Below are 111,820 nucleotides of genomic sequence, written 5' to 3'. Positions count from 1 at the left end.
TTGCGTACCCTTGTCATCGCGCTTGCCCGGGCCGACGGCCAGGATTTCGCCTTGATCCGGCTTTTCAGCTGCGGCGTCGGGGATGATGAGGCCCGAGGCAGTCTTGGTTTCCTGATCCAGACGCTTGACGATGACGCGATCGTGCAAAGGACGAAGGTTCATACACACTCCTCTCTTAACTGAGACTATAAAAACGCGGGAAACCCGTCCAGCGACCCACAGGGCCACCGGCCGGAAAACTGTTAGCACTCTCGTGCGACGAGTGCCAAGTATATGGCACACCGATCGGTAATTTCAAGAAGGGATATTGGCGAGACGCGAGAAATAGGTGTGGAAACTGATCCGAACAAGAGGTCAAGCCTTTCCGGCCTCGGTTCGTTTGTGGCTGGCAAGTCGGATTCAAGTGGAAAAACGCTCAACGAAACAAGAGCTTAAGACTTTTGTATCCAACCGGCTGCCGCGGGGCGCTCCGCGAGAAAATTTGCATCGGCGACCGGCTCGCCGGCGAACGAAGTCCAGTTTGGCCGCACCGGGCGAAGCAGAATGGTGTCCCCCTCGCGCTGGATTTCAAGTTCGGTCACCCCTTCGAACTGCATGTCCTTCGGAATCCGGACCGCCTGGTTCGCGTTGTTCTTAAAAATGGACACAGTGCGCGCGAGAGCCTGCTGAGGCAAAAAAATATGCATTCAATTTTATGCATATGCTGAATATGTCAAGTATTCAACCTGATTCGCTTCACCCTATGGAATCGATTGTCAGGGACACTTCCTCATCCACGCAGCCCCGTCATTTCTTGCCTTTTTACGTCCGCCCGCGCGGCGCACTACAATCTAGGCCGCCGAAGTCCTTCGTTTCGATCAGCCGCCTGTCATGCAAAATCCGCTTGCCCGTCCACTGTTCCGTCTTTCACTCGCCCTGCCCCTGCTCGCCCTCGCCGCTTGTGGCGGCAAGGCCGCGCCCACGCCCAGTTACCAGGCCGAAATGTTCACGACGGGCGCGAGTCCGTTCGCCCGCAACTACGAAGCCACCAGCCAGGAAACCTGCGAGGCCTCGCGCCGCGCGCTGCTGAGCCAGGGTTACATGACGACCATGCCGCAGCCCGATACCGTCGATGCCACCAAGAACTTCCAGCCGGCGGCGGATACGCACGTGGTGGTGTCGTTCCATGTGGTCTGCACGCCGGGCGAGAATGCGAGCAATACGAGCATCGCGTATGTGAACGCTGTGCAGGACGGTTATACGCTGAAGAAAAGCGATACCTCGGCAAGCGTGGGATTGAGCGTGCTCGGCTCGCTCTCGCTGCCGATCCGATCAAACAGCGACTCGATGGTCAAGATTTCCAGCGAAACCGTGCCGGCAGGCAAGTTCTACGACCGGTTTTTCAGTCTGGTCGAACACTATTTGAAAACCGTGCCGCGCAGTTCGCCCATTCCCGGCGAGAACGTCAGCAGCCAGGCGATTGCGCCATCGCTGATCCTGAATTCGCCGGACCTCACGCCGACACCTATCGTCGTGCAGACGCCGGCCGCGAGCTCGGCCGCTCGAGCGGCGGTGGCCGCCAGTGCGGCGAGTCCTGCGCCGGTGGCGAGTCCTGCGGCGGTGGCAAGCGCTGTTTCAGCCGCCAGCGCCACGGCGGTGACCGCTGCTACCTCGTCGGCGTCCGCGCCGGTGGCGGCGTCGGCGGCCACGCCTTAAGTTAAGCACCCGAACGTAGCTGCGCTCAACCTGCGGCGAGTTGCGCACCAGTGGCCGCTACGTCGGCGGCCTCACCATGACCGATCGAATCGAAACGTTCAGCCTCTCACTGACTGCACACGCTCACCGGCAAATCGTGTATCGCTGCGTCAATTCGGCACATTCACCCCACCACCGCCGAACGTGATCGCGTTCGCCCCGGGCGAGGCGGAAATCGCCGGTAAATTGTTCAGCGACAAAGCCGGCGCAGCCCCCGCCGTACCGCCCCGCGGCACCGTATGCACGACCTGCGACGGCGGCAAAGGCGCCCCGTTCATCAAATGCGCCCACATCAGGTTCAGCGCCTGAAGGTTGTAGTACTGCAGCGGCACGAAGCGCGTATCGAAGCCCGCGACGCTCAGGAACGCGTCGAAATGCTGGCCGTTCGTTACCTCGTAAAACGACAGGTTGCTCGAATTGCCCTCGGCCAGCTTGTTCATCGCGGCGTACGGGCGCGACGCGTGGTTGATCGGCACGAGCGTATCCGAGCGGCCCTGCACGATAATCGCCGGCTTCCCGTGCAGGTTCGCATTCACGCGGATCGCATTGACACTCGCCGTCATCCGCGCGTCGCCGTTGGTCCACAAACCACGCAGACAAAACGCGCCGGCGAAACTGGCGTCGGCGGTAGCGAAGCGATGATCCGCCGCGCCCGAATTCCCCGCATTCCCCGCGTTGTAGACGAGATTGATACCGTTGGTCGGCGGCACGCCATTGCCGTTGCCGAACACGGTAAGCATCGGGGAAACCAGCGGGCTGACTCCGGCCGCGCCCGTCACCGCATTGGTCGTGCCGAAACTGAAGTTGCAGAGGTTATCGGCGACGCTCGATTGCGTGTACGCATTGGCATACGTCACGGCAACCGCGGGTACGGCCTGCGAATCCCACATCGGCGCCTGCAGCAAGTCGGAGTCCGTCTGATAACCGGCCTGATGCAGTTGGGCAAGCGCATTGGTCGCCTGGCTGATCACGTCGCCCCCGGTAATCACACCGTTCGCCGCCAGCGACGCGCAGCGCGCCGCCCGGATCGACGCGGTCGTGGCCGCCGGCAACGCCGTGAGATACGGCGCGCCTGCTGCAGCCGGCGCCAGTGCCGCGCACGGCTGCAGCAGGTTGGCGAGCGTCATGTAGTCGGCGAGCGGCCGGCCGAACGACGCCACCTGCACGCCGCCTTGCCTCACCGACACCTGTGACGGCACGTTCAGGTTGATCTGCGGCTCACCCACGACCACCGCCGTGATCCATCCCTGCGTATCCTGCTCGGCGGCCGCGAGCGACGCGCCGCCGCCATTGCTCACCGAAGCAGCGATGGTCGTCACATCGCCGCGGTTATAGCGGATCTTGCGCGTGCTGCCGTCGAGGGAGCCGTAGGTGTCGTTGAGCGCCCAGTACGCAAACTGGATCGCCTGCAGCGTATTCGTGCCCCAGCTTTTCTCAGGGTTCTGCTGCGAGTGGGCGTGCTTGAATGCATAGCGATTCGGGAATTGCGCGTTGAACGCGGCAAGACTGGTGCTCCCGAGGTTCGCCGTGAACACACTGGTCTTGCCGGCCGCGGCGGCGTTGAACAACGTACCGTCGATGAGCGTAACGGTGTTCGTCGCCAGTTCGTGCGCGCCGTTGCCGCTGCCTTTATCGGTGTAAGCGACCGCGCAGCCGCGTTTCAAACCCCATTCCCCCGCCGCCGATATCGCTCCGTACACCCCGCGCGACCCTGACGAAGTGGCCGTGACAATGCACGGCTGGCCGGGGTTGAAACTCGCCGGGATCTGCACGAGCAAACTCACGTTGAGCGTGCCGCTGCCGTCGTCGGCGAACGCCAGGTATTCCTTGCCGGCGATCATCCCCTCGCCGAGCGTGTCGTTGCCGTTCAGGTCGACATTCGGCCCCCAGAAGCGCCCGTAGCCGCCATTGGCGGACATATCGACGAGCGCTCGATAGTTCGAATAGATCGCAAGACGACGCAAGTCAGCCGCGCTCGGCGCTGCCGGGTTGGCAATGGCCGGCGGCGTTGCCGATGCCAGTCCGTCCTTGCCCAGCCCCGCCGTCAGCAGGTCGTCGGTCGTGCCGTCATAGCTTTGCGTACGCACGCTGCCGGAGATGAAGTTCGGCAGCACGTTGTTCTGCGAACTGTTGCCATTGCCGTCATCGTCGCCGTGACAGGCCGCAAGGCCAAACGCCGCCAATGCCAGGGCAAGCGCCGTGGCTCCGGGAAATCGTTTCATCGTCGCTCTCCACCATGTTGTTTTTATTCGGCGTACGTCTTTCAATGCACGTCGCCCATCCGCTCCTGCTCTCAGCCAGGAAGCTTGAACCCAGAGCTTGAACCCATAAGGCATAACGGGTTCCGGTGCAAAGCACCGGAACCCGTTATTTAAACCACTGGACGAAATCGCCTCGCACGCTGCACAACCGCTGCAACGACGCGCTGCAGTCCAAGGCTCAGGAAAGCATTAGCCTCCACCACCGTTCGGCTGAGCCAGCGTAATCTTGTTCGATACCGACGTCACGCCGGCCACGCCCTTCGCCACTTCCTCGGCCTTCGGAATCTGCGCGCCGTCCGGCACCGTACCCGTCAGCACGACTGCGCCGCCCCGTGCACGCACGAAGATGTTCGACACGTCGATGCCCTGTGCCTTACTCAAAGCACGCCGCACATCGAGGCCGAGCTTACGGTTGACCTTCTTGACGGTCTTGGCCGACGGTGCTGCACCCGACGCGGCCATGGCATCACTCGATTGAGCATAAGCGCTCGACGCCACTGCGACGCACACCACGACGCTCAACGCCTTCAACATATCGACTACTTTCATGACTTCTCCTTTTGTTTCGCTTTGGACTTCGCAAAGTGTTGCTCTTGTGCTTCTTTTGGACCGCATCAACCCAGCGGCTTGGCTACGACATCTTGCGGCCTGACTGCAAAAACGGCGACCAGACGAATGACGCACGTACGATACAAACAGACCGGCGATGCTGGCGACACGGTGTTGCGAGAGACTGGCGAAAAAACAAATGACCCGGCCGTTCTTTTACGGGTGTCATTACCGTTGGCCCAAGTACATAAGCTGCTGCACATCATGCGACGCTGCCGGTTCTGATCGGAGCATTTCTCCGAATGCCGGTTAGGCGGCGCGGATGCTGGTTCTACGGCGGCGAACGTCAATTTAATCCAGCCTTGCGAGAAGCGCAAAGCATTTAACACGATGAAGCGCGCACTCGCCCCTACTTATCCGTATTGTCATACCCGCTTAGGGCCTGCCCTTGATCCAACGGCACGGGCGATCATGTACCATCGGCGAAAATTGCAACCGAACGTGGACAGTGAACGTGAAGGCAGACGTTTCAACGTATTAGCACAGGTGTGTTTCACTACTGCGACTGAATAAAAGGCTTAATGCGCAGGACAGGAGGTATTTTTAAACATCGCGTGTTGTTTTGTGAATGAGTGGATGCGAGGGTTTTCCCTTTCTCCTTTCCCGTTTATAAAATCCGCTGCTTTCAAGGTTTTGCGTCAACGCAGGTCCCCGCCCCACCGAACCCGACAATGACTCAAACTCCCGGCCAAGAACCTCCCGCCCAGAAAACCCCGAAGAAACCCCGCACCCGTCGCATCGCTCCAACAATGGCGCGTTTCGTCGCGATTTCGTGGCGTGACCTCGCGGTGTCGTTCGGGCCTATCCTGCTGATCAGCGCGGCTGCAATCTACCTTGCCGTGCGACTGATCCAGCCCGCGCCGCCCAGCACGCTGAACATGTCGGCGGGAACCAAGGGCAGTTCGTTCTGGAACGACGCGCAGCAGTACAAAAAGATCCTGGCGCGCAACGGCGTCACGCTGAACGTGCTGGAGTCGCAGGGTTCGCTCGATAACCTGCAAAAGCTCGAAGATCCGAAGGTGAACGTGGATGTGGGTTTCGTGCAGGGCGGCATGTCGGCGCCCGGCACGCCGGACACGCACGAAGACCTGGTCTCGCTCGGCAGCGTGGCGTATGTGCCGCTGGCGGTGTTCTACCGCGGACCGCTGCTGACACGACTTTCAGAATTGAAAGGTAAACGGCTCGCCATCAGCACCGAAGGCAGCGGCACGCGTGCGCTCGCGCTGGCGGTGCTGAAGGCGAACGGCATCGAGCCGGGCGGCGACACCGAATTGCTGCCGCTGAGCGGCGATGCCGCGGCCAGCGCGCTGACTGACGGGAGTATTGACGCCGCGTTTCTCACCGGCGATTCCGCGCAGCCGCCGACCATGGGCAAGCTGTTTCGCACGCCCGGCATCCATTTCTTCGATTTCACCCAGGCCGACGCCTACGCTCGCCGCTTCCCCTACCTGAAGGTGATCGCCTTGCCGATGGGCGTCCTCGATCTCGCGAAGAACGTGCCGCCGCATCCCATCCACCTGATTGCGCCGACCGCCGAGCTGATCGCCCGCAACGGCCTGCATCCGGCGCTCTCCGACCTGCTGATCGAAGCTGCGAAAGAGGTGCACGGGCGCGCGAACCTGCTGCAGGCGGCCGGCGAATTCCCTGCGCCGCTCCAGCACGAGTTCCATATCAGCGACGACGCCGAGCGTTACTACAAATCGGGTAAAAGCTTCCTGTACCGGGTGCTGCCGTTCTGGATCGCAAGCCTCGCGGACCGTGTGATCGTGCTGCTGGTGCCGATTATCGTGGTGCTGATTCCGGGCTTGCGGCTGGTGCCGGGGCTGTACCGGTGGCGGGTGAGGTCGCGGATCTACAAGATCTACGGCGCGTTGATCGGCATTGAACGGGAAGCCATGAGCGATCCCGAAACGGCCCAGCGCGAGGCGCTGATCGAGCGGGTGGACGGTATCGAGAACACGGTCAACCAGATGAAGATGCCGCTCGCCTACGCCGACCAGTTCTACGTGCTGCGCGAGCATATCGGCTTTGTCCGGCAGCGGCTGACCATCGCGCAGGCCGCCGCACTCGATGCTCAGGAAGACAGCGTTCAGCACACCACGTAATATCGAAAGAAAAAACGACGGTAGCCGAATCAACGGGCGCCGCGACGAGCAACGCACCTGGGAGATTCAAATGAGCGCCTCGCCTTCCATCGATCCGCATCAGCCGTACTTTTTTTTCGATTTCAACTCGCCCTTTTCGTACCTGCTGCTCGAACAGCACGAAAAGTGGCCGAACATGCCGTTCGAGGTGCTGCCCATCGACTATCTGAAGCTCCTCAAGCACTGGGGCCAGCCGATGCCGGGCAATATCCCGTCAAAGCGCGTGTTTATGTATCGATACGCGCTCTTTCGCGCCGAACAGCTCGGTATTCCGTTCAGAATGCCGCCATCGCATCCCTTCGATTCCAGCAAGGCGCTGCGTCTGGCCGTGGCGGCGGGCGGGGAAATTGGCTGCATCCGCGAGATTTTCCGGTTCATCTGGAAGCAAGGCCGCGATCCGTCGACCGAGCAGGGTTTCGACGATCTCTGCCACCACGTGGGCTTGCCCGACGGCGCGAAGATGATCGAACGCGAGGACGTCACGGCGACACTGAAGGCCAATGTCGAGCAGGCCGTGGCGCTCGGCGTGTTCGGCGTGCCCACGTTCGTGGTGAATGGTCAATTGTTCTGGGGCGAGGACACGCTGCCAATGGTGCTCTACGTTGCCCGTTCGCCCAACTGGCTGGAGGGAGCGGAAGTGCAGCGAATCAGCAATCTGCCCCGGACCGCACCGGCCGTGTAAGCGGCGAGGGCAAAGATTGGCAGGTTCGATGGATCGTGCCCTATGCCATGCATAGCGCGCACGCTATGGCGTGAGCGTCCGGTCGGGCTTAACGTAGTGCATTCCCGGTCGGGCGTGCATCCCGCTTGGCCGTCCCGCCACGAATCGCTACGCAACACCACGCCGAAGGTCCGTCCGAAGACCGCGCTCTATGAACGATTCCATTGACCCCGCCGATTACGACGCCGGCTCCGCCACTGACTCCCTCGACATCTGGCTGATCCGCGTGCTGCAAACGCTGCTGACCGAGCGCAGCGTCACGCAGGCCGCGCTGCGCCTGGGCCAGACGCAGCCGGCCATCAGCACCGCGCTGCGGCGGCTGCGTGATCTGCTGCGCGACCCCATTCTCGTGCGCGGCAAGCAGGGCATGGTGCCGACCGAGTACGGCGCGTCGCTGCTGCCGGCGGTGCAGCGCGCGTTACGCGAGGTCGAATTTGTCGCCACGCCGCATGGCGCCTTCGATCCGGCCACGTCACGGCGCACCTTCCGGGTCGCCGCTCCTGACTATCTGAACGACTTTTTCATGCCGACGCTGATTCGCGCTTTCCGCGTAGCAGCGCCGAACGCACGGCTGGAGATCGAGTCGCTGACACCCACGCTCGATCACGAACGCGCGCTCGATGAAGGCGATCTCGATCTGGTCGTCGGCAACTGGGAGAACCCGGAGCCGCGTTTTGCGCGCCACGATCTCTTCACCGACAGCTTCGTGTGCCTCATGCGCCGAGGGCATCCGCTCGCACGCGAACCGCTGACAGCGGTGCGTTACGCCAACGCCGCGCATCTCGCGCCCACCACGTATAGCGGCGCGAAGCGTCATCCTATCGATATCGGCCTGGCGGGCGCAGGCATCCGGCGACGCATCGTGACGACCATTCCGTACTTCGGGCTCGTGCCGCAAGTGCTGCTGCAATCCGACCTGATCTTCACCGCCACGCGACGTTTCGCGCTGCACTACGCGGAGCTCCTGCCGCTTGTTGTGATGGAATCGCCAATCGAGTTTCCGCCGATCGAGAGTTATTTGATGTCCTTGCCCGAGGTCAGCCGTCCCACTGACCTGGCTTGGCTGCAGACGCTGATGGCCGATGTCTCCAGGGAACTGACCGGGCAACCCGCAGACGTAGAAAAACGGTAAGAATTTCTCGCCGGATGGCTCGTCCGGGTCCAACGCTGGCCCGACGCTGGCCCGATGCAAATTCTTCTCCCGCAGCGCAAAATCCCGCAAACCCTTCCCCAACAAGCCTCCGAGCTATTCGGCCGGTCCTGAAAAAGCGTCGGGCAGGCCACGCTCGTCTTAAACCTATGGGAGAATCACGCTTCTTCAGCAATATCAACCCCGCACTTACCCCAATGTCCACCGAAGCCCCGTTGTCCCGACGCGCCGATCTAGCCATTACCGGGCGAATCGTCGCGGTTGTCACGTTCACGTTCATTTGCTACCTGACCATCGGTATCCCGCTCGCGGTGCTGCCGGGTTTCGTGCACACGGATCTAGGCTACGGATCGGTCATGGCTGGCGTGGCAATCAGCGTCCAGTACTTCGCGACGCTCGCCTCGCGGCCGCTCGCCGGGCGCACGGCGGACACCATCGGACCGAAACAGACCGTGTTGTACGGCCTGACCGCCTGCGCGATCAGCGGCGTGCTGCTGCTCTGCGCGGCGCTCGCGTCGCAATGGCATTCGGTGAGCCTTGGGTTGCTCATCGCCGGCCGCCTTGTGCTTGGCTTCGGCGAAAGCTGGGTCGGAACCGGCGCGATCACGTGGGGTATCGGACGGGTTGGAACCGGCAGCAGCGGACGCGTGATCTCGTGGAACGGCATTGCCACGTATGGCGCGCTCGCTATCGGCGCTCCGCTGGGTGTGGCGATGGAACGCTCGATCGGCTTTGCGTCGCTGGGCGCGTTCGTGATCGCGCTCGGCGGCCTCGGCTACTGGCTCGCGACGCGCATGGAGGCTGTTCCGATCGTACATGGCGAGCGCATGTCGTATCGCAGCGTGTTCTTTCGCGTGCTTCCCCACGGCATGGGCCTCGCGCTGGGGTCTGCAGGATTTGGGTCTATCGCCACGTTCATCACGCTCTTTTATGCCGCGCACAACTGGCCCGACGCTGCGCTTTCGCTGACTGTATTCGGCACGATGTTCGTCGGCTCGCGGCTCTTGTTCGCCAACACCATCAAGGTCTTCGGCGGCTTTCGCGTGGCTATTGTGTCGTTTGCGTTCGAATGCGCCGGCTTGCTGATGCTCTGGCTCGCCGCCGATCCCGCCTTCGCGCTCGCGGGCGCCGCGCTGACCGGGTTCGGCTTCGCGCTGATCTTCCCGGCGCTCGGCGTGGAAGCCGTCGGACTCGTGCCGCCGGCCAGCCGCGGCGCGGCGTTGTCGGCGTATTCGGTGTTTTTAGATCTGTCGCTGGGTGTGACGGGGCCGCTCGCCGGGTATGTCGCGGGGGAGTTTGGCTTCAGCTCCGTGTATCTGTTCGCCGCGGTCGCGTCGGCAGCGGGCGTGGCGCTGACCGTCGCGCTGTATATGCGGACCGGGCGCGGGCTGGGTGGCGCGGCTACCGCCTGAGAGGCCGGGTTGCTCAAGCAATGACAAACGTCCGCTTCGGCGGACGTTTTGTTTGGCAGGCTCGAATAGCAGAGGGAGGACCCTAAGACAGCGGTCAACGTCCCTCATGCCATAATTTCCAGCTGCTATCCCGCGATAGCAATCTTCCTGTCTCGTGAGCCCGCCGACCATGTCCAACCTGCTTTCCCGCCACTTCCTCAGCATGGCCTACAACAACGCATGGTCGAATCATCGCCTGTTGAAGGCTTGTGCTTTACTGAGCCAGGCGGATTTCGTCGCGCATCGAACAAGCTTCTTCCCGTCGATCAAGGCAACGCTCAATCACAACCTGACCGTCGACTGGTTTTACATCGATGCGCTCGAGCGCGAGCAGCGCAATGAGCCGCCCCATCCGCAGATCATGTCTTTCTTCGATCCGGAAGAACCCTTCGATACCTGCGCCGACCTGCAGCGCGAGCAGCGGCTGGCGGACCGGCGGCTCATCGGCTACTGCGCTCAACTGAGCGACGACACCCTCGAGCGCCAGGTCACCCTCCTGCGTCCGCGCACAAAACAGCAGGAAACACGCACGCGGCTGCTCGGTCATGTATTCCAGCATCAGATCCATCATCGTGGGCAAGTGCATGCCATGCTTGCCGGAACGCCGGTCGCGGCGCCGCAGCTCGATGAATTTTTCTGCGATATGGATGCCGGCCTGCGCGCCGCCGACCTCGCTGAAATGGGCCTGAGCGAAGCGGCTGTCTGGGGATGAACACCCTGCCGCTGTTTCCCGTCGCGAACGAATCCGAACCGCCACTGCGCTGCTTGTCTTAAAATCCACCCTTGGTCCCCACTTCCTGCGCTCTATGAACTCGACATCGGAAGACCGCTGGCGCGACTTGCGCCCGGACCCGGACAGTGACACCCCGCTTTATCTCCAGCTTGCCCGCAAGCTCGGCAACGCAATTCACGACAATCGCTGGAACGCAGGCGAAGCGCTCCCCTCCGAACGCGTGTTGTCGGAAGCGCTCGGGGTATCGCGGATCACGTCGCGCAAAGCGATCGCATTGCTGGTCGAACAAGGACTGATTCGCCGCACGCAAGGCGCCGGTTCGTTCATCACGCCGCGCTATGAAGATCCGCTGTCGCGGCTGTCGAGCTTCAGCGAAATGCTGCGTCGACGTGGTTTTACGCCCGGTTCGCAGTGGCTCTCGCGTGTGATCGAGCCCGCGAATCGCGATGAAGTGATCCAGCTCGGCTTGTCGCCGGCGGCGGCCGTGACGCGGTTGCGGCGCTTGCGCACAGCCGACGGCATTGTGATGGCCGTTGAGAATTCCACCTTTCCGGCCGCACTGATTCCGGACCCGCTGGCCGTTGGCGATTCGCTTTATAGCTTCCTGGAACAGCGCAACCTGTCGATCGTGCGGGCCCTGCAGCATTTCCGCGCGGTGAACGCGAGCGATGAGATCGCTGCACAAATGGGCATTGCGCCCCACGACGCATTGCTGCTGATCACTCGCGTGGGTTATACGGCGGACCAGCGCCCGATCGAACTCACCGACACCTACTGCCGCAACGACTACTACGATTTCGTCGCGGAGTTGCGCAAGTAGTCGCACCGAACCTAAGCGCAAGCAGTCACCACCAGCGCGGCTGATCGGTCCCAATAGGCACCGGCGGCAAACCCCAGTAAGGCGGCGTCAGCGACATGCGCTCAGGCGGCTGCGTGCACGTCAGCGATCCGAACGGCGATTCGATGGTTTGCAGCATGTCGCGGACATCGTCGAGTTGGGGATCGGGCACGTTCTGGCCATCTTCGACCAGGCCCATCGATTGCAGCCAGCGCCCGGTCCGCGCCAGCGCGACCCGCACATGCCAGCTTCCGCCTTGCGTGGCGCGTCGTTGCAACGCGATCATCGCGCCGAGCGCCGCGAGATAACCGGTGGCGTGATCGAGCGCCTGACACGGCAGATGACGCGGTTGCGCGCTCCCGGCCGCCTGCGCTTCCGTCCACGCAATCCCGCTCGCCGACTGCACGAGGCTGTCGAAACCGCGCCGTTGCGACCAGGGGCCTTCGTGCCCATACGCCGATATCGTCACGTACACGATGCCAGGGCGCAGGCGCGCAGCTTCTTCCGGGCCGAAGCCATGTGCGGCAAGCGCGCCGGGGCGATAGCCTTGCAGGAATACATCGGCATCGCTCAATAACGCGCGCAGCGATTCACGGCCGTCTTCTTCGCGAAGGTCGAGCGTCGCCGAGCGCTTGCCGCGGCCGTTGTCGATCACCAGCGGCGGAATGTTCGGCAGATGCGCACCGTTGATGAGCAGGACATCGGCGCCATGCTCGGCGAGCGTGCGCCCCGCCACCGGACCCGCGATGATGCGGCTCAGGTCCAGCACGCGGACGCCTGACAAAGGCCGTTGCGGCTCGCCCTCGGTGCTCTCGCCAATCGGCTCCGGCGGGGCATCGTCGAGTTTGACGATCTCCAGCAACGGTATTTCCGCGATCGCCTGAGCTTGCGGCAGGAGCGCCCATTCCTCCGGCGTGCGGATCAGCGCGGCGCACAGGCCGGCATCGGCGAGCGCCTCGTCCAGGCTTGCGCCGTTCCAGCCGCGGATGGCCTGAGCGACGCCGGCGTGATCGTTCGAGCAGCCCAGCAGCTTGACCACGCCGTCCCGATGGTGCTTGAAGTTCGTATGAAGCTGGATCCAGCTGCCGTCGCCGGTCTCGTAGAAGCCCATCAGCGGATCGCGCAGCTCCGGCGGTTTATCGGTTCCGATGCGCAAGTAGCGCTCACTGCGGAACGCGATTGCCGCACGGCGGGTGTAGATGTGCACGTCTTGCTGCCGCCCCGTGCGATGCCTGAAGCATTCTGCTGCCGCCAACGCCGACGCTCCCACGCTCGCCGTGGCCAGGTCACTTACCCGATACACCGACGGCAGTTGCCGTTCGTCGCCGCTAACCGTGAGGTGGTTCAGCGCCTCGGGGTCTCCCTGCGCCAGACGCCAGAGTTCTTCGACAGCTTTCATGCTCATGCTCCTTCTCAATGTCGCTTGGTTCACCCTCGGTGGTATGGACCGCCGGCGCTCCAATCAGTTTCCGGTCATGTCCAGCCGGGCCGCCGGTCGTTGCGAAGATCGGCACGCAATCCGCGCGAACATGCACGTAAAATCACCCCCACCCCTCCCGCCGGCTTCCTTCATGCCCGACACAATCCGCTCGAACGTTGCGCCCACTCCCTCCCCCCAAGCGCTCACGATCATGCTGTGGCTCGTCGCCACCGGCTTTTTCATGCAGACGCTCGACTCCACCATCGTCAACACCGCACTGCCCGCCATGGCGAAAAGCCTCGGTGAAGCGCCCCTTCGCATGCAGGGCGTGGTCATTGCGTATTCGCTGACCATGGCGACGGTCATTCCGTTCTCCGGCTGGCTGGCCGACAAGCTCGGCACGCGTCATGTCTTCTTCAGCGCGATCCTGATCTTCACCATCGGCTCATTGCTTTGCGCGAATGCTCACACGCTCATGCAACTCGTGATTTATCGGGTCGTGCAAGGGGTGGGGGGCGCCATGCTGCTGCCCGTCGGACGCCTCTCGCTGCTGCGCGTGGTGCCTGCCGAACGTTACCTCAGCGCGATGTCATTTGTAGCCATTCCGGGGTTGATCGGGCCGCTGATCGGACCGACGCTCGGCGGCTGGATCGTGCAGATCGCCTCGTGGCACTGGATCTTCCTGATCAATGTACCGGTTGGCGTGATCGGCTGCATTGCCACGCGGCTTTTCATGACCGATAGCCGCAACCCCGCTACCGCTCCCTTCGATCTCGCTGGTTATCTGCTGCTCGCGGTCGGCATGGTGGCGCTGACTATTTCACTCGATGGCCTCGCCGATCTCGGCCTCCAGCACGCCATCGTGCTGGTGTTGCTCGTGCTGAGCTTCGGGTGTTTCGTGGCCTACGGGCTGCACGCCACGCGCGTGCCGCAACCCATCTTCTCGCTCGATCTGTTCAAGATCCATACGTTCAGCGTTGGCTTGCTCGGAAACCTGTTCGCGCGGATCGGCAGCGGCGCGATGCCGTATCTGCTGCCACTGCTGCTGCAGATCAGTCTCGGATATTCAGCGTTTGAAGCCGGTCTCATGATGCTGCCCGTGGCCGCTGCGGGGATGGTGTCGAAGCGCATTGTGACGAGCCTGATCATGAAGCGCGGGTATCGGAAGGTGCTGATCGTCAACACGGTTCTCGTCGGGCTCACCATGGCAAGTTTCTCGCTCACCAGCGCCGTGCAGCCTCTTTGGGTGAGGCTCGTGCAACTGGCGTTCTTCGGCGGCGTCAACTCCATCCAGTTCACCGCAATGAACACGCTGACGCTGAAAGACCTTGGGACCGGCGGCGCCAGCAGCGGCAACAGCTTGTTCTCGCTCGTGCAGATGCTGTCCATGAGTCTCGGCGTCACGATCGCCGGCGCGGTGCTCGCGACTTTCACCGGCATCCTGCCGAAGGTCACCGCGACGAATTCGCTGCCCGCCTTTCACGCGACTTTCCTCTGCGTCGGCGTTATTACGGCCGCGTCAGCGTGGATCTTTGCCCAGCTCGCGCCGGAGATCCGCGCCGTGAAGACCAAGCAAGCCGATCCGTCGGAAGCGCACTGAACGTTGGGTTTTCGCTCGCGCCGGTGGACGGGGTTGGGTTCTGGCGGGCTTGGGGGTAGTGGTCGGGGTTTAGACCGGGGTGCTAGGTTCTGGGGTTAGCGGTCGGGGTTGAGGCCGGGTTGCCAGGTTCCAAGGTTAGCGGTCGAGGTCTATGCCGGGTTGCTAGGTTCCGGGGTTAGCGGTCGGGGTCTATGCCGGGTTGCTGCTTTCGGCCTTAGCGGTCTGCGTGAGTCGGATTTTCTCTTTATCACTATTAGCCACTGTGCGTGGCGGCACGTCATTTCTTGGTCCTTAGCGACAAAGAAACGAAGCAAAGAAAACGCTTTAACCGCTCTACCCTAAGTGTCCACAGCGTGCAGTTTCTATTCATGGGTGCCCCAAAAGCACGGTGCTCGCCAGAGCCACCGATGTGTGAAACCCTCCTTCTCCGAACACGGATACCCACACGCTTCGCCACCAGTGATTGAACCTGCCCAAGGAGCACCCCGCGCTATCCGCGAACAGCCTCCCACCGAATTTGTACGCATGTCGAACCACGTCGCCAACCCACGGAGAAACAAGGTCCCAAAAACGCGTGAGGCCGTGCTGACCGTGGGGTGCTGGTGCTTGCCCGAGAGCACTGGTGGCGAAGCGTGTTCATGTCAGGATTCGCGAGAACGAGGGGTTCAAACATCCTCCGCTCTGGCGAGCACCGTGCTTTTGGGGCACCCATGAATTGGAACTGCACGCTGTGGACACTTAGGGTAGAGCGGTTAAAAGCGTTTTCTTTGCTTCGTTTCTTTGTCGCTAAGGACCAAGAAATGACGCGCCGCCACGCGCAGTGGCTAATAGTGATAAAGAAAATAGCTCACTCAGGCAGACCACTAACGCCGAAAGCACCAACCCGGCACTGACCCCGACCGCTAACCCCAGAACCTGGCAACCCGGCATCAACCCCGACCGCTAACGCAAGAACCCCAACCCCCAACCCCCACCCCTCCCCAAGCGCGAGCGAAACCCAACCGCTGTGCGTGCTGCACTACGCGAGTGCACGCGGCTTCACCCCCGGGCCACGATGAAAACCGCGGCCGCAGCCCTGCCCCAGCCGGGCCCGGTTTCGGCGGGAATATCTCAATTGTCCGGCAAATGCGCATATTTCTTGCTCTTCCCGGAGTGGCCCTATCCTGTAAACTAGCCCGTTCCCGATGTTTACTCCCACTCGAGCCGCGTTCGAACGCCTGCCAAAACCACCATGAGCATGGTTGACCTCGACCCTCCCCGCTTTCAGCCCCCTCGTCCCGTCGCGGGCGATGACGGCTCACGGCGCACTGTCCTGTACGGCGAATACACGGTGTTCAGCGTGTTCCAGCCGGTGTTCTCCGTGTCTCATCGCCGCGCGATCGGTTATCACGCGTCGCTGCGAGCCCGCGACGATTCCGGCCGGCAAGTCCCCTCGCATGAGGTCTTTACGCAAGCAGCCCGGCGCGGCGACCTGCTCGAACTCGGCCGGCTCGCCGAATCGCTGCATCTGGGCAACTTCTTTTCCTTCGATAGCGACGACGAATGGCTGTTCCTCAGCCTCCATCCGGCCGCATTGATGGACACGAGCTACGGAGATGCGCTGCTGGCATCGCTGAAAAACGTCGGGCTCCCGCCGCAGCGCGTGGTGCTGGAAGTGCCCGAACAAGCGGGCGGCGAGACCACGCGCTTCGCTGAAATCATCGATTCATTGCGCAAGTCCGGCTTCCTGATCGCGCTGGACGGCTTCGGCGTGAAGCATTCGAACATCGACCGCGTGTGGCATCTGCGGCCCGATATCGTGACGCTCGACCGCTGCATCCTGCAGCAGGCGAGCGAACATTCGCATATCGAACGGGTGCTGCCAGGCCTCGTTTCCCTGCTGCATGAGTCGGGTCAACTGGTGTTGATGGGTGGCCTGAGCACCGAACGCGATGCGCTGATCGCGCTCGAATGCAACGTCGATTTCGTACAGGGCGCGTATTTCGCCGGACCCAGCGTGGAAGCCGTGAAACCGCAAGCCGCGCAAGGCGTGCTGGACGCGTTGTCCGCGGCCTCCCGCGAACGCGTGGCCGCGCGTGAACGCACGCAGTCGGCACGGCTGGCACCCTATGTGAGTGCGCTGGAAACGGCGGCGGCGCGTCTGATCGAAGGCGAAACGCTCACCGGTGCAACCCGCACGCTATTGCAGCTTCACGAAACGGCGCGCTGTTTCCTGCTCGATGCATCCGGCCGGCAGATTGGCGACAACGTCTTGCCCGTCGCACGGGCGTCGCAACGGGCCAAGCGTTTCCGGCCCTTGCTGCATTCGGAAGGCGCGAGCTGGGAGCGCCGGCCTTATTTCATTGAAGCGTTGCGCACGCCGGACCGGGTGCACCTGACCGCGCCGTATCTGTCGATCAATGAGGCGCACCTGTGCGTGACGGCGTCCATCGCAGCGCAAACACCACGCGGCCTGCAGGTCCTGTGCGTCGATATCAACTGGGACGTGACCTCGCAACGGCGTTAAGCGTCGAGCGGTGAGCGTTGGTTGAGCAGCGAAAGCAGGCCCGCTGCCTCACACATGCGTGCGTGTCAGCGCAGCCTTCACGGTGCGCGCAAGATCGCCTATCTGAAACGGCTTCCTGAGCACCGAGTACCCGTCTACGCGGTCCTTCGATACGTCCACGTCCGCATACCCCGTCGCCAGGATCACAGGCAGTTGCGGGCGCGAGCGCTTCGCTTCGGCAATCACTTCCAGGCCGTTTATGCCGGGCATCGCGAAGTCGACCATCAGCAAGTCCGGATCGTCAGCCTGCAGGCGGTCCAACCCCGCGCGGCCATGCGATGCCTCGGTGACGGTGTAGCCGAGCATCTTCAGGCAATCGACGAGGAACGTCCGCACGTCGACGTCGTCTTCAATCACGAGAATCCGCTCGTGCGCGCCTGCGGTCTCTTCGCCCTGCTTCGCGACCTCCGCCTCGGCCACCACGCGTTCGCGCAAAGGCAGCCACAATTCGACGGTCGTGCCCTCGCCCGGTTCGCTATGAATCCGCGCCGTTCCCCCGGCCTGGCTCGCAATGCCGTAGACCTGGCTCAAGCCGAGACCCGTGCCCTTGCCGACCGGCTTGGTGGTGAAGAACGGATCGAAAACGCGCGACAGCAACTCCGGCGCGATGCCCGTGCCCGTATCGCTCACGCCGATCACCACATACTGTCCCGGCGGCACCGCTTCATCCGGCGCGCTGCGCTGGCTCACGCGAATGGTCAGCAGGCCGCCGTCGGGCATTGCGTCGCGGGCATTGATGGCCAGGTTCAGCACGGCGAGTTCGAGCTGGTTGGCGTCGGCGTCGGTCCAGGCTTCTTTCACGTCGAAGCGGGTGCCGAAATGAATGCCCGTTCCCAGCGATAACGTCAGCATGTCGCGCATGCCATGCAGCATCGAAATGACGTCGATGGCCTTCAGGTCCAGATTGCTGCTGCGTGAAAACGTCAGTAGCTGCCCGGTCAGCTTCGCGCCGCGTTCGGTCGCCCGCTTGACCGTCTGCGCCATGGTCTGCACGCGCTCATCGCGGCTCACGCGCGTGATCAGTTCCGCGTTGCCCATGATCACGTTCAGCAGGTTGTTGAAGTCGTGGGCAATGCCGCCGGTCAGTTGCCCAAGCGCTTCCATCTTTTGCGCCTGCACGAGCACCGCCTGGACTTTCGCGCGCTCGTGGATCTCTTTCATCAGCCGGTCGTTCACCGAAGCCAGTTCGTGAGTTCGTTCCGCAATCCGGCTTTCGAGCGTGTCGTTCAAACGCTCGACCACCAACTGGCTCGCAAGAATCTTCTCGTTGACTTCGTGACGGTCGGTGACATCCAGCGACACCCCGATGATCCGCGTCGTAGTCGTCCCCGGAACGCCGCCCGGCGCACGCATGGGATGGCCGCGCGACTGCACCCAGTGGACGGTGCCGTCCGGCCAGATCACGCGATATTCGACCGTCAGGTTGGTGTTGTTATCGATGCAAAGATCCAGCGCCAGCTGGCGCATCTCGCGGTCGTCGGGGTGCACAAGCTGGACGATCTGCGCGTAGTCCAGCGTCGGCCCCTTGTGCCCGTAGATCTTGCGGAACGCTTCGGTGGAGCGCAGCGCGCCGGTCTCCACATCGAGTTCCCATGATCCCAGTTGCCCCGCCGCGAGCGCCAGGTGCAGCCGCTCCTGCGCCTCCACGCGCTCGGCAAGCTGACGCCGCGCCTCGTATTGCCGCAAGCGTGCGCGCAACGCCGACGACACCGCTCGCCGCAGCGTTTCCGCATTGAGCGGACGCTCCAGCACCACGACATTGCCCAGCATCTCAAGCTGGTCGAGCGCGTGTTCCGGACGTCGTTCGACGCGTTTGGTCGCGAGCAGGATCAGCGGAAAATCAGACCATGTAGGCTGCTGGCCAAGCCACTGGAAAAGCTGCGGCATGGCGCTGTCGGCGAGTGCTTCTTCCGCGATCAGCGCCGTGCCCGCACCGCCGCGCAGCTCGGTGTTCAGCATCGCGGCATTCATGCACGCAAGGCAGTTGCGGCCATCCTTGCTCAGCACTTCAGCCACCACGTCCGCGTCGCGGCCGCGAGGGGCGAGGATCAGGACGCGGTTTTCCACGGCTTAGCGGCCCATCGCTGCAGGGCTTCCCAGCATGGTCGAGTCGCCCCGATACGCCGGCAGCCCGGCGAGCACGCCATCGAAATCGCGCAGTGCTTCGCTCAGCTCCAGGCCGCCGTATGTCAGCCTGAACTGGCGGATCGTGCGCTCGTGCGCGCTGCCGCGGCTCTTGACGGCGGCGAGCGCCGTCAGCACTTCGCCCTGATGCTCGAAGTAGCGGAACAGGACCATCACGTCGCTGAGATAGCTGATGTCGATATCCGTCTGGACCTCGCCCACAATGCCGTGCTGCCCGAGCACGAGCATGGTCACAATGCCGCGCTGGTTGAGATAGCCGAGCAACTCGTGCATTTGCAGCAGCAGGTAGCGCTCGCCCGGCATCGCCTGCAAATACGCGTTCAGGCTGTCGATAGCAACATACGTCACGCCTTCCTCCTCCACCGCCTCGCGCACGTCGCTGGTGAACTGGCCTGGCGACATTTCGGCGGGGTCGATCTGGCGCAAGGTCAGCAGGCCGTTGCCGAGATAGGCCGACAGATCCATGCCGAGCGACTTCGACCGCGCCAACAGCGTTCCAAGCGTTTCGTCGAAAAGATAGTAGATGCAGCGCTCGCCGCGCTTGAGCGCCGCTATCAGGCAGCACACCACGGTCGTGGTCTTGCCCACGCCGGACGGCCCGATCAGCAACGCATTCGTGCCGGGAATCAGGCCGCCGCCGAGCATGGCGTCGAGGCCCTCCGACCCGGTCGATACCGGCGTACTCGAAAATTCCGCATGATGTTCGGCCGCGATCAGGCGCGGGTAGACATCAATACCGCCCGTCTCCAGCGTGAAGTCGTGGAAACCTTCGCGAAACTTGATGCCGCGCATTTTTGCCACGCGCACGCGGCGGCGCGCGCCGCCGTAATCGTGGACAAGCTGGTCGAGGCTGATCACACCATGCGCGATGCTGTGAAGCTGCAGGTCGCCGGGGTCGGAGGTGTTGTCGTCGAGCAGGTACACGGTGCACTCGCGCGTCGCGAAATAGCGCTTGAGCGCGAGGATCTGGCGCCGGTACCGCAGCGGGTTCTGCGACAGCAACCGCAGCTCCGACAAGCTGTCCAGCACGATCCGGACAGGCTTGAGCGTTTCAACCTGGCGCATCACGTTTTCGACGGTCTCGCCAAGCTCCACTTCCGCCGGATGCAGAATGGACTGCTCGTACTCGGGATCCAGCCCTTCGTCGGAGAGCAGTTCAACGATCGACAACGCGTCGACGTTCCAGCCGTGGGCATCGGCGACAGCCAGCAACTCGGAGCGCGTCTCGGAGAGCGTGATGTACAAGCCCTCTTCGCCCAGCTCTGCGCCCTTCAGTAAAAATTGCAGAGCGAGGGTGGTTTTTCCCGCCCCCGGCGACCCTTCGATCAGGTACACGCGGTTCGGCGTCACTCCGCCGCCCAGGATGTTGTCCAGCCCGGTAATGCCCGTCGACATGCGCGCTGCGGGAAGGGACGACTGACGTTGAGTTCTCATGGTAGAAATAGGATTCAATAGGCGTAACGGTCTCGCGAGGAATACGGCCAAGCTTGGGTCTCGCCGCGATCGGCCGCAATATATGTCGGGTAACAGCAAAGAACAGGCCCGTGGTAACAGCAAAGAACAGGCCCGTGCAGCGCAGCGCGCGGGTAAACGGGGCCCGATACCGCGTGAGATACGATAAGCCGTTGAACCCGCAGGTAAAAACGCCTCCATGAGTTCAAGATCGATGGATGTCAAACGCCGTGTGCTGCTGGCCGCTTCGCTGGCGTGCCTGGGATCGCCGGCTTTCGGCATGGACACCATTGAAACCGCGCAGCCGTCCACGCTGGTCAGCGACATCCATACCTTCGTCGTAGCGGAAGACGGCTCCCTGACGGAAGACGATGAAACCACCTTGCGCGCGAACACGCCGGCGGGTGTTGGGGAAATCGCGCAACGCTATATCTGGTTCGACAAATCGACGTCGACCATCGAGATAAGCGACGCCTACTCGCTCGGCGCTGACGGCATCAAACATATCGTGGCGCCCGACCAGATCCGCGAGATCCAGGAGCCGCGTTCGGCAGGCGCCCCCACGTTCGAGGACTCGCGTCTGAAAGCGGTGGTATTCCCAGGGGTGAGCACGGGATCGATCGTGCATCTGCGGTTTCACAAGACCCAGTCGAAGCCGGTCATCGCGGGGCAGTTCGATTATTTCGTCGAGCCCGGGCGCGGCCCCGTGGAAGAGCAGCGGCTGATCTTCGACTTGCCTGCCGACAAACCGCTTTATGCCGATGCACGCGGTTACATCGCCGTGCCGCCAGTGACGCAGGGTGGCCGCACGCGCTACGAATTCGACTACAGCCGGGCTCACTACGATCGCGTGGAAGCCGGCTCGGTCGGCTATGCGCAGTATGGCGACCGGCTGATGGTGTCGACGTTTCCGGACTACAGGAGCTTTGCCGCGAGTTATCGGGACGGCACCGTCGACCCGAGCGGGACCGATCCGGCCGTGCGCGCCCTTGCACAATCGCTCACGCGCGACGAGACCGACGCTCGCGCGAAAGCGGCCACGCTCTACGACTGGGTCCGCCACAACATCCGCTATGTGTCGCTGTTCCTGGGGCAGAGTCCCGCCATCCCCCACCGGGCCGCCGATATCCTCGCCAACCGCTATGGCGACTGCAAGGACTATGTCGCGCTCTACGGCGCGCTGCTGGCGGCGGTGGGCATCGAGAACGAACCGGCCTTGATCAGCCTCGGCTCGGTCTATACGCTCCCGTCGGTACCGGGCTATGGCGGCAGCGCGATCAATCACGTCATTACGTGGCTGCCGGGGCTCGCGCTGTATGCCGACTCGACGGCGCTCAGTATCGAGTTCGGTTATCTGCCGCTCGCGGACATGGACCGTCCGACGCTGCTGGTCGACGACGGCACGCTGTCACGAACGCCCGCCACCCAACCGCTGTCACGCGCGGCGCGCCTGCAGATCGAGGTGGCGCCCGACGGCTCGGCCTCGTTCGCCGACCAGGTGGAAGACGCCGGATGGAGCGCGGGTCCTGAGCGCGCGAACCTCCTGCACGCGACCGCCGAACGCCGCAAGCAGATCGCCGATGCCCGCCTTCGGGCGACCGGCCTGCGCGGTGTGGCGACGCTGAGCGCCAACGACCTGCACGCAAGCAACGGCCCGCTGACCACCACGATCAACGGCACCCTGGACAATGTCGTGTGGCCCGCCGGAACGACCGCCCTCCCGGCGTTGACGAGCCTGTCGGGCGGGATCGCCACCCAGGTTGAGAACCTGCTCGCCGAGCGCGTGCGGACCCAGCCGTTCATGTGCACGGGAGGCGCATTCGATGAAGTCGCGCAAGTCGAATTGCCGAAGACCGTTCAAGTCACCGATGTCCCCACCGATGCCAGTTTCACGAACGCGTTTTTCGATTATTCATCACGCTATGTCTTCGACCCCGCGACGAACCTGATCCAGACGGAGCGTCATCTGAAGGCGAACTTCGGCAAGCAGGTTTGCACGCCTGCTGACTTCACCGCCATGCAGCCGGTGTTGAAGCGGATCGAACGCGACACGGATGCGCAGATCATCGTCAAGGCGGCAGAGCCGTGACCGGTGCCGAACGGGTTCGACCTCCGCGTAAATTTTCGGAATGGTGGCATGCGTACTTGTAACCGGAATGTCGGGCGAGGCCGCTATGCTGCGAAACTCGCATTGATGAAGCGTCCCGATGCGCACGGCCAGGCCATGATGACCCGAGAATCCGACGACACCCCCAAGCATCCGTCTGCGCCCGTTGATCGTTTGAGCGCAATCGCGTCGCCCGATCCGCTGGTTCACCGCACGCTCGCCGACGCATGCCGCCAAGCCGGCGATGAACTCGGCGCGCTGGCCCATCTGATTGCAGCCCATACCCTCGACGCATACGCCACTGGCTCGGCGGACGCCCGCACGAAGGGCCTGTGCGACGTCGCCACGGGCTATTTCATGAAAGGCGATCACGCAGCCGCCGCGCGCTGGTACGAGCTCGTGCTGACGCTCGATCCGAACGTCGCTGTTGCATGCCAGAACCTGGCCGCCATTCATGCCGGTGAGGGAAACACTGCGCTTGCCGAGGTTTATCGCGAGCGCGCTTATGGAATCCAGCGGGTGTTTGTCGAAGAAACGGCGGGCTGGACTCGCTCCGTCCTGATCCTGTGCGCGGGTAGAACCACCGGTAATGTGCCGTTCGAGGCGTTATTGCCGGGCGCGAGGAACCGTCGTATCAAGTACGCAATCGACTACGCCGCCGACGACGAAGACGCGCAGCTTCCCTCCTTCGATCTCGTGTTCAACGCGATCGGCGATCCGGATATTGCAGAGCCGCTTGGGGAGAGACTCGCGCGTTTTGCGGCGCGGTGCTCACGCCCGCTGCTCAATCCGAACTCGGCAATCGCCCCAACCTCGCGGCATAGGCTGCCCGCGCTGCTTGATGGTCTTGATGACGTGCAGACCGCGCCGTGCGTGAGGTATGAAGGACCAAGCGAAGGACAGGGCGTTGGGGCATTCGCTTCGCTGCTCGCCGATCACGCCGTTACGTTCCCGCTGCTGGCCCGGCCGGTTGCTGCTCACGGTGGCGACGGCCTGGTTCTGTGCGACAGCATCGAAGCACTTGAAAGCCGGTTATCGACGCAATCAGGCACCCAGTACCTCACCGCGTTTCGCGATTGCCAGTCGGCCGATGGCTTCTACCGCAAGTACCGCGTGATCTACGTCGACCGACAGCCGCTTCCTTATCATCTCGTCATCTCGCCGCACTGGATCGCGCATTATTTTTCCGCCGATATGGAAAGCCACGCATGGAAACTCGACGAGGAACGGCGCTTCCTGCAAGACCCGCGTGCGGCCCTCGGCGAGCGCGCAATGAACGCCATTACGGCTATTGGCCGGCGGCTCGATCTGGACTACGGCGGCATCGATTTCACGCTTCTGCCTGACGGTCAGGTGTTCGTGTTCGAAGCCAACGCGACCATGCTCGCGCACTACGAGCGCGGCAGCGGCGTGCTCGCTCACAAGAACCAGCATGTGCAACATATCGTCGATGCGTTCGAGCACATGCTGGCGCGCCGGACGGCGGGCTGAATGAACAAGACCATAAACTTCTCCGGCGGACCGGGTGCGTTACCGGCCTCGGTGCTGCGCGAAACAGGCAGTGAAACGGCGGCCCCTCCCGCTCGACCTCGGGAAAGAGCGCAACGAGCCGGCCGCAGTGGCGGCAACGCAAGGTGGCGAGGAGTATCGAAGCCACCGTTCCCGCGTACGCGCTGCCCGCTCGGCTAAAGGCCCTTGAACCTGTCGGCGTAAAGGCGGCTCACGCTCAGCTTGTCGGTGTGGCCGCGCAGCGTCAGCGTGAGTTTGCCGCTGTCGTCGCGTAACGCGGTGGCGATGGCATCACACCGTACGATCGTGCTGCGATGAACCTGCCAGAAACACGCCGGATCAAGCTGCAATTGCAGTTCACGCAGCGAGACCCTGATCAGGTGCTCGCGTTCAGCCGTGACCATCCGTACGTATTTGTCGGCGGCCTCGAAGTACAGCACGTCCGCTATGGGCACCATGGTGATGGTATTGCCGGCGCTCGCCTGGATCAGCCGCAGCGGGCTTGCGGCCGGTGGTTTGCCCTGCGGTCCTGCGACGTCGGCATGCAAGAGCTCGCGCAACGTGTGAATGGCAGCGTCCAACGACGGATCAGCCACCTGCGATTGCGTCCTCTGCCGTAACGCGGCTTGCAAACGCGCGCAGGTTTTTTCCAGGCGATCGGGCTGCACGGGCTTCAGCACATAGTCGACCGCCGCGTGTTCGAATGCGTGCAGTGCGTATTGATCGTAGGCGGTCACGAACACCAGCAACGGAAACGGTTTGGCGAGATCCGGCCAGTCTTCGGCAAGCACCTGCGCGACCTCCAGCCCCGTGATGCCCGGCATTCGAATGTCGAGGAAAAGCACGTCGGGTTGCAGCGCGAGGCTTTGTTTCACCGCGGTCTCACCGTCGGCCACACTCGCGACGCAATGCAGGTCAGGCCATAACCGGGTCAACTGGGCCTGCAGGTCTGCCGCCAGCAAAGCTTCGTCTTCAGCAATCAGTACGGTGGCTTTCATGATGGGCACGGAATGGTCGGTCGCGGGAATCAACCCAGCGGTCGGAATCAAGATACAGGAAGGCGCACGATAGCCAGGGTACCGCCCTCGTCGTCGCTTGCGGCAATGAGTTCAAGCGACGCGGTTTTACCGTACAACGCGGCAAGCCGTTCACGAACCTGCTGGATGCCGAAACGGCTGTCGCCGGGCGGCAAAGCGCCAGGACCTGTACCGCCGACACTGATACCCGCCCCCGTATCGCGGACGCTGAGCACGAGCGTGCCGCCCTCGCGCTGCGCGCTCACCCTGATCCAGCCGCCTGCAACCGTGGGTTCAAGTCCATGCTTGATGGCGTTTTCGACCAGAGGTTGCAGCAGCAGCGGCGGCACCGGCAACCCCACGAGGTCATCGGGCAAATCAAGCTGCCTGCTCAGGCGGTTTCCCATGCGGGTCTGCATCAACTCGAGATAATCGCCAATACGCGCAAACTCAGCGGACAACGAATGTGATCCCGAGCGCGAAGCGTCAAGCGTCGCGCGCAGAAACGCAATCAGACGGTCGAGCATGGCCTGGGCACGCGGGGGGTCTTGCGCAATCAGCACCCGCAGGTTGGCCAGCGTGTTGAACAGCATGTGCGGTTCAAGCTGCGACTCCAGCAGCTTGAGCTGGCTCTCGGCGGCGCTTCGCAGCGCGGCCTCGGTGCGCGTTTCCATCGCGGCCATGCGGCCTCGGGCATAGAAGAAATACGTGACACCCAGCGACAACACAAACACGCCGGTCATGCTCACCAAGACGGCCCGGGGGTTGTCGATGATCGTGGCCGGTGCGTGCTGCGCGCCGGTCAGCAGATCGCCGAACATGTGCCCGGCGATGTAACCCACTACGCCCGACACAACGACCCACGGAGCCATCAATCCCCAGCCGGGCCAGTTTCGCTGGGCCTCCAGGTTATCGGGGGAACGCTTGCGAATCAGCGAGGCCAGGCCATAGCGGCCTATCTCGATCAAGCCCTGGATGAACAGCGTGCTGCAAAGCGAATAGATCAGGTTGGCGGCGAACGAATCGCGATTCATCACGTAGAAGAACACGGTGGTCGCCACCGATATCGCGATAAAGATCCGCAGTTCGCGCCATAACCAGTGCAGGGTGTGGTGAGCGTGAGGCATTCAGTGGGCGTTGGTGGTGTGCGGTGATTCAGGCGCGGCTCGCGCCGCCTGGTCGTCCGGTAGTCCGCGCTCGCCGCCCGGCAGTGGTATTGCCTTCGCCGCTTGGCGCGCAGCCGGGGGGCTTGAACACGTATCCGGGGATCGCGGACACACTGCGCGCGCCGGCCAGATCACGCTGCAGATCGACCCATTGCGCGGATTCTACGCGTAGCGGGTTGTAGCGGGTGATCAGCCCACGGCGGCACGGTAGATCGTCTGTGCTCCCGGCGATGTCGTGGCTGCCGGTTCATGCGTTGTGCGAAGAAGCCGGCATGCGGCATACGGTGCGCTTGCGTCGCTCGATAAGCCGTTAATACGCCATTCTGGATGACTGCGCCTGCCGGGCGACGCGCCACATTGCGAAACCACGTGCAAGGAAGATGCCGCTGAAAGCGCCGTACGCAAAACTCACCGATACCGCGAACAGCTTGTCGACATTCAGATCGGGATGCATCGCCAGCATGACGTTGGCGCCGAACTTGATGATGAACAGGCCGAGGATCAGCATGAGCGGAACCCAGCTTCCCGGCACGAGCAGCCGCTGCTCTGCCGCAAGCCAGCGAACCTTGCTGCCAACGCCTGCAGCTTGGGACATCCTGAGAGCCGCAAGCACCGCCGCCGCCCACGCAACCAGCGCGATGGACTGCGCGGCGAAGAGTGACACAACGCCATAGAAAGAGAGCGCGGCCATCACGATGGGAATTGCCGTCGCGGCGCGCAGCGTCCTGTGCCGTGGTTGCGTTTGCGAGACGCCGACGGAAATCACGGCCGCGAGCAGCCACCAGACCCAGTGCGGTGTGTTCTGAAGAATGCCGATGAACATGATGATCGTCCTTATCCGTAGGGAGGAGATTTCGATGATGCTCATGGTCGGCGTTCGCCTCGCGCGTCGCGAGCGGTTTGCGACGGGACGACACATCGCGCCGCGAAACGCTTGCGGCGAGGCGCGAGTGGTTGGTGTGCGGACCGCACGGACCGCCAGTTGGCCTCAAAACAAAGACCGCGAATGACAACGGCCCGCCGGGCAAAAGCTTGGCGGGCCGTCTTTTTGAATGGGTGAAACAAGGCAAAGGCCGATCCGGCACACCCGGGCGATAACATCAACCTCAAGCGCTTAACGCTTTATCGCCCAACCGGACACCCGCTTCACCGTCACCAACCCGGAAACTGTCCCGTGGCGTAAAGGAGATATTGCGCCGACACGCGGTTTGATCAAGACCGCTTTATAGCGTCGCCACGCGGTCTTGCGCATGCTACTCGGAAGCACCACCTGATGGCGGCGCCCCGGCCTGAGCCACGGGCAGTTCGTGGCCAGCGAGCTTGCTGGCGAGATACAGCCGGTTCATCAGACGCAACTCGGCGGGGCCGCCCGGGCTGGTCGGAGCCGACTTGTCGAGCGTCATCGCCACCATCGTCTTCATGTTGTTGAGCAATACCACCGCCATGTCTTTGGCGATCTCTCCCGGCAATGTCGGCGCCCTGAGCCGCAGCGTGCCAACAATCCGCTTGAGCGCCTTCTCGCGATACTCGAGTCGCTTGCCCGACCATTCCGAACGGGCATCCAGCAAGGCGACGAGCGCCTTGGTCTCGTCGTGGATCTCCGCAAGGGAGTCGACCAGCAAATCGGCCAGTTCGTCTATCGACACCACGCAGGCACGGGCATCGATTTCGTCGCATTGGGCATCACGCAACTCGCTGAAGCGTTGCATCAGCGCGTCGGCCAGTACCTCTTTGTTCGGAAAGAAACGATAGAGCGAACCAATTTTGGTGTCGGCGCGAGCCGCTATCTCGGCCATGGTTGCCGCATCAAAGCCACGCTCTTGAATCACCTTCGATGCAGCGGCCATCAACGTGGCGACGCGCTCACGGCCGACACCACGCTGCGGCGCAAGCGCCGGCCGTTCACGATTGGGCCGCGGAGCAGCGGATAGAGCTTTAGTTTTGGCGGGAGTCGAAGACATGCCGTCAGTTTGCCAGTTACGGCGGCCCTCCACCACATAACTCTATTTGAGCAAATACTCAAATAGAGTTATGCTTGGGCGTCAGTTACCTCCTCGAATCCATCACAAGGCTCCCATCATGCTCGCTCTTCCCGCAGCTACAACAGCACTCATTCTCGTCGATCTCCAGCAAGGCATCGTGTCGATGCCCGCTCTGGCACCCCGCCCCGGCGCTCAGGTGGCAGTAACCGGTGGCCGGCTAGCGGCGCGTTTCCGGACTGCCGGGGCACCGGTCGTACTGGTCAACGTCGCCTTCGCGGCGGACTTCGGTGATGTGTTGAAACAGCCAGTGGACCGTTCTTTTTCGCGTCCGGAAGGGGGCTTTCCAGCGAACTTCAGCCAGCTCGTCGAAAAACTCGCTCACGCGTCCGACATTCTCGTGACGAAACATCAATGGGGCGCGTTCTACGGCACCGATCTCGATGTGCAGTTGCGGCGCCGGAACGTCAAAACGGTGGTGCTCGCCGGCATCGCCACCAATATGGGCGTCGAATCCACCGCGCGCCAGGCCTACGAGCATGGTTACGACGTCGTGATCGCTGAAGATGCGACGACGGGGCTGTCTCATGACATGCACGCGTTTGCAGTCGACAACATCTTTCCGCTACTCGCGCGCGTGGTGAAGTCCGATGACATCGATCTGAAGTACTGAGCCACGCAAAATGCAAAGCAATCCGGCGACAACCAGCGGCGATTCCGGTCGCCCGAATGAACAACATGCGGGCTTCGGCTTCCGTTTCGTCGCGCCGCTAGCGCTCGGCGCCGTACTGAATCCGATCAATTCGACCATGATCTCTACCGCGCTGGTGCCAATTGCGACCGACTTCCATGCAAGCGTCGCGGAGGCTGGATGGCTTATTGCCGGGCTCTACCTGGCAAGCGCCGTGGCCCAGCCGACCATGGGGCGACTGGCGGATCTGTTCGGCCCACGCCGGATTTACCTGATCTCCCTCTTCATCGTCGCGATATCCGCGCTGGTCGGCCGGTTTGCTCCCACGCTCGGCGTCTTGATCGCGGTGCGGGTGGCACTGGGAATCGGCACCGCCGGCGCCTATCCGTCGGCCATGCGCATCTTCCGCGTCCAGGCAGATCGGCTCGGTGCGGCGCCCCCACGCGTCGCCATGAGCGTTCTCTCGCTGGCGGGGGTCTCCACCCTGGCCATCGGACCCTTGCTGGGTGGCGTACTGACAGGCGCTTTCGGCTGGCACTCGATCTTTGCCGTGAACGCGCCGCTCGCGCTGCTCGCTGCGCTGCTGGTTTTTTTGTGGGTGCCAAAGGATCAGCCGCGCGAAGGCAGCTTTGCGCGTCTGATGGCGGAGCTCGACGTGGTGGGCATCCTCCTGTTCACCGGCTTCTTGCTCGGCCTGATGATTTTCCTGATGAATCTCGACCGCCCAATCTGGAGCATGCTGCCTGTCGCCGCCGTTCTTGGTATAGCGCTCGTGCTTCACTCGGCGCGACGCAAGCAGCCGTTTATCGATGTGCGGATGTTGGCCCGCAACCGACCGTTGACGGTAACCTATCTGCGCGCAGGGGCGGTCCTGATGATCGTGTATTGCATCCTCTACGGATTCGCTCAGTGGCTCGAAAGCGGCGCAGGCTTCTCCACTAGCCAGGCGGGCCTCATCACCATGCCGATGTCGCTGCTCGCCGCCGTCTCCTCTGTGACAGGCGGGCGCACAAAAGGCATTCGAGGACCGTTTATCGTCAGCATTGGCGCAGCGCTGGCCGGATGCATCTGCCTGTTTTTTATCGACAGCAGCAAGTCCGCATGGATCATCGCTGCCGCGGTTGTGTGCTTTGGTGTGCCGCAAGGCATGTTTTCCACAGCCACCCAGACCGCCGTCTATCTGCAGGCGCCGGCCGACGAGATCGGCACTGCAGCGGGACTCCAGCGCACCGCTGGATATCTGGGTGCAATCGCGGCGACCAGCCTCCTTGGCGCCTTATATGGCAAAACTGCGAGCGATCACGGCCTGCACAGCTTGGCCATCGTTATGGGTGTGTTGAGCGCCTGCCTGTTTGTCGCCACGATATTCGATCGCACGATTCCGCGAATCGCCGCGGTGTGAACGGCAGCGGGCAGAGCGCCTACCCGCCGATGCGGCCGCTCAAGCATCATTCTGTGAAAGTGAAGAGCTCTTGACGGGCCCAAACCGGGCGATTGACCGGCTCCAAAGCAGCCCTTCACAGGAGCGAAAACACGTCCTTTAGGAACAGTTTCGGCAAGCGCCGCTTGATTGAATCAAGCTGTCCCACGCGGAAAAACGAAAGCCCTCAAGAGAGGGCTTTCACTTTTACTACCGGTTCCAATCTTTATTGCACTTTCCGAACTATGTTGTCACGCTTCAGAAACCTCAAGCGCCGAAGTTCTTCGACGCAAAGTCCCAGTTCGCAATGTTCCAGAACGCTTCGATGAACTTCGGACGCGCATTGCGATAGTCGATGTAATACGCGTGTTCCCATACGTCGATGGTCAGCAGCGCCTTCGAGTCGGTGGTCAGCGGGGTCGCGGCATTGCTGGTTGACACGATGTCGAGTGAACCATCCGTCTTCTTCACGAGCCACGTCCAGCCCGAACCGAACGTGCCGGTTGCGACCTTCGCGAACTCTTCCTTGAACTTGTCGAAAGAGCCGTATTTTGCGTTGATTGCGTCGCCGAGCGCGCCGGCCGGAGCACCGCCACCCTTGGGCGACAGGCTGTTCCAGAAGAACGTGTGGTTCCAGACCTGGGCTGCGTTGTTGAACACGCCACCCGACGCCTTCTTGACGATCTCTTCGAGCGACAGGTTTTCGAATTCGGTACCCGGAATCAGCTTGTTCAGGTTCGTCACATAGGTTTGATGATGCTTGCCATAGTGATACTCAAGCGTTTCTTCCGACATGTTCGGAGCGAGCGCGTTCTTGTCGAACGGCAACGGCGGGAGGGTATGTTCCATGGTGCGAGCTTCCTTCTATGATGATTTTGGGGGACGTGAGGAGTGAAGCAATGGAGCACTCGATTGTAGGCGAGTTGGGATAACCCCGCAAATTGCGGGTTTTTATGAGCAGTATCGATTACGAAGCTTTAACAGCGGCGTAAAAAATGCTCGAACGTTCCTTCTAAGCCGTCAAAAATACGGGCTTTCAAGCACCCGTGCGAGTCTTGTAAAAAACGGTGTGCACATCGCATAAATCCTGCACCGGTGCACACCGCCGCCGGCGTCAGAATTCATCGGAGAGCCGGGGCTGGATATCGGCCAGCAAGATATCCGCCGATCCTTCCGCCAGATGCACGGTCAACGGCCGCTTTGGCTTCAACGCGTTCGGCGCGCGCACGGCACGTCCGGATTGCGTATCGATCAAAGCCGCGTAGCCGCGCTCGAGCGTGCGTTGCGGGCTCAACACCTGCAACCTCGCCGATAACTCCGACACCCGGGCCTCCGCCCGTTCATGCCGGCGCCCTTGCGAAACACTCAGGCGTTGTGCAAGACGCATCAGATGTTCCCGCTCGGCAGCAAGATCCGGACGCCAGCGTTGCCAGCGCATTTGCACGAGCGCAAAACGCGCGCGGGCGTCGCGGACCGGACGCGCGCCGGCCGACGCCAGCCGCACCGCCAGTTGCCGCAAATGCATGCGCTGACGTTCCAGCCGCTCGGCCGGGCTGACCAGCCGGCGCGCCAGCCAGTCGAGTTGCTGCGCGCGCCGTTCCATCATCCGGCCAAAGCCGCGCGCGAGCGTCGCATGCCGGTGATCGAGATCGCGCAGCAGTAACGCACGCTGCGGACTGACAAGTTCGGCGGCGGCGGTCGGCGTGGGCGCGCGGACATCGGCGGCGAAATCGGCGATGGTGAAATCCGTCTCGTGACCTACGCCGCTGACAACCGGCATCGTACTTTCGGCTATCGCGCGGGCGAGCACTTCCTCGTTGAACGCCCACAGATCTTCAATCGAACCGCCGCCGCGACACACGATCAACACATCGACCTCGCGGCGCGCGCTGGCCTCATCGACCATTGCCGCGAGCTTCGCGGCCACGCCCGCGCCCTGCACCGGTGCCGGATACACAATCACCGGCACGTGCGGCGCGCGCCGCGAGAGCGTGGTGAGCACGTCGCGCAACGCCGCCGCCTGCAACGACGTCACAATGCCGATTGCGCGCGGATGCTGCGGCAACGCACGTTTGCGCTCAGCGGCGAACAGGCCTTCGGCTTCGAGTTTCGCCTTCAGCTTCAGGAAGGCTTCGTACAAGCGCCCCTGGCCGGTCCGGCGCACCGCTTCCACACCGAGTTGCAACTCGCCGCGCGGTTCGTACATAGTGACCAGCCCGCGGACCTCGATCCGGTCCCCTTCTCGCGGCGTGAACTCGGCGTACTGTGCCCGGCCGCGGAACATCACGCAGCGCATCTGCGCCTGCGCGTCCTTGATCGAAAAGTACCAGTGGCCGCTCGCGGCTTTCGTAAAATTCGATACTTCACCCGATACCCAGACCAGCGGGAACGAGCGTTCGAGCATCGACCCGATCGCCCGGTTGAGCGCCGAAACGGGGATAACGGCATCGGCGCCGCCGGATAAACCGGATGAACCGGATGAAGCGAAGGGATCGGAGCTCATCGAAGAAAAAGGGGGTCGGTTGGGGTGAAAAACAAGCTTGAAAATACGCTGGCCTAAAGCCAGGCAAAGGGGCATCCGGGCAACGCTGCACGGCCAATGAACAAGGCATGGACGATAGACCAATCAGCATCCGAAGTGAAGCAAGTGTCCACAAAGCACAAGTTACCGGAAACTAACGGAAACGCGCATGAAATCCTGATGTACATCTCCTAAGCCTTTGTTTTTATTATGCTTTATGTCTAAAAATATTAAAAAGACCGATGCAAGTCTTTCCAGAAGCCGATTTCAGGCCGCGGCAGCCCAAGTTGTTCACAGAGTTATCCACAGGCGCTTTGTGTCCAGAATGGAGCATCGAATCCACCCGTTTGTCGGTCCGTTTATCTGCCCGCTTTTCTACCTGTCTATCTATCCGTTTTCGGGCGGCGCCCGAGCGTGTTTCGACACCGGACGGCGCGGTCCGATTTGCCCTTCGACTGGCGCCTGCGGCAACGCCGCGCTAGAGTGCCGGGTTCGAGGGCCGGCGCGACAATCGCCCTGCGTCGTCCAGCGGCCGCTTACCCTCTGCTTACCATTCGCTCATTTTCGGAGATCCGCCCCGATGCAAAGGTGCCGGCCGTTATCACGAACATTGCCCTTCCCCTCGCCGCTACACCGCCCTGCGTCGCTGTCGTCCCAAGCGCGTGCATCGTTCGCTCCTGACCACAAGGCGCGCCATGTCTGACTTCAAGCCGCCGATCGAAAATTTCCTCGCCCGCGAGTGGCGCAAGCGCGGCTGGGTCGCGTGGTCGCTGACGCCGTTCGCGTGCGTGTTCGGCCTGATCGCGGCCATTCGCCGCGCGTTCTTCGCGCTCGGCTGGATCAAGCAGGTGAACGTGGGCGTGCCGGTTGTAGTGGTCGGCAACGTGACGGTGGGCGGCACCGGCAAGACGCCGACGGTCATCGCCCTCGTCGAAGCACTGCGCGCCGCCGGCTTTCAGCCGGGCGTCGTCTCGCGCGGTTATGGCGCGAAGATCCACGAAGCCACGCGGGTGACGCCCGACAGCCAGCCCTCGGATGTCGGCGATGAACCCCTGCTGATCGCCCGCCGCACGCACGCGCCGGTGATGGTGTCGCCCGATCGCGTCGCGGCGGCGCAGGCGTTGCTGAAGGCGAATCCGTCGGTGGATGTGATCGTGAGCGACGACGGCCTGCAGCACTATCGCCTCGCGCGGGCGTTCGAACTCGTGGTCTTCGACGACCGTCTGGGCGGCAACGGTTTCCTCCTGCCGGCGGGCCCGCTGCGGGAATCCATGTCGCGGCACCGCGACGCCACGCTGATCAACAGCCCCTATGACCGCGCGTTGCCGCCGTGGCCGAACACGTTTTCGCTGGACCTGGCCACCGGCGACGCCTGGCTCCTCGACGACCCCGCCGTGCGCCGTCCGCTCAGCGCCTTCAAGGGCGAAAGGATCGCAGCGGCAGCGGGTATCGGATCGCCGGAACGGTTCTTCGCATCGCTGCGTGCCGCCGGACTCGTACCGGCCACGCGCGCGTTCCCGGACCACTACGATTATCGCGACAATCCGTTCTCCGGCATCGACGCCGATTCGATCCTGATCACCGAGAAGGATGCAGTAAAATTCGGGGCCTGGCGTGACGCGCGCATCTGGGTGGTTCCAGTCGAAGCCGTGCTCAGCCCCCGCCTCATCGCATTAGTTGTGGAGAAACTTCGTGGACGCACGCCTGCTTGAAATCCTTGTCTGCCCTATTTGCAAGACCCAGCTTACGTATGACCGCGCGGCGCAGGAACTCATCTGCAACGTCGACAAACTCGCTTACCCCATCCGCGACGGCATTCCCATCATGCTCCCGGACGAAGCCCGCCAGACCGTGGAAGGCACGCCCGTCGAACCGTTGAAACCTGCCGACGGAAATTGAGGCTTTAAATCGAGATTTTATGAACGCACACGTTCCGGTCGCGCCGCCCTTCATCGCCGTCGTGCCCGCACGGCTCGCGTCCACCCGCCTGCCGGACAAGCCGCTGGCGGATATCGGCGGCAAGCCGATGGTCGTGCGCGTCGCCGAACGCGCTCGTCTGTCGGGCGCGCTGCAGGTGGTGATTGCGACCGATTCTCCGCGCGTGATCGATGTCGCGAGGGAACATGGTTTCGAGGCGCTGCTCACCCGCGCCGATCATCCGAACGGCACGGACCGGCTCGCCGAAGTCGCGACGCATTTCGGCTGGAGCGACGACACCATCGTGGTCAACGTGCAGGGCGACGAGCCCTTGATCGACCCGGCGCTCGTGCGCAACGTGGCGGTGCATCTGGCGGCGAATCCGTCGTGTGCGATCGCGACCGCCGCGCATCCCATCCATGATCCGGCCGATGTCTTTAACCCGAACGTGGTGAAAGTCGTACTGGATTCGAAGAGCGTCGCGTTGTATTTTTCGCGCGCTCCGATTCCGTGGTCGCGTGACGCGTGGCAAAAGGACTGGCCTGATGTCGCCGCGCTCGGCGCACGTCTGCCCGTTCCCGCCAATGTGCTTCGCCATATCGGCTTGTATGCGTATCGCGCGAAGTTCCTGCGGGTTTATCCCACGCTGTCCGTCGCGCCGATCGAGGAAGCCGAGGCGCTCGAGCAACTGCGCGCGCTCTGGCACGGCGAGCGCATCGCGGTGCTGAAGACGAACGACGCGCCGCCGCCGGGTGTCGATACCCCCACCGATCTGGCCCGCGTCCGCGCGCTGTTCGGCACGTCGGTTTAACGGGGCGGGAAGCATGCGGTCGACGCTTTTCGCGTCGCGGCGATCTGCGTCCGGCCGCCGTTTGTTCCCCACGGTTTCCATCGCAGCCCTGCCGGTTCGCCTGCCGGGATATCGCACGGTTTTCACCGCGTCCTAGCGCGGCATCCCCCTTCCGATCAACTCGCGTTAACCCCCGCTGCACGCGACTTTCCGGGCTTTCCAGCCGCGGATTCGAGTCGCCATTGTGACGATGCGTGGCATAATCGATCGGTAGCGCGAGCCTTCCGGTCAGCGCCAACGCTCCTGAGCGCCCGTGTCGACTGGTGCCGCGCCGTCTCCTGAATTCGGCTCGTCGCGCCTCGTTTGCGGCTCCAGCCGAGCGATGTGCCACAGCGACCGGATGCAAGAATAAGCCTCGCAGCGCAGCGGTTTCTATTCGATTCGGAGATATCACCATGCGTTTGATCCTGTTGGGCGCCCCCGGCGCCGGCAAGGGCACCCAGGCCACCTTCATCAAGGAAAAGTTCGGCATCCCGCAGATCTCGACGGGCGACATGCTGCGCGCCGCCGTGAAAGCGGGCTCGCCGCTCGGCGTGGAAGCCAAGCGCTTCATGGACGCCGGCGAACTCGTGCCGGACACGCTCATCATCAATCTCGTGAAAGAACGCCTGCAGGACGCGGACTGCGCGAACGGCTATCTGTTCGACGGTTTCCCCCGCACGCTCCCCCAAGCCGACGCCATGAAGCAGGCCGGTGTTGCTATTGACTACGTGCTTGAGATCGACGTGCCGTTCGAGGACATCATCGAGCGCATGAGCGGGCGTCGCTCGCATGCGGCCTCGGGCCGGACGTATCACATCAAGTTCAATCCGCCGAAAGTGGAAGGCCACGACGACATCACCGGCGAGCCGCTGATCCAGCGCGACGACGACAAGGAAGAGACCGTGAAGAAGCGGCTCGACGTGTATGTCGCGCAGACCAAGCCGTTGATCGAGTACTACAACACGTGGTCGAAACATGGCGACAACAACGGCCTGAAGGCGCCGGAGTATCGGCGGATCTCGGGTCTTGGCACCGTCGATGAAATCCGCACGCGCGTATTCGATGCATTGACCTGATCGTTCCGAGCGCTCACATCCGGGCGCTCGGAGCACGCCTTCTGAAACCCGCTCGCGCTCCATCGGCCGAGCGGGTTTTTCGTTCTGAGCGATCCTCGGGACGGAACACGATTACGTATAACCCTCATCAAGGAGCACACAGCATGGACATCCAGGACAACGTTTTTCTCGTCACAGGCGGCGCATCGGGCCTCGGCGCGGCGACCGCGCAGCTTATCCGCGACCACGGCGGCAAGGTCGTACTAGCCGACATGAACGAAGCCGGCGGCGAGAAGCTGGCGAAGGAACTCGGCGGTGTGTTCGTGAAATGCGACGTGAGCCGCGAGGAAGACGGCCAGCGCGCCGTGGAAGCCGCGACGCAACTCGGCAGCTTGCGCGGACTCGTCAACTGCGCGGGAATCGCGCCGGCCGCGAAGACGGTGGGCAAGGATGGGCCGCATGCGCTCGATCTGTTCGCCAAGACTATCGGCGTGAACCTGATCGGCACGTTCAACATGATCCGGCTGGCGGCGGCTGCCATGTCGAAGAACGAACCGAATGCTGCGGGCGAACGGGGGGTGATCGTGAGCACGGCGTCGGTGGCCGCTTACGATGGCCAGATCGGCCAGGCGGCTTACGCGGCATCGAAAGGCGGTGTGGTGGGCATGACGCTGCCGATCGCGCGTGACCTGTCGCGCAACGGCATTCGTGTGATGACGATTGCTCCGGGCATCTTCGAAACGCCGATGCTGCTCGGCATGCCGCAGGAAGTGCAGGACGCGCTCGGCGCGATGGTGCCGTTCCCCTCGCGTCTTGGCAAACCGAGCGAGTACGCCATGCTGGTCAAGCAGATCTTCGACAACCCCATGCTCAATGGCGAAGTGATTCGCCTGGACGGCGCGATCCGGATGCAGCCGAAGTAATTGTCGGCTCGGCGGGGTTGGTAGCGGCCAGCTCATGAGCTCATCCACGAAGAAAAACGGCGGCCATCGCAATGATGGGCCGCCGTTTTTTAATGGGGTTTGAGACGTGAGGCTGAGAAAGCTGAAACAACCTACTCGCCGTTGTGCTGCGTACGCTGGCGCAACTCATGCAACTCCGTCTCCACGACGGTTGCGTCTTCGGCATCCGGCCGGTCGTCGAGGTACCGGCGCAGGTCTTCCATTGCCGGGCGCAAGTAATCCAGGCGGGCGTAGGCGAAGCCGCGATCACGCACTTCTTCAATACTTCCCGGCATCAGGATCACCAGCCGTTGCTGCACGGCGAGCAGCCGCTGCCAGCGTTCGGTCTGCAGATAAATGCTCTTCAGGTTGCGCAGCATTCGTCCGATGATTTCCCGCCGCGTGGCCGGCTGCAGCAAGATCCGCAGCGCGCTGCCAATGGACTCGCCCACTCGCTGCACATACGGCTCGAGCATCTCGACCATGGCCGACTCGGACAGGGATTGACCGGTAGTCGGATCGAGCATCACGTCGCCGTCGGGGGTGGTCACGCGCAGCAGGAAGTGCGCCGGGAACGACACGCCACGCACCGGAATTCCCAGTTGCTCGCTCATCTCGAGATACACGACGGCCAGCGAAATCGGAATCCCGCGACGCCGCTTGAGCACCATGTTCAGGTGGCTGTTATCGGGATCGTAGTAGTCGTTGAGATTGCTGGTGAAACCCAGCTCGCGGAAGAAAAAACGATTCAGCACGCCGATTTTTTGCTTGATGTCAGCGTCCTCGGGCATACGGCGGCGCACGCGCAAAACCAGCTCGTCGATCTCAGCCAGCACACCCTGCAAATCGAGATCCGGATACGCGTCCTGGGCAAGCGACAACGCCGCCTCGGTGAGCGGCAGACTCTCGTCCTCGGCCACTAGCGAGGTGAAATAGTCGAGGATGCGCGTCGTCGTCATCACAGAGTTCGCCTTCTGAAATACGCGTATTTAAAGCCCATCGCGGAGAGCATACCGAAATATAGCGCACCGAATACGACCAGGCTTGCACCGAGAAGCATGATTCGCTCCAGAGGTGCGGCACGCATGCCGATCCAGTCGAAATTGCCGGCCACCCAATGCATCACGCCCGCGAGCACGAGGCACGCGCCGACGAGTTGCGCGAAGAAGCGCATCCATCCTGGCGAGGGTTGGTAAATCCCGCGTTTCCTCAAGCCGATGAACAATAGCGTTGCATTCACGCAGGCGCCCAGCCCGATCGACAGTGTCAATCCGGCATGCGCGAAGATCGGCACGAAAATCAGGTTGCTGACCTGAATGGCGATCAACACGATGATGCCGATGATCACCGGCGTCTTGATGTCCTGCTTCGCGTAAAAACCGGGCGTGAGGATCTTGATGAGGATCAGTCCGACCAGCCCGACGCCGTACGCCGACAACGCGCGGCCGACCATGACGACGGAATGCGCATCGAATTTACCGTAATGGAACAGCGTGGCTGTCAGCGGTTCCGCGAAGAAAAACAGCGCGCATCCGCTTGGCGCGGCCATTAGGAACGTGATGCGCAGGCCCCAGTCGAGCAGCGCCGAATATTCGACCGGATCGGCGTCCACGTGCGCCTTCGAGAGGCTTGGCAACAGGATGGTGCCCAGCGCCGCGCCGAGCAGCGCGGTGGGAAACTCCATCAGACGATCCGAGTAATTGATCCACGACACAGCGCCCGGACCAAGCCGCGACGCAATGTTCGTATTGATGATCAGGCTCAGTTGGGCAACCGACACGCCAAACGTCATGGGGACCATCTTGATCAGCACGCGCTTGACGCCCGGATGCCGCAACGCCCGAAAGAAATTCAGGCCGATGCGCGGGATCATGTCGATCTTCTTGAGGCCGGGCAACTGCACGAGAAACTGCAGGACCCCGCCGACGATCACCGCATAGGCGAGCGCGTAGACCGGCACTTTCAGATGCGGCGCGAGGAAGACGGCGGCCCCGATGAACGACACGTTGAGCAGCACGGGCGCGAACGCGGGCAGGGAGAACTGCCGATAGGTGTTGAGCACCCCGGACGCCAGCGATGTCAGCGAAATGAAGATGATGTACGGGAACATGATCTGGGTCATGGTCACCGCGAGGCCGAACGCGTGACCGTCGTGTTCCAGTCCCGAGGCGACCGCAAACACGACCCAGGACGCACCCGCCACGCCTGCCAGTGACACAACGGCAAGCGCCCAGGCGAGCACGGTCGACATGGCGTCGACGAGGGCCTTGGTGGCGTCGTGGCCTTCCGTGTTCTTGAACTCGGCCAGGATAGGCACGAACGCCTGCGAGAACGCTCCTTCGGCGGACAAGCGCCGCAACAGGTTCGGTATGCGGAAGGCGACGTAGAATGCGTCGGTGAATTGACTGGCGCCGAAGGCTCGCGCGATCAGCGTTTCGCGGACCAGGCCGGTCACGCGGGAAAGCAGCGTGAAGCCGCTGACCGTCAGTAGGGCTCGGAATAGATTCATGGGGCGCTTATTATACGGGCCGCATTATGAACGCGAGACGTTGCAACCATTGGCGATTCGTTAGAATTTGCAACTTCGGTCGCGTGCAGGCAGCTGAGCGTACTTGCCGATACTTGCCGATACCCTCGGATACCGGTTACGGTTCGGCGGGGTTGATTCCCTGCGACACCCGGCAAAAACCGGCCGCGCTTGCCAGTCCCATGATTTCGTTGCTATAATCGCCGGTTTCGAAGCTCCTGAATCCGCTTTCGGCACTTTTACGCAAGTTGCGAAGTAACTTGTCAACTTGTAAAAAGGGCGCCTGCAAGCACGGCGGCTTCACGTCTTCTTTCGACGTTTTTGCGCTTTCGGGCAATCGATCCCGAGGGTTTGATCATAAACAGCGCATCGGATTGACCTCGTTTTATCTTGTGTGGAGTCGGGCCAGCTTCGAGCTGAATCCCATCCAGAAGCAGAACGGGAAGCGCTGAAACACATAGCTGGAACAGGATAAGGAACCGTCATGGCAAATACCGCACAAGCCCGCAAGCGCGCCCGTCAAGGCGCCAAGGCAAACTCGCACAACTCGGCGCTGCGCTCGAAATTCCGCACCGCCATCAAGGCCGTTCGCAAGGCGATCGACGCCGGCGACCAAGCCAAGGCTGCAGAAATCTACAAGACGTCGGTCAAGACCATCGACATCATTGCGGACAAGCGCATCGTCCACAAGAACAAGGCTGCTCGCCATAAGAGCCGTCTGTCGGCCGCTATCAAGGGTCTGCAAGCACCTGCTGCTTAAGGATTCTGGTTGTCGCCCTTTTGCGTGTCTTTACTTTGACGGGCGCGTGACAGGCTGCAGCTTTGCTTTTGTTCCGATTTGTCCTGACGCTTAAAACAGCAAACGGCAACAAAAGACAGCAACAAAAAAACCCGCTAATGGCGGGTTTTTTGTCGTGTGCTTCGAAAAGAGGCCTTCTCAAAGACCCCTCCCGCTCAGTTAGCCGCGCGGTCAGCCATGTTGTTGCTGCGTGGCGTGATGAGGCGGCAATTCGCACGCCTCCGTCACAAGCAGGTCATTGTCTTTGGCGAAGTTCATCACGAAATCGAAAGCCATAGGCTCAATGTCGCGCAAGCGGGAATCGAGGATCACCGTCTTCACGTTGCCGAGCAAGGTCGGGCGTACATAGATGGAATATTGCAGCCGGGCATTCGGACCGCGCTTGCCCGGGCCGAACCCGGACATCACGCCGCAAAGCCGTTCCGACCAGTCGCTTGGCCGAAAAGTCTTGCCGTTCGACGTAATGCCCTGAATGAAGTATTCGGTTGGAATTGTTTCGGCCATGTAGGAATACCTGTTTGACGACCGGCGGAGAACGCCGGCGAACGCGCATGCATGGTTGGCAAGGTGAACCGGAAAGTTATCGGCTACAACCTCCGGCGCTGAATTCCGCCTCGTCCGGCAGCGTCGCGGCCGGTGAGACCCGGCCCCTTTCTTCGACCTGCATCCACCCGCTCATCGACCACTCGTTGGCCACTCATTGACCGAACTGCGACGTCGCCCGAGTCGCCTTGGGGACGGCAATCAACTCATGATGACTCCCGTACACGACTGCCAGGCAAGCACGCAGGTACATGCGAGACGCACTCGCGTGGCAGCGAACTGGCTGACTCCCTGCTCTGACTCTTCCTGCTCTGACCGCGCAACACTGCGCTAAATCTGTGGGTTGAGTCCGCGGATTGACTCCGCAGGTTAAGTCCGCTTAAGCCCGTGAGTGGATCTGCTTCGTAAGCAGTCGAAAAGCGTCAGGACCGCCGGAGAAACCTCGCAGATTATACAGCAGAGGCCCTTTTTCCGCACTGCACACAAAGCCTCTAAACCGCTCCAGACGGCGTATGGCGGCGCGCATCGGCTATTTGGCGACCTCGTCAAACGCCGGAAATTCCTTTATGCTGAAATTCGATACCACCACGACGGCGGCGCCGTCCGGCGAATTTGCCGGCTGAAGCCGCCGTACGCATTTTTCATGACCGAAAAAAAAATTCGCCATTATTTGCAGTTCAAGGATTTCTCTCTCGACGACTATGACTACGTGCTCGAACGCGCCCGTATTCTGAAGCGCAAGTTCAAGAGCTACGAGACCTACCATCCGCTGCACGACCGCACGCTGGCGATGATCTTCGAGAAGAATTCAACGCGTACGCGGCTCTCGTTCGAAGCGGGTATCTTCCAGCTTGGCGGCCACGCCGTGTTCCTCAGCACGCGCGACACCCAGCTCGGCCGCGGCGAACCGATCGAGGACGCTGCGCAAGTGGTGTCGCGCATGGTGGACATCATCATGATCCGAACGTTCGGCCAGCACATCATCCAGCGCTTCGCCGAGAATTCCCGCGTGCCCGTGATCAACGGTCTGACGAACGAATATCACCCGTGCCAGGTGCTGGCCGACGTCTTCACCTACTACGAACTGCGCGGACCGATCGCGGGGAAAACCGTGGCCTGGGTCGGCGACGCGAACAACATGCTGTACACGTGGATCGAAGCGGCGCAAATCCTCGGCTTCAAGTTGCGCCTGTCCACGCCGCCCGGCTACACGCTCGACCATTCACTGGTTTCTCCCGACAGCGCGCCGTTCTACGAAGAATTCGCCGATCCGAACGACGCCTGCACCGGGGCCGACCTCGTCACCACGGACGTCTGGACCAGCATGGGCTTCGAAGCCGAGAACGAAGTGCGCAAGAAAGCCTTCGCGGACTGGTGCGTCGACTCCGACATGATGGCGCGCGCTCATCCGGACGCCCTCTTCATGCACTGCCTGCCGGCGCATCGCGGCGAGGAAGTGAGCGCGGACGTGATCGACGGTCCGCAGAGCGTGGTCTGGGACGAAGCCGAAAACAGGCTGCACGTCCAGAAGGCATTGATGGAATACCTGTTGCTCGGCAAACTCAATCATTGAGCTGCTTGATTGAGCGGCACAATCCCAGCCGATTGCAGCGTTTAGCCAAGCGTGCGGCGTTTCTGTCGAAACGCCGCATCGCCCCAAAAATGCGGAACAGCCGCCATTTGATGTCAAAATAGCGGTTTTCCGCGCGCTGAAAGCCCGGCGCACACCGTTTTCCAGCCATACGAGTTCACCATGAGCGATATCAAAAAAGTCGTGCTCGCCTACTCAGGCGGCCTCGATACCTCCGTCATCCTGAAGTGGTTGCAGGACAACTACGACGCCGAAGTCGTGACGTTCACCGCTGACATCGGTCAGGGCGAAGAACTCGAACCGGCGCGCAAGAAAGCGCTGCAACTCGGCATCAAGCAGGACAACATCTTTATCGAAGATCTGCGTGAGGAATTTGTCCGCGACTTCGTGTTCCCAATGTTCCGCGCCAACACCATCTATGAAGGTGAGTACCTGCTCGGCACGTCGATCGCGCGTCCGCTGATCGCGAAACGCCAGATCGAGATCGCCCGTGCGGTTGGTGCGCAATCCGTGTCGCATGGGGCAACCGGCAAGGGCAACGACCAGGTGCGTTTCGAGTTGGGTTATTACTCGCTCGAGCCGGGTATCAAGGTGATCGCGCCGTGGCGCGAATGGGATCTGTTGTCGCGTGAAAAGCTGCTGGCTTACGCGGAAAAGGCCGGCATTCCGATCGAAATGAAGCATAAGCAAGGCGGCGCGCCCTACTCCATGGACGCGAACCTGCTGCATATTTCGTTCGAAGGGCGTCACCTGGAAGATCCGAAGGCCGAAGCCGAAGCCGATATGTGGCGCTGGACGGTTGCGCCCGAAGACGCGCCGGATCAACCGGAATATCTGGATATCGAATATGAGAAGGGCGATCCGGTTGCGCTGAACGGCAAGCGTTTGTCGCCGGCGGACATGCTGACGGCATTGAACGCGATTGGCGGCAAGCACGGCATTGGCCGGCTGGATCTGGTCGAGAACCGCTATGTCGGCATGAAGTCGCGCGGTTGTTATGAAACGCCGGGCGGCACGATCATGCTCAAGGCACATCGCGGGATTGAGTCGATCACGCTGGATCGTGAAGTGGCGCACCTGAAGGACGATCTGATGCCGCGTTACGCCGCGTTGATTTACAACGGCTACTGGTGGAGCCCAGAGCGGCGCGCGCTGCAAGTGCTGATCGACCACACGCAGGACAAGGTCAACGGCTGGACGCGCGTGAAGCTGTACAAGGGCAGCGTGACGGTGGTTGCGCGTGATTCGAAGGAAACGCTGTTCGACAAGAACATCGCAACGTTCGATGACGACGGTGGCGCGTACGATCAAGCCGACGCTGGCGGGTTCATCAAGCTGAACGCCCTGCGCATGCGGATTGCCGAGAATGCACGTCGCAAGCGTGGCGGTTGAGTTAGCCCGGTTTGGTTGAAGTTGTGAAGTTGAAATGAAAAACCCGCCAACGGCGGGTTTTTTGTTGGTGGAGCAATTTCTGTTGTTCCGGTTGCGTCCCGCGCAGCTTTAAATCAAAGACACACCGGCTCCGCTTCAAGCTCGACCGCGAAACGCGCGTGCACGTCGCGTTTGATTGCGTCGGCGAGTTCGAGGATTTGTGCGCCCGACGCACCGCCGCGGTTCACCAGGACCAGCGCCTGCCGGTCGTGCACGGCGGCGGCTCCGATCGCGCGGCCTTTCCAGCCGCATCGGTCGATCAGCCAGCCGGCGGCCAATTTGAACTGCCCGTCCTGCTGCCGATACGACACCAGTTCCGGCTCAAGCGCCTTCAACGCATTGAATGCGGTTGCGCTCACCACCGGGTTCTTGAAAAAGCTGCCGGCATTCCCGAGCACCCGCCAGTCGGGTAACTTGGCCTGACGCACAGCGACGACCGCATCGAAGATAGCCTGCGGATTGTTCGCGCCGCTGGTCTCGAGCACGCGCGCGATATCCGCGTAATCTGCTCGTGGCGTCCACGCTTTCGGCAGACGAAAAGTCACCGATACGATCACAAAACGCCCACGCCCTTCCTGCTTGAAAAAACTGTCGCGGTAACCGAACGCGCACGCATCGCGATCAAATTCCCGCGTTTCTCCCGTCGATAATTCAATCGCCCGCAAACGCTCGAAGCGCTCACCCATTTCCAGCCCGTAGGCGCCTATGTTCTGGATCGGCGCCGCGCCCACCGTGCCGGGAATCAGCGCAAGGTTTTCGAGCCCGGGCAAGCCATGCGACAAGGTCCACGCGACGAATTCGTGCCAGTTCTCCCCTGCGCCGGCTTCTACAAAAACGGCGCCATGATCTTCGTGAATCACACGACGGCCGCGCAGTTCCACAAGCAACGCAACCCCATCGAAATTGCGCGTCAGCACGACGTTGCTGCCGCCGCCGAGCACCAGTTGCCGCATGCCGCTTAGACGCGCGTCGCGAGCAAGCGCCGGGATCTGCGCTTCTTCCGTCAGCCGAACGGCATGCTTGGCGCGGACGTCGAAACCGAACGTGTTATGCCCAAGCAGCGGGTAATCGGAGAGAAGTTGGAACTCGGACATTGAGGAAACGTTTGGGTCAGGATCGGGGGTGGCCTTGGGCAAACCGGGACGGCATCGGTAGAATGATGGTGGTCCGTGATTATAGCGAGTGCGTGCGAGCCTTACGCCACGCCTCGCATCAACGAAGGGGAATGCAGATGCCATCGTTTGACGTCGTCAGCGAAGCAAACATGATCGAGGTGAAAAACGCCATCGAACAATCGAACAAGGAAATTGCCACGCGCTTCGACTTCAAGGGTTCGGACGCGCGCGTCGAGCAAAAGGATCGTGAACTGACGCTTTTTGCCGACGACGATTTCAAGCTCGGCCAGGTCAAGGACGTGGTGTTGTCGAAACTCGCGAAACGCAATGTGGACGTGCGGTTTCTCGATTACGGCAAGATCGAGAAGATTGGCGGCGACAAGTTGAAGCAAGTCGTCGAGATCAAGAAGGGTGTAACCGGCGATCTGGCGAAGAAAATCGTCAGGATAATCAAGGACAGCAAGATCAAGGTCCAGGCCAGTATTCAGGGCGACTCGGTGCGCATCAACGGCACGAAGCGCGATGACCTGCAAAGCGCCATTGCGTTGCTGAAGAAGGACGTGACGGATACGCCGCTGGATTTTAATAATTTCCGCGATTGAGCGTGGTGTTCGCCGGGTGCGTGGGTTTGGCTAATCGGTAGTCGGGCGTTGAGTTGTTGTTGATCTGCAGTTATTTCCATTTTGGAACACGCTGCTGAAGCAGGAAAAACCCACCCCCAACCCACCCCATCTACCGTTCGATCGCTGCGAGACAATGATTAAAAGAAAGCCGCCTTCAGGGCGGCTTTCTTCATTCCTGCTTTCGCTGCACGCGGTTTTACAGCGTTTTATTCAACCGCTTCAGCCGCCCGCTTCTTCTCCCCGATCCGGCTTTCCTTGCCATCCAGCAGCTTCTTGATATTGCCGCGATGCCGCCAGATCAGCAGCGCGCTCATCGCTGCAACCGCCAGCGAGATACGGCTGGGGCCGAAAAGAAAGACATCGAAGAACGGCGCGAACACCGCCGACACCAGCGCCGCCAGCGACGAATACCGGAAGAAAAACGCAATGATCACCCACGTCAGCAAAGTGGCCAGCCCCAGCACCGGGTTGATGGCGAGCAGCACGCCCGCTGCCGTCGCTACGCCCTTGCCGCCCTGGAACTTGAAGAATATCGGGAACAAATGCCCGAGAAACACCGCGATGGCGGCCAGCGCGACAGCCGTGGAATCAAGCCCGAACCGGGCGCCGAAATGCACGACGAACCACACGGGCAACCAGCCTTTGAACGCATCGCCGAGCAGCGTCAGGACGGCCGCCAGCTTGTTGCCGGTACGCAGCACGTTCGTTGCGCCCGGGTTGCCGGAACCGTACGAACGCGGGTCGGCAAGACCCATGGCCGAACTGACAACCACCGCAAACGAGATCGAGCCGATCAGGTAAGCCACCACAGCGACAATCACATTGTTCATTGATTTCTTCTTATCTTCGGGAACAGAAACAGAAGCGGGCGCAAGACTTCAGGACGCGCATTTTAATCGACGCTCGCGCAACTCACGGGCGTAGCCTTCAGCAGGTCAGTCAGGACCGGCGGCGCAATGCTCACCAGATACCCGCGCCGCCCGCCGTTCAGATAGATTGTGTCGAGGTCCAGGATGCTGGATTCCACGTACACCGGCATTGCCTTCCTCGTGCCAAATGGCGATGTGCCGCCGATCAGGAAACCCGAATGCCGGTTGGCCACTTCCGGCTTGCACGGCTCAACGCGCTTCGCGCCAATCTGCCGGGCAAGATTCTTGGTCGAGACCGTTTTGTCGCCGTGCATGAGCACGATCAGCGGCTTCGCTTGTTCGTCCTCCATCACGAGCGTCTTGACCACGCAATGTTCGTCCACACCAAGCTGGCGCGCCGATTCTTCCGTGCCACCATGCTCGACATACTCATAAGGATGCTCGCCAAAAGCGACCTTGTGCCGGCGCAAAAACTGCGTCGCGGGGGTCTCGGAAATGTGTTTTACCTTGGACATGACGGCATTGTAGCGGCGCGAAAGCACGGCCACCATCGGCCGAACGGTCAATTGTGCAGGCCGATTTACTGTGGCACGATCGTTCGCAAGTGCTCATTCGGCGTATGCCTCAAGGAGATTCAACGTGATTCGTGATTCGGAAACCCAGACGTTGCTTGAAGACGCCATTCGCCGCTTCGTACGGGAAACGCTCGTACCCCGTGAAGCGGAAGTCGACGAAACCGACCAGATTCCCGCCGATGTGCTCGCCGCCATGCGCGAGATCGGCCTGTTCGGGCTGACCATCCCGGAGGCTTACGGCGGCCTCGGCCTGACAATGGAAGAGGAAGTCCGCGTGGCGTTCGAACTCGGCCAGACATCGCCGGCATTCAGGTCCGTGATAGGCACGAACAACGGCATCGGATCGATTGGCATTCTGCTCGACGGCAGCGAGGAGCAGAAGCAGCACTATCTGCCCAAGCTTGCTGCCGGCGATCTGATCGGCTCGTTCTGCCTGACCGAGCCGGACGCGGGTTCGGACGCGGCGTCGCTGAAAACCGCGGCGCGCAAGGACGGCGACCACTACGTGCTGAACGGCACGAAGCGCTTCATCACCAACGCACCGGAAGCCGGCATCTTTACCGTGATGGCGCGCACGAGCGACGCCAAAGGCGCAAGCGGCATTTCGGCATTCATTGTCGAGCGCGAGTCACCCGGGTTGTCGCTCGGCAAACCCGACAAGAAAATGGGCCAGCGCGGCGCGCATACCTGCGACGTGATCTTCGAGAACTGCCGCATTCCGGCCGCGCAACTGATTGGCGGCGTGGAAGGCGTCGGGTTCAAGACGGCCATGAAAGTGCTCGATAAAGGGCGCTTGCACATCGCAGCCATCTCTATTGGAGCGGCCAAACGGATGCTGCGCGACGCCCTCGCCTACGCGATGGAACGCAAGCAGTTCGGCCAGCCGATTGTCGAATTCCAGCTCGTGCAGGCCATGCTCGCCGACAGCAAGACCGAGATCTATGCGGCCGAATGCATGGTGCTCGATGCCGCACGCCGGCGCGACGAGGGCCGCGACGTGTCCATAGAAGCCTCATGCGCCAAATATTTCGCCACCGAGATGTGCGGCCGCGTGGCCGACCGCGCGGTACAGGTGCACGGTGGCGCGGGCTATATCTCGGAGTACGGCGTCGAACGTTTTTATCGCGACGTGCGGCTCTTCAGGCTTTACGAAGGCACGTCGCAAATTCAACAGGTGATCATCGCGCGCGGGCTCATGCGCGGCACGGAGATTTGAAATGGACATGGATGTCGCCGCCCTGCTCGCCGCATTGCCCGCACGTATTTCCGATATCCCCGCGCGCCTCGCCGCCCGCGATCCGCAGCACGTTGTGTTGATCGAAGACAAGCGGCGCCTGAACGCGGCGGAACTGGTTGAGGCCATTAACAACACCGCCCGCCAGCTCGCGCAAGCCGGCGTGCAAGGCGGCGATCGCGTGATGATCGTGAGTGAGAATTGCGTGGCGCAGGTCGTGCTGATGTTCGCCGTGGCGAAGCTAGACGCTTGGTGTCTGCTCACGAACGCACGGCTTTCGGCAAGCGAAGTCGACGCTATCAGAGCGCACGCAAAACCGCGGGTGGTAGCGTTCACCGTCGATGCCTCGAAGGATGCCGCGAATCATGCGGGCCGGTTGAACGCCGCCGAAGTGGCAGCGGCAACTGCAACGAACGTGGGCGCGTGGCGTTTTATCGTCGATGAAAACGTATCGCCTGAGCCTGTTGAAACCGATCCCGCCCGTCAATGTGCCGCGCTGATCTACACCACGGGCACGACCGGCGCGCCGAAAGGCGTGATGCTGTCGCATCGCAACGTGTTGTTTATCGCGGCCATGTCCAGCACGTTGCGGCGCGTGACGCCTGCAGACGTGGTGTACGCGGTGCTGCCGATTACGCACATCTACGGGCTGGCGTCGGTCTGTCTCGGCAGCCTGTACGCGGGAGCAACGCTGCGGCTCGCGTCGCGCTTCGCCCCGGACGCCGTGCGGCAAGCGTTGACTGAGGAGAACGTTTCGATCTTCCAGGGCGTGCCGGCCATGCACGCAAAACTCGTTGAGCACGTGCAGACCAGCGGTACGCCGTGGCGCGCACCCGCGTTGCGCTTCGCGTATTCCGGCGGCTCTCCGCTCGATGCCGCGCTGAAAGCCCGCGTTGAAGGCTTGTACAAAGTGCCGCTGCACAACGGCTATGGGATGACGGAAAGCAGTCCGACCATATCGCAGACCATGCTCGACGCGCCGCGCGACGACTGCTCTGCGGGCGACCCCATACCCGGTATCGAACTGCGATTCGTCGCGCTCGATGGCGTGGATGTGGCGCCGGGTGAAGTCGGTGAACTATGGGTGCGCGGGCCGAACGTGATGCTCGGGTACTACCGCAATGAAGCGCAGACGCGGGCGACGGTCACGGAAGACGGCTGGCTCAAAACAGGTGACCTTGCGCGTCAGGCGCCGGACGGTGCGTTGTATATCGTCGGGCGCAGCAAGGAACTGATCATCCGTTCGGGCTTCAATGTGTATCCGGCCGAAGTCGAGAACGTGCTGAACTCACATCCCGATGTGCTGCAATCGGCAGTGATCGGGCGGGCGGTCGAGGGCAACGAGGAAGTGATTGCGTTCGTCGAATTGCTGCCGTCGGTGCATGCGCTGCCTGACGATATCGTCCAGTGGTGCGCGGACCGGCTTGCGCCTTACAAGCGCCCCGCCGAGATCCGCGTGCTGGCCGCGTTGCCGGCGGCATCGACGGGAAAGGTGTTGAAACACAAGCTCAGGGACGAACTTTAAGTTCGCACCTGCCGCAACCTTCAGCCACGCGGATGATGGTCGTGATGCAGCGTCTTCAGTCGCTCACGCGCAACGTGGGTGTAGATCTGCGTCGTGGAAATATCCGTATGGCCGAGCAGCATTTGCACCACGCGCAAGTCGGCCCCGTGATTGAGCAGGTGCGTGGCGAACGCATGCCGCAAGGTATGCGGTGAGAGCGGCGCGCGCACGTCGGCGGTAAGCGCGTGGCGCTTGATGATGTTCCAGAACTGCTGGCGCGTCATGCCTTCGCCGCGCGTGGTGACGAACAACGCATCCGCGGCGCGGGCGCCAAGCAACACCGGCCGCGATTCACGCAAATAGCGCTCGATCCAGTCGTGTGCGACCGCCCCGAACGGAATAAGGCGCTCCTTCGACCCCTTGCCCATCACGCGCACCACGCCTTCGTTCAAGCCCACTTCCACGGTCTTCAACGTCACCAGTTCGGTCACGCGCAGGCCGCTCGCGTACATCAGCTCAAGCATGGTCCGGTCGCGCAGCCCCAGCGCGGATTCCACATCGGGTGCGTTCAGCAACGCCTCGACCTGGGCTTCGTTCAAGGTCTTGGGAAAGCGCGGCGGCTGTTTGGCCGAACGCAGCTTGATCGTAGGATCGGCGGGCGCGCGATGCTCTCGCAATGCCCACGCGTAGTAGCGTCGAAAAACCGATAAGCGGCGGTTGGCGGACGTGGCCTTGTCCGCGCGACGGGCGGCGAGATAGGCATTCATGTCTGCTTCGGTGGCGGTATCGACAGTGCCGCCGCGCGTCTTCGACAACCATTCGGCGAACAAGCGCAAATCGCGCCGGTAAGCTTCGAGCGAGTTCTTGGCGAGGCCATGTTCGAGCCAGAGCGCGTCGCAAAAAAGGTCGATCGATGCGCTGCTCGACACGAGTTCCGGCGCGCGTTCTGCCTCGGTCACTTCCATTGATTTTTCCTGTAAGCCTGAGGTCATGCGTTAAGTCACACGTGCGGTGATGCTTCCTGCCGCAGCGCCCATTCGACGTGTTCACGGACCAGCTCCGAAGCATCCCCGGCGCGGGCATTCAATGCATCGCGTATTGCCGAGCGCTCGTCGGCGCCCAAAACCGGCGAGCGCAACGCATTGCCCATCGCCACCGCAATATTACGCAACCATCGCTCGTGTCCGATACGGCGAATCGCGCTGCCTTGCATGCGTTCATCGAAATCATGGGCGCTCCAGCCGAACAGCATCACAAGCGACGCGCGATCGAGCCCATGACGCACATCGAAATCCGCGACCGGCGCGGCCTGCGCGAACTTGTTCCACGGACATACGAGCTGGCAATCGTCGCAACCATAAACCCGATTGCCGATAAGCGGCCGCAAATCTTCGGGAATGCTGCCTTTCAACTCGATGGTGAGATACGAAATACAACGGCGCGCATCCACGCGATACGGCGCCACGATCGCCCCGGTCGGGCAAACGTCGATGCAGCGCCTACAGCTTCCGCAATGCGCGCCATCGTGTTCGGGCGCTTGATCCGGATTGACGTCGGCGTCGGCGGGCAGAGGAATATCCACCAGGATCTCGCCGATAAAAAACAGCGACCCGGCATCGCTTTGCAGCAAAAGCGTGTGTTTGCCGCGCCAGCCGGTGCCCGCCTTCTGCGCGAGCTCGACCTCGAGAACGGGCGCGGAATCCGTAAATACGCGGTAGCCGTACGTGCCAATCTCGGCTTCAATGCGCTCGGCCAACTGCTGCAAGCGGGTGCGCATGACCTTGTGATAGTCGCGGCCGCGGGCGTAGACCGACACCACCGCCGCCGCGGGATCGGCTATTCGAGCCCATTCCGCCGCGCGCCAGTCAGTTGCCTGACCGTCGGCTGTCGCGGCACTTTCGCGGGCCTTGCCGGCAAGCGTTGATGCCGGCAAGTAGGCCATCCGAACTGTAATAACGCGTCGCGTGCCGGCCACAAGCTCGGCTGGCCTTGCGCGTTTCATCGCATGTTTGGCCATATAATCCATCTCGCCGTGATAGCCTGCTTCGAGCCATGAAGCCAGGCCTTCTTCGGCTTCCGTCAAGTCGGCGTCGCTGACGCCGACTGCAGCGAACCCCAGCTCGCGCCCCCACGCCTTGATGCGCAGCGCGAGTTCAGCCAGCGCGGCTTCGTCGTCAAATCTGAAGTGGCGCGTGTCCGCGGCGGCGTCGTCTGACGCGCTCTCGCGTTCCACAGGGTGTTCCGGCAAACGGTTCATCACGACATTTTACGAGAATGCCCGACAGCCTCACTCGATCGTTTGCAAACCCTTCCGCCGCGCTGCTCGAACGCCGCTTCGACCTGCCCGACGAAGACGCGACGCTCGCCTTCGGTGGCCGCTTCGCGCAGGCGATCCTGCAGGCCCGCCTCAAGAATTCGAGCACCCCGAACGAACGTTTTCCGGGTTTGCAGGTCCAGTTGATCGGTGACCTGGGTGCGGGTAAAACCACGCTGGTGCGCGCGACGCTGCGCTCGCTCGGTCACGCGGGCCGCGTGCGCAGTCCCACTTACACGCTTGTCGAACCCTATTCGCTTGCAACGGAAACGGGTCCGCTCGAGCTCTATCACTTCGATCTATATCGCTTTGCCGATCCAGCCGAATGGGCCGACGCCGGCTTTCGCGAATACTTCGATGCAGGCGCGATCTGCCTGGTCGAATGGCCGCAACGCGCTGGCGGACTGCTGGGTGTGCCGGATCTCGAATTCACGCTGGAACAGGAAGGCGAAGGCCGCGTGCTGACAGCGCGCGCGTTTAGCGAAACAGGAAAGTCATGTCTCGAAAGCTGTTGATCAAGCCGTTCCATTCGATCGAATCGACCGCCACGGCCTCGCACAACTGGCGGCGGCGCCAGGTGCTGCGCGCGGGCGCTTCGACCATCGCGCTAGCGCTGCTCGGACCGAAGCTCGCGTACGCGAGCTCGGTGCTCGGCGTGCGCGTGTGGCCGGCCCGCGATTACACCCGGGTCACGATCGAGTCCGATCAGCCGCTGCAAAACAGCCAGCAATTGCTGCAGGGTCCGGACCGGCTGGTGGTCGACCTGAATGGGCTCGATCTCGATCAGGAACTGAAGGACCTCGTCTCGAAGATCACGCCGAACGACCCGCAGATCCAGTCGGTGCGCATCGGCCAATATCAGCCGCACGTGGTGCGCATGGTGTTCGACCTGAAGGGGTCCGTGAAACCTCAAGTGTTCACGCTGACGCCGATCGGCAGCTACAAGTACCGCCTGGTCTTCGATTTATATCCGGCCGTTGCACCCGACCCGCTGATGGATTTGCTCGCCCAGTCCGAGCACAAGCAACAGGCTATCGATCAGACCAGCCCGAATCAGGCCCCGCCGCCCGCTACGCTGAGCGGCCCCGCCACGCCGCCGAAAGCGAACGTGCCGGACAACACCGACGAGTTTTTCCAGAAGTACGCGCAGTCCGATCAGCCGCGCGCACCGTCGTCGCCCACGCCCGTTCCCCCGATTCCCGCTTTCCCGAAGCCCCGGCCCACGGTCAAGCCGGCACCGCCTACGGCCTTGGCTAACCAGGACGACTCGTCCGGCAGCAACACCAGCGACGACTACGGCTTCGCCAATCCGAAGAGCAACAAGTCGGGCACGACGCGCCTGCTTACCGTCGCGATCGACCCGGGCCATGGCGGCGAAGATCCAGGTGCGATCGGCAGTGGCGGAACGTACGAAAAGCACATTGCCCTTGATGTCGCCAGGAAGCTGCGCGCCAAGATCGACGCCCAGCCGAACATGCGCGCCATGATGACGCGCGACGCCGACTTCTTCGTGCCGCTCAACGTGCGGGTGCAGAAGGCGCGTCGCGTGGGCGCGGACCTGTTCGTTTCCATACACGCCGATGCGTTCACCACGCCCTCGGCACGCGGTTCGTCCGTGTTCGCACTCTCCGATCACGGTGCGTCGAGCGCGGCTGCACGCTGGATGGCGAACAAGGAGAACTCGTCGGATTCCATCGGCGGGATCAACGTGACGACGCAGGACGCGAGCGTCAACCGGGCGTTGTTCGACATGTCGACCACCGCGCAGATTCGTGACTCGATGCGCTATGGCAATTTCGTGCTGAACGAGATTGGCGATATCAACAAGTTGCACAAGGGATCAGTGGAGCAAGCCGGCTTTGCGGTGTTGAAAGCGCCGGACATTCCGTCGATCCTCGTGGAAACCGCGTTTATCAGTAACCCCGAAGAGGAGCAGCGTCTGAACGACGACGCTTATCGCGACAAGATGGCGAACGCGATCATGAAGGGCATCAAGCGTTATTTCGCGGCCAACCCGCCGCTCGCAAAGAGCCGGATGACGTAAAGGGCTGTATTCGCTCGCGCGGGACCGCAGGCACCGTTCTGCCACCGCGAGCGGACAGCTTCGACCTGCCTCTAACGTGCCGTCGATAAAAACCGCTGCCGAAACCATCCGCCGAACACGTTGACCACCAGTCCGGTCATCACCAGCACCGCCCCCACGAATTGCATCGGGCTCAGCCCTTCATCAAGCAGCAATGCCGCCGAAGCCAGCCCGACAATGGGCACGAGCAAGGAAAACGGCGCGACCTGACTCGCCGGATAACGGGCCAGCAGCTTTCCCCACAACGTATAACCGAGCATCGTTGCGATAAACGCGAGATAAACAATCGCAAGAACCGACGTGAGCGAAATGCCCGACAAGCTGGCCGAAATGCGCGCCGGCCCCTCCACCATCAGCGAGAGCGCGAGGAACGGCAACGGCGGCACGAGGCTCGCCCACACCACGAGCGACAACAGGTCGACCTTGCCCATGCGCTTCGTGATGACATTGCCCATGCCCCACATGGCTGCGGCCACGAGCGTCAGCAGGAAACCGGCAACGGTCATGGCGTGCCCAGCCTGCACGCCGATCACCGCCAGCCCGCACGCCGCGATCAGCAAACCCGCGACGTTCGGCCCGCGAAACCCCTCACCCAGAATCATGGCCGCGAAGATCAGCGTGAAAAACGCCTGCGCCTGCAACACCAGCGACGCAAGGCCGGCCGGCATGCCAACAGACATTGCGTAGAAAAGCAGCACGAATTGCCCGAACGAGATAGTCGCGCCGTAAGCGAACAGCCAGCGAAACGCAATAGCCGGCCGCTTGACGAAAAACACGGCCGGGAATGCGACCAGCGTGAAGCGCAACGCACCTAGAAGCATGGGCGGCACGCCGTGCAGACCCACCTTGATCACGACGAAGTTCACGCCCCAGGCGAGAATGACAATCAGCGCGGACAACAAATCCTTGGGCGACATCGCCGTCTCCGTGAGTTTTATTCGAAGCTGTTTTCAGGATCAGGCCGGACACCGGAAGCTCCGAATTCAGATCGAACGCAATTCGACACTGTAGCGGACGATTTTGCAAATGCGTTGTACAAACTCACGCCATAGCCCGTTCGGATAAGGCGATCCCGCGTTGCGTCTGTCGGCGACCTCAGGTTCCGGTTTGAATGGTCGGCCGAATGGCATACCGCCCGGATACCGCTTGCGTGCTTCGAGACGACGCCCAGTAGAATTGCATTTCCGAGTACGCAATCCGGACGTCCTTATGTCTTCCACAATTCAAGCGTTTCTCAAGCCGCATCAGCACGACGTTGGCGGCCTCATGGTGCGTCGGGTATTGCCCGCACTGGCTGCCCGGACCATCGGGCCGTTCATCTTCTTCGATCATATCGGCCCGGCAACGCTCGTGCCCGGCGTGGGGCTGGACGTGCGCCCTCATCCGCACATAGGCCTGGCGACCGTGACGTATCTCTTCGAGGGAGCGATCATGCATCGCGACAGCGTCGGCTCGGTCCAGAAAATCACCCCCGGCGACGTGAACTGGATGACGGCCGGCGGCGGCATCGTGCATTCGGAACGCACGCCCGACGAGGAACGCGCCGCCGGGCAGAACATGCACGGCATCCAGACATGGGTCGCGCTACCGGTAGCGGAAGAGGAGTGTGCACCGTCGTTTGAACACCATCCGGCCGCGACGCTGCCGCAACTCGAACGCAATGGCGTGAACCTGCGGGTGATCGCCGGCAGCGCTTTCGGTGAAACAGCGCCGACCACCACGTTCTCCCCCACCCTCTATGTCGCGGCGCAATTTTCGGCGAACAGTGCCGTGACGCTCGATACGGAACATGAGGAACGCGGAGTCTATCTGTTGGAAGGTGATCTCACCATTGACGGCGACGCGCTGCCCGCCGGCCAGATGGCAGTGCTGAAGCCCGGATTTTCCGCCAATCTCCGCAGCACGGAAGGCGCGATCGCGATGCTGCTCGGCGGTGCGCCGCTGGACGGTCCGCGTTTCATCGAATGGAATTTCGTGGCGAGTTCACGAGAGAAAATTGAGGCCGCAAAACTGGCATGGAGTGAACAGCGGATAGGCCAGGTTCCCGGCGAGACGGAGTTTATCCCGTTGCCGCCACCGCGCCGCCCGGCCAATCCGTCTGATGCCTGAAGATTGCGGGGCTCAAGGCCTGAGGTTCGGGCCCGCCGCTGAATCAGGTGTGCGCCCGGTTGAACTTGGCCGGCTTGCCCCAAGATAATTGTTCATCGTTTACGCGTTTCTGGAGGAACACCATGGATACAACACTCGCCACGTTCGAACAGGACGTAATCGCCGCGTCCACGCTTGCGCCGGTGCTCGTCGATTTCTGGGCGCCGTGGTGCGGTCCGTGCAAGACGCTCGGCCCGATGCTCGAGCGGCTGGAAGCGGAAGGCGCGGGCAAGTGGAAGCTGGTGAAAGTGAATGTCGATGAAAATCCCGAACTGGCGCAGCACTTCCAGGTGCGCAGCATTCCGCACGTGGTCGCGTTTGCAGACGGCCGTGCCGTCGACCAGTTCATCGGCGTGCTGCCGGAAGGCCAGTTGCGCGAGTTCATCGACAAACTGGTTCCGGACGGCGCGGAAGCCGAGCGACGTGCCGCGCACGCGGCCTATGCGGCCGGTGAGACCGATCTGGCCATTGACCATATCAAGGCAACGCTGGCGCTTGATCCCGGTTATGACGACGCGCGGCTGGACCTGATCGAGTGGCTACTCGCTGCGGGCCGCACGGACGAAGCACGCGACGAAGAAAAGTTGCTGTCGCCGAAAACCACGCAGGGGATCGACGACCGCTACAACGCGCTAAAAACGGAGCTGGACGCCGCCGATGCCGCTGAGAGCCTCCCACCCGCAGACGCGCTGATCGACGCAGTGAACGCGAATCCGGATGATCTGGAGGCCCGTTTCGCACTGGCCAACCGGCTGATCGCGGGCCGCGATTACAACGGCGCGCTGGAGCATTTGTTCGCGATCGTGACGCGTGACCGCACGTTCATGGACGACGTGGGCCGCAAAACCATGTTGTCGGTATTCGGTCTGGCCGCACATCAGCCGGAAGTGGTTTCGCAATGGCGCCGCAAATTGAGCGCGGCAATTAACTGATACATTAAATAAATGCCCGGCGCCAAAACCTTTCAAATAGTTTGAACATATATTAGCGAGAAGACGTTTTGAAAATGGCCGCTTGAAAGCGGCCATTTTTTTAATCTTTTGAGTCGCGCACAATGTTTAAGCGCGTTTCGCGATATCTCTTAAGACATAAGCAGCAGCGGCGAATCCGAAACTTGCCGTCACGCAGACACTTGATCCGAATCCCGCGCAGTTCAGTCCGACCGGTCCCGTAGCAACGGGCGCTGTTTCTTCTGATGCAGCCGCCTCGCCGGCGTCGCGAGCGGGCGCTTCGGGGTAGATCAGCGGCTCGTCGGAATAGACCGCGCTCACCTTGAACTTCGCTTTCGGTCCACGCGGGAAACCGTGCAATTTACGCAGTTGTCCGCGCACCTTCGAAAGCAACGGATCCTGGATCGTGAGCGCCAGATCGTCGATACGAATTCGCGTCGGATCGAGTTGCCCACCCGCTCCCCCCACGGTGATCAATGGCTGTTCGTGCGCAACACACCACGCAATTAGCGCCGTTTTCGTACGCACGCTGTCAATTGCATCGATCACAAAATCGAAACCGCCGCCCAGCACCGAATCGAAATTCGCGGGCTCGATAAAATCCTCGACCTGCTCCACGCAGCACGCCGGATCGATCAGGTGGATGCGCTCGGCCATCGCGCTCACCTTGGGCTTGCCGTAGTTGCCGTCCAGCGCGTGCACCTGGCGGTTCGTATTGCTTTCGGCCACGTTGTCGAGGTCGATCAGCGTCAGGCGCCCGATCGCATTGCGCGCCAGCGCTTCGACCGCCCACGAGCCCACACCGCCAATTCCGATCACCGCGACGTGCGCGCGTTCGAACGCCGCGAGCCCGGCCGGACCGTATAAGCGTGCCACCCCGCCGAAGCGCCGGGCGCGGTCGGCGGCTTCAATCTCCGGCGTAGCGGAGTTAAAATTCAAAGCATCGGCAGAGGCAGGAAAAGCGGTCATGATGGGCACGCGGAAGGTAAGCGAAACTCGCAAAAACAAGGGCAGGAGAGCATCAGAATAGCGGCGAATGGCGCGGTCAGCACTGACGCGCTATCGCAACGATAGAAGCGGATATCAGCAGGAATTCGCTGAATTGCGTATTCTGCCTTATCGAAGATTGGACGTAAGAAATCAACGGCCAGTTTTTGAAAGCAAAATGAAAATAATTGCCGAGTTGAGTCAAATTTTGTCGCCCGGGATCATGATCTTAATCATTAAAGATCAAAGGGATATTGGTGGTAAAGCGCAGAATTTGACGAGCTTGGCTATACTAATGCGATTGAAGCGTTTGCATAAGAAAATGACGACCCTCGCTGATCTTCGAAAGAATTATTCCCTCGGATCGCTGGAAACATCCGACGTGGATCCCAACCCGATTCGACAATTCGAAACGTGGTTAGCGCAGGCGCTCGACGCACAATTACCCGAACCCAATACCATGACGCTCGCGACCGTCGACGAGCGCGGCCGTCCTTCGGCACGCATTGTGCTGATCAAGGGCGTAGACGACCGGGGCTTTGTTTTCTTCACGAACTACCTCAGTCGCAAAGGTCACGAACTCGCGAGCAACCCTGCGGCGAGTCTGCTGTTTTACTGGATCGAACTCGAACGCCAGGTGCGTATCGAGGGCTCCGTCGTCAAGACAAGTCCGGAAGAAAGCGATGCGTATTTCGCGTCGCGCCCGCTTGGATCGCGAATAGGCGCGTGGGCGTCGGAGCAGAGTGAAGTGATCGAAAGCCGCGCGGTGCTTGAAGCCCGCGAGCGCGAATTGATTGCGAAATACGGTGACAACCCGCCACGTCCGCCACATTGGGGCGGCTACCGGCTCGTTCCCGACACCATCGAATTCTGGCAGGGCCGGCCGTCACGGTTGCATGACCGTGTCGTCTATAAACGTGCTGCACACACGCTCGGGGCGAACGGCCAGCAATGGCAGATCGTCCGCTTATCGCCTTAGCCTTAGCAAGACTTCGACTTTCGCCGGGTTCCTCGTGGACCCGTATTGACTGGACCCGCATTAAAACGCGTCTCGTTGCGGCGTGTCCGGGTGGCGAAGGGCAAACAGAGAAGGGCAAGCGACAAAGGCATCGCGAACGCAGCGCAAACGTGCAGTGCAATCGACCCGGTTTAGCTTCATTTTCATCTGAGCGCGGAGAACGAGCATGTTTTGGGAGAAAAAGCTGACGCAGTGGGTGCAGGACATTCGGGACCGGGCAAACCTGCCCGCCCGGTTGGTACTGTGGGATGGACAGCAACATGACTTCGGAAGTTTCGCGGCGCCGCAAGTCACGCTACATGTGAAGAGCGCAACCGCTCTGCCCTATCTGCTGGAACCGAGTCTCGACAACCTCGGTGAAGCCTATGTGAAGGGCAAGATCGACATCGAAGGCAAGCTGTCGGACATCATCAATATTGGCTACGGGCTGGCCAAGAACACCGTCACGAGCGCGAGCAAGCTGGCGCGCGTGCGGCGCTACTTCAATCATACGAAGGCGTCGGACAAGAAAGCCATTCAGTACCACTACGATGTATCGAACGAGTTCTACGCGCTGTGGCTCGACAAGAACATGGTCTACTCGTGCGCGTATTTCGAGAACGGCGATGAAGACCTCGCCACCGCGCAGATCAAGAAGATCGACCACATTCTCACGAAGATCCAGCTGCAACCGGGCCAGCGCCTGCTCGACATCGGCTGCGGCTGGGGGGCACTCGTCTTGCGCGCCGCCCAGAAATTCGGCGCGAAATGCGTGGGCGTCACGCTCTCCCAGAACCAGTTCGATCTCGCCACGAAGCGCGTGAAAGACGCCGGACTGGAAGGCCAGATCGAAATCCGCCTGCAGGATTATCGCGACGTACAAGGCCAGTTCGACCGGATCACGAGCGTCGGCATGTTCGAGCACGTCGGCCGCAAGAACCTGCCCGGTTACTTCGCCAAGGTGCGCGAACTGCTGGTCGACGACGGCATTGCCATGAACCACGGCATTACGTCGACGGACTTCAACAGCGGCGAAACGGCGCTTGGCGGCGGCGAGTTCATCGACCGGTACGTGTTCCCGGACGGCGAGTTGCCGCACATCGGGCTCGCACTCGAAGCACTGCAGGAAGGCGGTCTGGAAGCTGTCGACGTGGAAAGCCTGCGCCGTCACTACGCGCGTACGCTCGACATCTGGGCGGAAAATTTCGAGACGAAGTCGGAGCAGGCGAAGAGCCTTGTCGACGATGAAAAATTCCGCATCTGGCGCGTGTATCTTGCAGGGTGTGCGTACGCATTCGAAAACGACGATGTGTCGATTTACCAGATTGTGTGCCGCAAGGCCGGGCGCAGCGCGAAAACGCTGCCGTGGTCGCGCCGGTATATCTACGACAAAGCGCTCTGAGTTCCGCGCCTGACTCCCCCGCTTCCCACGAACCCGCATCCGGTGATGAACCAGATGCGGGCGTGGAGCCGCATGTGCACTCCACGCTGCAGGTCGATCTGTTCGGAGCGGTGGAAGCGCCGGAAACGGGAGACAGCAAACCGGCTCCCACAAAAACGAAATCACGCGGCGGCGTCTTGCCCGCCCTCGCCGCGCCTGAACATCACGCGTTAGCTCTTCGCCTTCCCGACACGGTTCATATAGGTCCCTCGACATGGTCGTTTCCGGGTTGGCGGGACATTGTCTACGGCGACGAATACTCGTCCGCGAAGCTCTCGCGCGATGGCCTCAACGCGCTCGGTACGCATCCGTTGCTGCGTTGCGTATCGATAGACCGTTCGTTCTACGGGCCGTTGTCGGTGGCTGACTATGCGCGCTATGCGAACCAGGTGCCCGCCCATTTCCGCTTCATCGTGAAAGCGCCGGCTTCCGTCACCGACGCCACCGTCCGCGGCGACAAAGGCGCCCCCACCGGCGATAACCCCGCTTTCCTGAACCCGCGCATCGCCATCGACGAATTCGTGCAGCCGTGCATCGCCGGCCTGGGCGAAAAAGCCGGCGCGCTCGTGTTCCAGATTCCACCGTTACCGGACGCGCTGATCGTCGATCCAACCGCCTTCCTCGGGCGGATCTCCGCGTTTCTCAACGCGTTGCCGCCACTGCCCGGTGAAAGTTGCTACGCGGTGGAGTTGCGCGACGCCATCATGCTGACGCCGCGTTTCATCCGCGTGCTGCGTGACGCCAAGGTCCGATATTGCGTCGGCATTCATGCGCGCATGCCCGATCCCCGGCGCCAGGCGAAGGCGCTTGCGCTGCTGGACGAAGGCGGACTTGGGCCGCTGATCGTGCGCTGGAGTCTGCACGGCGGCTTTAAATACGAGCAGGCGAAAGCGAAGTACGAGCCGTTCGACAAACTCGTCGATGAAGACCCGGACACGCACGAAGCACTCGCCGAACTCGCGCTGCGCTACGCGCTGGCAGGGCAGCCGGTGGTGATCGCGGTGAACAACAAGGCAGAGGGATCGGCGCCGCTGACCTGTTTCAAGATCGCACGGAACGTGGCGGCCGGGCTGCCGCGGACATAAGCCGCTTGAATAAAAAAAAGGCTTCGATTTCGCGAAGCCCGTCTTGCCTTATGTACGATTCAAACCGTGCGATTCAAACGCTCAGCGTTTCAGCCGATGCGCGAACTTCTGCCTGAACTTCGCCACCTTCGGCGCGACCACGAACGCGCAGTATCCCTGATTCGGATGCTGCTCGAAGTAGTTCTGGTGATAGTCCTCGGCCGGAAAATAATTGCCGTTCAGCGGCGTGACTTCGGTGACGATCTTGCCGTCGAAGATTCCCTCTTCCTGCAATTCATCGATCACTTCCAGCGCGATCTTCCGTTGTTCGTCGGAGTGCGTGAAGATGGACGACCGGTACTGCGTACCCACATCATTGCCTTGCCGGTTGAGTTGCGTCGGATCGTGGGTCGCAAAGAAAATCTCCAGCACGTCCCTATACCCGATCACCGCAGGATCGAACTCCACCTTGATGACTTCGGCGTGACCGGTCGTGCCGTCGCAGACCTGTTCGTATGAAGGGTGCTTGACCTGGCCGCCGGCATAGCCCGATTCCACCGACAGCACGCCTTCAACGCCTAGAAAAACCGCTTCGGTACACCAAAAGCAACCGCCGCCAATGGTGGCGGTTTCGCGCTTTGCCTGCTCGTCATGTTGCGTCATGCTGGCTCCTGGTTCGTGTTCCGCGAGACCTACCAAATGCGCGCGGACGCCTGTGAATCAACCCTTCCAGCTTACTGGTTTTCGGTTGTCCGCGTTGTCAGTACGGCCTTTAGCACCGCGGCGAACAGGCTGATTCCGATAGAATCGTCACAATCGCCAATCCTCCGATGACTTCGAAAACTTCATCCGGCTTATTGTTCAGCTATTGTTTGCCGCCTGGATTTCGCCGATACCGTCGAACCTGAACCCACCCCGATGAAACGCGCCAATCCACCGAATTTCGACGCTACCGCGTTCCGCGACGCCCTCAGCCAGTTTGCCACTGGCGTCACCGTCATCACCACGCGCGCCGAGTCCGGCCAGTTGATCGGCATCACCGCCAGTTCGTTCAACTCCGTTTCACTCGATCCGCCACTCGTGTTGTGGAGCCTCGCGACCAAATCCGCCTCCATGCCGGTATTCCAGGCCAATAGCCACTACGTGGTCAACGTGCTCGCAGCCACCCAAGTCGATCTGTGCAAACGCTTTGCGACGGTCAAGGGTGACCGCTTCGCCGGCGTGTCACATGCTGCGGGAGACAGCGGCATGCCCGTCCTGGATGGCGCCCTGGCGTGGTTCGAATGCCACAACCGCAGCCGCTATCAGGAAGGCGATCACGTGATCTTCGTGGGTCAGGTGGAGCGATGTGGCGTGCACGAGGATGCAGCGGAAATTGCCCCGCTGGTGTTTCAGGCGGGGCAGTTTCATACGCTTGGGTCACTGTGACGTTCGACTTGCCACAGCTCGGTTAATTTTAAGACGCTCGTTTATTACGCTCGTTCAGCCGGTTCTTTCAATCAGGGCAACCGGCACGCCGGCTTCATCTTTCATGGTCTGAAGCACGATGTTCGAGCGAATGTCGATCACACCCGGCGCCTTGTACAGCTTGCTCAGGATGAAATCCGAATAGTGCTTGAGATTGTGTGCAAGCACGCGCAGGACGTAATGGGTGTCGCCGGTCACGACAAACGCACCCACCACTTCCGGCCATTCCCGCACAGCGTCCGCGAATTTCTCATGCCAGTTTTCCTGGTCGTTGCGCATGGAAACATGGACGAACGCCTCCAGCTCCACGCCCAGCCGTTCCCGGTCGAGACACGCGCGATAGCTCGCTATTACCCCTTCTTCCTCGAGCAGCCGCATACGGCGCAGACACGCCGACGGCGAAAGCGAAATCCGCTCAGCCAGATCAAGGTTACTGATACGTCCATCTTCTTGCAGCACCGACAAAATACGGCAATCCGTTGCGTCCAGCGAGAACCCGGTCATTTTTTAGTCTCCCTGCGGCTGTTTCATCGAATTATGTTCTAAGAGCCATCTTTTTGGGATGTTATTTATAAATCACGTTTTCATCGTTTTCGGCCCGATTTAGTCATCAAGCGGCCCTATTCGGGCTTAATCGGCGTTACTTCACGCCAGTCGCGCGGCCAGCGCGCGTAGCTTGGGCGCAACGATATTGCGGAAATACGCCTCGTCCATCGACGATGCCGGCCCGCTGCTGCTCAGCACCAGCCATCGCCCGTTACGGATATCGCGCAAAGGCGCTGCGATCGCGTTCACGTCGGCGTGCCAGTCGCGAAACGAATAACAGCAGCCATCGCGCGCGTAGTCGTCGATCGCATCCGTCGCCGCCTTCACCAGCCGCGCGCCGTCTTCGCCATTTTTTTCCGCCGCCGCGCCGAGCTCTTCGAGCAAGGCCGCGCGCTGATCCGGTTCCTGCACCGCCAGATACGCGCGGCCCATTGAGCTGGTCAGCATGGACAACCGTGAGCCGGGCGCGAGACCGAGCGTCAGCGCGGTCTCGCTACGGATGGTTTCCAGATAGATCATGTCGAGACCGTCACGGCATCCCAACGACACCGCCGCGCCAATTTCCCGCGCCAGCACCCGCATGTGCGGGCGCGCGAGTTCGAGTGCATCGGCGCCGGCCAGCAGTGCGAATCCCAGCGACAACACGCCCGTGTCGAGCGCGTATTTGCCTGCCGGTTCGTCAAAACGAAGATAGCCGAGCGTGGTCAGCGTGTACGCAAGCCGGTTGACGGTGGCTTTGGGCAGGCCGGTTCTATCGACGAAATCACGATTTCCCAGCAAGGTCTCGCCCGGACGAAACGCGCGCAGCATCTCGAGGCCGCGGGCGAGCGCGACGACAAACTTGCGTTCATCAATTCCTTCTGAAGGATCTGACGGCTTCGAAAACAGCTTCGAGGACGACTTCGGCAACTCGGAATTCCGGATGGAAGTTATTGGCATCGGATGTTAGACTCGGTTCTGATTTGCAAAACATTGTTCCGCTTAGCGGAACTTCAGTCAAGTTCGAAAATCAGGAATAGAGGAAACAGGAGAAACAACATGGCCGATGACGCCCGCTTCAGTTGGGAAGATCCGTTGCTGCTCGACCAGCAACTCAGCGACGAAGAACGCATGATCCGCGACGCTGCGCACGCTTACGCGCAGGACAAGCTGCAGCCGCGTGTGCTCGACGCGTTCCGCAACGAACACACGGACGTGGCGATCTTCCGTGAGATGGGTGAACTCGGCCTGCTTGGCCCGACCATTCCCGAGCAATACGGCGGTCCCGGTCTCAACTACGTCAGCTATGGCCTGATCGCGCGCGAAGTTGAACGTGTGGATTCAGGTTACCGGTCGATGATGTCCGTGCAGTCGTCGCTCGTCATGGTGCCGATCAACGCATTCGGCACCGAAGCGCAGAAGCAAAAATATCTGCCGAAGCTGGCGACCGGCGAGTGGATCGGCTGCTTCGGGCTCACCGAACCGAACGCCGGATCGGACCCCGCCAGCATGACAACGCGCGCCAAGAAGGTGAACGGCGGATTTTCGATCTCCGGCCAGAAGATGTGGATATCGAATTCGCCGATCGCCGATGTATTTGTCGTGTGGGCGAAGCTGGAAGAGGATGGCCGCGATCTGATTCGCGGTTTTATCCTGGAAAAAGGCTGGAAGGGCTTGAGCGCGCCGGCCATTCACGGCAAGGTCGGCTTGCGGGCATCGATTACCGGCGAGATCGTGATGGATGAAGTCTTCGTGCCGGAAGAAAACCTGATGCCGAACGTGAGCGGCCTCAAAGGCCCGTTCGCCTGCCTGAATTCGGCACGCTACGGGATCGCGTGGGGTGCGCTCGGTGCGGCCGAAGCGTGCTGGCACATGGCACGGCAATACACGCTGGATCGTAAGCAGTTCGGCCGTCCGCTCGCGGCCAACCAGTTGATTCAAAAGAAACTCGCCGACATGCAAACGGAAATCACCCTCGGGCTGCAAGGCGTGTTGCGTCTGGGCCGCATGAAGGACGAAGGCACGGCGGCGGTCGAAATCACCTCGATCATGAAACGCAATTCGTGTGGCAAGGCGCTGGATATCGCGCGCCTGGCGCGTGACATGCTCGGCGGAAATGGTATTTCAGACGAATTTGGCGTGGCGCGGCACTTGGTGAATCTGGAAGTGGTGAACACGTACGAAGGCACGCACGACATCCACGCGCTGATCCTCGGGCGTGCCCAGACGGGAATTCAGGCGTTTTTCTGAGTTGAGTCCTTGCCGGGATCGTCACGGCTCATTGAGGCCGCTGGAAAACAAAAAGCCAACGTGTTTCGTACATTGGCTTTTTGCTTTTTGCTTGGCTCTTGGCTCCCGGTCCGGCAAGCGCTTACTTGTTCGGCTGAGGCGTCAGGCGCAGATACGGGCGCACGGCCTTGTAGCCCTTCGGGAATTTGCGCTTGATCTCCTCCGGGTCTTGCAGCGACGGCACGATGATCACGTCGTCGCCCTGCTTCCAGTTGCCCGGCGTGGCGACCGAATGACTATCGGTGAGTTGCAGCGAATCGATCACGCGCAGGACTTCATCGAAGTTTCGACCTGTGCTCGCCGGATACGTGATGGTCAGCCGAACCTTCTTTTGCGGATCGATGACAAAAAGCGAGCGCACCGTCTGCGTCAAATTTGCGTTCGGGTGAATCATGTCGTAGAGCTCGGACACTTTCCGGTCGCCGTCGGCCAGAATCGGGAAACCGACATTCGCCGCCTGCGTCTCGTTGATGTCCTTGATCCACTCCTTGTGCGACTCCACGGTATCGACCGACAACGCGATCGCCTTCACGTTGCGTTTCTCGAACTCGCCCGCCAGCTTCGCGGTCAGACCCAGTTCCGTGGTGCAGACCGGCGTGAAATCCGCCGGATGCGAAAACAGCACGCCCCAGCTGTTGCCAAGCCATTCGTGGAACTTGATACGGCCCACGCTGGAATCCTGTTCGAAATCGGGCGCCGTGTCGCCTAGACGCAAACTCATAATGTGTCTCCTCAAAGTGATGCACCGGGTTATTCGTCACGCGGTGCAGGTCTGGTACAGGTTGGATGCAGGTATCCGGATCTTGCCCGGGGTTCGGATTGGCGAGGCCGTTCACGGTCATCCCGGCACGACGGCCCACCAAAAATTAAAGCATAAGGGACTAGACCTGCACAACGAACGAACATTCCGTCACATCGTCATGCGTTTTTGTAATTTTTCGGTCGCGGCGAAAACTTTCGCGGACGGGAATATCGTCCGCTCGATGGACGATTGCGTACCCCGTGCATTGAATGGCAGGGCTTTACGTGCGCGCGCGAAGGCCTCTTTGACGGTCCTCATGGCGAGCTTTGTGCCAGCAGGAACAGAAACTGCAAGGCTTGATCTCGGGGCCGGATGGACGCCAATTAGCGACCGCTTCTTTGGTACGATTGGCGTAGCCTTACTCGTGTGGAGCCATCAATGTCAGAAATTAATAAGGAGCGATTCATGTCGGATATCAAAACCGTTCTCGCAGACGCCGAAGACCTGTTGAAGCAGGCCGCAAGCGCCACGGGCGAGCGTGCATCCGAGTTGCGCGAGACCGCTCTGAGCCGCCTGAAGCAAGCGAAAGAGAAGGCTGCCGACGCACAAGTCGTGGTGATCGAGAAAGGCAAGAAAGCCGCGCGTGCGACCGACGACTTCGTACACGAACGCCCATGGGCATCAATCGGGATTGCTGCAGGTTTAGGCGTTGTTGTCGGTTTGTTGATCAACCGCCGTTAATCCTCGTCAAGTCCAGGCACCGGGTTCGGCCGCGGTTTTGCCACGCTTTGCTGAGTTTGGCGGGCTATTCGGCGAGCCAACCCGGAATTCGACCGGTGAAAACCGCAACCGCCTGGGAGCGCCGGGGTTTTGCCGACCGGCGTTCAGAGTAATAGACCGGCCGGGGCGGCTACAGGACCCGGCCGGAAATCTTCGCGCCAAAAATAACGCGCTCCTCGCGCTCAAGCCATGACGACAGACAGGCACTCTCAGCACGATACGCAAGGGCCGTTGCGCCGCATTGTCAGCTCCGTGTTCGCCATTTTCGAAACGCGCCTGGAACTGATCGGCATAGAACTCGCGGAGGAAAAGGAGCGGCTGATCGGCGTGCTCTTTCTCGGCCTTGCCGCCATGATGCTCACCATGATGGCGCTCATTACGCTCACGGTACTGATCGCGATTGCGTTCTGGGATACGTACCGGTGGCAATCGCTTGCTGCGATCACGGTCGTGTACGCGCTGGTTGCCGTGTTTTGCGCCCTTCGCGCGCGCACCGGTCTGATCAATGCGCCTAACGTCTTCGACGGCACGCTTGCCGAATTCAAGAAGGACCGCGACACGTTCAAGTGATACCTGACAGCGCTGCGGGCTCACCTCATGGCGATGCCCGGGCAGTACGACCACACCGTATTCATCGACGATCATTCAAGAGCTCGCCACGCCATGAGTCACTACGACGACACCTTCAAAGCTCCGAAGCGAGCGACCGCGCACAAGCTGAGCACGCCCCACATGCGCGCATTGCGCAAGGAACTGCTGATCGCGCGGGCGGACGTCGAGCGCATGGAACTCGCGCAGGCCAGCGCCGATCTGCGCTACAAGGTCTCGCATTTCAGCGTCCTTAGTCTGCTGATGCCGGGGCGCCGCAAGCGTGGCCGGGCAGCAGAAGGCAGCGGGTTCCTGGGCCGGCTGAGCGGCCTGTTCGGTGGCGGCAGTGGCCTGGCCCTGTTGCTTAAGCAATATCCCGTTGTGAGTTCGCTCGCTTCGCTGGTGCTCGCGAGACCCGTGCGCTCCCGCCTGATCGCCAGCGCGAAACCCATACTCAAGTGGGGCGGTCTGGGCCTGCTGGGCTGGGAGGCGTATCGGGTGTGGCAACAGATGAAATCGAGTCCGGACAAACCTGTGTCGCCCGACGTTGCCGTCGATCCGGACGCCTGAGCGGATAGTTCTTCGCGTTTGTTTCGTTTCTTCAATCTGTTCATTTTCCGCTCCAGCACGCCACCACCTTGGGCGGCGTGAGTTTTTCCGCCGACCGGTTTGACCTGGCTCCGGTTGCGTCCAGCGAATAGATTCCGCAGGCGTCGCCGGCGTCGACCGGCTCTGCTTCGATCGAATACCCGCCGTTCTGCTCCGACTCGCCGAACGTGCGCAACACGTAGACCGCCGTGCCCAACGCGGGCGCCTGGTCGAAGCCGAGCGGCAGCCTGGTAGCAGCGTCATTGCTCGAAACCGTTCGCGCGCTCTCTACGTATTGGGCGGCACGATAAAGCGCGGTCACCGCATCCAGCCGATGCCCTCTTGCCACCTGTTCCCGGTAAACCGGCATGGCGAATGTCGCAATGATCGCCGCCACGCCGAGCGTAATCATGAGCTCGAGCAGCGTGAAGCCCCTGTGTACCGTGGTCATGGTGACGATGGTGGTCATGGCGAACCCTGTTGAAACGGCCTTGCGACAATGCGTCGCCAGTGCCGCACGGCGCCGTGTTCACCCATTTCAATCTCCTGCTGTAACCACGACTCGTTGCCCACTATCCTGCCGAAACCGCGTGCGGTAATCAAAAAAGCGCCGGCTTGATTGGTAGTCCGCGCGGGCCACGCTTCGATCAGACATTGGGGCGGCCGTATCCCGTATGGCCAGGATGCGAACAGCGTCACGGCGCTCGCCGATGCACCCTCGAACGAAGCCTTCAGCCGCCATTTATTCGGTTCAGCGGTGAGCGGGCCGGTGGGACTTCCTGGCTCGGCGACGGTTTCGAGCGCGATGCCGGCGCATCGGATCAACGCGCTGTCGGCGCTGTGAAACGCCTGCACGCGTTCACCCAGACTGGTGGTGGTCCGGGCGCTGACAAGCGCCGCCTCGAGCCATGCGGCGGCGGTGACCAGCAGCATTGACGACATCACCAGGACGATAGGTAAAGCGATGCCGCGTGAGCCTCGACGTGAGCGGATAGGTTTTTTCATCACGGCTCCGCGCCCGCTTCGTTCAACGCGTTCGTTGTGTTCGGTGCATTTGTCACATTCCGCAGCGCGATGCGGCGCCGGAAAACCTGCCGGACGCGACCGTCCGCGGACACGACCGATGCACCGTCGCAATCCGCATAACGCGGGCGAGCGGTCGCGCTCGGACTGTCTCCACGCACGAGCACACACATGTCCACAGCGACGACCAGCGGCCAGCGGTCCGGTGAGATCGCCGCGGCATCGACGGAAGACGATGCGTCTTTCAGCCAGTAGCCGAACCTGAGCCGTTCAACTCCCTCGACCAGCGGCTGCCCGGTTCCGGGCTTGCCGCTTCCTTCGCAATACAGCTCGGGCTCGACGGTCGACGAACTCGCCTTCGCGTAATAGCGGTTGACGATCCGCTCGCCCGCCGAAATCTGTCCAAGACAGTCTGTTGGCGAGCCGGTCGACGACGGCCACGTGGAAATCGTATCGGCGGCGTAGCGGACAGCTATGCCATCAGAACGGCTTGCGAGCGTCTCGCACACCAGCGCGGCGTCGCTTCCGGCCGGGCGGCCTGGCGAGCAACCGAACAGCGCCGGGCTCTTGTCGGCCGGGTCGGCGCCAGCCGGGACAAAACCCGCCATCTGCACTTGCTGGCCGATCAGGTCGAGGGCGGTGCTTGCCGCGTCGCGCAGGCGCGTTGTTTCCGTCGCCTGATCGTAGGCAAACCGTTGTCCGCGATACAGTGAAATAGTCGCGAGAACGACCAGCAAACCGAGTGCGACGGAGATAGTCAGCTCGAGCAGCGTATGGCCACGCTGAGGGCGTCTGACAGCGTTCATCGGGCGAACGCCACGGCCACGCAGTCGAGCGTTGCGCCCACGCCCGGTTCTGCACACGACGCTTCGCCGCCGGATACCGGCGCCCGCCATTTCACGACCGCGATGTGCAAACCATCGCCACGGTCCAGCACGTCGACGTCGCCATCCGGCAACAGCGCAGCAGCTCGCGTGCGCCATTGTGCGACGACCGGATCGCGATCGGTGTCGTAACGTATTCCCTCTGCAACGGAATCCGCGATCGACGTGGCCAGCTCACGCGCCATCAGCGAACGTTCGTTGCGAGCCAGCCACAATTGCGAACCGATAATCCCTAGCGCCGTAATGGCCGTCAGCGACACCGCGATCAGGACTTCGATCAGCGAATCGCCTCCCCCGACCCTGCGCGATGAGCATTTCATGTCGCCGCTCCGCAAGCGCCTTGCGTCAACCGGGCCCGACCGCCCGCTGCGAGCCGGATACAGCGGCGCCCGCGCACTCCAAGCGATTTCAGCGCGTTGTCGCGCGCACCGAAGTCGAAGCTGCGAAAGCCGCCAATCACCTGGCCCGAGGGCGGCGTGAACGACAACTCGCTTCCCGTGCCGCCGATAGCTATGGCGCTCGCCGCCGGCTGCATTCGCAACAACACGCGCGCACCGCCGCGATCGGCAAATAGCCCCCACCCGCACGACCAGTCGGTCGAGCCGCCATCGCATGCCTTGCTCGCCGCCAGGCACGCGCGTGCGGCGTCGATCCGGCACAAGGTCACGCGTGCGCCGCGCCGGATCGCTTCCGAGCGTGCCAGCGTCAGGGTCGACATCATCAAGCGCGCCCGCGCGTCGATCTGATCGCGCTTATGCCAGACGACAACGGACGGTGTAGCGAACGTCGCAACAACAGCGATCACTGCGAGCTCGACCAGCGTAAAGCCTGACAAACATCGTAAATTCATCTGCATTCCTTATCGATTGAGCTCAATCCAACACTCAATCTAGAGGGAATTTTCGATGTGCGCCATTAGCCGATCGGTCGAGTATCGGACGTGCGAAAGCCTCGACATACTGTCGAAACGATCACTGGGTTCAAGCGAGAAAGGACAGGGAAATGCAGAAACGCTCAGCGTTTTCGGGGACTGGATTTGCGCGGCGCGGCGCGCCGGAATTCCTCGAGCACGTCTTCGAATTCGGACACGTCTTCAAAGCGTTTGTAGACCGAAGCAAAACGCACGTAGGCAATGGTGTCCAACTGGCGAAGCTCGTTCATCACGAGTTCGCCCAGACGGTCGCTGCGAACTTCTCGTTCGCCGCTACCAAGCAATTGATATTCGATCCGCGCAACGGCGGCATCAACGGCGTCCGCGGCAACCGGCCGTTTGCGCAGCGCCAGTTGCATGCTCGCCACAATCTTGGCGCGGTCGAACTCGGTACGGCTGCCATCCTTCTTGACGACCGACGGCAACGCGAGTTCCACGCGCTCATACGTGGTAAAACGCTTGTCGCAGGCGGGGCAACGCCGCCGCCGGCGAATTGCCGCCCCATCTTCCGACACGCGCGAATCCGCCACTTGCGTGTCCTCGTGCCGGCAGAAGGGGCAGCGCATGGCTTAGCCGTAGACCGGGAATTGCTTGGTCAACGCGGCGACCTTCGCGCGTACGCGCTCGAGATTGGCTTCGTCTTCCGGCGCGTCCAGCACGTCGGCAATCAGGTTACCCACCTGCTCCGCCTCCGCCACGCCGAAACCGCGCGTGGTCATGGCCGGCGAGCCGAGACGTACGCCGCTGGTGACGAACGGCTTTTCCGGATCGTTCGGAATCGCGTTCTTGTTCACGGTGATATGAGCCTTGCCGAGCGCCGCTTCCGCTGCCTTGCCGGTGATGTGCTTGGCGCGCAGGTCGACCAGCATCACGTGGCTTTCGGTACGTCCCGAAACAATCCGCAAGCCGCGCTTCACCAGGGTCTCGGCCAGCACCCGCGCGTTCTCCGCGACCTGTTGCTGGTACGCCTTGAATTCCGGCGACAACGCTTCCTTGAACGCCACGGCCTTACCGGCAATGACGTGCATGAGCGGGCCACCCTGGATGCCCGGGAAAATAGCCGAGTTGATCTGTTTCTCGAACTCGGCTTTCATCAGGATCACGCCACCGCGCGGGCCACGCAGGCTCTTGTGGGTTGTGGTCGTGACGAAGTCAGCGAACGGCACCGGGTTCGGATAAACACCGGCTGCGATCAGACCGGCGTAATGCGCCATGTCGACCATGAAATACGCGCCGACGCTCTTTGCGATCTTCGACAGCCGTTCGAAATCGATCTTCAGCGCGAACGCGGACGCGCCCGCCACGATCAGCTTCGGCTTGTGTTCCTTAGCCAGTTCTTCGGTTTTGTCGTAGTCAATGTCTTCGGCTTCGTTCAGGCCGTAGCTGACCACGTTGAACCACTTGCCGGACATGTTCACCGGCGAACCGTGCGTGAGGTGGCCGCCTTCAGCCAGGCTCATGCCCATGATGGTGTCGCCGGGCTTGAGCATGGCGAAGAACACGCCCTGATTGGCTTGCGAGCCGGAATTCGGCTGCACGTTGGCGGCTTCCGCGCCGAACAATTGCTTCACGCGGTCGATCGCCAGTTGCTCGACAATATCGACGTACTCGCAACCGCCGTAATAGCGCTTGCCCGGGTAGCCTTCCGCGTATTTATTCGTGAGTTGCGAGCCTTGGGCGGCCATGACAGCCGGGCTCGTGTAGTTTTCCGACGCGATCAGTTCAATGTGATCTTCCTGCCGGCGGTTTTCCTGCTCGATCGCCGCAAACAATTCCGGATCGACTTGGGCGATGGTACTTTGGGCTTTATCAAACATACGTTTTCCGTTGAATGGGTGTCAGTTGACCGGATCGCGCGTGTACATATGCGCTACGCCGCAAGAGCGAGAAGCACGATGGGTCCCAAGCGAGGCGGAAGAGATAAGCTCCGTTTACGCGAGACGGACAGCCACCGGCAACGCAACGAGCGCGTGCGGATCTCAGCTGCCCAGGCGAACGGCAAAACGACACCCTGCGCTTCCCGGTGGGTTAATCCACCTTGGATCCGAAGATCCTTGTCGCCAGTTACGCAGGGCTGGAGAGCCTTAGTTTAATGGGCCGCCTGAGAATAGGCAACTGCCGGAAAACCCCTTAAACAGGCGCTTCCAAGGCCGGATCGTTCTGGCGGCACCCGGGTGCAAACATCACCCTGGTGTCACCCAGGCGCTAGAATTGCCGGCCGGGAGCGGTATTTACGCTGCCAAGCCCGCCTCACAAGCGAATTGAAAGACATAAATGCTGACAACTTGCCGCGTCGCAGCAATCGAAGTACGCTTTCCCGCTTTCTCGCGAACGCCCGGGCGGCGGCGCGCAAGAGTTCCCTTCAGAAACCTGACGCACAACATTACAACCGGAATCCGCACATGATTGTATTTGTCACTGGCGCTTCCGCCGGCTTCGGCGCAGCCATTGCGCGCACGTTTGTCAAAGGCGGCCATCGCGTCATTGCAACCGCGCGCCGTAAAGACCGCCTGCTGGCGCTGTCGCAAGAACTCGGCGACGCGCTGTTGCCCGTCGAACTCGACGTTCGCGACGAGGCGGCGATCAAATCGGCCGTCGCGGCGCTGCCGGATGCTTTTTCGCAAATCGACGTGCTCGTCAACAATGCCGGCCTGGCGCTCGGTCTGGAACCGGCGCAGCGGGCGAGCCTGGACGACTGGAACAACATGATCGATACCAACTGCAAGGGGTTGGTCACGGTCACGCACGCGTTATTGCCCGGCATGGTCGAACGCAATCGTGGGCACGTGTTCAATCTGAGTTCGGTCGCGGCCACGTATCCTTACGCGGGCGGCAATGTTTATGGCGCGACCAAGGCATTCGTGCGCCAGTTCAGCCTGAACCTTCGCGCGGACCTGAGCGGCACGGCGTTGCGCGTCACCGACATCGAACCGGGCCTGTGCGGGGGCACGGAGTTCTCGAATGTTCGCTTCAAAGGTGACGACTCGAAGGCCTCGAACGTCTACAAGGACATGCAGCCGCTGACGCCCGAGGACATTGCCGACTCCATTTACTGGATCGCCACGCGCCCGGCGCACGTGAATATCAACGCCATCGAGTTGATGCCGATCGCGCAGTCATTTGCTCCATTGACCGTGCACCGCGGCTGATTTGGGCCAGTGAATATGCCAGGCGTCCAGCCGATGGTTGCCAGAAAGCAGCAACCAACAGCACGATTCGACGGACGTTTTGCGGCTTCCGGTAAAATGCACGGATGAACATGTCCACCAGCGAGCCTCGGAAGGCGAACGGCCTCTTGACCTTCGATTGGCCGCTCCGGGTCTATTACGAGGACACCGACGCCGGCGGCATCGTCTTCTACGCGAACTACCTGAAGTTTTTCGAACGGGCACGCACTGAATGGTTGCGGGCGTGCGGCATCGACCAGCGTGTGCTGGCCGAGTCGGACGGCGTGTTGTTCGTCGTCAAGCGCACGGCGCTGGAGTATTCAGCGCCCGCGCGCCTCGATGACGTCATTCATGTGGTAAGCCGGATCGAGCGTATTGGCGGAGCATCGGTGGATTTCCATCAGGAAGCCCGGCGGGACGGCACCTTGCTGGCTTCCGGCGACATCAAGGTGGCGTCGGTCAGTGTCGGCGCCATCCGCCCGGTCGGGATTCCTGCCTCGGTGCTCAACGGGTTACGCCGCGGACCGCAAGAATCTGTCTCAAATAACGCGTCAACCATGGCGGTGCCAGTACCGTTTAAATCATCTTGTTCAGAAAAACCCATGTAGACAAAGACTCTTTGACTCCATCAAGACCTGAACTGAATCGAGCCCGCGTGCCATCAGGCATGCAGGCATAGAAGTACCGAGCATCTGCTTGCCGGACCTGTCTACGCTTTCAGTCGTTTGTCGAAAACCTGACAATTCCGAGCCAGTGCACCTCGGACGCCCCTTTGGGACGTAACAGCGGACTTTTATGAACACTACACAAGACCTGTCGATCGTTTCTCTCGTCATCCATGCAAGCCTGCTGGCGCAGGCCGTCATGGCGCTGCTGCTGATACTGTCGTTGTTGTCGTGGACCTACATCATTCGCAAGTGGTTTGCCATTCGGCGCGCGCAGAATCAGACCGAGCGTTTCGAACGCGATTTCTGGTCGGGCGGTGACCTGCAGGCGCTTTATCAAAGTGCTGCCAACAACCGCCACACAATTGGTGCGCTGGAACGGATCTTCGAATCGGGCATGCGTGAGTTCCTCAAGGGCAAAGAGCGCCGCATGAATGATCCGGCGGCCATTCTCGATGGTTCACGCCGCGCCATGCGCGCCGCGTTCCAGCGTGAAATGGATGTGCTGGAAGTCAACCTCGCGTTTCTCGCGTCGGTTGGCTCGGTCAGCCCGTATATTGGTTTGTTCGGCACGGTCTGGGGGATCATGAATTCGTTCCGCGGCCTGGCTAACGTACAGCAGGCAACGCTTGCTAACGTGGCGCCGGGTATTGCCGAAGCGCTCGTGGCCACGGCAATCGGCCTGTTCGCCGCGATTCCCGCAGTGGTGGCGTACAACCGCTACGCACACGATATCGACCGCCTGGCCATTCGCTTCGAAACGTTTATCGAAGAGTTCTCGAACATCTTGCAGCGTCAGGCCCACTAAGGAGTCCAGTATGGCCGGAGGTCCAATGCGTTCCAGCATGCGCGGCAGCTCAAGGCGCGCCATGTCCGACATCAACGTCGTCCCGTACATTGACGTGATGCTCGTGCTGCTCGTCATTTTCATGGTAACCGCCCCGCTCGTCTCGCCTTCCATCATCAACTTGCCGACGGTCGGCAATGCGGCTCCGCAGGAGCAAACGCCGCCGGTCGTGGTCAATATCAAGGCCGACGGCAGCATGACCGTGCGCTACAAGGACGACGGCGGCGCGGCGCAGCAGCAGAGCATGACGGAGGGCGACCTCAAGGCGTTCGTGCTGAATCGCCAGGAATCGCATCCCGACCAGCCCGTCGTGATTGCCGCCGACAAGACCGTGAAATATGAAGTCGTCATGAACGTGATGTCGGATATGAAGGCGCGAGGCGTCAAACGGGTCGGATTGTTAGTCAAATCGCAATGATGAATCGGCAGTCCAGCAGTCACCATGGTGCGCGGGTCAGCGCGCGCCCCGTCCGTCCGCCGCGTGAACGCGGGACATGGAAAGCGTTCGCGCTTGCCGCGCTGATGCACGTGCTGCTCGGTATCCTCCTGTATCACGGCGTCAACTGGCAGAACAACACCCCGGCTGGCGCCGAGGCAGAACTGTGGACCGACATCCCGGATCAGGCGGTGCCCACGCCCCGCCCTGTTCCGCCGCCCGCGCCGCCGATCAAGGTGCAGCCGGCACCGCCGCCGGCGAAGGACGAGGAAGCGGACATCGCATTGCAGGAAAAGAAACGCAAGCAGCAGGAAGCAGCGGCCCGCGCCGCGCAACTCGCTGAACAGCAACGTGCGCAGCAGCTAGCCGACCAGGAAGCGGAGGCCAAGCGCCAGCAACAGCTCGCAGCACAACAAGCTGCGCAGCAAGCCGCTCTGGCGGCGCAAAAAGCGGCTCAGGATAAGCAGAAACAGGCCGATAAGCAAAAGCAGCTTGCTCAGCAGAAGCTCGATCAGCAGAAGGCGCAACAGGCGAAAGAGAAGGAAGCTGACGCAGCGAAAGCCGCGAAGCAACAGAAGGAAGCCGAAACGAAGGCGCAGGAGCAGGCAGACGCCAAGGCCAAGGCTCAGGCGGATGCCAAGGCGAAAGCCAAGGCCCAGGCCGACGCGCAGGCGAAAGCCAAGCTTGATAAGGAACGTAGTGCCCGGCTTGCGGCGTTGCAGGGTCAGGCGGGTGGCGGAACGAGCGACAGCGGCGAAGGACTGGCCAAGAGCGGCACAGGTCGCGGCGCGGGTGGGACGGCAACATCGGCCGGGTACGCTGAGAAGGTGCAGCGGCGCGTTCGTCCAAACATCAGGTGGGGAGGAGAAACAGCGGGACTTGAGACGGTGATCTCGGTACGTGTCTCTCCGGCAACCGGCACGCTGTTGTCTGCCTCAATCCAGCGCTCGAGCGGCAACGATCAGTGGGACCAGGCCGCGCTCCGCGCAGTTCAGCTCTCGGATCCGATGCCACTGGACATCAACGGTCAGGCACCGCCGACGTTTACGATCACAATGCGTCCGGCGGGTGGTTGAACGGACATGGTAAAACGACAGCGCACAATGAGCCTTGACGGGAACGAATTGTGCGTCTGGTGGTCTCTTCTGCTGCCGCCGGTAGTTTAAAAATCGCTTTTTCTGGAACCAGATACATGAGTTTGATGACGAAGCTTGGCTTGAAAACGCTTGTTGCATCCTGCCTGATCGCTGCGGGCACCGCTGCCCATGCGCAGTTGAATGTGCTTGTGACGGGCGTGGGTTCTACCCAATTTCCCATTGCCACCGCCACGTTTGCCAACGAAGCAAATTCGCCGCAGCAGATCAGCGCGATTGTTCGTCAGGATCTGGCGCGCAGCGGCAAGTTTACAAATATTGACGCGGGCGCCACGCCCGTGTCGGAAACGGATTCTGTCGACCTCGGCAGCTGGAAAGCGAAAGGTGCGGACGCATTCGTGTCCGGTAGCGTGAATCGCCTGCCGAACGGCCAGTACGAAGTGCGCTTCCGCCTGTACGACACGGTCAAGCAGCAAAACCTGGGCGGCCTGTCGCTTGTCAGCCCGGAAAGCGGTTTGCGCATGAGCGCACACAAGGTTGCGGACTATATCTACGCGAAATTGCTGGGCGATCGTGGTGTTTTCGCCACGCGCCTGTCGTATGTGATCAAGACCGGCGGCCGTTATCAGTTGCAGATTTCGGACTCCGATGGTCAGGACGCGCGCATTGCGCTGTCCAGCCCCGAGCCGATCATCTCGCCGGCGTGGTCGCCTGACGGCACCAAGGTCGCGTACGTTTCGTTCGAAAAGAAAAAACCCGTTGTTTATATCCACGACCTGCCGACTGGCAAGCGTGTGATCGTATCGAATCAAAAGGGCAATAACAGTGCACCGGCGTGGGCACCGGACGGCCGCAAGCTTGCGGTCGCCCTGTCGACTACCGGCAACACGCAGATTTTCCAGGTGAACGCGGACGGCAGCGGTTTGCGTCGCCTGACACTGGGCAGCTCGATTGACACCGAGCCGGCTTACTCTCCCGATGGCAACACGATTTATTTCACGAGCGACCGCGGCGGCGCACCTCAGATCTACAAGATGTCGGCGAACGGCGAAAGCGCCGGCCAGGCACAGCGCGTCACATTCACGGGCAATTACAATACAAGCCCGCGAGTGAGCCCGGACGGCAAGCAGATTGCGTACATTTCGCGTGTTGGCGGCGGCTTCAAGTTGTATTTGCTGGACCTCGCGTCCGGCACGGCAACTGGCCTGACCGATACCACAGCAGACGAATCGCCCAGTTTTGCGGCGAATGGTCAGTACATCCTCTACGCCACCCAGGTGAACGGGCGTGGCGTGTTGGCGGCCGTGTCGACTGATGGTCGTACGCGGCAAGTCTTGTCGCTTCAGGGGGGCAGCGTACGCGAGCCGTCCTGGGGTCCGTTCATGCAATAAACCTCACGCAATAACTTAAGCAGCAACACACAAGGAGAGTAACCATGATGTCTAAAATTCGTATCGGCTTTGCAGTGGCGATGGTCGGTGCATTGGCCGCATGTCATTCAGGCGTGAAGCTGGATGAAGGTGCAAACAAAGGCGCGATCGGCACGCAACCCGACGCGAACGCAGTTCAACAGGTCAACGTCGATCCGCTGAACGATCCGAACAGCCCGCTGGCCAAGCGCAGCATTTACTTCGACTTCGACAGCTACGCTGTTCGTGACGACTATCAGCCGCTGCTGCAACAGCACGCGCAGTATCTGAAGAGCCATCCGGACCGTCACGTCCTAATCCAGGGCAACACCGACGAACGCGGCACGAGCGAGTACAACCTGGCGCTGGGCCAGAAGCGTGCTGAAGCTGTGCGTCGCGCAATGTCGCTGCTGGGTGTGGCCGACACGCAGATGGAAGCCGTGAGCCTGGGCAAGGAAAAGCCGCAAGCAACGGGGCATGATGAAGCGTCGTGGGCGCAGAATCGCCGCGCTGATCTCGTTTATCAACAGTAACGTAACCAGTCACGGGTGAGTCGCCGTATGTTGTATCGCTTCCCCTCGCTGCGCTCGGTCGCAGTTGCTTGTTTGTTGGGTTCGGCCGTGGTCGGCGGGTCGGCGCACGCGGCGTTGTTTGATGACAATGAAGCGCGCAAAGCCGTGCTCGATTTGCGCACGAAAACGGACAGCCTGGCTAGCCAGTTGTCCGCCGCTCAGCGCACGATCCTCGATCAATCGAATCGTCTCGATCAGTTGAATCAGCAGGTCGCTACGCTTCGAGGCCAGAACGAGGACCTGGCCAACCAATTGACGACGTTGCAAAAGCAGCAAAAGGACTACTACACCGACCTCGATGGCCGGTTGAAGAAGTTCGAACCGCAGCAGCAGACGGTGGATGGCGTGCAAGGGACGGTGCAGCCCGGCGAGACTGAAGCGTTCAATGCCGCGTCAACGCAATTCCGTAATGGCGACTTCAAGAACGCTGCTGCATCGTTCAGGACGTTTGTCGCCAAGTATCCGGACAGCCCGTACCAGCCGACCGCGCAATATTGGCTGGGCAATGCGCTGTATGCGCTGCGTGATTACAAGGCATCGACCGCAACCTGGCAAAATCTGGTGACGAAATACCCAACGCATCCGCGAGCGCCTGATGCGCTGCTCGCTATCGCGAACAACCAGATCGAGCAAGGTCAAAAAGCCGCTGCGAAAAAGACGCTGGATCAGGTCATCTCGCAGTACGGCGGAACGGAAGCCGCGCAGTCGGCTGAAAGCAAGATGTCGCAGGTGAAGTAAGCAAAGCTGGTCTTTGCGCCTCTCGTTGAAAAAGCCCGTAGCGTGGTTGCTGCGGGCTTTTTCTTATGGGTTTTGTGTACGATTTCCGCCGTTCCGCGATGCGGAGCATTTTTACGCTCCGTTGACAACTTGCGGTCGGTGTGACTATAATTTCGGCTCTTTGGGTCGTTAGCTCAGCTGGTAGAGCAGCGGACTTTTAATCCGTTGGTCACAGGTTCGAATCCCGTACGGCCTACCAAAGACATGAAGGGCTCAGCGCAAGCTGGGCCCTTTTCTCATTGTGGAAGGCATTTTGGGTTGCACGCAAACTGAGCCCTCACCCCACCCCGCAAGCCGTCGGCACATCCACATAATCGCCAGCCGTCACACCATTTCCGCAACGTGGGCAAGCGGGGTCTCGCAGCAAGCGCAAGCGGTTAAACCGCATTCCCAGCGCGTCGAACTGCAGCAAGGTACCGGACAGCGACTCACCAATACCCAAAATCAACTTGATCGCCTCGGTCGCCTGCAACAACCCGATCACCCCCGGCAGCACGCCAAGCACACCCGCTTCGGCGCAGTTTGGCGCGAATGCCGCCGGCGGCGGTTCCGGAAACAGGCACCGATAGCAACTGCCACCCTCCCGCGCCGGCCAGAACACGCTGACCTGCCCTTCGAAACCTTGCACCGCGCCGTAGACCATCGGCAGACCCAGCCGCACGCACGCATCGTTGGCCAGATAGCGCGTGGAAAAATTGTCGGAGCCGTCGATCACGACATCGTGCCCGCGAATCAACGCCTCGACATTACTCGCGAGCAACCGCGTGCGTTGCGGTTCGATCACCACATGAGGATTGAGCGCCGCCAAGGTCCGGCAACCGGACTCGACCTTGGGCGTGCCGATATCGACATCGCGATGCAGCACCTGGCGCTGCAGATTGCTGCGATCGACGAGATCATCGTCGATAAGCGTGATATGGCCGATCCCTGCCGCAGCCAGGTAGAGCGCCGCCGGCGAACCCAGCCCGCCCGCGCTGATCAGCGCCACCCGCGCGGCCGCGAGCTTTCGTTGGCCGTCCAGTCCCACTTCGGCGAGGCGTAAGTGGCGGGAATATCGTTCGAGAAAATCAGCGTCGGCGGTAGCCGCGCTCATCGGCAAACCGGCTGCTTTCCATCGTGTAGTGCCACCGCTGACCGAGGCAACGTGTGTATAACCCCGCGATTGCAGCAACCTCGCACACTGCAGCGAACGTGCGCCCACCCCGCAGATCAGCAGGATCTCACCGTCAAGCTCAGGCAACCATGCCCCCGGTTCAGCCTCCAGCCGGCCCTTGCTGACCCCCATCGCCCCCTCGGCCATTCCGGCCGCGCGCTCGCCGTCCTCACGCACGTCCACCATCAATGCGCCCGACCGCTGGCGTTCGTGCGCCTGTTCCGGGGACAGTTCGACTATCGCCTTAATCATCATCGTGCTCCTTATGAGCGAATCAGAATCAACTCACCGTGACCAGGCGGGTGAACTCGCGCAGGAGGTCGTAGCCGTCCCACATCGTGGAGAATTCGAGCCCACGTCCCATCGGCATGATGCGATCGATGCCCCGTCTGGATGCTTTCCGGGCGAACGAAACCATCTCGTCGACAGTGAAACCGAAATACGTCAGCGTCTGATCCTGACGTTGCAACAGGGGTATCAGCTCGTCGAGCGATTCAAGGCGCAGATGCGGAAACGTCCCGGTTCCAAGCCAGCGGCGCGGGAGGCGGACAGGCGTGGCGAGCCGCACGAAAGCGATCTCGTTGCCGATAAAACGCACGTTGTCGGCGACACCTTCCGCAGCCAGACCGTAAGCGGCAACATGTTTCTGGATAGCCATCGCAGCGTCTGTGCGCGGCCCCCGGACCTCTACCGTTTGGACCAGCAATGCCGCGAACGCAACTTGCGCGTCCGCTACATCCGGTTCCGTGCCAATCCAGAAAATCGTTCCGGGAGACGCGCATGCTGCTGACCAAATAAGTAGGCATCCGAATGAAATGCATCTACCGCCTGTTTTCTCTGAGGCGCGTCGGCCAGCAGAAAAGCCGTCGCGCGGATCACCGCAAACGAAGACCGGTTCGCAAACGTGAGATCCCGCGCCGATGGCCGCAGCGGTGAATGACGGATATCGTCAATGGCGCGATCGCCGCCTCACAACACTCGCAAGTCACAGGCGGCCGAAAGTGCCGACGTCGCAGCCTCGTCACGATGGTCGTAGCTCACGATCCGCTGCGTCTTCGCCACCACGGGATCGGCCTCATCCAGACTCTGCGCCAACGCGGCGAGCACGGCCTCGGTGGCTTCTCCACCCCGATCCGATACCCGCACGACATTGCGATTTCCGGCCAACGCGGACAAGGCCCAGGAGTAGACGAACACCGTATCGGCATTGCCGGGCGCGATGTGAAAAACCAGCCCTTGAGGAAAACGCAGCGTGCGATCCCCGGTATCAAGCCGCGCCAGTTCCGAACCAAGGTGACCGCGACGAAGGTACGCGCCGAGTGGTCCCAGTTCCGGATGGCGTCGTGCCAGCGCCGGTACACGCAGGCGCTGGCCGACTGCATCGAGGAAATCGAGCATGCGTTCATCGCCGACTTGCAGAGCCAGGCCGGACTCTGGGTCGCGCGTCGCTTGAAGCATCGACTCAAGCAACGCCGATGCTTCAAGCGGCGCGCCCATCGGGAACAGCGGCCGGATCATGTCGGTGCCTTGTCTTCAATGGCCGCACGAACCAGCGCCCGGTAATCGATCTTGCCGTTGCGCAGCAGCGGCAATTTATCGATTGCGCGTGCAACAACACCATGCCGGTTCACGCCGAGTCGTTCCGCGACGCTGCGCGAAATAAGTTCCAGCCGCGCCGCTTCGGCCTCGCCTTCGCACCACAACACGATCGCTTCGTCGTTGCGCGAAACCGCGATCGTCACGCCTTCAGCACCCGCTTCAATAGCCACGCGTTCGACTGCATCCAGGTTGATACGTTGTCCGAATAGCTTGGCAATCCGCTTGAGACGGCCCTCGAGATAGAGATACCCCTCCTGGTCGAAGCGCCCGATATCCCCTGTGTGCAGCACGCCGCGGGAATCGTCGCCACGGGCGAGATCGGCGGCGGTATCGGCGTAACCCATCATGACGCCTGGTCCGCGGAAGATAACTTCACCGACGACGTCCGGCTCACGGGTCTCCTCACCGGATTCAATACGAATAGACAACGCTGAGCCCGGCACGGCCACGCCGACCGAACCGCACTTCTCGCCAATGCGGTGCGCCGGCAGAACCGCCATCCGGGCCGTTGCTTCCGTTTGCCCGTACATGAGATAGAAACGTCCTTCCGACCGGCCGATGCCACGGACAAGTTGTGCAATCAGTTCAGGCCGCATGCGACTGCCGGATTGTGTCATCGTGCGCAGGCCGGGATGTGCCGACGGTGTCCATCGCAAACGCGCGAGCAGCTCATAGGTATGCGACACCGCAGCGAAGGAAGTCGCTCCGTAGTGGTCGACACATGCCCAGAAATCCGGGCCGATCACCGGATACGCATTCACCACCACAGTAGCGCCCGCCAGCAGATGGCTGTTGAGCACCGACAAGCCGTAGCCCAGGTAGAACGGCAGACTGGCCGGTGCGATTTCCGCGCCGGTGATGTCCAGCGCTCGCACGATCGCAGCGGCGTTGGCGAGTACACCCTGCCGTGACAGGCGCACCATGCGGGCCGCGCCGGTCGAGCCGGAGGTGGTCAGCAGCAAGGCCACATCGGGATGCACGGCCACCGCGCTCGCCTGCCTGATCCACCCATGCGCGACATGGCGATAACCCTCGGGCGCAGGCGTTTCGATTCCAGGCTGCCACAGGCCCGCCGGTTCGAATCGCGCAATCAGTTCCGTCAGCGTGTCCGGCTCCATGCCCGGATCAAGCAACGCGAGCGCCCGGCCCTGGCGAAACGCGGCGAGATAGCGGCACACGGTATCGACGGTCCATGGCATGGCGCGGGTAAAAAGAGCAGGCCGGGCGGCAGCGCATGCAGTTCGTCTTCCATCGCGTGAATTCGCGCGGCGAACTCGCGCCCGCGCAAGCTCAGGCCGCTGGCCGCATCGATCAGGCAAGCATTGACGCCGAATGTGTTCATAAGATCAGGCCTCCATCTACGCCCAGCACTTGCCCGGTGATAAAAGACGCTTCGTCGCTGAGCAGGAAGCGGATTGTCGTCGCCACCTCAGTCGCTGTGCCAAGCCTGCGCAACGCCGTCTGGGCGCGACGCGTGGCGATGACATCGTTGGGGAGATTCGCCAGCAGATCGGTATCGATCAAACCGGGCGCCACCGCATTCACCCGAATGCCGAGTGGTCCCAGTTCCTTGGCCGCCGAGCGCGCCAGCGCTGCAATGCCGGCCTTGGTCGCCGCGTAGACCGCCTGGCCCGGCGCACCGCGCTCGCCCGCTATGGATGCGAGCAAGACAATCGCGCCGCGACGCCGCCGCATCATCACTTTCGCGCTCGCCTGCAGCACTTCGATAGCACCCAGCAGATTGACGTCGAGCAGATGGCGTGCAACCGGCTCCGGGGTCATTCCGAGCGGCGTGCTCTGCATGAGACCCGCGCTGAGCACCAGCGCGTCGATCGCGCCGTGCTCGGCGGCAATCGACTTGATGGTCACGCTGATCGACGCGTAGTCGCTTAGATCCAGTTCCCGCCCCGTTGCGCTCACACCGTACTCGGCAGCAAGCTGCTGCGCCTCGCGTTCGGCTTTCGCCTGATCGGTGCCGGTGAGTATCACGGTCGCTCCCGCCGCGGCCAGCAGCCGCGCACTCGCCTGACCAATGCCACGCGTGCCGCCGATCACCACGGCAATACGATTGCTGAAACTCGCCGTATTCATCGATACCCCCGGAACCGCGCCATGTCAGATTCCTATCGTGTGGAAACCACCATCGGCATGCACGATTTCGCCGGTGGTGGCAGGGAGCCAGTCCGACAGCAACGCCACGCACGTGCGGGCGACGCCGCTGGCGTCGGAGGGATTCCAGCCGAGTGGCGCGCGGGCTCGCCAGGCGGCAGCGATATCGGTGAAACGCGGCTCGCCGTGAGAGGCGGCGGTACGCAAAGGACCTGCCGCGACCAGATTGACGCGTATCCCGCGCGCGCCCAGATCGCGAGAGAGGTAACGCGCGCTCGATTCCAGTGCCGCCTTGGCGACGCCCATCCAGTCGTAGGCGGGCCATGTCATGGAGGCATCGAAATCCAGGCCCACGATCGACCCTCCTGCGTCCATCAATGGCAGCACCGCGTTGGTCAGCGCCTGCAGCGAATACGCCGATACCTGCAAGGTCGTCGATACATCGGCCCAGCTCGTCGCCAGGAACTCCCCGCTAACGGCCCCACGCGGCGCAAACGCGATCGAGTGCAGCACACCGTCCAGCCGCGGCACATGAACCCGCAGGCGCTCGGCCAGCGTGGCGAGTTGTTCGTTTTGCGTGACATCGAGTTCGACAACCGGCGGCGGGCGCGGCAAGCGGCTAGCCGCGTCCTCGACCATGTGCAGCCGGCCGTGGCCAGTGAGCACGATCTCCGCGCCCTGCTCCTGAGCGAGCTTTGCGACCGCAAATGCGATCGATGCATGGTTGATGACGCCGGTGATAAGCAAACACCGCCCTTCGAGCAAACCATTCATGATTGCGCTCCGTAGGCGGTTTCGGGCAGTGTGTCCGCGCATCCCCGAGGTTCGGCGCGCGCGAGCCTGCCGAGCACGGAGAAGCGTTTGCCCGGCCACTCACCATCGTCGATGCCATGCACCACGCCCCGGTCTTCGGTCAGCAACACATGCCCCGGATGCGCACGCGGCGCGGCGCTCAACACTTCGATAACCCCTTCCGCGCCGACCGGGGCCTCCTCCCAGGTCTGCGGATCACGGATGATGACATCGGCGAAATCGGGGCAATAAAAGCCGTCGCCCGATGCCGATTCAATATGGATCGTGCCGCCCTGCTCGACCATTCCGTAGAAGTTGTGGCATCGTCGAAGGCCGGTTGCTTCGAGAAAGCTCGCGCGGAATTCTCGCGGCGATACCGCCAGGTCAGCGAGCTTCTTCCAGCCGCCTGTGTGCAACAGGACCGCGTTGGCCAGATCGAATCCGCGTGATCGTGCGAATGCATGGAACCGTGTCCAGACGAGAGACGTGAAGCCGAAGATCAGGAACGTTGCGTGGCCGTGGCGTTGCAGAAAATTCTCGACGGCGGTGGCGTCGATGCCCTGCTCGTCATCCAGCGCAAAGGCATGCTCGCGACCGACGTTCATCACGCCGAGCACGGTCGCTCCGCGTATGGTCGAGCGTTCGCGGCGCACCGCCGACGGCGAGTCGACAATGAGCAACGGCAGACGTCGGGGACCGAGCACCGTTGCCAGCGTCGCAGTGAGCAAACCTCGCTGATGCTCAGCGGCGTCACGGTCCAGCGCGATCCGGCTGACGTTCGCACCGGTCGTACCGGACGACGTCAGCACCGCCACTTGTTCGCGGCCGGTGCTGATCAGCGCGTGCTCCTTGAAAAGGCGCACAGGCAGCCACGGCAGTTCCCGGGTTTGCGCATAGCGGCGGCCTGACGAGTGACCGATTGCATCGAGCACACGAGCGTACGCAGGACACGCGCGCCGATGATGCTCGATCAGTTCGACCATCTGCGGCAACAGCGCGGACTCGCGCGCGCTCTGGCTTGTCGGCGAACCGTTCATGACGATTGCCCGCTCAATCCCGCACCCCGAGCTCGCGGAGCAACTGCGCCGCGCCGCTGAACGTATCCATGTTCAACGCCTGACCGGTATTGATCTCAACCTTGAACTCCTCTTCGATGGACGAGATCAGCAACACCGCGCCGAGCGAATCCCAGCCTGGCGTCTCTTGATAACGCAGTGCCGAATCGGGCAGCGTCTTGTCCAGTTCCAGCACCGTGTTGAATACCGAGCGAAGCCGGGTATCGAGGGACATTGAGCATTCTCCTTTCGTTGGCCGTGGCTGCGGCAGGCTTGCGAGTCAGTCGCGAGTCAGTGGGTTAACCGCCGGAGATAGCGGTCATGATCTCGACCGAATCGCCTGCCGAGAGCGGCCGGGTCAGATCGCTGTGAATCACTTCGTTGTTGATCGCGAGACGCATCGTACGTTTCAGCGTCTTATCCGGATTCATTAGCAATCCTTCAAGTTCCGGATACTCGGCGAACAACACGCGCAAGGCCGCGTCGATCGTGCTTGCTTCATAAATAATCTGCCGCCGATAACCGACATACCGGAGCAGGGAACCGGAGAACAGGAACGTCATGGTCAACCTCTTTTGGCGTCGATGCACGTCGATGTCACGGCGACAGGAACACTTCGGCCGCATCACCGGCGTCGGCACCGGATGCGGTAAGCAACTGATGGACGAAATGAATTTCGGCGCCCACGCGATAAGCCGTGGTCACGACCTGGCCTCGGTCGAAAAGCATGAAGGGCCGGCGCAAACCGATACTCAAACGCTCTATACGCTGAGCGAGACCCGCGAGCAGTTCCGGATGTTTGTCCAGTAGCAGGAACACCATGGCCTCGCGGCTATCGCCGATGTAATCGCATACATGCTCGGAATACCATTGATCGGCCACTTCGCATCCGTGACGATGGACAACGAACTCATGCCGGTACTCAGCAATGGCTTCGGCGTTCTCCGGCACTCGTTTGACGCCGCGATTGAGCAGCACGGGGCGCTCGTCGATATCGTCGGGACAGTCGAGCAACAGCTTCGCGAGATCTCCGGCCACCCGTCCCGGCGCTGCCGCAAGTGTTTCAATCGACTGGATCCGAACGCACACCTCCTGCATGAACACGCGAGCGACCGACACACCATGTTCGTTCGCAAGCCGCACCTCCACGTCCTGCAGGGTATGGAATCGTTTCGGGTTCCAGGTCCTGATCCGCGTGGTGATGCTCAGCGACTCGCAATCGAAGAACGTCGATGGATGCAGATAAGCAATCTCGAGACCGATGGGAACGAACCCGGTCGCATGGTCCCGGATCAACGCCGCATGCGAGACGGCGTGTTCGATCAACCACGCTGACCAGCCCATGAAACCAAAGGAAAACACAACGCGTGGCTTAAGCTGCAAATGCGTGAACATGCCGCTGCTGCATGGGAGCGCCAACACGGTTTCCCTGGCCGATGTCGATTGGGCGGGGTCCGTATCAAGCACGTGCGGTGGACATAACAGCACATAACCCGGGATGGTCAGGAATTCAGGAAAGTCCTCGTTCATGGCCACTTCTTCAAACAAAGCCCTGGCCCGTTCAATGTCGTGTCCGGTCTGCGTTTGCGTTGATTCTGCGCGATATCGATCTATCTCGTCGGCGACCATGGCGCGCACCAGTTCGCGCGTCACCCTGCGGCCATCATGCAAATGCACGCCGTGGTGCAACCACTGCCAGATCTGCGAACGGGCAATCTCGACAGTCGCTGTGCCTTCCATCAGGCCGAACAGCCTGACCGATCCATGACCGCGCAACCACGCTTCCAGGTAGCGGATCGACACCGCGATGTTGGACCGCAAGCCGTGTTCGGTGATTTGACCATCAAGACGATCGGCGGCCATCAGGTCCGCTGCCGTTGTCTCGACCTTGCCGTGCAAGCGGCTGATCTGATGCGCTCGCCCGCAAAGTACCCGGTCAAAGGCGGCGTGACACACCGGGACCAGGTCGGGGTGAACCACCCAGGTGCCGTCGAAACCCTCGACAGCCTCGCGCTCCTTGTCGCGGCGCACGGCCTCGACCGCACGGTTTCGAGCTTGCATGTCGTGCCGGTCCGGAATCTGCGTAGCGACGCCGCCCAGGGCGTGCGTGCCGCGTCGATGGCAGGTACGGATCAGCAACTCGGTATAGGCGCGCATGAACGGCAGCCCCATCGTCAGTTCCGCACGGTCTGGAAAGACGAAGTCCGCTCGGCGCCTAAACTCCTTCGCAATACTGAACAGATAATCCCAGCGTCCAGCCGTCAGTCCAGCGGCGTGAGGGCCGAGAGCATGCAGTATCTCGTCCATTTCGAAAGCAGCGCCAATGTGCTCGATAAGCACTGTCGCCCGGATGCTGCCCCGTGGGATGCCAACCCAGTCCTGCGCGAATTCGAATACGTTGTTCCAGAGCTGCGCATCGACGTGGTTCTCCAGCTTGGGCAAATAGAAATAGGGGCCGCTGCCGCGCTCGATTTGCCTGCGGGCACAATGAAAGAAATACAGGCCGAAATCGACCAGACTAGCCGATACGGCGCGTCCATCAACAAGCACATGCTGCTCGGACAAATGCCAGCCGCGTGGCCTGACCACGATCGCCGTCGTGCTGCCTTCGAGCCTGTATTGCTTGCCGCTCGGATCAAGGTAGGCAATGTCCCCTTTGACCGCATCCATCAGGTTGCGCTGGCTCGCTAAAGCGTTGTGCCAGGTGGGTGACATCGCGTCTTCCAGATCGGCCACCCACACCTGAGCATGAGCGTTGAGCGCATTGATGACGATCTTCCGGTTCTCCGCCGGACCTGCGATCTCCACGCGCCGGTCGATCAGATCGTCGGGGGCTACGCGCACGCGCCAGTCCGGATCGTTGCGTATGCCCGCGGTGCTCGATAGGAATTCGAAGCTGCCTCCATGCAGCCGATGGTCGGATCGCTCCTTGCGATAGTGCAGAACGTGCTGACGCGATTGCTCGAATTCGCGATGCAGCGCCGCGATGAAATCCACCGCTTCGGTGGACAGTATGTCCGGGAATGATGCGACCGCATCGCTTTCGATGACACAGCTGTTCGCGCGAGTTGTCATGGCCAACCTGAACTCCACAAAGTGTTTGTGTGTTCCCGGCCGGCTGGCTCAGCGTGCGGCGGTTGGCATTAAATATCGACGCTATAGCGGATTTGTTCAACCACGAAAAGGAAACATCGCGTTGCCGATTTCCGCACAATGCGCGAGCTCGGGATTTCATTCTCGGCCAACCCCGATACCGGCACGACAACAACGGTGCACGTTTCCATTCTGATAGGATTTCTTCGGAACGCACTTAGCCGGGATTTCGTGCTCGCGAAAGGAGATAACGTGCAACTCAATTCCGCCATCGACCCGGACATGCTCCGGGCTTATGAGGAAACGCACTATCGCGTCCTGGGAGATACCCCTGCGACGTTGCATATAGGCATCGCTAATCCTGCGCTCGCCGAACTTCATCGGGCTTATGCCGTCGACTGCAGCGCGTTTGTGACCGCTGCGAATCCGTTCAGCACGTTGACCGATGCAGATGCCAATACGCGCCGGCAAGCCGCGCTGGCAGATGAACTCCTTGGCGAGGGCTTGAGGTTTATCGAAGGGATAGGCGAGCATCCGTCGGGTCAATGGCCGGGTGAACCGAGTTTCCTGATCCTCGGCTTACCGCTGGACGTGGCGAAACAACTCGGCGCGCGGCATGCGCAAAACGCGATTGTCTGGTGCGGCGCGAACGCCGTGCCTCAATTGATCCTTCTGCGATAAATCACGAAAGGGACGACTCGCGACTCATACCGGGCATGAACGAGCCGTCCGTGCAGCCATCACGAACCTGCATAGATGTTGCAGAAGCTAACCGGTCCGACACAGGCTTCGTGGCCGCTGCCGTTCGCGACACGCGCCGAACTCACGCTCGACCCTGCGGTCACGCCACCGTATGCCGAAGTGCCCTGCCTCGTCTGCGCGACCTGATTCGTATAAATACGCGCGACATCGGGATAAGAAGCATTGCTAACCAATTGTGAACCGTCTTGCTGCGCTTCAACGAGTTGCTGGCGGACTTCCGCACGGGTCAGGCCTTGAGCCTGGGCAAATACGCTCGACGATGCAAGGACGGCAGCGGACATCACGAACAGGGCAATCTTTTTCATTTTCGACTCCAAGGTGTTTAACGGGTTGGTACTAGGGCGAACCCATTTTTTTCCCGTCTATTCCGGACGAATCGAAAATAATTTGCGCGTGGCTACGATAAGGTCTTCAGAGCATACGTTGAGTCATACACGCCTCGGCGCAAGCACTCCGCGCACCAGCGACGCATCACGGCGTCCGGTGGTGCAGCCCAGGCATGTCCGAACGCGCATTCCCATTGCAGGGGTGTGGCGGCATCGACGTAAGACGGCGATATCAACCGTCCGCCGCGCTCTCGCGCGAGTGCTTTCAATCGTTCGGTATGCTGCTCACGGCGTTGCGCCACGCAGTTCATGCAGCGCACGTTTTGCGCCGCACTGACGCCGTCGTCCCAGGCATGGCCTCGTCCGCATTGCCAGAGCGCACCGTCCGCTTCCAACGCCCTCGCCCGCTCTGCGCGATGACGCGCCGCCAGCGCCATCAGTGCCTCGCGCTCATGCGCGTGTTTTGATTTTTGATCGTGCATCGAATTAGCTATGCCCCGTGCCCCTCTACTCCCGCTCAATGCTTGCCGCCACCTAATGCTTCCGATCGCGAGGTGGTCGTCACAATGCCATCTGGGCCGAAATGCGCGTTGAACATGGCGTCGCGGGTCACACCGCCCTCTTCCCAGTGCCAGCTCCACACGCGCTCCTTCTTCAGCGGATATTCGGCAATGGTGGTGGGCTTGCCCAGCAGCCTGCGAACCTCGTCCTGCGTCATGCCCGGCCGTACCTTGGCGATGTTTTCCGCCGTCAGGACCTGCGTGACGGCGACGAACTTGCCGTTCGCATCGATATCGACGAAATAGGTGTTCGTCCCCGCCGGACCGCGCGGATACTCGAGACGCTTCGAACCGTCGGTATAGGTGCGCACCGTCTCCGGCTCGCCCATCTGGTCGCGGATCTGCGCCTCGGTCGTGACGCCTGGAGTCAGGTCCTTCAGCAGCAACGCGTCCGGTTTGACGGCATTGAAAAACGCTTTCAACTTGTTCATGGCGTCCGCGTTTTGCTGGTCGTTGCAGCCAGTGAGTGACACGGCAGCTATGCACGCAGCCACGAGCATGAGTCGCTTCATCGGTCGATGCATGTCCGCAGCCCTCACTGTTGCACGCGCGCTGTTCGTCATCCCGCCTTCTTGAGTGACGGAACCGGATCGACCGCCTGACCGGACTTGCGCAATTCGAAATGCAGCAGCGGCTTGTTGTTCGGCCCCGTCCCCATTTCCGCGATTGGCGCACCCTGGCGCACGGTGTCGCCTTCCTTCACCAGCAGCTTGCTGTTGTGCGCGTAGGCCGTGAGGAAGTCGTTGCTGTGCTTGACGATGATCATCTGCCCGTAGGCCCGCAAGCCGCTGCCCGCATAAACCACGCGTCCGGCGGCCGCGGCTTTCACCGGCTCGCCGAGCTTGCCGCCAATATCGATACCCTTGCTGCCGCCCTCGCCAAACTTCGTGATCACGTCGCCTTGTGCCGGCCACGCAAGCCACGCGCCCTTCGAATTGATCGCGGGCGTGCTGGTATCGGGGGCGGGGTTGTTGTTCGCCGTAGCCGGCGGCGCGCCGATGATCGGTGGCGCCGACTTCGATCCGGCCGCCGACGAAGCCTGTTTGCTCCAGTCATCGGTGCTGGCCGAAGGTGTACTGCCAGGCGGCGCAACCCGCAGCAACTGGTCAATGTTGACCTGCTTGCTCTCGGGCAGGTTGTTCCACTTGATGAGATCGGATGGGCGCTGCTTCTGCGCACGCGCGATGCCGTAAAGCGTATCGCCCGGCTTCACGCGATAAAACCCCGGCCCGGCGTCCGCCTGCACCGGCGGCGCAACGGCGACCGGCCCGGTAGGCCCGGCATTCGGTGGCGTAGTGGGAATCACCACAGGCGAACTCGTGCCGCCCGTCGACTGGTCGACGATTGGCGCAGGCGTAAGCGCCGTCGAGCAACCGGCGATCGAGACAGCCACGCCGATAGAAACGAGCGCACCCAGCACGCCCACCCGGCCGTTGACGGCCCATCCTGAATTACCTGAACGCGATACCGCCATGCTTGCCGTTTTCCCTGACTTCCTGTTATCGATATTTCCGGGCTGCGCGTGGGCGCTCAGAACCGCATGCCGGCCCCGCACCCGCCGAAAGCCCCGCCGTTCGTTGCACTGCCGCCGCAGCCAAAAATCCCGCAGCCGGCGAGCAGCGCCGTCACACCCAGCACCGCCACCGCCAGCCTGAGACGACGCCAGTTGCGCGCCGCTCCCGCTTCACTTCGTGTTTGTTCCACCATCAACCATGACACCTCGCCAACCTTCGCCAGCATAAAACATTTAACGTTTGTTCACGAAATATCGGAATCGTTCATCTCGATATTCGAAACGCCGATCCGACGATTCGGCATTCTAACCTTTTACGTTTTTGCGGCGAAGACACCGGCGGACGCACCACCATGCCTGTGATGCTCGCCCCTTCAAAGCACCGCCCCGGCGGCTTCGAAAGCGCTGTCGAACCAATCAATGCGACTCAACTGCCCGACTCAACTGCCCGCTTTGCGCCGCATGACTTTCCACAACGCGCCCAACACGATCGGCACAATCGCCGCGCACACGCCAACCAGCGCGATCACGTTCAGATACTGGCGAATAAACGGGATATTGCCGAAGAAATAACCAAGCAGCACGAGCAGCAATACCCAGGTCAGCGCGCCGAGTATGTTGAACAATTGAAAACGCGATGCCTTCATCGCCGATGCGCCCGCAACAAATGGCGCAAACGTCCGCACGATAGGCACGAAGCGCGCGAGCACGATGGTCTTGCCGCCGTGGCGCTCGTAGAAACCTTGCGTCTTGCGCAGCGCTTCGCGATCGAGGAAACGTTCGAGCACGGGAATGTGGGTATCGAATACCTTGGGGCCGATCGCGCGGCCAATCCAGTAATTCACCGTATTCCCAAGTATGGCGGCGATCAGCAGCAGCACGATCAACGCGCCGAGATCCATCGAGCCGCTTGCCGCGAACGCGCCGCCAATGAAGAGCAGCGAATCGCCTGGCAAGAATGGAAACACCACGAGCCCGGTTTCACAGAACACGATCAGGAACAACACCGCGTACACCCATGCACCGTAATGCTGGATGAAATACCCGAGCGATTTGTCTATGTGAAGAATAAGAGTCAGGAATGACAGCAGCGTATCCAAAAGGGGCCTCGATCAGGATTGAATTAGCGGAAACTTAGCGCACGGCAGCGTGCATGCACGGGCATACCGTTGCAAACGTTGCGATAAAAACAGTCGCGCCATGATACCGAACTCGACGCGGGAAAATTCCCGAAGCGGATATTCATTAACCGGTTTTTGGCACTTATTGGCGCGCTGGACCGCACAAGACGGCACCACGGCAATCGCGTACTGGGAGACCGAACGGCGACGAAATCGTTCACCGGCGCGAAGCTTTATAATTCGGCATGCCCGATCTCATCGACTCATCCGACGCGATTTCCGATTCGCCCGCCCCCGCCGCGCGTCCGCTGCGCGCCATTCAACCCCTGCCCGACCAGCTGATCAGCCAGATCGCGGCGGGCGAGGTGGTCGAACGGCCGGCGTCCGTGGTGAAGGAATTGCTCGAAAACGCGCTGGACGCGGGCGCGTCGAGCTTGCGAATCACGCTAGACGAAGGCGGCGTGAAGCGCATCATGATCGTCGACGACGGCTGCGGCATTCCGCCCGCCGAACTCCCTCTGGCCTTGTTGCGCCACGCCACCAGCAAGATCCGCTCGCTTGCCGAGCTCGAAGCCGTGGCGTCGCTTGGGTTCCGCGGGGAAGCGCTGGCGTCGATTGCATCGGTGGCGGAGCTTTTCATCACCAGCCGGACGGCGGCCTGTGCGCATGCCACGCGCATCGACGCCCAGACCGGTGCGATCTCGCCCGCGGCCGGAACTATCGGTACGACCATGGAAGTGCGCGAGCTGTACTTCAACACGCCCGCACGCCGGAAATTCCTGAAGAGCGAGCAGACCGAACTCGGGCATTGCCTGGAAGTGATCCGGCGGGTGGCACTGGCGCGGCCGGACATTGCGATATCGGTGATTCATAACGGCAAGGCCGTCGAGCACTGGAACGCGTCGGACCCGTCCACGCGCGTGGCAAAAATTCTCGGCGACGTCTTCGCCACCGCGCACCTGCCGCTCGACGAACGCGCCGGACCACTGGCCGTGTACGGCTGCGCCGGCTTGCCGACCGCGAGCCGCGGCCGCGCCGACCAGCAATACTTCTTCGTGAACGGCCGCTTTGTGCGCGACAAGCTGCTGACGCACGCCGTGCGCGCGGCTTACGAGGACGTTCTGCACGGCAACCGGTATCCCTCGTACGTGCTGTTCCTGGATTTGCCGCCGGAATCCGTCGATGTGAACGTGCATCCATCGAAGATCGAAGTGCGTTTTCGCGATTCGCGCTCGATCCACCAGTATGTGTTCCACGCCGTGCAGCGGGCGTTGGCGCGTAATGCGGGAGCATCGCCGGAAACGACGGCTGGCGGCCACGCCGCGCAATTGGAGCCAACAGGAATCGCATCGTTTAGCGCACGGCCTTACGCGGGCGCGGGTTTGGCGGGTATGGGCACAAGTTCGCTGACCGATTCCACGCCAGGTTCGGGGCAGAGAAACGACACCGGCACGAACTGGCTGCGGCAATCGAGGATGACGCAGGGCAACTTGCCGGTCGCGCAACCGCTGGCGCTGTACGACGCGTTGTTCGGCCGCCGCGATCTGAACGCCGGCACGCCCCAGGGCACGACGCTCGCCGCGAGCGTGAGTTCAGACGCTTACTCACCGAACCAGGCCAGCGCGCCGCTCTACGCCGCGATGCCGGGTGCTCCGGACATAGGGGCCAGTGAGCAGCCATTGGGCTTCGCGCTGGGCCAGATTCACGGCATCTACGTGCTGGCGCAGAACGCGCAGGGGCTGATCATCGTCGACATGCACGCGGCCCACGAGCGGATCCTTTACGAGCAGTTCAAGAACTCGCTCGCTGACCGGGCGATCGCGGTTCAGCCGTTGCTGATTCCGGTGACAATGACCGTCGATGCCGTGGAAATGGGTGTGGTCGAGGAAGAGCGTGAAGTACTGGACGCGCTGGGCTTCGATCTGGCGATTCTGTCGCCGGGTTCGATCGCTATCCGTGCGGTCCCTGCGCTGCTGAAAGATGCCGATTTGCAATCTTTGGCGCGTGCGGTGATTTCGGATTTGCAGGCTTACGGCGGCTCACGGGTCCTGACCGAGCGCCAGCATGAATTGCTGGGCACGCTGGCATGCCATCACGCGGTACGGGCAAACCGGCGTCTGACGCTGGACGAAATGAACGGATTGCTGCGCCAGATGGAAGCCACCGAGCGTGGCGACCAGTGCAACCATGGCCGTCCGACCTGGTTCCAGCTGACGCTCGGCGATCTCGACCGACTCTTCATGCGCGGTCAATGAGCGCGCGGCGTATTGCCTGTTTGCTGGGACCGACGGCATCCGGAAAGACCGCCGCGGCGCTCGCGTTCGCTCAACGCCGGCCGGTGGAAATCATCAGCGTGGATTCGGCGCTGGTTTATCGCGGCATGGATATAGGCACGGCGAAACCCACGGCAGAGGAACGCGCGGTGGCGGCGCATCATCTGATCGACATCATTGACCCGACCGAAGCATATTCGGCGGCGCAGTTTCGGAATGATGCGTTGAAGCTGGTGGCAGAGATTGAAGCGCGCGGACGCATCCCGCTACTGATCGGCGGCACGATGTTGTATTACATGGCATTGACGCGTGGATTAAACGATTTGCCGGAGGCGAATCCGCAAATGCGCGCTGAACTTGACGCGGAAGCAGCACGAGATGGTTGGCCCGCAATGCACGCGCGACTAATGGCTATCGATCCGGAAACCGCAGCACGGCTCGCGCCCAACGATTCGCAGCGGATCCAGCGTGCGTTGGAGGTTCATATGCTGACGGGCAGAACCCTATCCGCGATATTAAAAGACCCGAAAAGGAGCCGGGAGGGTGACCCTGAATTTGTTCCGATCGCGTTGGAGCCATCGGATAGAAGCGTGCTGCATAAGCGAATCGAAAAGCGCTTTGACGAGATGCTGAAGGCAGGCCTGATAGAAGAAGTCGAGGCATTGCGCGCACGTGGCGATTTAACGCCGGCAATGCCATCGATGCGCTGTGTCGGATACCGCCAGGTCTGGGAATACCTCGACCGGAAAATCGACTACGCGACCATGCGCGATAAAGGCGTGTTCGCGACGCGTCAGTTGTGTAAACGCCAACTGACGTGGCTGAGAAGCATCGAGGATCGGAAGATCGTGGATTGCGCCGTAGAGGGCTCTACCGTTGCGGCGCTGGAGCGGATTCAGCAAATCATCGAGGGATAAGGCCCTTCTGTCCCGGGCCCCGAGCGGACAACCCCTTCAAACCACTGCATTAATCGCGTCGCGCGTCCGCCGTGCCGCTTCGGCCGCAGCGTCAGCAAAATCATCGCCCTTGCCCGCATAAATAATCGCGCGCGAAGAATTAATCAGCATCCCGCCTTTGCCCGACGAATCCCGCCCGGCACGAACAGTCGCTTCAACGTCACCGCCTTGAGCGCCAATGCCCGGAATCAGAAGCGGCATATCGCCAACAATAGACCGTACGACTTCAATTTCCCGGGGAAACGTCGCACCCACGACCAGGCCTAATTGCCCGCTCGCATTCCACTTCCCGGCGGCCAGCCGCGCCACGACCTGATAAAGCGGCGTTCCATCGACCTCAAGAAACTGCAGATCCGACCCACCGGCATTCGACGTGCGGCACAAAATGATTACGCCCTTTCCGTCATGTTCCAGATACGGCTGAACCGAATCAAACCCCATATACGGATTGACCGTGACGGCATCGGCTTTGTATCGATCAAACGCTTCGATTGCATATTGCTCGGCGGTGCTGCCAATATCGCCGCGTTTTGCGTCCAGGATCACGGGCAAACCGGGATGCTCGGCGTGAATATGCGCAATCAACCGCTCGAGCTGATCCTCCGCCCGATGCGCCGAGAAATACGCAATCTGTGGTTTGAACGAGCAGGCGAACGGCGCCGTAGCGTCAACAATGTCGCGGCAAAAGTCGAAGATCGAATCAGCACGGCCGTTCAATGCACCGGGAAACCGTGACGGCTCCGGATCAAGTCCGACACAGAGTAGAGACTGGGTCCGCGACCAGGCGGCGTTGAGCGATTCGATGAAAGACATGGGCATCCGGGACGAAAGGGCAAATAAGCGATGCCGCATTTTAACGCGCCGCCGCGGCGTTCTTTGACACGCGGCTAACGGCCAATCGCTAACGGCAACCGCCTCACCGCACGACCGCCGCCGTCTTGCGAGCTTTCTGCCCCGCGGGCTGCTTAGGCCGCCCGCGCCGCTTGGCTTCTCCTGACCGTTCAACAGTAAAGCTGAACTCGCGCGTCAGGCCTTCGCCCGGCGCCAGCACCGTCATGCCGTGCGCCGCACCGCCGCCGGGCAGATTCACCGCGTTGATCGGGTGATCGACGGGTTCGAAGCAGAAGAAATTCTGGCCTGCCGGCGCGTAGAGCACGTAGTAATCGGTATCGGCGCAAATGGTCAGCGACAACCGCCGCTTCGGCCACATCACGCTCGAGCGTCCGCTCCAGCCGGTGAATGCGTTGTTCACCATCGCTGCGGGCATGGGGTAAGCCACGCCGAATTGCCACGCGGGCGGGGCCGGAACGTGACGGATCGGCAGGAAGTCGTCGCCGCAAAGCCACAAGCCGTCGGCGGCCGCGGACAACTCGGTATCGGCTTCGCGCGTGAGGAACGGATGCAATCCCAGCCCGAACGGCAATGCATCGCGCCCGGTGTTCTGGATAAAAAGCGTCACCACGAGCGTCGACGCTTCGAGCGTAAACGACTGGGTCGCCAGATACGAATACGGCGCGCCATCGCGGCGATCGAGGGTCAGGCGCACGTGCGTCGGAGTCTCCGACGCCACGTCCCACGCGCCAAGCCAGCCGTCGCCATGCAGCGGCAGCGGCTCGCCGGGCCGGTTGCAAGGCACATCGACACCGCGGCCCAAAAACTGAAACCGCCCCCCGCCGATGCGGTTCGAATACGGCAGCAGCGGATAACACGCGAGTTCGTTCGGATCGGTGGCCGCGCTCGGCGCGAGGCACGGCCGGAAGATCGGCACCAGTGCGCCGTCGCTGCGCCAGTCAAAGCGCGTGATGCCGCCGCCGAGAGCGGGCGCGACATCGAGGCGTAATTGTGCGTTGGCCAGCGTGATGCAACCGTTGACACCCGGACCGCCCATTGCGACGACCGACGTCGCCGGCCCCGGGCGAATCGGCGGCTCCGTCGCGGCGGCAAGCTTCGAGCGGCGGGTGGGCACTGCTGCCCGGGACGACGCTGGCGTGGGCGTGGGGCTTCCTGCTGAGCGGGCAACGGTCATATGGCTGACTCCGAACGAGAGGCGATCGATCCCGTGGTCCTGGCCTGAGGCGCCAGTGTGCCCGGGAAGCTGCGGGCGGCGCGTCGTGCGCGCCGACTCGTGTTTTGCTTGGAACGTGATACCGCGGATCTGCGGTGCAGCGTGTAGAGCCCCGCTGCACCGACCCGCATCTCATTGCGCGCGGTTATGTCCGCGAAACACCGGCTCGGCGATACCCCTCGCCAGCGGTGTGGCAATAGCCGCAACAAACACCGCGCCCGCGTGCGGATCGTCCTGCAACGCGCCTGCATCCAATCCGACCCGCGCGCTCGTGATATACACCGTGCCGAACTGCGCCCCACCGAACGCGACGCAGCTTGGCTGCGCCGTCGGCACCTCGATGCGCGCTGTTTCGCGGCCATCGGCGTCATAACGCACCACGCGGCCGCCGCCCCACTGCGCGTTCCACAAGCCACCATCGCTATCGACGGCAGAACCGTCCGGCTCGCCGCTCGCATCTGACAGTTCGACAAACACGCGCTGATTTGCAAACGAATCGTAATCACAGACGCGAATCTCGCGCTCCGGGGAATCGCAGAAATACATGCGCGACCCATCCGGACTGAACGCGATGCTGTTCGAAATCGCACACTCGCCGAGCGGCAAACGCTCAAGCGACAGATCTCCGTTCAACCGATAAAACCCGCCAATCTTCTCCGCCTTCTCCACGTCATGTTTCGTGCCGAACACGAAGCGCCCCTGGCGGTCGCATTTGCCGTCGTTGATGCGCGTCGGCAGATCGGCTTCCACCGGCATGATCGTTTCGATCGCGCCAGTCTTCAGACTAAAGAACGCCAGCCGCGAAGCGAGTCCGAGCAACAGCACGTCAGCATCGGCGCATAACGCGAAGCATGCAAGCCGTTCCGGCATGGCGAACGAAACGGAACCGGCATCGCGTGGATCGTAGCGCCACAAACGCTCGCCTTCAATATCCGTCCAGTAAAAACGCCCGGTTTCGGCACACCACGTTGCGCCCTCACCCAGCGCACATTGGCTGTCGATCAGCAGATCCGCTTTCATGCCCAGCCTCCGTCAATGACCACTTCCTGCGCGGTCATCATGCTGCTGTCGTCAGACGCCAGGAACAACGCGGCACGCGCAAGATGCACGGGCAGCAATTCCGCATCAATGCACTGGCCTTCCTTGATCGCGCGCCTGCCGGCTTCATCCAGCCACAAGCGGCGTTGCTTGTCCGTCATCACCCATCCCGGGACAAGCGTGTTCACCCGGATGTTGAACGGGCCCAGATCGCGTGCGAGGCCATTCGTCATACCTTGAACGGCCGCTTTTGCGGTCACGTACACCGGAAAACCGCCCTGTTTAAGCATCCAGCTAATCGAGCCCAGGTTCACGATCGACCCGCCGCCGAGCTGCTTCATGTCGTCAATCACCGCCTGTGCCGCGAAAAACTGATGGCGGATATTCACCGCGATTCCCGCGTCGTAGGACTCGGGGGTCACGTCCTCGATCTTGTGACGCCTGTCGTTCGCCGCGTTGTTCACCAGCACGCCGATGCGCCCCAACGTGGTGCGTACATCGGCAATGCCTTTGCGCAGCGCGTCGATATTGGTGAGATCCACGCGCAGGAACATGGGCCGGAATTGCCCGTCGGCCAGGTCCGCGCCGAGCTGGTCCGCGAGCGCTTCGCCGGCATTGGTGTCGATATCGAAGAATGCGACCTTCGCGCCCTGATCGAAGAAATGCTCGACGAACGCCGCGCCAATGCCGGTCGCACCGCCGGTAATCAGCACGACTTTTCCGGCGAGGCTCGGATAGCGCGCGAGGGTTTTATCGACTGAACTGGCCATCTGTCCCTAACCTCTCTTTTAGTCGCCGCATTTAGTCACGCGAGCCGCGATTCTTCAACTGGTCGAGCAGCACGGCAGCAAGCAGGATCGCGCCGCGCACGAGGTACTGGTAGAACGCGTCAATGTTCATCAGGTTCATCACGTTCTCGACCGTGCCCATGATCAGCACGCCGATCACCACGCCCGAGATGGTCGCGCGGCCGCCGAGCAGTGACACGCCACCGAGCACACACGCGGAAATCACGTTGAGCTCGAAGCCGTCGGCGGCGTTCGGTTGCCCCGACGTAATCCGCGACGCCAGGATCACCCCGGCGAGCGCCGCGACCGCGCCCTGGATGAGGAAAATCCAGATACGCGTGCGTTCCACGTTGATACCAGCCAAACGTGACGCTTCCGGGTTACCGCCAATCGCGAGCGTATTACGCCCGTACACGGTCTGATTCAGCAGCACGCCGAACACGATGAAACACGCCAGCGTGACCCAGATCGGCAGCGAGACGCCGAACATCGTCAAGCCGCCCAGCGCGATAAACGTATCCGACGACACGCCCACCGCCTGCCCATGCGACACGATGAACCCGAGCCCGCGCACGACTTCCATCGTAGCCAGCGTAGTAATCAGCGCGTTGATCCGCAAGTACGCAATCACTGCACCGTTCACAAAACCAATGGCCGACCCCGCCGCCACCGCCGCAATAATCGCGATAAACGTATTGCCCGTAGCGTTCAGCACCATTGCGCAGAGCACGCCGGCGAACGCCACCGTGGACCCCACCGACAAGTCGAAATCCCGCGATGCGAGACAGAACATCATCGTGCACGCAACCATGCCGATCTGCGAAATCGACAGCGCCAGGCCGAGCATGTTCTCAATGGAGAAGAAGTGATCGACCGAGAGCGACATCGTGATGAACATCACGATAAAGATCACGACCAGGCTGTATTCGGTGATCTGTTGCCACCATTTCTGCTTGTCGTTCTTTGCTGGCACCAGCGTGTTGGTAATGTTTTCCCTGACTTCCATGATGTCCTCCATCTCCACTTTTTTACTTCAGGCTGCCTGCGCAGTCGGTTCGGATTGCACAGGCAGCGCAAGATTCAGCACTGATTTTTCGGTCGCCTTCCCGCGCGGCAATTCGCCCGCGATCCGCCCTTGCCGCATCACCAGGATCCTGTCGGACACGCCCAGCACTTCCGGCAACTCGGACGAAATCATCACGATCGCGCAGCCGCGTTCGGCCAGTTGATAAATCACGTTATAGATCTCGTGCTTCGCGCCCACGTCAATGCCGCGCGTGGGTTCATCGAGGATCACGACTTTCAGTTCCGGCTCCGCGAGCCAGCGCGACAGAATGGTTTTTTGCTGATTGCCGCCGGAGAGGAAGCGAATCTTTTGCTTGCGGCTCGGCGTCTTGATCTTCAGCAACTGGATGAAACGGTCAGCGGTTGCGGCTTCTTTCTTCCGGTCCAGGAACAGCCCGCCACGCAAGTAATGCCGGCGGCACGAGATGTTGATGTTCTCGGACACCGACGCCATTGCCACGATGCCCTCTTCTTTCCGGTCCTCAGGGCACATCACGATGCCGTGCCTGATCGCTTCACCCGCGCTGCGGATCTTGATCGGCTGGCCATCGAGCTCGATCGTGCCGGCCTTCTTATGGTCCGCGCCGTAGACGAGGTGCATCAGTTCGCTGCGCCCCGCGCCCACCAGCCCGAAGAAGCCGACAATCTCGCCGCGGCGCACGTCGAAACTCGTCGGTTCACGCAGCGCGTGACCTTCCACGTTCTTCACGGAAAAGCGCACATCGCCGAGTTTGCGTGGCTTGTAATCGTAGATATCCGAAATTTCACGCCCGACCATTTCCTGCACGAGCATATCGCGCGGCACCTCGGCCAGATTCGGGTGCGATGCGATCTTGCGGCCATCGCGGAAAATCGTGCACGTATTGCACAGCTCGTAGATCTCGTCCATACGGTGCGAGATGTAGATCAGCGCGCGGTTGTCCGCCTTCAGCTCGCGCACGAGCTTGAACAGCACTTCCGTCTCGCGATGCGACAGCGACGACGTGGGTTCATCGAGCGCAATCACGCGTGCGTTGCGCAGCAGCGCCTTGCAGATTTCCACCATCTGCCGTTGCGCGATGGAAAGCTTCTTGAGCTTCGCGTTCGGGTCGAGATCGACCCCCATTTGCAGCAGCCGTTCGCGCACGTGCTTTTTCCCTTCGCGCTTGTGCACCCAGCCGAACGTGTTCGGCAAGGAACCCAGCAGCAGGTTCTCGGCGACCGTGAGATCGGGCACGTACTGCAATTCCTGGTGAATCACCGCGATGCCCGCCGCAATCGACGCGGCCGCGCTCGCGAACTTCACCTCGTTGCCATCAATCAGGACACGCCCGGAATCCGGCTGATATTCACCGCCCAGCACTTTCAGCAAAGTCGATTTGCCCGCGCCGTTCTCGCCCATCAGGCCGTGCACTTCGCCGGCGTTGACGTCGAACGACACGCCGTCGAGCGCGCGCACGCCTGGAAAAACCTTACCGATATTGTCAAAACGCAGCGTCGCAGACACATCGCCTCCTTATGTTTCATGCGGACCGCGGCGCTTCATGCCGAAACGCTGCGGCCCGTATTGCTCTACCGATACCTGATACGAAAAGACCTTACTTGGCCGATGCCAGGCCCATCTTTTCGCGCACTTCGCCCACGTTGTCACGCGTTGCCAGCATGCCGGTGGTCAGCGTCACGAGCGGTGGTTCCTTGCCGTCCTTGATCCACGTGTACATGAGTTCCGACGTTTCCTCGCCATGACGCTTCGGGCTGATGATGACGGTCGCGTAGAAGCCCGTCGGGTTGGGTTTCTTGAACTCGCTCAAGGCCGAATCCGAGCCGCCGATCCCCACGCCGATCATGTTGTCCGCCTTGAAACCACGGCCTTCCGCTGCGCGCACGGCGCCGAGCACGGCTTCGTCGTTCAGGCCGAACGCCACCCAGTGCTTGAACTGCGGATTCTTCGTGAGCGCAATATTCGCAGCGTTGAACGCGTTTTCCGTGTCGGTCTTCGCTTGCGGCGCCATCACGATGTTCGCCTTCGGAAAGCCCGCTGCGACCAGTGCGTCGGCAGCGCCCGTCGTGCGGTCATGCGCGGTCGGCAGTTGCTCGTAGGTCACGTCGATAGCGCCGGTTTCAGCCAGGTTCCAGCCGCGCTTCTTGATCTCGGCGGCGATGCCGTCACCCACCTGCTTGCCGATGTTGTAAGCCGAGATGCCCATGTAAGGGACCGATTCGATCGGCTTGCCCGAACCGTCGACCAGACGATCGTCCACCGTCATCATCTTCAGTCCGGCCGCTTTAGCCTTCGCGACAATGCCCGGTCCGAGCTTGACGTCAGGCGTGCAGATCACGAAACCCTGGGCCTTTTGGGCGGCGAGGTTGTCGATCGCGCTCATCACCTTTTCACCCGACGGTGCGCCGATCTTCACCAGCGTGAAGCCCTTTGCCTTGGCCGCGATTTCGGCGAACTTCCACTCGTCCTGGAACCACGGCTCTTCGGGCTGCTTCACCAGGAAGCCGATCTTGACGTCATCGGCGGCTTGCGCCACCGGCGCCGTGAACAAGGTCGCGCTTGCTGCGGTGGCCGTGGCAACAAGCGTGAGGAACATTCTGCGTTTCATGGTCTGTCTCCTGACTTGACTGTCTAGTTGGTACGAAGGTATTGGCCGCGTCTTGTTGTCATGACGTCGCACCACGGCCAGTGCGTCATCCTTTGCTGCTTAGCTATGTATTCGTATGGTTTCAGTCGTGGTACAGCGCCGAGCGCCCGCCATCCACCGTGATGCAACTCGCGTTGATAAACGGCGCTTCGTCCGAGGCGAGGAACACGGCAGTCATCGCCACTTCCTCCGGCCGGCCAATGCGCTTCATCGGTTGCAGATCGAGCGTTGCCTGTTTCGCTTTGGCCGGATCGGCCTGTTCATTCCACCAGTCGTGCGTGAGTTGCGTCTCGATGTAACCCGGCGCAATCGCATTCACCCGCACCTGCCGCCCCGCGTATTCGATACCCAGCGCCCGCGTCAACCCGATCACGCCGTGCTTCGCCACGGGGTACGGAAAACAACCGGGGATGATCTTGAACGAGTGCGTGGATGCAATATTCACGATGCTGCCGCGCCCGCGTTCCACCATGCCCGGCAACACCGCACGGCAGCCGTTCCAGACGCCGTCGAGGTCGACCGCGAAGCAGCGGCGCCAGTCGTCGTCGGTCATGGTCAGCGGATCGCAAAACACGTTGATGCCCGCGTTGTTCACCAGCACGTCGATGGGGCCGAACTTCGCTTCGGCTTCGCCGACGGCATTCTGCACCGATGCGCTTTGCGTCACGTCCGTTTGCACCGCAAGCACGTTGTCCGCCGATCCGATCCGCGCCGCCGTTTCCCGCGCTAGTGCAATGTCCAGCTCCGCGAGCACCACGGCCGCGCCTTCACGAACGAACGCGCCGGCAATCGCCGCGCCGATGCCGCGCCCGGCGCCGGTGATGACCGCGACCTTACCTTCGAGCCGGTTCATTTCTTCTGGCCTCGCGCGACAGCCAATCCGTTGATGAACGCCTTAGCGTGAGATGCCGTCGTTGCGGCGCTCTGACCCGGTTTGTACAGCGCCGAGCCCAGGCCGAAGCCGTTCGCGCCCGCCGTCAGGAACGGTCCCATGTTGTCCGGCGAGATCCCGCCGACCGGCACCAGCGACACGCGTGCTGCAATCACCGCGCGCCACGCCTTCACCACGTGCGCGCCAAGCTGCTCGGCGGGAAACATCTTCAGCACGTCTGCGCCGTTCTTCAGCGCGATAAACGCTTCGTTCGGCGTTGCGACGCCCGGCGCACAGGCAAGCCCTTGTGCTTTCGCGGCGCGCACGACATCGCCGTCGCTGTGCGGCATCACGATCAGATCGCCGCCGGCCTTCTTCACTTCATCGACGTAATGCGGATGCAGGACCGTACCCGCTCCGACGATCGCGTCCTCTGGCAGCGCCTGACGGATTGCCGCGATGCTGTCGAACGGCTGCGGCGAATTCAACGGAACTTCGACGATCCGGAAGCCCGCTTCGTACAACGCGCGGCCGTGGTCAGCAGCGTCCGCCGGTGTTACGCCGCGCAGGATCGCGATCAGCGGACACAGTTCGAACGCAGCGGCGAGGCCTGCGTGCGGCGTGTACGGTGCGGGGAGGTTGATATCGATTTGCATGGTCCTGCTCCTGATTAGATGCGCTCGGCGCTCGACTGGATCAGGCCGGCCTGCAGCGCGATCCGATGCAACCCGCGCTCGGTCGCGTGCGCGACGGTCCGCGCATCGTGGCAACCGAAACGCGCGAGCGCGTGGCGATACCGTTCGCACAGCGCGTCGTTGCCGATCAGCCTTAACGCCTTGCCCGCGAGGTCCGCTTGCTCACGCGCCAGCACTTCATTGAGGCCGCGTAATTCGTGGCCGATCAACAGGCCCGAGAGGTAATCCGCTTGTTGCTCCGGCTTCAGTTGCCCGGTCAGTCCCAGCGTGCGGGTGCTGAAAATGGTGGCGAGCAAACCCGCGTGGCCGGCGTCCTTGGCGGTATCGACACCCCGTATGAACGCGTCCATGTCCTGGTGATCGGGCGCGCGCATCGTGCGGCCGAGGATGGTGTGGTCGCGCAGCGCGCCGTAGGTCTCGCCGGTCATGAAGGTGTAGAACCGTTCGATCCGTCCCTTCGACACAACCGCCCACTTCGCATGCGTTCCCGGCAAGCCGATCAGGCCGCCGTACGGTTCGTGGTCCAGCGCCGTATCACTCGCGAGCGCACCGAAGATCTGCGTTTCCTCACCGCGCATCACGTTGGGCAAGGTGCCGTCTTCAAGCACGCCCGGCACGATGTGAACGGTGACGCCCTTGTGCGTTTTCACGCGCACGATGCCCGCTACGAGCGCGGCCGGATCGGCGGGCGTGGACACGTACGGGGCTTCCATCCAGCCTTGGGCGCTGCCGACCATGCCCGCCGCGATCACCGGAAGCGGCGCGCCGCCGGCGAGCCATACGCCGCAGGTTGCTTCGAACACGGCGTCGAAGCCGCCTTCCGCTGCGGGCTTCGGCAGATTCATGATGCCCGCCGACGATGCCCGCGTATCCAGCACCGCGCCGCTTGCGTCGAGCAGATAGGCGCGCAGCGCTGTCGTGCCCCAGTCGATTGCTATGAGAGCCGGCGCCTCTGCAGCGCGGGCCGGTTGCGTCTCGGCCGATATGTCGGTCCGCGTCATCGTTTGATCCTGCGTGTTGCGGGCTGCGGAACGCGCCAGCCGAGTTCTTGCGAGATCGCGCGCGCTTCGCGCTGCACGACCGGAATCAGTTCTTCCATGCGCTCGGACGGCATGTAGGGAATCGTGCTCGCCACCGACAGGGCCGCCACGATCGCCCCCGACGCGTCGCGCACCGGCGCCGCAACGCAGCGAATCGACGCTTCGTTTTCCTCGAGATCGAAGGTGAAGCCGCCTTGCGAATAACGCGTCATGCGCTGGATGAAGGTATCGATATCCGGCTGGTGATCGGGCCTGAAACTCACCTTCGCGAGCACACGATGCGACGCCTCCAGCAGCTTCGACCATGTCTCGGGCGGCAGGTCGAGCATCATCGCCTTGCCGATTCCCGTCGATGCCAGCGGCATCCGGTGACCTACCCGCGAGCGCATTTCGAGGCCGCGCGTGCCGGGAATCTTGTCGATGTAGAGGACGTCGTCGCCGTCACGCACGCCAAGGTGGATGGTGTCGTGGGTATGCTCGGCGAGCACCTGCAGATGCGGACGCGCGACTGCGGTGAGCGGCATTTGTTCGAGCGCGATCGTGCCGAGTTCGATCAGCTTCGGGCCGAGCAGATACCCGCCGCCGACCTGGCGCAGGTAGCGCGCCTGCACCAGCGAACTCACCAGACGATGCGTCGTGCTGCGAGTCGTGCCGAGCGCCGCGCCGATGCTGCGCAGATCGCGCGCGCCGCCGGCTGCGGCTTCGAGAATCGCGAGGCCGCGCAGCAGGGTTTGCGTGCCGGCTTGCTGCGGCGTGAGGTCGAGCAGTGCAGCCGCCGATGCCTGCGCTCCGCTCGGCTCGCTCGCTCCGCTTGCGTCATCTGCGTCGGGCGCTGCCGGTTTGCCGGCCGTGCGCTCCATCGACAATTCATGCTCAACGGTGGTGTTCAGGGTCTTGGTCATGGCACTCGATGTTCGCGGCTTGAGAATGACTGAGCGTTCGTTCACGACGCGGGTTACCGCGCCAATGGCACGCGGCGAAGCGTCGCGCGGGAAACGGCGCGGGAGATCATCGATAAGGAGTGCGAGACGCATGGATGCGAGTGCAGATGCGAGTGCGCCGAATGCGCTGATGTCGCTGACGTTGGCATGACTTGTCTCCGAGTGCTTTTTTCGTTTCACGCGATCCTCGGGAAAACCCGGACCGCCTGCAACTGCCGTTTTGGCTGTGATCGGATTTTAGAGCCACGCGTCGCGAATATTCAATATGTGATTGATGTGTTCACATATTGGGAGATTTTATGGATTTTTAGTGATAACGCCAGAAACAAAAAACCCCGACGAATCGGGGCTTTTGGGGGTGAAACGAGGGCTCGCAAACCCAATTTTCGCCAGCTTATGCAGGCGTTCTTTCCTCTTCACGAATCGCATCGAGTGCGACACGCCCCAGAAACCCGCTGCATGTTTCGTGATGCTTGCCAGCATAAGCGTCGATTTTTCTTAGGACAAAACGCGGCAGGCTGATATTCACTCGTTCGGGCTTGGTGTCGAATTGGGCCGGATCGACGTCGACGAGCGCCCATACCGCACCCGCGTATTCCGTTTGATGAACCAGCACTTCGACCGGAGTAGCAGACAGGTCAACCTCTTCGCCGCATTCGATCAACGTGGCGACATGGCTTTCGATCGCCTCGCGAGTGTTGTGAATCGCCTGTTCGATGGTGTCTCCCCACGAGTGACAGCCGGCAATGCCCGGCACGATCACGCCGTACACGCTGCCCTCGTCCTGGTGGATCGCCACTGGGAATTCCATATATCTCACCTTGATAGTGTGCTGCGGTGCTGAAACAAAACCGGCCCCTGTTATGTCAAGGCACAAGCCCCTCAATGCGGCAATTCCGCCGCCCCCATCCGGCGCGCAATCACCCCTGCCCGCTGCGACAAATACGCGGACCCACGATGTTCATCGAAGTATTTCGGCCGGGGCAGCATCACCGCGAGGCGGGCCGATTGCCACGCGGTCAGCTTCGACGCCGACGTCTTGTAGTAGTAATGCGCCGCCGCTTCAGCGCCATAAACGCCGTTGCCCCACTCCACCGAATTCAGGTAGATCTCGAAGATGCGCTCCTTGTCCATCCAGAGCTCGAGCATCGACGTGATCACGAGTTCCTGCGCCTTCCTCACGTAGCTCTTTTCCCGCGATAAGAACAGGTTGCGCGCCAGTTGCTGCGAGATGGTCGACCCGCCCGCGACAATCTTGCCGCGCGCCTTGTTCTTCTCCCAGGCTTGCAGGATGGCGTCGGTTTCGTAACCGTTGTTGTTGACGAAGTTCGCGTCCTCCGACGCAATGATCGCGCGCTTCAGGTTGCGCGATATGTCGTCGTACGGAACCCAGGTGCGCTGCATGGCGAGGTCGGGGCGATCCTGCGCGAGCCGCCATGCGTCCGAACGCATGAACGCCGTCGACGAGGGATTGACCACCGTATAAATCCCGACCATGACGAAGAAGTAGAGCTGCGTGGCGACAGCAGCAATGGCCATCACCGAGATGCCGTAGACAATCCACCGAGCCGGCCCGAGACGAACGGGCGATTTTGTTCTTGTCATCGTGCTTCTTCTGTTTGGAACGGAATGGCGCGCGCAACCACGCGCTTTTCTAAATCTTCGCCGATAACTCCAGCCGCAACGCGCGCAGCACCGCGCCGCTGTCCGGGCGCACCCCGCGCCACAGGAAAAACGATTCGGCCGCTTGCTCGACGAGCATTCCGAGGCCGTCCGCCGAACGCGCGCCGAGGCTTTCTGCATGGCGCATGAACACGGTCGGCTGGGCGCTGTACATCATGT

Annotated in this window: 112 protein-coding genes, 1 tRNA gene and 1 riboswitch (2 of these 114 cut by a window edge); of the genes, 48 read left to right on the top strand and 65 right to left on the bottom strand. The window is 61.6% G+C overall.

Going from position 1 to position 111,820, the window contains the following annotated elements; genetic code table 11:
• A protein-coding gene (locus tag AWB69_RS02610; RefSeq protein ID WP_031362728.1) for a co-chaperone GroES crosses the window boundary here: on the bottom strand, window positions 1-162 show its 5' portion. Its footprint begins 129 nt before the window's first position; only the first 162 of its 291 coding nucleotides appear in the window; its start codon is at window positions 160-162; its stop codon lies beyond the left edge, outside the window.
• A 269-nt stretch (window positions 163-431) separates the two neighbouring features.
• On the bottom strand, window positions 432-686 hold the full coding sequence (vapB, locus tag AWB69_RS02605; RefSeq protein ID WP_062081797.1) for a type II toxin-antitoxin system VapB family antitoxin: 255 nt from the start codon (window positions 684-686) through the stop codon (window positions 432-434).
• Between the two features lie 184 nt (window positions 687-870).
• Here vapB and AWB69_RS02600 point away from each other — a divergent pair, with 184 nt between their 5' ends.
• Complete coding sequence (locus AWB69_RS02600) at window positions 871-1,695, top strand: DUF2242 domain-containing protein (protein ID WP_062081795.1); 825 nt, start codon at window positions 871-873, stop codon at window positions 1,693-1,695.
• 149 nt (window positions 1,696-1,844) lie between these two features.
• Here the strand turns inward: AWB69_RS02600 and AWB69_RS02595 are convergent, their stop codons facing one another.
• Both AWB69_RS02595 and AWB69_RS02590 read right to left on the bottom strand, forming a co-directional pair.
• Window positions 1,845-3,956, bottom strand: a complete 2,112-nt coding sequence (locus AWB69_RS02595; RefSeq protein ID WP_062081792.1) for a D-(-)-3-hydroxybutyrate oligomer hydrolase — start codon at window positions 3,954-3,956, stop codon at window positions 1,845-1,847.
• A gap of 228 nt (window positions 3,957-4,184) precedes the next feature.
• Window positions 4,185-4,544: a BON domain-containing protein gene (locus AWB69_RS02590; protein WP_062081790.1), complete on the bottom strand. Its 360-nt coding sequence runs from the start codon at window positions 4,542-4,544 to the stop codon at window positions 4,185-4,187.
• A gap of 809 nt (window positions 4,545-5,353) precedes the next feature.
• Between AWB69_RS02590 and AWB69_RS02585 the strand changes: the two genes are divergently transcribed.
• The 6 genes from AWB69_RS02585 (at window position 5,354) to AWB69_RS02560 (ending at window position 11,623) form a co-directional block, all read left to right on the top strand.
• Window positions 5,354-6,709 (top strand): TAXI family TRAP transporter solute-binding subunit, encoded by a 1,356-nt coding sequence (locus AWB69_RS02585; protein ID WP_231936955.1) that lies wholly within the window; start codon window positions 5,354-5,356, stop codon window positions 6,707-6,709.
• A 70-nt stretch (window positions 6,710-6,779) separates the two neighbouring features.
• Window positions 6,780-7,430, top strand: coding sequence for a 2-hydroxychromene-2-carboxylate isomerase (locus AWB69_RS02580; RefSeq protein ID WP_062081785.1), 651 nt, complete (start codon window positions 6,780-6,782; stop codon window positions 7,428-7,430).
• Between the two features lie 190 nt (window positions 7,431-7,620).
• Entirely contained in the window at window positions 7,621-8,601 is a 981-nt protein-coding gene (locus tag AWB69_RS02575; protein ID WP_062081784.1) for a LysR family transcriptional regulator, read from the top strand.
• Window positions 8,602-8,816: 215 nt separating this feature from the next.
• Window positions 8,817-10,031: an MFS transporter gene (locus tag AWB69_RS02570; protein ID WP_062081781.1), complete on the top strand. Its 1,215-nt coding sequence runs from the start codon at window positions 8,817-8,819 to the stop codon at window positions 10,029-10,031.
• A 169-nt stretch (window positions 10,032-10,200) separates the two neighbouring features.
• Entirely contained in the window at window positions 10,201-10,782 is a 582-nt protein-coding gene (locus tag AWB69_RS02565) for a DinB family protein (protein ID WP_062081779.1), read from the top strand.
• A 94-nt stretch (window positions 10,783-10,876) separates the two neighbouring features.
• Entirely contained in the window at window positions 10,877-11,623 is a 747-nt protein-coding gene (locus AWB69_RS02560) for a GntR family transcriptional regulator (RefSeq protein ID WP_062081777.1), read from the top strand.
• A 25-nt stretch (window positions 11,624-11,648) separates the two neighbouring features.
• Here AWB69_RS02560 and AWB69_RS02555 read toward each other — a convergent pair whose 3' ends face one another.
• Window positions 11,649-13,040, bottom strand: coding sequence for a CoA transferase (locus AWB69_RS02555; protein ID WP_407923005.1), 1,392 nt, complete (start codon window positions 13,038-13,040; stop codon window positions 11,649-11,651).
• Window positions 13,041-13,212: 172 nt separating this feature from the next.
• Between AWB69_RS02555 and mdtD the strand changes: the two genes are divergently transcribed.
• Window positions 13,213-14,661, top strand: coding sequence for a multidrug transporter subunit MdtD (gene mdtD, locus AWB69_RS02550; RefSeq protein ID WP_062081773.1), 1,449 nt, complete (start codon window positions 13,213-13,215; stop codon window positions 14,659-14,661).
• Window positions 14,662-15,892: 1,231 nt separating this feature from the next.
• A complete protein-coding gene (locus AWB69_RS02545) occupies window positions 15,893-17,167 on the top strand; it encodes an EAL domain-containing protein (protein ID WP_062081771.1) in 1,275 nt (424 codons plus the stop codon).
• A gap of 48 nt (window positions 17,168-17,215) precedes the next feature.
• Here the strand turns inward: AWB69_RS02545 and AWB69_RS02540 are convergent, their stop codons facing one another.
• A complete protein-coding gene (locus AWB69_RS02540) occupies window positions 17,216-19,273 on the bottom strand; it encodes a hybrid sensor histidine kinase/response regulator (RefSeq protein ID WP_062081768.1) in 2,058 nt (685 codons plus the stop codon).
• Between the two features lie 3 nt (window positions 19,274-19,276).
• Window positions 19,277-20,785: an ATPase domain-containing protein gene (locus AWB69_RS02535; protein WP_062081766.1), complete on the bottom strand. Its 1,509-nt coding sequence runs from the start codon at window positions 20,783-20,785 to the stop codon at window positions 19,277-19,279.
• Window positions 20,786-21,002: 217 nt separating this feature from the next.
• On the opposite strand from AWB69_RS02535, the gene AWB69_RS02530 reads away from it, so the two are divergent.
• Both AWB69_RS02530 and AWB69_RS02525 read left to right on the top strand, forming a co-directional pair.
• Complete coding sequence (locus AWB69_RS02530) at window positions 21,003-22,892, top strand: DUF3857 domain-containing transglutaminase family protein (protein ID WP_062081763.1); 1,890 nt, start codon at window positions 21,003-21,005, stop codon at window positions 22,890-22,892.
• A 48-nt stretch (window positions 22,893-22,940) separates the two neighbouring features.
• Window positions 22,941-24,401: a hypothetical protein gene (locus AWB69_RS02525; RefSeq protein WP_062081761.1), complete on the top strand. Its 1,461-nt coding sequence runs from the start codon at window positions 22,941-22,943 to the stop codon at window positions 24,399-24,401.
• A 194-nt stretch (window positions 24,402-24,595) separates the two neighbouring features.
• Here AWB69_RS02525 and AWB69_RS02520 read toward each other — a convergent pair whose 3' ends face one another.
• From AWB69_RS02520 to AWB69_RS02500, 4 genes are all read right to left on the bottom strand, one after another.
• Complete coding sequence (locus AWB69_RS02520; protein WP_062081975.1) at window positions 24,596-25,417, bottom strand: LytR/AlgR family response regulator transcription factor; 822 nt, start codon at window positions 25,415-25,417, stop codon at window positions 24,596-24,598.
• A 47-nt stretch (window positions 25,418-25,464) separates the two neighbouring features.
• Window positions 25,465-26,562: a sensor histidine kinase gene (locus AWB69_RS02515; RefSeq protein ID WP_062081759.1), complete on the bottom strand. Its 1,098-nt coding sequence runs from the start codon at window positions 26,560-26,562 to the stop codon at window positions 25,465-25,467.
• Window positions 26,563-26,911: 349 nt separating this feature from the next.
• Window positions 26,912-27,469 carry a DUF6622 family protein gene (locus tag AWB69_RS02510; RefSeq protein WP_156528707.1) on the bottom strand — a complete coding sequence of 186 codons (558 nt, stop codon included), beginning with the start codon at window positions 27,467-27,469 and terminating at the stop codon, window positions 26,912-26,914.
• Window positions 27,470-27,854: 385 nt separating this feature from the next.
• Window positions 27,855-28,562: a TetR/AcrR family transcriptional regulator gene (locus AWB69_RS02500; protein WP_062081752.1), complete on the bottom strand. Its 708-nt coding sequence runs from the start codon at window positions 28,560-28,562 to the stop codon at window positions 27,855-27,857.
• 118 nt (window positions 28,563-28,680) lie between these two features.
• Between AWB69_RS02500 and AWB69_RS02495 the strand changes: the two genes are divergently transcribed.
• Both AWB69_RS02495 and AWB69_RS02490 read left to right on the top strand, forming a co-directional pair.
• Window positions 28,681-29,253 carry a hydrolase gene (locus AWB69_RS02495; RefSeq protein ID WP_062081750.1) on the top strand — a complete coding sequence of 191 codons (573 nt, stop codon included), beginning with the start codon at window positions 28,681-28,683 and terminating at the stop codon, window positions 29,251-29,253.
• Window positions 29,254-29,263: 10 nt separating this feature from the next.
• Window positions 29,264-30,673, top strand: a complete 1,410-nt coding sequence (locus AWB69_RS02490; RefSeq protein WP_062081748.1) for an MFS transporter — start codon at window positions 29,264-29,266, stop codon at window positions 30,671-30,673.
• Between the two features lie 285 nt (window positions 30,674-30,958).
• On the opposite strand, the gene AWB69_RS02485 is transcribed toward AWB69_RS02490, so the two are convergent.
• Together AWB69_RS02485 and xseA are read right to left on the bottom strand one after the other, a co-directional pair.
• On the bottom strand, window positions 30,959-31,540 hold the full coding sequence (locus AWB69_RS02485; RefSeq protein ID WP_062081746.1) for a superoxide dismutase: 582 nt from the start codon (window positions 31,538-31,540) through the stop codon (window positions 30,959-30,961).
• Between the two features lie 265 nt (window positions 31,541-31,805).
• Window positions 31,806-33,194, bottom strand: coding sequence for an exodeoxyribonuclease VII large subunit (xseA, locus tag AWB69_RS02480; RefSeq protein ID WP_062081744.1), 1,389 nt, complete (start codon window positions 33,192-33,194; stop codon window positions 31,806-31,808).
• A gap of 713 nt (window positions 33,195-33,907) precedes the next feature.
• On the opposite strand from xseA, the gene lpxK reads away from it, so the two are divergent.
• From lpxK to AWB69_RS02455, 5 genes are all read left to right on the top strand, one after another.
• Window positions 33,908-34,924: a tetraacyldisaccharide 4'-kinase gene (lpxK, locus tag AWB69_RS02475; protein ID WP_062081742.1), complete on the top strand. Its 1,017-nt coding sequence runs from the start codon at window positions 33,908-33,910 to the stop codon at window positions 34,922-34,924.
• Window positions 34,905-35,111 (top strand): Trm112 family protein, encoded by a 207-nt coding sequence (locus AWB69_RS02470; RefSeq protein WP_062081740.1) that lies wholly within the window; start codon window positions 34,905-34,907, stop codon window positions 35,109-35,111. The genes lpxK and AWB69_RS02470 overlap by 20 nt, the downstream gene beginning before the upstream one ends.
• 19 nt (window positions 35,112-35,130) lie before the next feature.
• A complete protein-coding gene (gene kdsB, locus AWB69_RS02465) occupies window positions 35,131-35,940 on the top strand; it encodes a 3-deoxy-manno-octulosonate cytidylyltransferase (RefSeq protein ID WP_062081738.1) in 810 nt (269 codons plus the stop codon).
• A 434-nt stretch (window positions 35,941-36,374) separates the two neighbouring features.
• Window positions 36,375-37,037 (top strand): adenylate kinase, encoded by a 663-nt coding sequence (gene adk, locus AWB69_RS02460; protein WP_062081735.1) that lies wholly within the window; start codon window positions 36,375-36,377, stop codon window positions 37,035-37,037.
• A gap of 143 nt (window positions 37,038-37,180) precedes the next feature.
• Window positions 37,181-37,939, top strand: a complete 759-nt coding sequence (locus AWB69_RS02455; protein WP_062081733.1) for a 3-hydroxyacyl-CoA dehydrogenase — start codon at window positions 37,181-37,183, stop codon at window positions 37,937-37,939.
• 131 nt (window positions 37,940-38,070) lie between these two features.
• Here the strand turns inward: AWB69_RS02455 and AWB69_RS02450 are convergent, their stop codons facing one another.
• On the bottom strand, window positions 38,071-38,916 hold the full coding sequence (locus AWB69_RS02450; protein WP_062081731.1) for a SirB1 family protein: 846 nt from the start codon (window positions 38,914-38,916) through the stop codon (window positions 38,071-38,073).
• Window positions 38,916-40,466, bottom strand: a complete 1,551-nt coding sequence (gene murJ, locus AWB69_RS02445; protein ID WP_062081728.1) for a murein biosynthesis integral membrane protein MurJ — start codon at window positions 40,464-40,466, stop codon at window positions 38,916-38,918. Before murJ ends, AWB69_RS02450 begins: the two co-directional genes overlap by 1 nt.
• A 502-nt stretch (window positions 40,467-40,968) precedes the next feature.
• On the opposite strand from murJ, the gene rpsT reads away from it, so the two are divergent.
• Window positions 40,969-41,244, top strand: a complete 276-nt coding sequence (gene rpsT / locus AWB69_RS02435; protein ID WP_031361387.1) for a 30S ribosomal protein S20 — start codon at window positions 40,969-40,971, stop codon at window positions 41,242-41,244.
• A gap of 210 nt (window positions 41,245-41,454) precedes the next feature.
• Here the strand turns inward: rpsT and AWB69_RS02430 are convergent, their stop codons facing one another.
• Entirely contained in the window at window positions 41,455-41,787 is a 333-nt protein-coding gene (locus tag AWB69_RS02430) for a DUF3579 domain-containing protein (RefSeq protein WP_062081724.1), read from the bottom strand.
• Between the two features lie 682 nt (window positions 41,788-42,469).
• Here AWB69_RS02430 and argF point away from each other — a divergent pair.
• Window positions 42,470-43,399: an ornithine carbamoyltransferase gene (gene argF, locus AWB69_RS02425; RefSeq protein WP_062081722.1), complete on the top strand. Its 930-nt coding sequence runs from the start codon at window positions 42,470-42,472 to the stop codon at window positions 43,397-43,399.
• Here the strand turns inward: argF and AWB69_RS02420 are convergent.
• Entirely contained in the window at window positions 43,389-43,568 is a 180-nt protein-coding gene (locus AWB69_RS02420; RefSeq protein WP_062081720.1) for a hypothetical protein, read from the bottom strand. The genes argF and AWB69_RS02420 overlap by 11 nt on opposite strands.
• Before the next feature lie 11 nt (window positions 43,569-43,579).
• Between AWB69_RS02420 and AWB69_RS02415 the strand changes: the two genes are divergently transcribed.
• The gene (locus tag AWB69_RS02415; RefSeq protein WP_062081718.1) at window positions 43,580-44,809 is read left to right on the top strand and encodes an argininosuccinate synthase; all 1,230 of its coding nucleotides are present in this window, start codon (window positions 43,580-43,582) and stop codon (window positions 44,807-44,809) included.
• Between the two features lie 113 nt (window positions 44,810-44,922).
• On the opposite strand, the gene murB is transcribed toward AWB69_RS02415, so the two are convergent.
• Window positions 44,923-45,942, bottom strand: a complete 1,020-nt coding sequence (murB, locus tag AWB69_RS02410) for a UDP-N-acetylmuramate dehydrogenase (protein ID WP_062081715.1) — start codon at window positions 45,940-45,942, stop codon at window positions 44,923-44,925.
• A 137-nt stretch (window positions 45,943-46,079) separates the two neighbouring features.
• Here murB and AWB69_RS02405 point away from each other — a divergent pair, with 137 nt between their 5' ends.
• A complete protein-coding gene (locus tag AWB69_RS02405; protein ID WP_062081973.1) occupies window positions 46,080-46,565 on the top strand; it encodes a YajQ family cyclic di-GMP-binding protein in 486 nt (161 codons plus the stop codon).
• 227 nt (window positions 46,566-46,792) lie between these two features.
• Here AWB69_RS02405 and plsY read toward each other — a convergent pair whose 3' ends face one another.
• Together plsY and ybaK are read right to left on the bottom strand one after the other, a co-directional pair.
• Window positions 46,793-47,416, bottom strand: coding sequence for a glycerol-3-phosphate 1-O-acyltransferase PlsY (gene plsY, locus AWB69_RS02400; RefSeq protein ID WP_062081713.1), 624 nt, complete (start codon window positions 47,414-47,416; stop codon window positions 46,793-46,795).
• Window positions 47,417-47,478: 62 nt separating this feature from the next.
• Window positions 47,479-47,970, bottom strand: coding sequence for a Cys-tRNA(Pro) deacylase (gene ybaK / locus AWB69_RS02395; RefSeq protein ID WP_062081971.1), 492 nt, complete (start codon window positions 47,968-47,970; stop codon window positions 47,479-47,481).
• A gap of 124 nt (window positions 47,971-48,094) precedes the next feature.
• Between ybaK and AWB69_RS02390 the strand changes: the two genes are divergently transcribed.
• Together AWB69_RS02390 and AWB69_RS02385 are read left to right on the top strand one after the other, a co-directional pair.
• Window positions 48,095-49,246, top strand: a complete 1,152-nt coding sequence (locus AWB69_RS02390; protein WP_062081710.1) for an acyl-CoA dehydrogenase family protein — start codon at window positions 48,095-48,097, stop codon at window positions 49,244-49,246.
• A gap of 1 nt (window position 49,247) precedes the next feature.
• Entirely contained in the window at window positions 49,248-50,789 is a 1,542-nt protein-coding gene (locus tag AWB69_RS02385) for a class I adenylate-forming enzyme family protein (protein ID WP_062081704.1), read from the top strand.
• A 20-nt stretch (window positions 50,790-50,809) separates the two neighbouring features.
• Here AWB69_RS02385 and xerD read toward each other — a convergent pair whose 3' ends face one another.
• Both xerD and queG read right to left on the bottom strand, forming a co-directional pair.
• Window positions 50,810-51,733: a site-specific tyrosine recombinase XerD gene (xerD, locus tag AWB69_RS02380; RefSeq protein ID WP_062081702.1), complete on the bottom strand. Its 924-nt coding sequence runs from the start codon at window positions 51,731-51,733 to the stop codon at window positions 50,810-50,812.
• Between the two features lie 35 nt (window positions 51,734-51,768).
• Window positions 51,769-53,025 carry a tRNA epoxyqueuosine(34) reductase QueG gene (gene queG, locus AWB69_RS02375; protein WP_062081700.1) on the bottom strand — a complete coding sequence of 419 codons (1,257 nt, stop codon included), beginning with the start codon at window positions 53,023-53,025 and terminating at the stop codon, window positions 51,769-51,771.
• Window positions 53,026-53,042: 17 nt separating this feature from the next.
• Between queG and tsaE the strand changes: the two genes are divergently transcribed.
• Window positions 53,043-53,597, top strand: a complete 555-nt coding sequence (tsaE, locus tag AWB69_RS02370) for a tRNA (adenosine(37)-N6)-threonylcarbamoyltransferase complex ATPase subunit type 1 TsaE (protein WP_062081697.1) — start codon at window positions 53,043-53,045, stop codon at window positions 53,595-53,597.
• A complete protein-coding gene (locus AWB69_RS02365; RefSeq protein WP_062081695.1) occupies window positions 53,579-55,126 on the top strand; it encodes an N-acetylmuramoyl-L-alanine amidase in 1,548 nt (515 codons plus the stop codon). Before tsaE ends, AWB69_RS02365 begins: the two co-directional genes overlap by 19 nt.
• A 71-nt stretch (window positions 55,127-55,197) precedes the next feature.
• Here AWB69_RS02365 and AWB69_RS02360 read toward each other — a convergent pair whose 3' ends face one another.
• Window positions 55,198-56,082: an EamA family transporter gene (locus tag AWB69_RS02360; protein ID WP_062081693.1), complete on the bottom strand. Its 885-nt coding sequence runs from the start codon at window positions 56,080-56,082 to the stop codon at window positions 55,198-55,200.
• A gap of 292 nt (window positions 56,083-56,374) precedes the next feature.
• Between AWB69_RS02360 and AWB69_RS02355 the strand changes: the two genes are divergently transcribed.
• On the top strand, window positions 56,375-57,274 hold the full coding sequence (locus AWB69_RS02355) for a pirin family protein (RefSeq protein WP_062081691.1): 900 nt from the start codon (window positions 56,375-56,377) through the stop codon (window positions 57,272-57,274).
• 122 nt (window positions 57,275-57,396) lie between these two features.
• Complete coding sequence (gene trxA / locus AWB69_RS02350) at window positions 57,397-58,245, top strand: thioredoxin (protein ID WP_062081689.1); 849 nt, start codon at window positions 57,397-57,399, stop codon at window positions 58,243-58,245.
• Window positions 58,246-58,371: 126 nt separating this feature from the next.
• Here trxA and AWB69_RS02345 read toward each other — a convergent pair whose 3' ends face one another.
• Entirely contained in the window at window positions 58,372-59,232 is an 861-nt protein-coding gene (locus AWB69_RS02345) for a tRNA threonylcarbamoyladenosine dehydratase (RefSeq protein WP_062081687.1), read from the bottom strand.
• Window positions 59,233-59,572: 340 nt separating this feature from the next.
• On the opposite strand from AWB69_RS02345, the gene pdxH reads away from it, so the two are divergent.
• The 3 genes from pdxH (at window position 59,573) to AWB69_RS02330 (ending at window position 62,773) form a co-directional block, all read left to right on the top strand.
• The gene (gene pdxH / locus AWB69_RS02340; protein WP_062081969.1) at window positions 59,573-60,229 is read left to right on the top strand and encodes a pyridoxamine 5'-phosphate oxidase; all 657 of its coding nucleotides are present in this window, start codon (window positions 59,573-59,575) and stop codon (window positions 60,227-60,229) included.
• 205 nt (window positions 60,230-60,434) lie between these two features.
• A complete protein-coding gene (locus AWB69_RS02335; RefSeq protein ID WP_062081685.1) occupies window positions 60,435-61,649 on the top strand; it encodes an SAM-dependent methyltransferase in 1,215 nt (404 codons plus the stop codon).
• Window positions 61,577-62,773 (top strand): DUF72 domain-containing protein, encoded by a 1,197-nt coding sequence (locus AWB69_RS02330; RefSeq protein WP_082913232.1) that lies wholly within the window; start codon window positions 61,577-61,579, stop codon window positions 62,771-62,773. Before AWB69_RS02335 ends, AWB69_RS02330 begins: the two co-directional genes overlap by 73 nt.
• An 81-nt stretch (window positions 62,774-62,854) precedes the next feature.
• Here AWB69_RS02330 and msrA read toward each other — a convergent pair whose 3' ends face one another.
• On the bottom strand, window positions 62,855-63,415 hold the full coding sequence (gene msrA, locus AWB69_RS02325; protein ID WP_062081683.1) for a peptide-methionine (S)-S-oxide reductase MsrA: 561 nt from the start codon (window positions 63,413-63,415) through the stop codon (window positions 62,855-62,857).
• 255 nt (window positions 63,416-63,670) lie between these two features.
• Between msrA and AWB69_RS02320 the strand changes: the two genes are divergently transcribed.
• Entirely contained in the window at window positions 63,671-64,180 is a 510-nt protein-coding gene (locus AWB69_RS02320) for a flavin reductase family protein (protein WP_062081681.1), read from the top strand.
• Between the two features lie 54 nt (window positions 64,181-64,234).
• Here the strand turns inward: AWB69_RS02320 and AWB69_RS02315 are convergent, their stop codons facing one another.
• Entirely contained in the window at window positions 64,235-64,723 is a 489-nt protein-coding gene (locus AWB69_RS02315; RefSeq protein ID WP_062081678.1) for an Lrp/AsnC family transcriptional regulator, read from the bottom strand.
• Window positions 64,724-64,864: 141 nt separating this feature from the next.
• Window positions 64,865-65,704: an IclR family transcriptional regulator gene (locus AWB69_RS02310; protein ID WP_062081676.1), complete on the bottom strand. Its 840-nt coding sequence runs from the start codon at window positions 65,702-65,704 to the stop codon at window positions 64,865-64,867.
• 99 nt (window positions 65,705-65,803) lie between these two features.
• Between AWB69_RS02310 and AWB69_RS02305 the strand changes: the two genes are divergently transcribed.
• Window positions 65,804-66,994, top strand: a complete 1,191-nt coding sequence (locus AWB69_RS02305) for an acyl-CoA dehydrogenase (RefSeq protein ID WP_062081674.1) — start codon at window positions 65,804-65,806, stop codon at window positions 66,992-66,994.
• A 121-nt stretch (window positions 66,995-67,115) separates the two neighbouring features.
• Here the strand turns inward: AWB69_RS02305 and AWB69_RS02300 are convergent, their stop codons facing one another.
• Window positions 67,116-67,754: a peroxiredoxin gene (locus AWB69_RS02300; RefSeq protein ID WP_062081671.1), complete on the bottom strand. Its 639-nt coding sequence runs from the start codon at window positions 67,752-67,754 to the stop codon at window positions 67,116-67,118.
• 459 nt (window positions 67,755-68,213) lie between these two features.
• On the opposite strand from AWB69_RS02300, the gene AWB69_RS02295 reads away from it, so the two are divergent.
• From AWB69_RS02295 to AWB69_RS02285, 3 genes are all read left to right on the top strand, one after another.
• Complete coding sequence (locus tag AWB69_RS02295; RefSeq protein WP_062081668.1) at window positions 68,214-68,516, top strand: DUF883 family protein; 303 nt, start codon at window positions 68,214-68,216, stop codon at window positions 68,514-68,516.
• A 228-nt stretch (window positions 68,517-68,744) separates the two neighbouring features.
• Entirely contained in the window at window positions 68,745-69,125 is a 381-nt protein-coding gene (locus AWB69_RS02290) for a phage holin family protein (protein ID WP_062081666.1), read from the top strand.
• 93 nt (window positions 69,126-69,218) lie between these two features.
• Window positions 69,219-69,713, top strand: coding sequence for a DUF3318 domain-containing protein (locus AWB69_RS02285; RefSeq protein ID WP_062081966.1), 495 nt, complete (start codon window positions 69,219-69,221; stop codon window positions 69,711-69,713).
• A 40-nt stretch (window positions 69,714-69,753) separates the two neighbouring features.
• Here the strand turns inward: AWB69_RS02285 and AWB69_RS02280 are convergent, their stop codons facing one another.
• From AWB69_RS02280 to glyA, 7 genes are all read right to left on the bottom strand, one after another.
• Window positions 69,754-70,200 (bottom strand): type IV pilin protein, encoded by a 447-nt coding sequence (locus AWB69_RS02280; RefSeq protein ID WP_231936954.1) that lies wholly within the window; start codon window positions 70,198-70,200, stop codon window positions 69,754-69,756.
• Window positions 70,197-70,736 carry a pilus assembly PilX family protein gene (locus tag AWB69_RS02275; protein ID WP_062081664.1) on the bottom strand — a complete coding sequence of 180 codons (540 nt, stop codon included), beginning with the start codon at window positions 70,734-70,736 and terminating at the stop codon, window positions 70,197-70,199. The genes AWB69_RS02280 and AWB69_RS02275 overlap by 4 nt, the downstream gene beginning before the upstream one ends.
• The gene (locus tag AWB69_RS02270; RefSeq protein WP_062081662.1) at window positions 70,736-71,560 is read right to left on the bottom strand and encodes a type IV pilus assembly protein; all 825 of its coding nucleotides are present in this window, start codon (window positions 71,558-71,560) and stop codon (window positions 70,736-70,738) included. Before AWB69_RS02270 ends, AWB69_RS02275 begins: the two co-directional genes overlap by 1 nt.
• The gene (locus AWB69_RS02265; protein WP_062081660.1) at window positions 71,557-71,958 is read right to left on the bottom strand and encodes a type IV pilus modification PilV family protein; all 402 of its coding nucleotides are present in this window, start codon (window positions 71,956-71,958) and stop codon (window positions 71,557-71,559) included. The genes AWB69_RS02270 and AWB69_RS02265 overlap by 4 nt, the downstream gene beginning before the upstream one ends.
• Window positions 71,955-72,494: a GspH/FimT family pseudopilin gene (locus AWB69_RS02260; RefSeq protein WP_062081658.1), complete on the bottom strand. Its 540-nt coding sequence runs from the start codon at window positions 72,492-72,494 to the stop codon at window positions 71,955-71,957. Before AWB69_RS02260 ends, AWB69_RS02265 begins: the two co-directional genes overlap by 4 nt.
• Window positions 72,495-72,652: 158 nt before the next feature.
• Complete coding sequence (gene nrdR, locus AWB69_RS02255; RefSeq protein WP_062081655.1) at window positions 72,653-73,135, bottom strand: transcriptional regulator NrdR; 483 nt, start codon at window positions 73,133-73,135, stop codon at window positions 72,653-72,655.
• Window positions 73,136-73,138: 3 nt separating this feature from the next.
• On the bottom strand, window positions 73,139-74,386 hold the full coding sequence (glyA, locus tag AWB69_RS02250) for a serine hydroxymethyltransferase (RefSeq protein WP_062081653.1): 1,248 nt from the start codon (window positions 74,384-74,386) through the stop codon (window positions 73,139-73,141).
• Between the two features lie 161 nt (window positions 74,387-74,547).
• A riboswitch (ZMP/ZTP riboswitch) is annotated at window positions 74,548-74,647 on the bottom strand.
• 324 nt (window positions 74,648-74,971) lie between these two features.
• On the opposite strand from glyA, the gene ydfG reads away from it, so the two are divergent.
• The 9 genes from ydfG to AWB69_RS02205 all read left to right on the top strand — a co-directional run bounded on the left by ydfG (window position 74,972) and on the right by AWB69_RS02205 (window position 81,735).
• The gene (gene ydfG / locus AWB69_RS02245; RefSeq protein WP_062081651.1) at window positions 74,972-75,718 is read left to right on the top strand and encodes a bifunctional NADP-dependent 3-hydroxy acid dehydrogenase/3-hydroxypropionate dehydrogenase YdfG; all 747 of its coding nucleotides are present in this window, start codon (window positions 74,972-74,974) and stop codon (window positions 75,716-75,718) included.
• Window positions 75,719-75,828: 110 nt separating this feature from the next.
• The gene (gene ybgC / locus AWB69_RS02240) at window positions 75,829-76,344 is read left to right on the top strand and encodes a tol-pal system-associated acyl-CoA thioesterase (protein ID WP_062081962.1); all 516 of its coding nucleotides are present in this window, start codon (window positions 75,829-75,831) and stop codon (window positions 76,342-76,344) included.
• A gap of 187 nt (window positions 76,345-76,531) precedes the next feature.
• Complete coding sequence (gene tolQ / locus AWB69_RS02235) at window positions 76,532-77,209, top strand: protein TolQ (RefSeq protein ID WP_062081648.1); 678 nt, start codon at window positions 76,532-76,534, stop codon at window positions 77,207-77,209.
• A 10-nt stretch (window positions 77,210-77,219) separates the two neighbouring features.
• Window positions 77,220-77,666 carry a protein TolR gene (gene tolR / locus AWB69_RS02230; protein ID WP_062081646.1) on the top strand — a complete coding sequence of 149 codons (447 nt, stop codon included), beginning with the start codon at window positions 77,220-77,222 and terminating at the stop codon, window positions 77,664-77,666.
• Window positions 77,666-78,760 (top strand): cell envelope integrity protein TolA, encoded by a 1,095-nt coding sequence (tolA, locus tag AWB69_RS02225; protein ID WP_197500157.1) that lies wholly within the window; start codon window positions 77,666-77,668, stop codon window positions 78,758-78,760. The genes tolR and tolA overlap by 1 nt, the downstream gene beginning before the upstream one ends.
• Window positions 78,761-78,876: 116 nt before the next feature.
• Window positions 78,877-80,169, top strand: coding sequence for a Tol-Pal system beta propeller repeat protein TolB (tolB, locus tag AWB69_RS02220; RefSeq protein WP_062081642.1), 1,293 nt, complete (start codon window positions 78,877-78,879; stop codon window positions 80,167-80,169).
• Between the two features lie 44 nt (window positions 80,170-80,213).
• The gene (gene pal, locus AWB69_RS02215; protein ID WP_062081640.1) at window positions 80,214-80,720 is read left to right on the top strand and encodes a peptidoglycan-associated lipoprotein Pal; all 507 of its coding nucleotides are present in this window, start codon (window positions 80,214-80,216) and stop codon (window positions 80,718-80,720) included.
• Between the two features lie 27 nt (window positions 80,721-80,747).
• Entirely contained in the window at window positions 80,748-81,497 is a 750-nt protein-coding gene (gene ybgF, locus AWB69_RS02210; RefSeq protein ID WP_062081638.1) for a tol-pal system protein YbgF, read from the top strand.
• A 162-nt stretch (window positions 81,498-81,659) separates the two neighbouring features.
• Window positions 81,660-81,735, top strand: a tRNA-Lys gene (locus AWB69_RS02205).
• Between the two features lie 78 nt (window positions 81,736-81,813).
• Here AWB69_RS02205 and moeB read toward each other — a convergent pair.
• The 10 genes from moeB to aceB form a co-directional block, all read right to left on the bottom strand.
• Complete coding sequence (gene moeB / locus AWB69_RS02200; protein ID WP_062081636.1) at window positions 81,814-82,941, bottom strand: molybdopterin-synthase adenylyltransferase MoeB; 1,128 nt, start codon at window positions 82,939-82,941, stop codon at window positions 81,814-81,816.
• Between the two features lie 28 nt (window positions 82,942-82,969).
• Complete coding sequence (locus AWB69_RS48560) at window positions 82,970-83,347, bottom strand: hypothetical protein (protein ID WP_197500155.1); 378 nt, start codon at window positions 83,345-83,347, stop codon at window positions 82,970-82,972.
• A gap of 311 nt (window positions 83,348-83,658) precedes the next feature.
• Entirely contained in the window at window positions 83,659-84,207 is a 549-nt protein-coding gene (locus AWB69_RS48555; RefSeq protein ID WP_197500154.1) for an acyl-CoA reductase, read from the bottom strand.
• The gene (locus tag AWB69_RS02190; protein WP_197500153.1) at window positions 84,204-85,487 is read right to left on the bottom strand and encodes an AMP-binding protein; all 1,284 of its coding nucleotides are present in this window, start codon (window positions 85,485-85,487) and stop codon (window positions 84,204-84,206) included. Before AWB69_RS02190 ends, AWB69_RS48555 begins: the two co-directional genes overlap by 4 nt.
• Before the next feature lie 139 nt (window positions 85,488-85,626).
• Complete coding sequence (locus tag AWB69_RS02185) at window positions 85,627-86,379, bottom strand: SDR family NAD(P)-dependent oxidoreductase (RefSeq protein WP_062081634.1); 753 nt, start codon at window positions 86,377-86,379, stop codon at window positions 85,627-85,629.
• 24 nt (window positions 86,380-86,403) lie between these two features.
• The gene (fabI, locus tag AWB69_RS02180; protein ID WP_062081630.1) at window positions 86,404-87,171 is read right to left on the bottom strand and encodes an enoyl-ACP reductase FabI; all 768 of its coding nucleotides are present in this window, start codon (window positions 87,169-87,171) and stop codon (window positions 86,404-86,406) included.
• The gene (locus tag AWB69_RS02175; RefSeq protein WP_062081627.1) at window positions 87,168-88,226 is read right to left on the bottom strand and encodes a LuxE/PaaK family acyltransferase; all 1,059 of its coding nucleotides are present in this window, start codon (window positions 88,224-88,226) and stop codon (window positions 87,168-87,170) included. The genes fabI and AWB69_RS02175 overlap by 4 nt, the downstream gene beginning before the upstream one ends.
• A gap of 13 nt (window positions 88,227-88,239) precedes the next feature.
• On the bottom strand, window positions 88,240-88,479 hold the full coding sequence (locus tag AWB69_RS02170; protein WP_062081625.1) for an acyl carrier protein: 240 nt from the start codon (window positions 88,477-88,479) through the stop codon (window positions 88,240-88,242).
• Between the two features lie 64 nt (window positions 88,480-88,543).
• The gene (locus tag AWB69_RS02165; protein ID WP_062081623.1) at window positions 88,544-88,807 is read right to left on the bottom strand and encodes a MoaD/ThiS family protein; all 264 of its coding nucleotides are present in this window, start codon (window positions 88,805-88,807) and stop codon (window positions 88,544-88,546) included.
• 34 nt (window positions 88,808-88,841) lie between these two features.
• The gene (gene aceB, locus AWB69_RS02160; protein ID WP_063977734.1) at window positions 88,842-91,319 is read right to left on the bottom strand and encodes a malate synthase A; all 2,478 of its coding nucleotides are present in this window, start codon (window positions 91,317-91,319) and stop codon (window positions 88,842-88,844) included.
• Window positions 91,320-91,619: 300 nt separating this feature from the next.
• On the opposite strand from aceB, the gene AWB69_RS02155 reads away from it, so the two are divergent.
• A complete protein-coding gene (locus tag AWB69_RS02155) occupies window positions 91,620-92,018 on the top strand; it encodes a DUF3293 domain-containing protein (RefSeq protein ID WP_062081959.1) in 399 nt (132 codons plus the stop codon).
• Between the two features lie 59 nt (window positions 92,019-92,077).
• Here the strand turns inward: AWB69_RS02155 and AWB69_RS02150 are convergent, their stop codons facing one another.
• The 6 genes from AWB69_RS02150 to AWB69_RS02125 form a co-directional block, all read right to left on the bottom strand.
• Window positions 92,078-92,404 (bottom strand): DUF4148 domain-containing protein, encoded by a 327-nt coding sequence (locus AWB69_RS02150; protein ID WP_062081620.1) that lies wholly within the window; start codon window positions 92,402-92,404, stop codon window positions 92,078-92,080.
• Window positions 92,405-92,496: 92 nt separating this feature from the next.
• Entirely contained in the window at window positions 92,497-92,907 is a 411-nt protein-coding gene (locus AWB69_RS02145; protein WP_062081617.1) for a hypothetical protein, read from the bottom strand.
• Window positions 92,908-92,942: 35 nt separating this feature from the next.
• Window positions 92,943-93,497 carry an outer membrane protein assembly factor BamE domain-containing protein gene (gene bamE, locus AWB69_RS02140; RefSeq protein ID WP_062081956.1) on the bottom strand — a complete coding sequence of 185 codons (555 nt, stop codon included), beginning with the start codon at window positions 93,495-93,497 and terminating at the stop codon, window positions 92,943-92,945.
• A gap of 47 nt (window positions 93,498-93,544) precedes the next feature.
• Window positions 93,545-94,459: a peptidoglycan DD-metalloendopeptidase family protein gene (locus AWB69_RS02135; protein WP_082913230.1), complete on the bottom strand. Its 915-nt coding sequence runs from the start codon at window positions 94,457-94,459 to the stop codon at window positions 93,545-93,547.
• A gap of 56 nt (window positions 94,460-94,515) precedes the next feature.
• Window positions 94,516-94,692: a hypothetical protein gene (locus tag AWB69_RS48550; protein ID WP_197500152.1), complete on the bottom strand. Its 177-nt coding sequence runs from the start codon at window positions 94,690-94,692 to the stop codon at window positions 94,516-94,518.
• A 246-nt stretch (window positions 94,693-94,938) separates the two neighbouring features.
• The gene (locus AWB69_RS02125; RefSeq protein WP_062081613.1) at window positions 94,939-95,598 is read right to left on the bottom strand and encodes a VTT domain-containing protein; all 660 of its coding nucleotides are present in this window, start codon (window positions 95,596-95,598) and stop codon (window positions 94,939-94,941) included.
• A gap of 266 nt (window positions 95,599-95,864) precedes the next feature.
• Here AWB69_RS02125 and mutL point away from each other — a divergent pair, with 266 nt between their 5' ends.
• A complete protein-coding gene (mutL, locus tag AWB69_RS02120; protein ID WP_062081611.1) occupies window positions 95,865-97,874 on the top strand; it encodes a DNA mismatch repair endonuclease MutL in 2,010 nt (669 codons plus the stop codon).
• Window positions 97,871-98,809, top strand: coding sequence for a tRNA (adenosine(37)-N6)-dimethylallyltransferase MiaA (miaA, locus tag AWB69_RS02115; protein ID WP_062081609.1), 939 nt, complete (start codon window positions 97,871-97,873; stop codon window positions 98,807-98,809). The genes mutL and miaA overlap by 4 nt, the downstream gene beginning before the upstream one ends.
• Before the next feature lie 36 nt (window positions 98,810-98,845).
• Here the strand turns inward: miaA and pyrF are convergent, their stop codons facing one another.
• The 14 genes from pyrF to aroE all read right to left on the bottom strand — a co-directional run.
• Complete coding sequence (pyrF, locus tag AWB69_RS02110) at window positions 98,846-99,661, bottom strand: orotidine-5'-phosphate decarboxylase (RefSeq protein WP_062081607.1); 816 nt, start codon at window positions 99,659-99,661, stop codon at window positions 98,846-98,848.
• Window positions 99,662-99,764: 103 nt separating this feature from the next.
• Complete coding sequence (locus AWB69_RS02105; protein WP_062081604.1) at window positions 99,765-100,874, bottom strand: aldose 1-epimerase; 1,110 nt, start codon at window positions 100,872-100,874, stop codon at window positions 99,765-99,767.
• A gap of 171 nt (window positions 100,875-101,045) precedes the next feature.
• On the bottom strand, window positions 101,046-101,933 hold the full coding sequence (locus AWB69_RS02100; protein ID WP_062081602.1) for an SMP-30/gluconolactonase/LRE family protein: 888 nt from the start codon (window positions 101,931-101,933) through the stop codon (window positions 101,046-101,048).
• Window positions 101,930-102,721 (bottom strand): SDR family NAD(P)-dependent oxidoreductase, encoded by a 792-nt coding sequence (locus AWB69_RS02095; protein WP_062081599.1) that lies wholly within the window; start codon window positions 102,719-102,721, stop codon window positions 101,930-101,932. Before AWB69_RS02095 ends, AWB69_RS02100 begins: the two co-directional genes overlap by 4 nt.
• A gap of 31 nt (window positions 102,722-102,752) precedes the next feature.
• Window positions 102,753-103,745 (bottom strand): L-arabinose ABC transporter permease AraH, encoded by a 993-nt coding sequence (gene araH / locus AWB69_RS02090; protein ID WP_062081596.1) that lies wholly within the window; start codon window positions 103,743-103,745, stop codon window positions 102,753-102,755.
• A 27-nt stretch (window positions 103,746-103,772) separates the two neighbouring features.
• Complete coding sequence (gene araG / locus AWB69_RS02085) at window positions 103,773-105,290, bottom strand: L-arabinose ABC transporter ATP-binding protein AraG (RefSeq protein ID WP_062081594.1); 1,518 nt, start codon at window positions 105,288-105,290, stop codon at window positions 103,773-103,775.
• 91 nt (window positions 105,291-105,381) lie between these two features.
• Window positions 105,382-106,392, bottom strand: coding sequence for an arabinose ABC transporter substrate-binding protein (locus AWB69_RS02080; RefSeq protein ID WP_062081592.1), 1,011 nt, complete (start codon window positions 106,390-106,392; stop codon window positions 105,382-105,384).
• A 121-nt stretch (window positions 106,393-106,513) separates the two neighbouring features.
• The gene (locus tag AWB69_RS02075) at window positions 106,514-107,284 is read right to left on the bottom strand and encodes an SDR family oxidoreductase (protein ID WP_062081590.1); all 771 of its coding nucleotides are present in this window, start codon (window positions 107,282-107,284) and stop codon (window positions 106,514-106,516) included.
• Window positions 107,281-107,958 (bottom strand): 2-dehydro-3-deoxy-6-phosphogalactonate aldolase, encoded by a 678-nt coding sequence (locus tag AWB69_RS02070; protein WP_062081588.1) that lies wholly within the window; start codon window positions 107,956-107,958, stop codon window positions 107,281-107,283. The genes AWB69_RS02075 and AWB69_RS02070 overlap by 4 nt, the downstream gene beginning before the upstream one ends.
• Window positions 107,959-107,972: 14 nt before the next feature.
• Window positions 107,973-108,998 carry a 2-dehydro-3-deoxygalactonokinase gene (locus AWB69_RS02065; RefSeq protein WP_062081586.1) on the bottom strand — a complete coding sequence of 342 codons (1,026 nt, stop codon included), beginning with the start codon at window positions 108,996-108,998 and terminating at the stop codon, window positions 107,973-107,975.
• Window positions 108,995-110,158 carry an IclR family transcriptional regulator gene (locus AWB69_RS02060; protein ID WP_407923004.1) on the bottom strand — a complete coding sequence of 388 codons (1,164 nt, stop codon included), beginning with the start codon at window positions 110,156-110,158 and terminating at the stop codon, window positions 108,995-108,997. Before AWB69_RS02060 ends, AWB69_RS02065 begins: the two co-directional genes overlap by 4 nt.
• Before the next feature lie 214 nt (window positions 110,159-110,372).
• Window positions 110,373-110,789 (bottom strand): type II toxin-antitoxin system HicB family antitoxin, encoded by a 417-nt coding sequence (locus AWB69_RS02055; protein ID WP_062081583.1) that lies wholly within the window; start codon window positions 110,787-110,789, stop codon window positions 110,373-110,375.
• Window positions 110,790-110,860: 71 nt separating this feature from the next.
• Entirely contained in the window at window positions 110,861-111,583 is a 723-nt protein-coding gene (mtgA, locus tag AWB69_RS02050) for a monofunctional biosynthetic peptidoglycan transglycosylase (protein WP_062081581.1), read from the bottom strand.
• A 49-nt stretch (window positions 111,584-111,632) separates the two neighbouring features.
• On the bottom strand, window positions 111,633-111,820 hold the final stretch of the coding sequence (aroE, locus tag AWB69_RS02045) for a shikimate dehydrogenase (protein ID WP_062081579.1). It continues 673 nt past the right edge of the window; the window shows 188 of its 861 coding nt (coding positions 674-861); the start codon falls outside the window, past its right edge; the stop codon is at window positions 111,633-111,635.

The organism is Caballeronia udeis, from assembly GCF_001544555.2.
Taxonomy (GTDB): domain Bacteria; phylum Pseudomonadota; class Gammaproteobacteria; order Burkholderiales; family Burkholderiaceae; genus Caballeronia; species Caballeronia udeis.
Note: the sequence above shows the minus strand (reverse complement) of the source record. Positions and strands in the feature narration are given on the sequence as shown.

Excerpts from the sequence above, each read along its gene's own strand:
- vapB (WP_062081797.1), bottom strand. The coding sequence starts at position 686 with ATGCATATTTTTTTGCCTCAGCAGGCTCTCGCGCGCACTGTGTCCATT.
- AWB69_RS02600 (WP_062081795.1), top strand. The coding sequence starts at position 871 with ATGCAAAATCCGCTTGCCCGTCCACTGTTCCGTCTTTCACTCGCCCTG.
- AWB69_RS02595 (WP_062081792.1), bottom strand. The coding sequence starts at position 3,956 with ATGAAACGATTTCCCGGAGCCACGGCGCTTGCCCTGGCATTGGCGGCG.
- AWB69_RS02590 (WP_062081790.1), bottom strand. The coding sequence starts at position 4,544 with ATGAAAGTAGTCGATATGTTGAAGGCGTTGAGCGTCGTGGTGTGCGTC.
- AWB69_RS02585 (WP_231936955.1), top strand. The coding sequence starts at position 5,354 with ATGGCGCGTTTCGTCGCGATTTCGTGGCGTGACCTCGCGGTGTCGTTC.
- AWB69_RS02580 (WP_062081785.1), top strand. The coding sequence starts at position 6,780 with ATGAGCGCCTCGCCTTCCATCGATCCGCATCAGCCGTACTTTTTTTTC.
- AWB69_RS02575 (WP_062081784.1), top strand. The coding sequence starts at position 7,621 with ATGAACGATTCCATTGACCCCGCCGATTACGACGCCGGCTCCGCCACT.
- AWB69_RS02570 (WP_062081781.1), top strand. The coding sequence starts at position 8,817 with ATGTCCACCGAAGCCCCGTTGTCCCGACGCGCCGATCTAGCCATTACC.
- AWB69_RS02565 (WP_062081779.1), top strand. The coding sequence starts at position 10,201 with ATGTCCAACCTGCTTTCCCGCCACTTCCTCAGCATGGCCTACAACAAC.
- AWB69_RS02560 (WP_062081777.1), top strand. The coding sequence starts at position 10,877 with ATGAACTCGACATCGGAAGACCGCTGGCGCGACTTGCGCCCGGACCCG.
- AWB69_RS02555 (WP_407923005.1), bottom strand. The coding sequence starts at position 13,040 with ATGAAAGCTGTCGAAGAACTCTGGCGTCTGGCGCAGGGAGACCCCGAG.
- mdtD (WP_062081773.1), top strand. The coding sequence starts at position 13,213 with ATGCCCGACACAATCCGCTCGAACGTTGCGCCCACTCCCTCCCCCCAA.
- AWB69_RS02545 (WP_062081771.1), top strand. The coding sequence starts at position 15,893 with ATGAGCATGGTTGACCTCGACCCTCCCCGCTTTCAGCCCCCTCGTCCC.
- AWB69_RS02535 (WP_062081766.1), bottom strand. The coding sequence starts at position 20,785 with ATGAGAACTCAACGTCAGTCGTCCCTTCCCGCAGCGCGCATGTCGACG.
- AWB69_RS02530 (WP_062081763.1), top strand. The coding sequence starts at position 21,003 with ATGAGTTCAAGATCGATGGATGTCAAACGCCGTGTGCTGCTGGCCGCT.
- AWB69_RS02525 (WP_062081761.1), top strand. The coding sequence starts at position 22,941 with ATGCGTACTTGTAACCGGAATGTCGGGCGAGGCCGCTATGCTGCGAAA.
- AWB69_RS02520 (WP_062081975.1), bottom strand. The coding sequence starts at position 25,417 with ATGAAAGCCACCGTACTGATTGCTGAAGACGAAGCTTTGCTGGCGGCA.
- AWB69_RS02515 (WP_062081759.1), bottom strand. The coding sequence starts at position 26,562 with ATGCCTCACGCTCACCACACCCTGCACTGGTTATGGCGCGAACTGCGG.
- AWB69_RS02510 (WP_156528707.1), bottom strand. The coding sequence starts at position 27,469 with ATGAGCATCATCGAAATCTCCTCCCTACGGATAAGGACGATCATCATG.
- AWB69_RS02500 (WP_062081752.1), bottom strand. The coding sequence starts at position 28,562 with ATGTCTTCGACTCCCGCCAAAACTAAAGCTCTATCCGCTGCTCCGCGG.
- AWB69_RS02495 (WP_062081750.1), top strand. The coding sequence starts at position 28,681 with ATGCTCGCTCTTCCCGCAGCTACAACAGCACTCATTCTCGTCGATCTC.
- AWB69_RS02490 (WP_062081748.1), top strand. The coding sequence starts at position 29,264 with ATGCAAAGCAATCCGGCGACAACCAGCGGCGATTCCGGTCGCCCGAAT.
- AWB69_RS02485 (WP_062081746.1), bottom strand. The coding sequence starts at position 31,540 with ATGGAACATACCCTCCCGCCGTTGCCGTTCGACAAGAACGCGCTCGCT.
- xseA (WP_062081744.1), bottom strand. The coding sequence starts at position 33,194 with ATGAGCTCCGATCCCTTCGCTTCATCCGGTTCATCCGGTTTATCCGGC.
- lpxK (WP_062081742.1), top strand. The coding sequence starts at position 33,908 with ATGTCTGACTTCAAGCCGCCGATCGAAAATTTCCTCGCCCGCGAGTGG.
- kdsB (WP_062081738.1), top strand. The coding sequence starts at position 35,131 with ATGAACGCACACGTTCCGGTCGCGCCGCCCTTCATCGCCGTCGTGCCC.
- adk (WP_062081735.1), top strand. The coding sequence starts at position 36,375 with ATGCGTTTGATCCTGTTGGGCGCCCCCGGCGCCGGCAAGGGCACCCAG.
- AWB69_RS02455 (WP_062081733.1), top strand. The coding sequence starts at position 37,181 with ATGGACATCCAGGACAACGTTTTTCTCGTCACAGGCGGCGCATCGGGC.
- AWB69_RS02450 (WP_062081731.1), bottom strand. The coding sequence starts at position 38,916 with ATGACGACGACGCGCATCCTCGACTATTTCACCTCGCTAGTGGCCGAG.
- murJ (WP_062081728.1), bottom strand. The coding sequence starts at position 40,466 with ATGAATCTATTCCGAGCCCTACTGACGGTCAGCGGCTTCACGCTGCTT.
- rpsT (WP_031361387.1), top strand. The coding sequence starts at position 40,969 with ATGGCAAATACCGCACAAGCCCGCAAGCGCGCCCGTCAAGGCGCCAAG.
- AWB69_RS02430 (WP_062081724.1), bottom strand. The coding sequence starts at position 41,787 with ATGGCCGAAACAATTCCAACCGAATACTTCATTCAGGGCATTACGTCG.
- argF (WP_062081722.1), top strand. The coding sequence starts at position 42,470 with ATGACCGAAAAAAAAATTCGCCATTATTTGCAGTTCAAGGATTTCTCT.
- AWB69_RS02420 (WP_062081720.1), bottom strand. The coding sequence starts at position 43,568 with ATGGCTGGAAAACGGTGTGCGCCGGGCTTTCAGCGCGCGGAAAACCGC.
- AWB69_RS02415 (WP_062081718.1), top strand. The coding sequence starts at position 43,580 with ATGAGCGATATCAAAAAAGTCGTGCTCGCCTACTCAGGCGGCCTCGAT.
- murB (WP_062081715.1), bottom strand. The coding sequence starts at position 45,942 with ATGTCCGAGTTCCAACTTCTCTCCGATTACCCGCTGCTTGGGCATAAC.
- AWB69_RS02405 (WP_062081973.1), top strand. The coding sequence starts at position 46,080 with ATGCCATCGTTTGACGTCGTCAGCGAAGCAAACATGATCGAGGTGAAA.
- plsY (WP_062081713.1), bottom strand. The coding sequence starts at position 47,416 with ATGAACAATGTGATTGTCGCTGTGGTGGCTTACCTGATCGGCTCGATC.
- ybaK (WP_062081971.1), bottom strand. The coding sequence starts at position 47,970 with ATGTCCAAGGTAAAACACATTTCCGAGACCCCCGCGACGCAGTTTTTG.
- AWB69_RS02385 (WP_062081704.1), top strand. The coding sequence starts at position 49,248 with ATGGACATGGATGTCGCCGCCCTGCTCGCCGCATTGCCCGCACGTATT.
- xerD (WP_062081702.1), bottom strand. The coding sequence starts at position 51,733 with ATGGAAGTGACCGAGGCAGAACGCGCGCCGGAACTCGTGTCGAGCAGC.
- queG (WP_062081700.1), bottom strand. The coding sequence starts at position 53,025 with ATGAACCGTTTGCCGGAACACCCTGTGGAACGCGAGAGCGCGTCAGAC.
- tsaE (WP_062081697.1), top strand. The coding sequence starts at position 53,043 with ATGCCCGACAGCCTCACTCGATCGTTTGCAAACCCTTCCGCCGCGCTG.
- AWB69_RS02365 (WP_062081695.1), top strand. The coding sequence starts at position 53,579 with ATGTCTCGAAAGCTGTTGATCAAGCCGTTCCATTCGATCGAATCGACC.
- AWB69_RS02360 (WP_062081693.1), bottom strand. The coding sequence starts at position 56,082 with ATGTCGCCCAAGGATTTGTTGTCCGCGCTGATTGTCATTCTCGCCTGG.
- AWB69_RS02355 (WP_062081691.1), top strand. The coding sequence starts at position 56,375 with ATGTCTTCCACAATTCAAGCGTTTCTCAAGCCGCATCAGCACGACGTT.
- trxA (WP_062081689.1), top strand. The coding sequence starts at position 57,397 with ATGGATACAACACTCGCCACGTTCGAACAGGACGTAATCGCCGCGTCC.
- AWB69_RS02345 (WP_062081687.1), bottom strand. The coding sequence starts at position 59,232 with ATGACCGCTTTTCCTGCCTCTGCCGATGCTTTGAATTTTAACTCCGCT.
- pdxH (WP_062081969.1), top strand. The coding sequence starts at position 59,573 with ATGACGACCCTCGCTGATCTTCGAAAGAATTATTCCCTCGGATCGCTG.
- AWB69_RS02335 (WP_062081685.1), top strand. The coding sequence starts at position 60,435 with ATGTTTTGGGAGAAAAAGCTGACGCAGTGGGTGCAGGACATTCGGGAC.
- msrA (WP_062081683.1), bottom strand. The coding sequence starts at position 63,415 with ATGACGCAACATGACGAGCAGGCAAAGCGCGAAACCGCCACCATTGGC.
- AWB69_RS02320 (WP_062081681.1), top strand. The coding sequence starts at position 63,671 with ATGAAACGCGCCAATCCACCGAATTTCGACGCTACCGCGTTCCGCGAC.
- AWB69_RS02315 (WP_062081678.1), bottom strand. The coding sequence starts at position 64,723 with ATGACCGGGTTCTCGCTGGACGCAACGGATTGCCGTATTTTGTCGGTG.
- AWB69_RS02310 (WP_062081676.1), bottom strand. The coding sequence starts at position 65,704 with ATGCCAATAACTTCCATCCGGAATTCCGAGTTGCCGAAGTCGTCCTCG.
- AWB69_RS02305 (WP_062081674.1), top strand. The coding sequence starts at position 65,804 with ATGGCCGATGACGCCCGCTTCAGTTGGGAAGATCCGTTGCTGCTCGAC.
- AWB69_RS02300 (WP_062081671.1), bottom strand. The coding sequence starts at position 67,754 with ATGAGTTTGCGTCTAGGCGACACGGCGCCCGATTTCGAACAGGATTCC.
- AWB69_RS02295 (WP_062081668.1), top strand. The coding sequence starts at position 68,214 with ATGTCAGAAATTAATAAGGAGCGATTCATGTCGGATATCAAAACCGTT.
- AWB69_RS02290 (WP_062081666.1), top strand. The coding sequence starts at position 68,745 with ATGACGACAGACAGGCACTCTCAGCACGATACGCAAGGGCCGTTGCGC.
- AWB69_RS02285 (WP_062081966.1), top strand. The coding sequence starts at position 69,219 with ATGAGTCACTACGACGACACCTTCAAAGCTCCGAAGCGAGCGACCGCG.
- AWB69_RS02280 (WP_231936954.1), bottom strand. The coding sequence starts at position 70,200 with ATGACCACCATCGTCACCATGACCACGGTACACAGGGGCTTCACGCTG.
- AWB69_RS02275 (WP_062081664.1), bottom strand. The coding sequence starts at position 70,736 with ATGAAAAAACCTATCCGCTCACGTCGAGGCTCACGCGGCATCGCTTTA.
- AWB69_RS02270 (WP_062081662.1), bottom strand. The coding sequence starts at position 71,560 with ATGAACGCTGTCAGACGCCCTCAGCGTGGCCATACGCTGCTCGAGCTG.
- AWB69_RS02265 (WP_062081660.1), bottom strand. The coding sequence starts at position 71,958 with ATGAAATGCTCATCGCGCAGGGTCGGGGGAGGCGATTCGCTGATCGAA.
- AWB69_RS02260 (WP_062081658.1), bottom strand. The coding sequence starts at position 72,494 with ATGCAGATGAATTTACGATGTTTGTCAGGCTTTACGCTGGTCGAGCTC.
- nrdR (WP_062081655.1), bottom strand. The coding sequence starts at position 73,135 with ATGCGCTGCCCCTTCTGCCGGCACGAGGACACGCAAGTGGCGGATTCG.
- glyA (WP_062081653.1), bottom strand. The coding sequence starts at position 74,386 with ATGTTTGATAAAGCCCAAAGTACCATCGCCCAAGTCGATCCGGAATTG.
- ydfG (WP_062081651.1), top strand. The coding sequence starts at position 74,972 with ATGATTGTATTTGTCACTGGCGCTTCCGCCGGCTTCGGCGCAGCCATT.
- ybgC (WP_062081962.1), top strand. The coding sequence starts at position 75,829 with ATGTCCACCAGCGAGCCTCGGAAGGCGAACGGCCTCTTGACCTTCGAT.
- tolQ (WP_062081648.1), top strand. The coding sequence starts at position 76,532 with ATGAACACTACACAAGACCTGTCGATCGTTTCTCTCGTCATCCATGCA.
- tolR (WP_062081646.1), top strand. The coding sequence starts at position 77,220 with ATGGCCGGAGGTCCAATGCGTTCCAGCATGCGCGGCAGCTCAAGGCGC.
- tolA (WP_197500157.1), top strand. The coding sequence starts at position 77,666 with ATGAATCGGCAGTCCAGCAGTCACCATGGTGCGCGGGTCAGCGCGCGC.
- tolB (WP_062081642.1), top strand. The coding sequence starts at position 78,877 with ATGAGTTTGATGACGAAGCTTGGCTTGAAAACGCTTGTTGCATCCTGC.
- pal (WP_062081640.1), top strand. The coding sequence starts at position 80,214 with ATGATGTCTAAAATTCGTATCGGCTTTGCAGTGGCGATGGTCGGTGCA.
- ybgF (WP_062081638.1), top strand. The coding sequence starts at position 80,748 with ATGTTGTATCGCTTCCCCTCGCTGCGCTCGGTCGCAGTTGCTTGTTTG.
- moeB (WP_062081636.1), bottom strand. The coding sequence starts at position 82,941 with ATGATTAAGGCGATAGTCGAACTGTCCCCGGAACAGGCGCACGAACGC.
- AWB69_RS48560 (WP_197500155.1), bottom strand. The coding sequence starts at position 83,347 with ATGGCTATCCAGAAACATGTTGCCGCTTACGGTCTGGCTGCGGAAGGT.
- AWB69_RS48555 (WP_197500154.1), bottom strand. The coding sequence starts at position 84,207 with ATGATCCGGCCGCTGTTCCCGATGGGCGCGCCGCTTGAAGCATCGGCG.
- AWB69_RS02190 (WP_197500153.1), bottom strand. The coding sequence starts at position 85,487 with ATGCCATGGACCGTCGATACCGTGTGCCGCTATCTCGCCGCGTTTCGC.
- AWB69_RS02185 (WP_062081634.1), bottom strand. The coding sequence starts at position 86,379 with ATGAATACGGCGAGTTTCAGCAATCGTATTGCCGTGGTGATCGGCGGC.
- fabI (WP_062081630.1), bottom strand. The coding sequence starts at position 87,171 with ATGAATGGTTTGCTCGAAGGGCGGTGTTTGCTTATCACCGGCGTCATC.
- AWB69_RS02175 (WP_062081627.1), bottom strand. The coding sequence starts at position 88,226 with ATGAACGGTTCGCCGACAAGCCAGAGCGCGCGCGAGTCCGCGCTGTTG.
- AWB69_RS02170 (WP_062081625.1), bottom strand. The coding sequence starts at position 88,479 with ATGTCCCTCGATACCCGGCTTCGCTCGGTATTCAACACGGTGCTGGAA.
- AWB69_RS02165 (WP_062081623.1), bottom strand. The coding sequence starts at position 88,807 with ATGACGTTCCTGTTCTCCGGTTCCCTGCTCCGGTATGTCGGTTATCGG.
- aceB (WP_063977734.1), bottom strand. The coding sequence starts at position 91,319 with ATGACAACTCGCGCGAACAGCTGTGTCATCGAAAGCGATGCGGTCGCA.
- AWB69_RS02155 (WP_062081959.1), top strand. The coding sequence starts at position 91,620 with ATGCTCCGGGCTTATGAGGAAACGCACTATCGCGTCCTGGGAGATACC.
- AWB69_RS02150 (WP_062081620.1), bottom strand. The coding sequence starts at position 92,404 with ATGAAAAAGATTGCCCTGTTCGTGATGTCCGCTGCCGTCCTTGCATCG.
- AWB69_RS02145 (WP_062081617.1), bottom strand. The coding sequence starts at position 92,907 with ATGCACGATCAAAAATCAAAACACGCGCATGAGCGCGAGGCACTGATG.
- bamE (WP_062081956.1), bottom strand. The coding sequence starts at position 93,497 with ATGAAGCGACTCATGCTCGTGGCTGCGTGCATAGCTGCCGTGTCACTC.
- AWB69_RS02135 (WP_082913230.1), bottom strand. The coding sequence starts at position 94,459 with ATGGCGGTATCGCGTTCAGGTAATTCAGGATGGGCCGTCAACGGCCGG.
- AWB69_RS48550 (WP_197500152.1), bottom strand. The coding sequence starts at position 94,692 with ATGGTGGAACAAACACGAAGTGAAGCGGGAGCGGCGCGCAACTGGCGT.
- mutL (WP_062081611.1), top strand. The coding sequence starts at position 95,865 with ATGCCCGATCTCATCGACTCATCCGACGCGATTTCCGATTCGCCCGCC.
- miaA (WP_062081609.1), top strand. The coding sequence starts at position 97,871 with ATGAGCGCGCGGCGTATTGCCTGTTTGCTGGGACCGACGGCATCCGGA.
- pyrF (WP_062081607.1), bottom strand. The coding sequence starts at position 99,661 with ATGTCTTTCATCGAATCGCTCAACGCCGCCTGGTCGCGGACCCAGTCT.
- AWB69_RS02105 (WP_062081604.1), bottom strand. The coding sequence starts at position 100,874 with ATGACCGTTGCCCGCTCAGCAGGAAGCCCCACGCCCACGCCAGCGTCG.
- AWB69_RS02100 (WP_062081602.1), bottom strand. The coding sequence starts at position 101,933 with ATGAAAGCGGATCTGCTGATCGACAGCCAATGTGCGCTGGGTGAGGGC.
- AWB69_RS02095 (WP_062081599.1), bottom strand. The coding sequence starts at position 102,721 with ATGGCCAGTTCAGTCGATAAAACCCTCGCGCGCTATCCGAGCCTCGCC.
- araH (WP_062081596.1), bottom strand. The coding sequence starts at position 103,745 with ATGGAAGTCAGGGAAAACATTACCAACACGCTGGTGCCAGCAAAGAAC.
- AWB69_RS02080 (WP_062081592.1), bottom strand. The coding sequence starts at position 106,392 with ATGAAACGCAGAATGTTCCTCACGCTTGTTGCCACGGCCACCGCAGCA.
- AWB69_RS02075 (WP_062081590.1), bottom strand. The coding sequence starts at position 107,284 with ATGAACCGGCTCGAAGGTAAGGTCGCGGTCATCACCGGCGCCGGGCGC.
- AWB69_RS02070 (WP_062081588.1), bottom strand. The coding sequence starts at position 107,958 with ATGCAAATCGATATCAACCTCCCCGCACCGTACACGCCGCACGCAGGC.
- AWB69_RS02065 (WP_062081586.1), bottom strand. The coding sequence starts at position 108,998 with ATGACGCGGACCGACATATCGGCCGAGACGCAACCGGCCCGCGCTGCA.
- AWB69_RS02055 (WP_062081583.1), bottom strand. The coding sequence starts at position 110,789 with ATGGAATTCCCAGTGGCGATCCACCAGGACGAGGGCAGCGTGTACGGC.
- mtgA (WP_062081581.1), bottom strand. The coding sequence starts at position 111,583 with ATGACAAGAACAAAATCGCCCGTTCGTCTCGGGCCGGCTCGGTGGATT.